This window comes from Marinobacter caseinilyticus (assembly GCF_011074955.1).
GTDB lineage: Bacteria > Pseudomonadota > Gammaproteobacteria > Pseudomonadales > Oleiphilaceae > Marinobacter > Marinobacter caseinilyticus.
Map to the genome: position 1 here is coordinate 230687 of NZ_WUQJ01000004.1, position 100259 is coordinate 330945.

Consider the following 100259-nt stretch of genomic DNA (forward strand, 5'->3'; position numbering starts at 1 on the left):
GCTGACAATAATTTCGCTCTGATTAACCTGCAGCAACGAGCGATTGTCCGGGTCGCTGAGTTCCATAATTACCTGGGGCTTGCGGGCCGCTTCCGCAAGAATGTCTTCCAGTTGCAGGAACCCCACCAGCGTGCGGGCATCCGCCTCTTCCCCGGAAGCCAGGCGGTCGCTGCTAAGCAGTAGCACCGAGTCGTAACCGTCCGGCTGCAGACGGCGCAACTCACCTTCCAGCATGTAATCACCGTCGATATGACGGCATTCAACCCGCTCGGTACCGCCGGTATAACGTTGTATGTCAGCAGCCCGCACATCCGCTGCGGTGACGGCCACCACATCGACATCAAACCGGTGGCCGGTATAGCTCTCAAACTCCGAGATCAGGGTCGGAACCCGCCGGTTCCAGCCCAGCACCAGAATCCGATGACGCACGTCCTCACTACCCCGCAGATCAGGCATCGGTGGCGCATCACGATGAATCCGGGGCAACGACGTTGCCTTCGCCACCGGCTCGGTTTCGGAATAATCCCGGGCCATCAAAACGACTCGGTCTTCCGATTTGATCACCGTTGTTGACGGCGCCATCAGATTCACCGTCCAACCACCCGCCACCGGGCTCAGCAAGCCCAGCACAATCGCCAGCGGCCGCGTGGACGCCAGTTCCTCCAGTGTCATACCGGCTGCAACACTGCCGGACCGGACGTAAATTTCATTGCCGTCACCGGCGGTCAACAGTTCGTTATAGACCTCAGACAACCCCGGGTGCAGGGTATTCTGGGCCATTAACCGGCTGATGGTGGCGTCACCGGCGACCACCTCAACCGCACCGGGGTACGCCCGCTCGATCACCGGGCGTTTGCGCAGATCCTGCAATTCCGCCACCACAAACGGCAGCGGTGCGCCGATCTGATGGGCCTGGGCCGCTATCGAAAGCAACGCTTTGACGGTTTCAACATCCGCCGTGACCAGACTGTTCGGGCCCTGGGAGCCGCTGGGAACAATGACCGCAGCGGCCTCCAGGCAAGCGACCCGGTGCAGCGCGTCGGGCTGAATCGGTGTGCCGGAGCGGAGGATAACCTGGCGGGATCGCCGCCCGATGCCCGGCTCATTTTTCAACTCCAATACCTGGCCCGCTGAAACCTGCTCCGACAGCACCACAATCCGCAGGCGTTTGGTTTCGTGAAGTTCCAGGAATCGTCGCATGCGCCCAGAGGGGCCCAGCAACTCCGACAACAACGGCAGGGTCTGGCTGGTCCAGCCCAGTACCACAATGTGTCGCTTCAACGCGACCGGGGTCAGACCGCGCTCGAGGTCCGTCATCATGGCGATCAGCCAGCGCGTCATGATGGCGACCAACGCGCCCAGAAAGACAACGTAGCCGCTGACCGTCAGCAGGGTCGATACAAAGCGCTGCCAATTGCCCTGGTCGTCGCCGAGATAGCCCGGATCGGTGAGCCGCAGGAATGCCCACCAGATGGCCGAGCCCAAGTCGTCAAACGGGGCTCCCAAAGGGCTGACCAGGAGCCCGCCCACCAGCGAGATAACGCCGATGAAAACACCCACAACCAGCAGTTGGAAACCGGCCCCTTTGACAAACTGACGCTCGACGATGAACTTGGCCCGATCAATAAAACGCAATGGCAGCATGGGAAAATCTCTCAGCCGGTCTTCTTGACGTACTGGGTCAACAGTACGATTCGCGTGCCATTTACACGCCCCTCGATGTGTTCCGGATTTTCCGTTAAGGCAATATTCCGCACCGGGGTGCCGCGCTTGGCGGTAAAATTGGCCCCTTTCACGTCCAGATCCTTGATGAGGGTGACTGAATCACCCGCCTGCAATGGCGCGCCATTGGCGTCCAGAGTGGCAATGGACGCCGAGGCGTTGGCCAGCGTACCGGCTTCGGCCCAGGCCTGCATCTCACCCTCCAGATAAAGCATATCGAGCAGGTCCTGGGCCCAGCTCTCACCGCTCAGCCGCTTCAGCAGTCGCCACGACATCACCTGCACGGCCGCGACCGGGCTCCACATGCGGTCACTCAGGCCGGACCAGTGCGCCGAGTCCAGGGTTGCTGGCTGGTCGAGCTGGTCGCGACAGACACGGCACAGCAGCAACTCTGTGTCCGCCACCGGCGCTGGTCCGGCAACGTCGTACACGCCGAGATTCGATGTCCCTTCACACAGCTCACACCGTTCTCTGCTGCGTTCCCGTAATGCCTGTTCAGTTGCCATCTTTGTATCCTGTTGTGAATCGCGTCTGTCCGGCGGAAGCCTCAGGGGCATTCCAGTGATGGCACATTGGCCTGCGACCGCCAGTACCAGGCCCCGCAGAGCGTTTGGGATACGCAAAAACGTGTCGGCCGGTTTGCCATAGTGACCTTAAGGGGTATAAATAGAAACGGGGACGATAGTAAGTGATTAATCCTCGTGGTGCGATCCTTCTATCAGCGGTATGGTCTATCATTGAATGACTTATCTTGAGGGGATTATTCAGGGAGTGGCAAGTGTCTGAACAGTCGAAAGTTACGGTAATCTACGATGAGCGCGTGTTGGCTCATGAGCCTGATACCGACGCGGCGTTTCTTCCGGGCCGAATGGATAAGAGAGTCCGGCAAATCCTGTCGGGCCTCGGGGTGCCCTGGAAATACCCTGAGCACCCGGGTCGACTGACCGCCATCAAAGCACTGCTGGATGAACAACCGGTTCCGGGGCTCCAGTTCGAGACCGGTCGGGCCGCTACGGAAGAAGAATTGCAGCGGGTTCATACCGCCACCTTCATTGAGGGTATTTACGAGCTTCGCGGTCAGAATGCCTGGCTCGACGTCGATACCACGGCGGTTTCGCCTGGCAGTATCGAGGCGGCCGAGGTCGCAGCCGGCAGCGCCATCAAAGCGGTGGAGGCGGTCGTTTCAGGCCGCACCGAAAGTGCCTTTGCCCTGGTCCGGCCGCCGGGCCACCACGCCGAGCCGGTGCGGGCCCGGGGCTTCTGCCTGTTCAACAATGTCGCGGTCGCCGCGGCCCATGCCCAGGCTGTGCTGGGTTGCGAGCGGGTATTGATTGTCGATTGGGACGCCCATCACGGCAACGGCACCCAGGATATCTTCTGGGCCGATCCCGATGTGATGTTTTTCGACATACATCGCGGTGCCCCTTTTTACCCCGGCTCCGGCGGCCTTGAAGATGTGGGTGCCGGGCTCGGCGAAGGCACCACGGTCAATGTTCCAATGCCCGCCGGGGCGGGTGATACGGCCTATATCAAAGCGCTTAACGACATCCTGGTGCCGGCGGCCGAGTGGTTCAAACCCGACCTGATCCTGGTGTCAGCCGGGTTTGATCCACACTGGTACGACCTGGCCCTCAACGTCTCTTATGAAGGATTCGGAGCCATGACAGGCATTCTCCAGTCATTGGCCCGCAAACACTGTAACGGTCGCCTCGCGTTCGTATTGGAAGGCGGCTATAACCTGGAGTCTTTGGCGCACGGGGTCAGGGCGGTACTCGACGTACTGGCCGGTGGCGAGCCGCCAGAACCCGGCGTTTGCGGCGTTCGTGAAGTCGAGATTGCAACGGAGTTTCATCGCGATGCCTTTATCCGCGCGGCAGAGGACTTTGACGAACCGACGGACAACCACTAAGCCAACGCTCGATCGCACTGGCAGCCCGCGTCGTGAACCTCAGGCTCACGATGCGGCCGCCGCTTTCTGTTTTTCCAGGATCACCAGTGCGATGCCACCCAAGATCGCCATCGCCGTCAGCACCAACCGCGCCGTCAACGACTCCCCGAGCAGCAGCACCCCACCGAGGGCCGCGATGACCGGCACGCTGAGCTGAATGGTAGCGGCGGACGTGGCACGCAGCAGCGGCAGTGCCATGTACCAGACGGCATACCCCATCCCGGACGCCAGCGCGCCGGACGCTACCGCGTACCCCAGGCCTGCCGGATCCCACGCCATATCACCCATCATCAACACGCTCAGTGCCAGGGTAAACGGTACCGCACGGGCAAAATTACCGGCCGTCACCCGGGTCGGATCGCCCTTACCCCGGCCACGCAACGAATAGACGCCCCAGGCCACACCCGCCGCCAGCATCAGCACCGCGTTGACCAACGGCGGCGCCGACGACCCCGGCAGCAACAACCCGACCAGGCCCCCGAAAGCCAACAGAAAACCCAGCCACTGCAGCGGCCTCATTTGCTCACCCTGCCACAAGCCATGGCTGATCATCGTGGCCTGGACGGCGCCGAATAACAGTAACGCGCCCATCCCGGCAGAGAGCCCCAGGTACGCGAAAGAGAATGCCGCAGCGTAACCAAACAGGGCCAGCGCGGACACCCAACTGCCGCTGCCCTCAACCCGGCGTTGGCTAAGTCGCACCAATGCCCACAACATTACCGCGCCGGACAACAGGCGAACGGTGGTGAAACTCGCGGCATCAATCCCGGTTTCACGCAGCGCCACACGGCAGAGCAACGAATTACCCGCAAACGCAATCATCGCGGTGGTGGTCAATACAATAACGCGGGCACGTGACACGCAGTGATCCTTATGAAAATGGAACAGGCCGGCAAAGTTTAGCCGCCAATGGCTGCGCCGAAACTGCGACTATAGTGGCAACGGCGAACGCCCGCCGGCCGGCGCGGCCACTCAGTAGCCTGAGCGCTGCTGCCGGCGTGTGAGCGTCCGTTCGACCACCTGCAAGCCCGGAGCATAATCCCCGGCCACAGCGGCCAGCGCTTTCGCCAGCGTCAAATCGGCAATGGCCTGGTGTTGCTGTGGCAATGAGTTGATGGTCATGGGCAAGAAGTCCAGTAACCGGTCGTCTCCGAATGTGGCGATCCGGAAGCCTTCGGGCAATGTCGCCCCAGACTCCAGCATAACGTCCAACACCCCTTGCAACAGCGTGTACGAGGCCGTTACCAACGCCTCCGGACAGTGTTTGGCCTGCAGCAACCGGCGCATCAATGCAGCACCGGTTTCCCGGTCGTAATGCTCCCCGCTCAGTTCCAGTGACTGCACGGGCCCCTGCGCAATGGCATCGTGGAAGCCGGACCGACGCTCCTGGGTCATGGTCAACGCTGGCACCGCGTCCATCCACGCCACGCGGCGAACGCCCGGCCCCAGTACCGAGCGCGTCAACATGGCGGCTTCGGCGCGATTATCACTCACCACGCACGCGATACGTTGCGGGTCTTGCGCACGGTCAATGGCGATTACTGGCAAGCCCTGCGCCATCAGGTCGGGGTAAAAGTCACCGTCCGGTGGCAGACAGCTGGCCACAATCAATGCGTCACACCGACGTGCCTTGAGCGATTGCGCCAGGGCTTTCTCGGTATCCGGATCATCGTCCGAGCCGGCGATTAGCAACTGATAACCCTGGGCGCGGCAGCCCAACTCCAGCAGTTTGGCGAGACGGGCGTAACTGGCGTTTTCCAGATCCGGCAGAATGAATCCGATGGTCCGGCTTGCCCCCCCGCGCAGGGCAGCCGCCTGGGTGTCGATACGGAACTGGTGAGCCTCGGCCACGGCCAGGACCTGGGCGATGGTATCGGGCTTGATTCTGCGTGCCCGGGCCTGGCCGTTCAAGACGTAACTGGCGGTTGTTCTGGACACCCCCGCCAAGCGGGCAAGTTCAGCCAATGTCATGCTGGGCTCCTCGTGCAAGTCATGCAGACTACCAAATCGGATGCTTGATTTCTGATCTATTCTATTCCAGAATCATTCTACTGGTTGCTGACACGATTCAGCAACTACCATTACCGGTACAACAACAACGTTTCACGGAAACCGGAGCACCCTCACATGCTGACACTGACGCAAGATGATATTCGTCTTGGCTGCCGCGCCGCGAACTGGCAGGAAGCCCTCTCCCAAGCCAGCAAGGATCTTGAGATGGCCGGTCGCGTTTCACCGGACTATCACCACGGCATGCTCGAACGGGAGGCGCAGTCCTCCACTGTGCTTGGCCAGGGTATCGCCATTCCGCACGGCACGCCGGACAGCCGACACGCCGTTGCCGCCACGGGTATTCGGGTGCTGCAGTTTCCCGCCGGCGTGCGCTGGCATGACGGTGAAACCGTGTATGTACTGGTTGCGATTGCGGCTCAAACCGACGAACACCTGGACATTCTCCGTCAGCTGACACGGGTATTGGATAAACCCGGCCTTGCCGGCCACCTTGCTCGCGCTACCGAGTCCGCCAGCCTGCTCACTGCGTTGTCTCGCGAGCCCGTCGCGGGGCGCTGTGATAGCCATACCCTGTGCCTCGGCCTGAACGCCACCACACCGATGGAATTGGCACTGAGTGCGGCCGCACGGCTACAGGCACTGACCTGCGTGGACCCCGATTTTGTGCAAACCCTGGCCGGCCAAACACCGGTCGCCATCGGACAGGGATTCTGGCTGGCCCACTGCGGCGCCGGCGTCCTTCAGCCCGCGCTCGCACTGGCGACACCCAAGCACCCGTCCGACCGCCTGCAAGGCGTGTTCTGCCTTGCCGGTAGCAGCGATGGTTGCGACCCGCTGCTGGCGAGAATAGACAATGTGCTCGCGCAAGCCACCCCTCTGTCCGGGCTGTCATCCGATGCGGTACTGGCCTGCATGGCGGGCGACTTCGCCGACGCGGTCACCGTCAACATCCGTGTTCTCAATGCCCATGGCCTCCATGCGAGGCCAGCCAAACAATTGGTGCAGGTTGCCCGTCAACAACCGGCGACACTCAAAATTCGCTTGCTTGAAAGTCACGACCCGGCGGTTTCAGCGGTCAGCCTTACCCGTATTCTTGGGCTGGGAGTCCGGCGTGGACAGACACTCCAGATATCCGCCACCGGTGACCAGGCTGAATTGTCGGTAGAGGCACTGCGACAGGCAATCAGCGACGGCCTCGGCGAAGCCGTCAGTCCGCTCCGGGAACCCCCCCAGAGCACATCGGACACCCTCACGACCGCACCGGAGCCGTTATCGGCTGACCAACCGGTCAAAGCCATAGCAGCCTCCCCCGGTCTGGCGTTGGCGCCCGCGTTCGTACTCCGGGTGCCGCGCCTCGATTACCCGCTGACCGCCGTGCAGCCCGCAGACGAACTCAATCGCCTGGCGTCGGCCGTCCGGCGTGCTGAAGAGCAACTCAAGGACCTGATTCGTCAAGCCGAGGGCGGCGAAGCCGCACCCATTTTGTCGGTGCATGCGGAAATGCTGAATGACGACGACCTGCACCAGGCCGCTCGGGAGTCGATCAGTGAGGGCGCCTCAGCCGAAGCCGGCTGGTGGTCTGCAATCGATTCGGCGGCCCGGGCCCAGGAGGCTCTTTCGGACCGGCTGCTGGCGGAGCGCGCCGCCGACCTCAGAGACGTTGGCCGTCGCGTGCTGGCCATTCTGTGTGACATTGTGATGCCGACACCCCCGGACACGCCGTACATCCTCGTTGCGGAAGACCTCGGGCCCTCGGACGTCGCCCGGCTGGACACCCAGCGGGTGCGGGGCCTGATCACCGCTCGCGGCGGCGCAACCTCCCACAGCGCCATCCTGGCGCGGGCATTGGGCCTGCCTGCCGTGGTGGGCGCCGGCGAACGGATCCTGTCGCTCGCCGATGGCGTTGATGTGGTCGTCGACGGCGAGCGTGGCTGTTTTGTCCCCGACCCCAGCGTCGATCGTCGTCTACGAGTCGACCGGCGGCTTGAAACCCTGGCAACCTTGCAGGCCAAAGCCTATGAGCTACGCCACACACCGGCCACCACCCAGGATGGCCATACCGTTGAAGTCTGCGCCAATCTTGGCAACACCGCCCACACCCCCGATGCGGTTGAGCGAGGCGCCGACGGTATTGGTTTGCTGCGCACCGAATTTATTTTCATGGCGCACCCTCAGGCGCCCGACCTGCACACCCAGATTCAGGAATACCGGGCGGCATTCGACGCCCTCCAGGGGTTGCCATTGGTCGCCCGGACACTGGACGTGGGCGGTGACAAACCACTGGATTACTGGCCCATTCCCCAGGAAGACAACCCGTTTCTCGGACTCCGCGGCATTCGCCTGGCGCTGACCCGGCCTGAGATTCTGGAGACCCAGATTCGTGCTCTGCTAACCGCCGCTGGCGACCGCCCCTTACGCATCATGTTTCCCATGGTGAAGGATCTGGCAGAGCTGCGGGCCGCCAAGGCCATAGTCGAACGTGTCAGATCGGAGGTCCGGGCCAGTGATGTCCAGATTGGAGTCATGATTGAGGTACCTTCCAGCGCTTTACTGGCTCACACACTGGCCCCGGAAGTGGATTTCTTTTCCATTGGCACCAACGATCTGACCCAATACACGCTGGCAATCGACCGGGGCCACGACCAATTGTCGGCGGAATCGGACGGCCTGCATCCAGCGGTGCTGCGCCTGATTCAGATGACGGTTGAGGCAGCCCACGCCCACCAACGCTGGGTCGGTGTGTGCGGTGAACTGGGTTCCGACCCGCAGGCCATTCCCGTGCTGGTGGGCCTCGACGTGGATGAGCTGTCGGTCACCAGCCGCCGGGTTCCCCTGGTCAAAGCGTGCATCCGAAGCCTGACCCTCGACCATGCGCGCCGCCAGGCTGAACTGGCGCTCAGCAAGGCTAACGCGGCGGACGTGCGCGACGCCCTGGAGACGCTCTGATGGCCAACATACTGACGGTCACCCCGAACCCGGCTCTGGACCTGACCGCGGAAATTCCCGGCCTTGCCCTGGGCGCCGTCAACCGGTCCGAAGCCACCCAATTGCAGCCTGCTGGCAAGGGCATCAATGTCGCTCGCGTACTGGCGCAGCTGGGACACACGGTCACGGTCTCCGGCTTCATGGCCGAAAGCAACGCGGCCCCCTTTGAGCGATTATTCGAGGCCGAGGCATTGCGGGACCGCTTTGTCCGGGTACTCGGCTGCAACCGCATTAACATCAAGATTGCGGAAACCGGGGGCCGGGTTACGGACATCAACGGCCCCGGCTTTACCCTGCCGCCGCAGGCCATTGAGCAGCTGAAAGCGGATCTGGGTGCGCTGGTCAAAGACGTTGACGCAGTGGTGTTTGCCGGCAGCTTGCCGCCTGGTTTGCCCGCACAGGCCCTGTACGAATTGATGGTGGATTGCCAGCGCATCGGGCGCCCGACGTGGCTCGATACCAGTGGCAGCGCACTGGTTGAAGGCCTGAAAGCGATTCCCCGGGGGGTAAAACCCAACGGCGACGAACTCAGCACCTGGTCCGGTCGGCCGTTGTCCGACCGGACCGCTCACATACGGGCTGCCCGTGAAATGAAGGGCGCCGGCATTCGTGAAGTGATCGTCTCGATGGGCGCCGAGGGCGTGTTTTGGCTCAGCCCGGACCTGGAGCTGTATGCCACCTCCCCACCGGTGCCGGTGGTCAGTACCGTCTGTGCCGGTGACACCTTGCTGGCCGGGATAATTCACGGTCAGCTGTCAGGCCTGCCTCGCACCGACACCCTCCAGCTGGCGACCGCACTGGCGGCGGAATCGGTTCGACACGTTGGTGTCGGCAACCCCGATGCGCCAGACCTTAGCCGCCTAAAACAACAAACACGAATCCACTCCCTGCTGGGGGACAACACGATTCGGGAGCTGCCACTATGAACCTGATCATTCTCACCAACTGCCCACAGGGCATTGCCACCAGCTACCTCGCCGCCCGCGCGCTTGAACGTGCGGCCACAAAAGCCGACTGGACCAGCGTCACCGAAATCCAGACCCAGCCACAAACGGCCCAACCGTTGACCGCACAACAAATTGCCAACGCCGACCTGGTCATTGCGGCAACCAGTGCGCCGGTCGATCTAACCCGTTTTACCGGCAGGCGACTGTACCAGATCACCACCACAGCGGCCCTGGCCGACCCGGACCAAACACTGCGGCAGGCCCAACGGGAGGCTTCATGCTATAGCCCGGTGGAGGCCGCAACACACCCGCAATCGCAACACACCCCCCACCTCCACGAGGCGGAAGCCCCCAAGCGGCTGGTCGCTGTTACCGCCTGCCCCACGGGCGTGGCTCATACCTTTATGGCGGCCGAAGCATTGACCGGCGCCGCCCAGGCGCTGGGGTACACCATCAAGGTGGAGACCCAGGGATCGGTTGGTGCTCAGAACTCGCTGACCGACGACGATATCGCTGCGGCGGACGTGGTTATCCTCGCCTGCGACATCGAGGTCGCCCCCGACCGCTTCAAAGGCAAGCGGGTCTGGCGCACCTCCACTGGCACGGCCCTGAAAAAGCCCCGGCAAACCCTGGAAGACGCACTGGCGCAGGCGAAAACGGAAGCCGGACAGGCACCCAGTTCGGCGACATCGGCCAACAAGCCTCAGGGCGAACAAGCCGGCCCCTACAAGCACTTGCTGACTGGCGTCTCCTACATGCTGCCGATGGTGGTGGCCGGTGGGCTGTTGATTGCCCTGTCCTTTGTGTTCGGCATCAAAGCCTTCGAGGACGAGGGCAGCCTGGCTGCGACGCTGATGCAGATTGGCGGCGGCGCCGCCTTCAAGCTCATGATTCCGCTGCTGGCAGGCTACATTGCCTATTCCATTGCCGATCGGCCCGGGCTGGCGCCCGGCATGATCGGTGGCTACCTTGCCGGCACCCTGGGCGCAGGGTTTCTGGGCGGGATTGTGGCCGGCTTCCTCGCCGGTTATGCGGCCCGGTTTATCAATCAGAAACTGTCGCTGCCGGACAGCATTGAGGCGCTCAAACCCATTCTGATCATCCCACTGCTGGCCAGCCTGGTGACGGGCCTGGGCATGATTTATGTGATCGGCGAACCGATGGCCGCCATCATGGCAGGGCTAACCGGGTTTCTGGAGAGCATGGGCACCGCCAATGCGGTGGCACTCGGCGCTATCCTCGGCGCCATGATGTGCTTTGATTTGGGCGGCCCGGTCAACAAGGCCGCCTACACTTTCGGTGTTGGCCTGCTGTCCGAAGGCAGCGGCGGCTCCGCTCCCATGGCCGCCATTATGGCCGCCGGTATGGTGCCCGCCATTGGTATGGGAGTCGCCAGCGTCCTGGCCAAGGCCAAATTTGCCGACAGCGAACGCCAAGCCGGCCGTGCGTCCTTCGTACTTGGGCTCTGCTTTATCTCCGAAGGCGCCATTCCTTTTATGGCCAAGGATCCGTTGAGGGTGATCCCGATCTGCATGGTGGGCGGGGCCATTACCGGCGCCTTGTCGATGTACTTCACGGTGTCCTTGCTGGCACCGCATGGCGGGCTCTTTGTACTGCTGATCCCGAATGCGGTGAGCGCGGTGGTGCCCTATGTACTGGCCATCACAATCGGTTCATTGGTCATTGGTGGGGGCTACGCCTTGCTCAAGGCCGGTCGCACGGAAGTGCTCAAACAGGCGGCCTGAGCTTGACGGCGCGGCGCAAGCAGGCGATCTTGGCAGGGTCTGCTAACTGCAAAAGGAAACGGCTGTGCGCACTGTAGCTGCCTTGATAATGAGTATTGCCGTGGTCGCCTCCGCGATGCTGATCGGCCAGGGCCTGAGAGACCTGCGGACCGGTGACCGCTTTGTTACGGTTAAGGGCGTTGCGGAACGGGAAGTGACGGCAGACCTCGCGCTGTGGCCGCTGCGCTTCATTGCCACCGGTGATACCTTGGCTGAAGCCCAGCAACAGGCCCGCAGCAGCCGGGATTCCATCATGGCATTCCTGCAACTGCAAGCCATCGCCCAGGACGCGGTGGAGTTGCAGCGTCTGGATGTCACCGATACTCAGGCCAATCCTTTCCAGGGTAATGCCAACAGTCAGCGTTTTATCATCAACAGCACCCTGATGGTCCGCACCCCCGACATTGATAAGGTGCGCCAGGCCAGCCAGGCAATGGGCGAACTGGTGGACTCCGGCGTGGTGCTGTCGGCGGATTACGGCCCCAGCGGTCCGACCTATATCTACAGTGGATTGAACGCCATCAAACCCGCCATGATTGCGGAAGCGACCGCCGCAGCCCGAGAGTCAGCCAAGCAGTTTGCCGCCGATGCGGCCACCGAGCTGGGAGAACTGCGCCGTGCCAACCAGGGGGTTTTCCAGATCTTGCCCCGGGACCAGGCGCCCGGCATTGTGGAGGCGCAACAACCGGTCAAAACAGTCCGTGTGGTGTCCACCGTTGAGTACTACCTGAACTGACAACGGCGCAACCGGCCTGAGCTGCCATGGCGACAAGCGCTGTCTCCATGGCAACGGTCGGCCGATCAGGCCCGCTCGAGCGACGCCAGAATCTGCAAGGCCATCTGATAATCCAGGCGAGCCATGCCCTCATCCAGAGCCGCCATCTCCGATGCACTCAGAACTTCCCCAAGCGCGGCTTTCATCTCAGCGTACAGCGTTTGCGCTTCCATGTTTTGCTGCGCCAACCAATCTCTTAGCTGAGTCAATTGTTGTGGGTTTACTTCAAGATCGGCACTGGCAGCGGCCTGGTTCTGACCGTTCTGGAAACGCAGCCATTGACTCATCGCCGCCAGTGCCTTGCTGAACGCTGTCTCCACGTCTTGCCACTGCGCCTCGGATACAGCCGCCGGGGTTTCCCTGATCCGGCCCTCCAGCTTGCCGGCAACCTCCGCAAACGCCAGGGCGCCCAAACTGCCAACCGAGCCTCTGAGTTTGTGCAAGGCGAACACAGAATCCTCCGGACGACCCTCCTGCCAATCCGTTCGGGCCTGGATTATCGGGCCCGGACCACGCTCCACCATTGTGCGCACAATGCCCATAATCACTTGTGCCTGCGCCGGGTTCGCGGAGGCAACTTCCAGCAGGCGGTCAAGATTGGCGGTTGATAACACGTCCCGGTCATCATCAGCGCCCTCGTGTCCGACCAGGGTGGGTTGTTCGGAAGCGGCGTTCAGATACTGTTGGATCACCGAGACCATTTGCCCCTCGACGATGGGTTTGGCAATAAAGTCGTTCATTCCGATCTCGGTGCAGCGCTGACGTTCCGATTCCAGGACACCGGCGGTCATCGCCAATATCGGAAGGCCCAGTTTCAGTTCTGACCGGATGATCCCGGTCGCGGTCAAGCCGTCCATGACCGGCATCTGGACATCCATCAATACCGCATCAAACTCGGCGCTGTGTTGTCGCAGGTAATCGACCGCTTGCTGGCCATTCTCGGCCAGGACAACATCGGCCCCGGCGTATTCCAGCAACTGCCTGGCGACCGTCTGGTTCAGTGGATTGTCTTCCACCAACAGCAACCGCGCCCGGTTCAGGCTGCCTTTCAGACCATCGAACGCCTCCGCGGCGTCCAACATACCGCCACCCTGGCGGAGGTCTATAATTTCATGCAAGCGATCAAACAGGTGCGAACTGGTGACCGGCTTCACCAGCACCGCATCGGCCTGGCCAATGTCAATCACGTTGACCGGGTGCCGCTGGTCATGCGACTCAATCATCAGAATCACAATAAGCCGCTGGTCCTGGCCGACACCTCGAATTGAATCGATCAACCCGGGCTGAGTGGTCAACACCGCCCGCCCGACCAGCACCAACTGGTAGTGTTCGCCTGCCTCACTGGCTTGTTGCGCAAGCTTCAGTGCCTCATCCGCCGACACCGCAGTATCAAAGTGCCAGTTCCAGCTTTCAAACGTCATGCCGATATAGTCCCGGCTGGTGTCATGGCCATCCACCACCAGCGTTCTGAGACCGCCATCGGGGACCGGGTTATTGGCAGTCACACGGCCTTGGGCCAAGGTCAGACCCAGTTCCACGATGAACTCCGTGCCCTGATATTCCTCACTACGCAGATCGATGGTGCCACCCATCAGATCCAGTAGCTGTTTCGAGATTGCCAGGCCCAATCCGGTGCCGCCAAATCGCCGGGTCATGGAGGTGTCCGCTTGGGTGAATGCCGAAAACAGCCGTTCCTGCTGCTCCTCGGTCATGCCGATGCCGGTATCCCGGATGCGGAAACGCAAGGTGACATTTGGCCCATCCTCCGCGACACGCTCAATCAGCATGGCGACCTCGCCCTGCTCGGTAAACTTGATGGCGTTGGTGATCAGATTGACCAGAACCTGCCGAATCCGTAATTCATCACCAACCAGCCTGCGCGGCACATCCGGCTCAACGCCAATGGCCAGTTTGAGATCTTTGTTGGCGCCCTCAACCGCCATGATATTGGCAAGACTTCGAATCACCTCATCCAAATCGAACGTCACCGGCACGATGTCCATACGACCGGCCTCGATTTTCGAAAAGTCGAGAATGTCGTTCAGAATTTCCAGCAGCGACTGGCCCGCCTTGTGAGCCATGTCCAGATAATTACGCTGGTCCGCGCTCAGCGACGTGCGGGCCAGAATCTGAGTCATACCCAAGACAGCGTTCATCGGGGTCCGGATTTCATGGCTCATATTGGCAACGAATTCGCTCTTCGCCCGACTGGCGGCCTCTGCCACTTCCCGCGCCGTTTCCAGGGTCTGCGCTGCGCGTTTGGCCTCGGTGGTGTCGCGCAAGATGACCCCGTAGAAATGGTGGTCATTGGCCACCCAGTGGGAGATGGAAAATTCCACCGGGAAGACCTCATCATCCCGACGCAGACACTGGGACTGAATCACCCGCCCCCAGGATGTGCGCCGGGACTGGGTCTGGGTAATGTTACGGAATTCATCCAGGCGGGTTTTGATATCGTCGGTGGGCACCAGCTTCAGCCACGACATGCCCCTGAATTCTTGTTGCGAGTAGTCAAATATTTTGCTCGCGGCCGGATTGCTCGACAGTATGTGGCCCTGATCATCGACGATGAAGATGGCTTCGGCCGCGGTTTCAGCCAGCGTGGCAAACTTCTCTTCCGACTCCCTCAGGGCCGTGGTCATCTGTTTCGCATGGGCCTGTGAGCGGGCGCGGGTGACCACCAGCATCCTCACAAAGGAAAACAGCAACAGGCTGATCAGGACACCACTGACCAAGACAATCTGCGATTTTTCGCGGTCAATGGCCCGTTCAAAGGCCGGCAGCGAACGGATGCGCACGCCCCATTGTCGATCCGCAACCGTGATCGGTTCAAAATCCTCATAAGGCACGGACAGTATCGACGACGTGTCCAGCGCGGGTTGTTTCGTACTCTGGTAAAGCAGCTTGTCCGGATCGGCATCGGTGCCATCGAATATTTCCAACGCCACATCGGAAAAGCTGTCCGCCAGGATGGCGCCCATTAAATCCGCCATGCGGAAGGGGCTATACACCACACCACGCATCAGGTCTTTGCGCTGTGCCACGGTCTCAGGCACCACGCCGCCATAGTATATGGGCAGGTACATCAGGAACCCGGCCTGGGTGCCGACCGACGTTTCCTGCACCAGGGTGATTTTTTCCGACAATGTGGTCTCACCGGTATCCCGCGCCTTGGCCAACGCCCGACGACGCACGGCCTCCGAATACATGTCGTAACCATGCGCGCGCTGGTTTCGCCAATCAAACGGTTCCAGATAGGTCACAGGAATATAAGCCGAACGGTTCCCACGAGGCCTGAGCTCGAAATTCTCGAACCCTTCAGCGCGAACCCGGCTTACAAACGCTTCTTTTTCAGTCTCGCTCGTCAGGTAAGTGGCAAAACCCACACCTTGGATACCCGGGTAACTTTCAGTCAACTCCAGATCGGACACGTAACGAAACCACTCGTCGCGTGTGACATTCTGGGAGGAATTGAACAGTCCGGCACCGCCACGAAGAACCTGTTCATAATCCCGCATACGATCTTCCACACGGGCATTGATGGTCGTGGTCAGGGAGTGGAACTGGCGTCTGGCGTTTTCTTCCACGGTCAGGCTGGTGAGATACCAGACAACCGCGGTCAATCCCAGCGCGGCGATCATAGCCGACCACGGCAATAGCAAGTCCCGGGGCTGAAAATCACTGTCCTGACGGCGCTCGGAGACGTCCGCCGCCAGCACCAGGCCGCAGACGACCCACAGCAGAATAAAGCTGTCCAGAGCGATTAACGACGCGTTCACCGTCCCGAAAATAAACGGCCCGACGCCGGCCAGTGTCGCAGACACCGCAATCGCGACCACACTGGGCACCAGCAGAGACACACCCCGCAAACCCAGACTGTAAGCCGCATAGGCGATGCATGGCAGGTACAGGAATACCAGCAGACGATCGACGCGATCGACCCGACCCCAGTCGCTGAACACCATGAAACTGACGGTCGCCACAGCAACCACCAGCAGCACCAGGGACACCGCATTGGCGGCCGTTGGTCTGGCCCGCAGTGGCCGAGCCCAGGCCAGCAGCAAGGGCGTCAACATAAAGACACCGGCGACGTCCCCGAGCCACCAAGTCAGCAAAATAGTCTTCATCGCCGACATCGGTGCAAACCCACCGATCATCAGCGCCAGGCTGCCAATAGCCGCACTGATCAGACAAACGCCAATGGCAATCACCACAAAACGGAAGGCATTGGCAACCCGGTCAAAAGGTTCGGAGGCAGCCCACAGGCGCTTGATCAGCATTGCGCCCGCCAACGCCTCAAGGGTATTGCCAATGGCAATGGCGCCAGAGGTCATCACCATCGGTGCACTCACACCGGCGTCTGACGAAAAACTGACCATATTGGCGATAAAAGCACCCAGAGTGATGGCCGGCCATGCTCGCACACCCAGAATAATCAAGGCAGCAACGGCAAGTCCTGACGGCGGCCAGACCGGCGACACATTGGTGGCGGCAAAGGCAAGTTTCAGGCTGAAGTGGGCCGTCAGGAAGTACAGCAATGCCAACAAGGGCACGGAGACTGCCAGCGGTAATTTGGGTGGCAAAAGCGCTGCGGACGTGCGCGACATATCAGTATCCCGTTCAGACATTTCATTGGTCGCACTGGACGACACGCTACAGATCCGACACCACAGAAGCGATTTCACTCCGGTTACGTCCATGCGCTTTTGCACGGTAGAGTGCGGCGTCGGCCGATGCGATCAGGTCTTTGACTGTTTGATCTTGGCCGGATGGCAAGGCCGAAATCCCGACACTGACGGACACGTGAGGTGCTACCGAGGAGTACGCGTGGGGAATATCCAACTCTCTTACCAGTTTGCAAATCCAGTCGCCAACGGCATACAGCGACTCGGGATCCGCGTGAGGCAGAATAACGGCAAACTCTTCACCACCAAATCGGGCAAACACTTCGCCGGGGCGGCGAAATCCGCTGCTGAGAGCCTCTGCCACACGAATCAGGCAGCTGTCGCCCTCCGGGTGGCCGTACCCGTCGTTGAAGGCTTTGAAAAAATCAATGTCCAGCAAGGCGACTGCCAAAGGGCTGCCGTGACGCGTATGGCGCTTGAATTCTTCATCCAGTTTACGATCGAAAAAGCGCCGATTGTAGACGCCCGTCAAGCCATCACGGTTGGCAAGGCTCTGCAAGGAATCGGACTGATGCTTGAGGGTCAGGTGTGTCCTGACCCGGGCATTGACCACCGTCGGGTTGAACGGTTTGCAGATGAAATCCACGGCCCCGGCTTCGAAGGCCGCCAGTTCCATTTCAGTGCTGGTATGGGCGGTAATAAAGATCACGGTGCAGGCACGGGTAAGCGGGTTGCTTTTGAGCTGCCGGCATGTTTCTTCGCCGCTCATGTCCGGCATGTCCATATCGAGCAGAATAAGGTGCGGCACTTCCCGCTCCGCCAGCGCAATCGCGTCACGACCATTGGTTGCAAACAGTATGTCGCCCTTATGTTTTAATTGGGCGCTGAGCAACTGAATGGTCTCGGGGTTGTCATCAACAATGAGGATGACACTTTTGGGATTTGGAATCGACACCAATGCTCTCTCGTTTATTGAGTGGAAGGGCTTACCAAGTGCAGCCCTGTTGCAGCGAACGATGAGCCCGCCCATTGCCTGGTTTGCTCTATTCTAGACCATACCCTGTGTGGTTCGGGGGCCCGAGCCCGACCGCCTGTCTACCCTGCGCTGTGAGTGTAACGGCTTATCGGCACACGCCTCAGTGTCCCGCTACTGTGTTTTAACCTGTTCGTCCGTGACACCGTAGTTTCCCGCCAGCCAACGTACAATTTCTGCTGCGCCGGGGTGCTCGTAACAAGCGTAGCGCGCTCGCAACTGGGCTTTTTTGGTGTCACTCAACCGGTCCAGACCGGCATCCTGGAGCGTCAGCAGATCGGCGCCAACCGCACCGCCCAGTTCTTCGCCGAGCACGAGCTGCGAGGCCCGGGTCTGGGCCTGACCGTATTCATAGTCTGCCCCAGACCGATAACTTTCGGCCAGCGTGAGTGCCGGAATGCAGCTCAGCGTGGGCTGCAGGGCCGGGTTGATGCCGTGACCCGCCAGATGGTCCCGGAGCGTCGCCGGCCGGCCGGTAAACCCGCGCAGATGCAGGAAGCGGGACATCCGTTCACCATCATTGACCGGGTAGTTATCCCACAAAAATGGCTTGCGCCGAAGTTGTTTCGCAACCCGGTCAAGGTGACCGACCGACACCTCTCTGGCGCAGACCTCTTCGCCGGTCCAGAACACCTCGACATCCGGGTCCAGCAGTTCACCGAGACGCTCTAGATAATCATCCGGGCGGCGACCAAACACCCGGTCCAATACCGGGTCATCAGAATAGTAGCTCGGGCAGGTCAGCACTCGGCTGGCGTTGCTCTGGCCTTTGGCCCAGTGAATAATCTCCGCTTGACGGTCCGCCAGTTCGGGGCTGTCGCCACTCATGTCGTCAAACAGCAATGCCAGGTCCTCCACGCCCATCTCGTCGAAGGCGGCCAATTTTCGGGCCAGTGCATCACGGGCGGTCTGATCGAACTGTCGGTAGGCCTCATAGGGGCTCAGGCCAACGCCAAAACGCACACCTTGAGACCGACAGAATGCCCCAAACGCCGTCAGTGCCTTGGCCTCTGCCGGCGGATGAGGCTCCTGCCAACGACGGCGCAGGAAGACATCGGCTTTCGGGGCATACAGATAAAAACCATAACCGTGTTGAGCCAGGAAACCGCACACTTGCTGCCGTTCCTGCCAGCTCCAGGGCTGTCCGAAAAAGCCCTCGATGATGCCAAGCTGAAAAGCCATCAAAACCGTCCCTGTGGCGCGTGTATTCGAGTCGTCATAAGCACTGATCCTTTCGTTTTCGTCCCGCCGCCGGCAGAGCCATCGCTCAACTCAACAGAGGCTGAATATCCAATTTATAGTCCACGGGATCAACAGCACGGATGATCCGGTCCTGAGTTTTTGCCGCCGCCAGATCAATGGTCTCTACCGGTATCGCCTGACGAAAGCGGGTGTGGTACATCACCCTGACCCGCGGCAGGCGCTGATCGTGTTCGTTGGTCTCGACCACTACCGCCAGGCGACCACTGTCCAGTAACACCAGCGAACCGACCGGGTAGATACCGATGCAGCGAATAAAATGTCGCACCAGTTGGGGGTCCAGATGATCGCCGCTCCATTCCAGCAACTTTTTCAGACCCTGCGTCGGCGTCATGGCTTTATGGTAGACCCGGTCGGAGGTGATGGCGTCGTACACATCGGTAATCGCCACCATGCGGCCGTACACTGAAATCGCCGCACCCGTCAGGCCATCCGGGTAACCGGATCCATCCATCCGTTCATGGTGCTCACCAGCGGTCAGCAAGGCGATGCGACCAATGCCCGGCGTGCTGGACAACAAATCCCGGCTGTGGCCGGCATGCTGCTTCATGATCTGAAACTCGTCCGAGTTCAGTCGACCCGGTTTGTGAAGAATCTCATCTGGCGTCAGGATCTTGCCGATATCGTGCAGCAGCGCACCGATCACGGTTTCCCGCATGGTCTCCCGAGACAGTTCAACCGACTTGCCGAAAATGGACATCAACACGCTGAGGTTGACGGAGTGCTGCAGCAAGTAATTGTCTTTCTGGCGAATTTTACCAAGACAGCTCAGGGCATTGTGATTTCGAAACACCGAATCGAGCAAGTCATCCGCAAGATCACCAACCGGGTCCAGCTCCAGGGGATGCCCTTCCTTGATCTTACCCATCAATTGGCCCACCAGCGCCTGGGCCTCGCTGTGAATGGCCTGCGCCGCACCCAGTTCATCCACCACACTGACCGCATTGCGCGTGGCCATGGCCGGGGCCGCTGCGGCCGCTCTCTGCAGCAAGGCCTCATTGCGGTCCGCCACATCGGCTGCGGGCTCAGCATGGACCGCATCCAGGCCACGGTCCGTGTCGATGTAAATAAATTGGGCACCCATTTGCCGCATCTTCTCGACGGTTTCTTCGTTGCGGATGACGCCTCGGCGATTACGGGTATTGTGCGGTATCCAATCGTTGTTCTGATCGGACACATACATTCCGACTCGCACATCATCAATGGGAACTCGTTTAATCATCACTCACTCGACGCAAGGTGGCCGTTACCTGGCCAAAAGAGGCACTCCCGTGAATGGCAGCAACCCCGATGATGAGACGGAGCCCCTGCCCCGTTGGTCATAAAGGCAGCCAAGGGTGACCTGTGATCACCGCTGGCCGCCAGTTGTCAATCACTTCTTAGCTGACCGCCAGCCGGTCATTACACAATGGTATGGAAACTCACTAGGGCTGACACGCATTCGCGCCTAAACTGGGTCAGCACAAATTCTTGCCGGACCCTGACCATGAACCAGCCCGCACAACGATTACAAGCACTTGATGCGCTTCGCGGCATGGCGGCGCTGGTGGTCGTTTGTTTTCATTATATTCCCTATTACGACAAACTCTATGGTCACGGATTCACCCCCTGGTCGGTATTGTCTTTTGGTCGCTACGGCGTACACCTGTTTTTCATGCTCAGCGGGTTCGTGATTTTCATGACTCTGGAGCGCACCTCGACCGCGGGCTGGTTTGGTTTGGCGCGGGCCTTTCGGTTGCTGCCAGCACTCTGGGCCGGAATTGTGGTGACCTTTGTCTCTGTGCATCTGCTGGGGCCCGACGACCGGGCAGTCTCGTTTGTTGACGCTCTCCTGAACGTCACACTGCTGCACGAATACCTGGAGCGCCCCCACGTCGATGGTGCCTACTGGAGCCTGGTGGTGGAGGCCACGTTCTATGTCTGGATGGCGCTGCTGTTCTACACGCTCGGCAACGGTCGCGCCTTGCGGGCGGTGTTCTGGGTCTGGGTCCTGGTCAGCTACGCGGCCGTGATGATGTGGAAAGCGATCCCCGATGACTATGAATTCCTGGTGAAGGACCTGCTTTTTACCCGCTATGCGCCCTTGTTTGTCAGCGGAATGCTGATCTACCAGTGGCATCGCTATCGCCGACTCCCGTGGCCAGACCTGTTGTTGCTGGCGCTCGCGATTGGTCACTGCCTGGTGGCCTACAAAGCGCCGTTCAGTGTTTTTGTACTGGGCTGTTATGGGATTTTTGTGCTGGCGGTATCCGGCCGCCTCAACCGGCTTGCGAATCGGCCACTGCTCTGGCTGGGCAGCATCTCCTACGCCCTTTATCTGGTGCACCAGAACATTGGCTACGGTGTGATTCACTGGAGCTACGCCGCCGGTTTACCGGGCTGGGTTGGTATCGCCCTCGCGTTTGGCGTGGCCCTGGTGCTGGCAACCGCAATCCAGCGCTGGATTGAACAGCCGGCCCTGCGTTGGTTCCGCCTTAAGCGGCAGTCCCAGGTGGCAAAAACAGCGATGACATCCTGACGCTCGACCGGCATCGATCAGACCGGAGTGCCGGCTTCATCATTGTCGATGACTTCGGTCTCCCGCTGAGCGTCCGCCAGCCACCGTCGTACACTGGGGTGGCCCAGTAACTGCGAGACATAGGCCTGCGCTGCCTCGGATATTTCGACGTCGTAGGTTAGAAACCGCAACGCCACCGGGGCGTAGAAACAATCCGCAATGGAAAACTCACCAAACAGCCAGGGACCCTTGCCGCTGCTTGCCGCCAGGCAGTCCGACCACATGGCGTCTACCCGCGCAACATCGGCTGCGGCTGCGGCTGACAGGTCCACATGCCGGTGTGCCCGGCAGTTCATCGGCAGTGCGCTTCGTAGCCCGCTCAGACCGGCGTGAATCTCTGCACAAACGGAGCGCGCACGGGCACGCTGCGACATCTCCGCCGGCCATCCGCGGCCGTCCAGATATTGCTCCGACACATACTCGCAAATGGCCAGGGAATCCCACACGGCGAGGTCACCATCCATCAATACCGGCACCCGACGGGTCGGTGAATAACGCGCGAAACGCTGTGGCAGGCCATCCGGTGCCAACGATTCCTGAATTTCTTCAAAAGGCACATTAAACGCCGACAACAACAACCAGGGCCGTAGCGACCAGGATGAATAATTCTTGTTACCAATAACCAATTTCATGAACCGCACTCCTTTGCCGCAATAGGCGATCTGGAATATCAAAAGAGGATGGATGTCAGCAGACTATAACCCAATTCCTGCGGACGCTGTGTGACCCAGGCGGCGCTTTGTCGGCTCAGGATGCCAGGCCCCTGGCCGCTGGCCGGGTAAAAAAAGCTCATCACGGATTAGCGTGGCATAACGCTCAACAGGGTCGCTGCCAACCACTCCCTGGGTCAGCACCGAGGCATTGCGCACTCTTTTGGCACGCCCCCGGTGCAGTTGCGCCATTGTGGCTCTGACCGACCCGCCCGAGGCCCCAAAAAGCCCCTGAAAGTGGCGGTGGCGCGACGATTGCAGGGAATTGGCAGTACGCCACACCATGTGGTTCATGCACAACAGGGCCAGCCTCCGTTTCTTGCTCGGCATTACGAAGGCTGCAGGAGTGAGTGTCGTCATCATGAAAATACACAAACCGTCCGCTGGCGCCTACGATGAAATCTTTGACGATCAACACAACATACGTCCCCACTGCGGGGTCCTGAAGGACTGGCTGCTCAACTCCAATGAGAGCGTGATCGCCGATAAGCGCCGAGAAGCGCCGAGAAGCGGATGTATTGTTCCAGCGCCTGGGCATTACCTTCAATGTGTACGGCGAAGAGCAAGGCACCGATCGCCTGATTCCGTTTGACCTGATTCCCCGCATCATTTCCGCCAGCGAATGGCATCGCTTGCAGGCCGGACTCCGGCAGCGTGTGCAGGCACTAAACCGGTTCCTGTACGACATCTATCATGAGTACGACATCGTTCGGGCCGGACTGATTCCCGCCGAGCAGGTGTTTGCCAACGCGCAATACCAGCCCGGCATGCAGGGGCTCAAGCTGCCTCGCAATATCTATGTGCACATCGCCGGCATCGACCTGATTCGGCACAGCGACGGCGACTACTATGTCCTGGAGGACAACCTGCGCTGCCCCAGCGGAGTCTCCTACATGCTGGAAAACCGGCGCATGATGATGCGGCTGTTTCCCACGCTGTTCGCACAGACGCCGGTATCCCCCATCGATCATTACCCGGCTCTGTTGAGCGAAACCCTGCGGGCGTCCTCACTCAACCCGAACCCAACCGTGGTGCTGTTGTCTCCCGGGCGCTTCAACAGCGCTTATTTTGAACATGCGTTTTTAGCACGCCAGATGGGCATTGAGCTGGTCGAAGGTCCGGATTTGCTGGTGCGGAACAACAAGATCTTTATGAAGACCACGTCCGGCGCCCGCCAGATTGATGTCATCTACCGCCGCATTGACGACGACTTCCTCGACCCGCTCATTGGCAATCCAGATTCCCTGATTGGCGTCCCCGGGCTCTACGCCGCCTATCGCAGTGGCAATGTGGTCCTGGCCAATGCCATGGGCACGGGCGTTGGCGACGACAAGTCGATCTACCCGTATGTCCCGGATATGATCCGGTTCTATCTGGGCGAGGAACCCATCCTGAAAAACGTGCCGACCTGGCAATGCCGCAAGCCGGACGACCTCAAGCATGTGCTGGCCAACCTCGACAAACTGGTGGTGAAAGAAACCCAGGGCGCCGGCGGCTATGGCATGCTCATTGGCCCGGCCGCGGACCGCAAGGAGCGGGAGGCATTCCGCCACGCCATCAAGGCCAGGCCTGACAACTACATTGCCCAACCCACCCTGTGCCTGTCGTCGTGCCCCACCTTTGTGGAAAAAGGCATTGCGCCGAGGCATCTGGACCTGAGGCCGTTCGTGTTATCCGGCAAGAAAATCCAGATGGTACCCGGCGGCTTGACCCGGGTGGCACTGCGGGAAGGTTCATTGGTGGTGAACTCATCCCAGGGTGGTGGCACCAAAGACACCTGGGTGCTGGAGGACGAAGTATGCTGAGCCGCGCTGCCTCAAGCTTGTTCTGGATGGCCCGTTACCTTGAACGCGCCGAAAACCAGGCCCGGTTGCTGGACATCAGCCTGACCATGGCCCTGATCGACGTGCCCGAAGACCGCGAAGAACAGCTCTCGGTACCGTTGCTGGTGACGGGCAGCCAGGACACCTTCAACAGTCTGTACGACGAACTTAATCCCCAGAATCTGATCACCTTCGTGTTGCTGGACGACCGCAACCCCGGCAGCGTCTATAATATTTTCAGGATCGCCCGGGACAACGCCCTGCAGGTCCGCGGCAACCTGTCGGCGGACGTCTGGGAAAGCATCAATCTGTCCTGGCTGGAATTCCGCGAATTGCGTCAGCAAGGCGTGACGGAATCGTCCGCCAGCCAAGTGTTTGACTGGACCCGGGCACGTTCCCACGAATTCCGTGGCGCCGCGTACGGTACGTTGCTGCGCAATGACGCCTTCCGGTTTCTTCGGCTGGGCACCTTTATTGAGCGGGCCGACACCACCGCCCGAATGTTGAACATTCGCCAACAGCTGGCCTTGCTGCCGGAAAACGATCAGGCATCGCGGCCATTTTTCGAATGGAACGCCTTGCTGCATTCGCTGGCTGCCTATGAAGCCTACCAAACCGTTTATGGTCACAACATTGACCCGCTGAATGTGGCCGAGCTGCTGGTGCTGAACCCAGATGTACCACGCTCGCTGCACGCCTGCCTGCAGGCGATCGCAGAGCTTCTGGAAGCCATCGAAGGTGACCGGGGCCGGCGCGCCAAGCGCCTGGCCACCAGCCTGTATTCCAATATCCGTTACGGCGACCGGGACTACATCGCGGAGCATGGGCTCGACAAGTACCTGGCGGATTTCCTCACTCGAATCCAGCGCATCGCAGCACAAATTCAGAACGACTACATGGGGTGGCAGACATGAAGCTTCGTATTCAACATGACACGGTCTACCGCTACGAAACCCCGGTACAGGGTGGCATCCAGTACATCCGGCTGCGGCCCCGTAACACGGCCCAACAGAAGATCCTCGACTGGACACTGACGACGCCGGGTGACGTCAGCCAGATGACCGACGGCTTTGGTAATCAAGTCACAGTCATGACACTGGATGAAGCCCTGTCGGAAATCACCCTCACCGCCGAGGGCACGGTTGAGCTGACTGGCAAGCCTCTGGCCCTCAACGACTCGGCGTTTCCGCCCCAGGTGCTCTTGCGATTCACCCGCCTGACCGAACCGGACGCAGAGCTGAAAGCCTTTGCGAAACAGTTCTCAGCCAACAAGCGCAGCCTGCTGCGGATGATGAAGCAGATCTGCGACCGGATTGCCTTTACCCCCGGCGCCACCACCGTAACCCATACGGCTGCGGAAGCCTTCCAGTTGAATGCCGGAGTATGTCAGGACCATACCCATATCTTTATCGCCTGCTGCCGCTACATTGGCGTGCCGGTGCGGTATGTCAGCGGTTATGTCCATTCACACGATGACCAACACATTGCCACTCACGCCTGGGCCGAAGCCTTTCTGGGGCAAAACTGGCACACCTTTGATGTGGTCAACAACCTCAACGTTGCCGAGAGCCACATCAAGCTGGCGGTGGGCCTCGACTATCTGGATGCCGCCCCCGTCCGAGGTGTTCGCCGAGGCGGCGGGGTGGAAGTACTCAACACGGTGGCCCGGGTATCCAGGATGACGGACAGTCAGTAGAAGTTGCAGCCCCGAGCCACAACAAACCCGTAATATCACGATGCTTCCGGCGCATTTACCGATAGAATAGCGGCATGCCTCACCGCCGAAGGAGCCCCGAATGACCTACTGTGTTGCCATGCGCCTGGCCGATGGGCTGGTGTTTGCGTCCGATACCCGCACCAATGCCGGGTTCGACCAAATCTCCACCTTCCGCAAGATGCACACCTTCAAGCAGCCGGGTGAGCGCTTGTTGACCATCATGACCGCCGGCAATCTGGCCACCAGCCAGAGCGTGATCAGCATGCTCGAAAAACGGCTGGGCTCGGACACGCCGAATCTGTTGAATGTCACATCATTGTTTGAGGCCGCCGAGCTGCTGGGCGAAACCCTGCGCGAGGTCGTCCGGCGGGATCACACCACGGCAGGCGAGGCCAGTCAGGTCGACTTCACCTGTTCCATGATCCTGGGCGGACAAATTCGCGGTGAAGCACCGAAACTGTTTCATATCTATCAGGAAGGCAATTTCATCGAGGCCACGCCGGAAACGCCCTACTTCCAGATTGGTGAAGCCAAATACGGCAAGCCGGTGCTGGACCGGGCACTGGGGTTCACTACGCCACTGGACCGGGCGTATCAGTGTGCCCTGATCTCTTTCGACTCAACCATGAAGAGCAATCTGTCGGTGGGCATGCCGATTGATGTGATGATTTATCGAAAGGACGATCTCGAGCCGCTCTTCAGCGCTCGCATTGAGCAGGACGACCGCTACTTCTGGGAGCTGCGGCAACAATGGAATCAAGGCATTCGCGATTTGATTGATCGGCTACCGGTGCCGGACATCAATCTGCGCTGAGAAAACTCAAACGCCGTGACAACGCTGAGTGGCCACGGCGTTTGCGACGGCTCGACTAGTCGAAATCAAGGCCGCGCTGGTACAGAAACTCGAACGAAAAGCCTTTGCTTTTGGTGCGACGCTCAAGAATGTCCGCCAGCTTGTCCAGACGCGCAGGTACCGCCATCAACTTATCCTGAGCCTCCCGTCCGGCCGCATCCTCGGGCCGTAAGTCGGCAATACCCCATGCCTCGAGACATTCAGACACCACTTTGCGGTAATCCCGTGGGCCATAAATATCCGCCCGACGCACCACTTCCGCCATTTCAATGTACCCACCAATGGTATGACCCGGCATTGCCAGCCGCGGCATCACCTTCAGTGCCGATTCCATGGCGCGGGTCGGGTCCACTTCCAGCAACCCGATAAAGGCATCGCGATAAAACCGGAAGTGACGCGACTCGTCTGCGGCAATGTGGCCCAGAATGCGCTGAATCTTGGGTTCGTACTTGGCGGCCAGCTTACCGGTGTTGGCATGGGCCGACTGGGTCGCACGCTCCTGCAGGCTGGTGTAGGCCAGCAACTGGTAGGGGTCGTTGTGCCATTCCGGATCAAAACCGGCTTCCAGGTATTGATACTGCAAGCGCTCAAACGCTTTCATATCAAACAGCCGGGCGTCGCGCACATAGTCGTGCAGGACACAGCCATGGCGATCCTCTTCCGCTGTCCACAGGAAGTTCCAGCGCGCCCAGGCATTGCCACTGCCCATGTAGACCGCGATCAGGCGGTGAAAATGCGGCAGACCTTCTTCGGTCAGCAGGTTCAGTGCCAACGACACTCGCACCGCATCGGGTATCCCGCGCACGCGATCAGGCAATTCCCGCAGCTCCCGCTCCTGTTCTGCCGACATTTCTTCACTGGCAGGCATGAAATCGCTGGGCATCCAGAGCTTGCGCTCTTCGATGTGCCGAGCCATGTTCCTTTCGACCAGGGGTTCCAGTGAAGCCAGCACCTCGGTCTTTGCCGGAGGTGATGTTTTCTGAGCCGATGTAATAGTAATGGCGTGCGCCTCCTGTAGCGGAATGGCGGCAAACCTTTGTCTGGGGACATGCAGGGCCACTTACCGCCGTGCCGGCACCCATAAAAACGTTGCCACGATGCTCTCAAGATAGTCTTATCACGACAGCCTTGCCAATTTGGGCTGTTAATAATGTCATCATGGGGAGCGATCAATACTGCTCCCAAACTAGCACCCCTATTCCGCCAGAGGCAAGTTACACAAAGGTGGCATTGTACTCACAAAAACCCGGCGTTAGCCCGGCTCCCGTTTCAATCCAAGGCGCTTGATTCGAGAGGTTAGCGTGGTCGGTTTCATGCCCAGCAAAACGGCCGCACCGTTGTCGCCAAACAACTTCCATTGACACTTCTCCAGTGCTTGCAGCATGTTCTGGCGAACACGCTCCTGCATCTCCTCATCGGTCACAATCAGCGCCTCAGACTCGGCGGCCAGAGTGCTTGCCGGCGGCCGGCTGTCGGCGTCCAGAGGCAAATCAAAGGTCAGGCGATCGCCGCGCGAGGTAATGACCGCGCGTTCCACCACATTCTGTAATTCCCGAATGTTGCCCGGCCACGCGTACGCCTGCAATCGACGCAGGTCAACCTGGCGCAACTTGCACTGGGTTTTCCCGAACTTCTGACTGGCCTGGCTCACCAAATGGTTGGCGAGCATGGCAATGTCATCGTCACGCTCGCGCAGCGGGGGCGAATGAATTGGAAACACGTTAAGGCGGAAGTACAGGTCTTCCCGGAACCGACTTTGCTCAATCTCCTGACGCAGGTCTTTATTGGTGGCGGCCACCACGCGCACATCCACCTGCCGGGTGCGCTCTTCGCCAACCCGCTCCAACTGGCCTTCCTGCAACACCCGCAAAAGCTTGCTCTGTAACTCCAGCGGAATTTCACCGACTTCGTCCAAGAACAGTGTGCCACCATTGGCCAATTCGAACCGACCAACCCGATCGCGGAACGCACCGGTGAAGGCACCCCGAATATGGCCAAAGAACTCGCTCTCGAAAAGCTCGTGCGGAATAGCGGCGCAGTTCACTCGAATCATTGGTTTGTCGCAACGCGGACTGGCTTCATGGATGGCCCGCGCGATCAGCTCCTTACCTGTGCCGGACTCGCCAGTGATCAGCACGTTGGCTTCGGTTTGCGACACCAACTCAATCTGCTGGAAGATGCGCTTGACGGCAGGACTGTCGCCGAGGATGCCATGGTACTTCTGCTCAATCAGAAACTCTTGCTGCAGGTAGGCGTTCTCGTCTTCCAGTCGCTCCTTCAGCTCGCCGAGTTCCGACAGGGCATCGCGCAATTGCTGTTCGGTTTCAACCCGCGCGCGAATATCCCGAAACACGACGACCGCCCCGATGATGCTGCTGTCCGAGATGATCGGTGTGCTGGTGAACTCGACCGGGAACGGCGTGCCATCGTGCTTCCAGAACACCTCCTGAACACCTTCGTGCACAACCCCATCGCGAATGGCCGCGTAGATCGGGCACTCCTCGACAGGGTAGTGTCGGCCATCCTCACGGGTATGGTGATGCACGTAGTGAATATTCTGACCCAGGACATCGTCGTCACTGCGCCCCAGCAAGCGTTGGGCGGCGGGGTTGATAAAGGTGCACAGACCGTTGGTATCAACACAATAAATGCCATCCCCAACCGAAGTCAGCATCAGCAGATTGTCGCGTTCGTCCTGGTGAAAGATGGACTGCAGGTGCTTCCATTCCAGCAGCCCGCCCCGGAGGATGCGGTCAGCCTCGGCCTGATCCCGGAACCGCTCGTCCGATGAGATATCCCGCATCGCCACCACCAGGTATTCGCGATTCTTGATCACCGTACGAGCACCGAACAGCTCGACTGGAATATGTTCGTCGTTGTGCAGGCGACAGGAAATCCGGTTGCTCTTGGCCCGCCCCTGAGTCAATACCTGCTCGGTAAACACAATGAGCTGCCCCAGTTCACGGCCGTGTATCCCGGTTATCGGCATTTTGAGAATGGCCTGACGGCTGAAGCCCAACAATTCGCAGGCCGCAATATTGCAATCAATGTACTGGTTGGCCTTGGGGTCCAGCAGCATCAATGGCTCGGGGCACTGCTCGAAGGCAGCATTGCGCATCCAATAGGCCAGCTTGCCCCACTCGTCGGTCGAATCATTGGTATCCAACATCATCACCCTCACTACTCACCTGCGTACTAGCAACCTACGCCTTTGCGTATTTATGCGCAATTGCGTTGTCTCTTTAGATACCGCTGTGGCGCCGGTCCGGATCACACCAAAATAAGTTGATGCGCCCAACACCTTGTGGCGCAAGGGTTTCGATGGGGTGCCTGTAACGATGTCCAGTGCCCGGATAAAAGTTGGTATGGCGCTCGCAATACAGCATCAAGGGACATAGGCCGACACGTGCGGCCCAACCCCGTCATACCCAATCCTGAACGACACCTGAACAAGAGGAATACCCCTATGCCCGCAGTCAACAAACCCCAACATCAGGACGGCGACTTTCTGGTTGATTACGAAGAGAAAGTCTTCGAGGACGTCCAGGCCGAGCCCGGTGCCAAGGCCCTGGTCACCTTCCACACCATCGCCTTCGAGGGCTCCATCGGTTTGGTCAACCTGCTGCAAGCCAAGCGCCTCCTGCGCAAGGGCTTCGAAACCAAGATCCTGCTTTACGGACCGGGCGTCCAGCTGGGCGTTCAGCGCGGCTTCCCGAAGCTCGGTGATGAAGCCTTTCCCGGGCATCTTGCCTGCAACAACCAACTCAAGGCCTTTATGGAAGAAGGTGGCGAAGTCTATGCCTGCCGCTTTGCCCTGCAGGCCCTGTATGGCCAGACCGAAAAAGCGTTGATTGAAGGCATTCGCCCTATTAACCCGCTGGATGTAATGGACCTTCAGCTGTTGATGGCCAAAGAAAAAGCCTTCGTGGTGCACACCTGGACCTCCTGAATCCGGGCCTCAATCTCGCACCATGAAACAGTCAGCAACATAGGGTTCACCATGAGTCATGTAATCGCAGCCGCTGTCCAGTGCAGCCCGGTGCTCTACTCCCGTGAGGGCACCGTCAATAAAATCTGCCACTGGATTGAAGACCTCGCCCGCCAAGGCGTGGAGCTTGCCGTGTTTGCGGAAACTCTGGTGCCCTATTACCCCTATTTTTCGTTTATCCAGCCGCCCTACGCCATGGGCCCACAGCACCTGCAGTTAATGCGGGAAGCGGTAACCGTGCCGTCTGCCGCAACCGAACAGATTGCCGCAGCCGCCCGGGCCGCCGGCATGGTGGTGTCAGTGGGCGTCAACGAGCGCGAGGGCGGCACCCTGTATAACACCCAGCTGTTGTTCGACGCCGATGGCTCACTGGTGCAGCGCCGGCGTAAAATCACACCGACTTACCACGAGCGCATGATTTGGGGGCAGGGTGACGGCTCCGGCCTGCATGCGGTCGACACCCGAATCGGCCGGATCGGTTCCCTGGCGTGCTGGGAGCATTACAATCCGCTGGCTCGATACGCCCTGATGGCGGACCACGAGCAAATCCACATCGGAATGTTTCCAGGCTCTTTGGTGGGCGAGATATTTGCCGAGCAAATTGAAGTCACCATTCGCCATCACGCCCTGGAATCCGGCTGTTTCGTGGTGAACGCCACCAGCTGGTTGTCGCCGGAACAGCAACAACAGATTGCCGACGACACCGGCGGCCCTGTTTCCGGCATCAGTGGCGGATGTTTCACCGCCATTGTGTCACCGGAGGGCAAACTGCTGGGCACGCCGCTGCGCAGCGAGTCCGGCGAAGGCGCTTGCGTTGCAGAGCTTGATTTCGGCCTGATCGACAAGCGTAAACGCATGATGGATTCGGTCGGTCACTACAGCCGGCCCGAGCTGCTCAGTTTGCTCATTGACCGCACCGCCACCCGTCACTGCCAGCCCATGGGACCACCCCATGATCCGCCGACCCAACACGCACCCGAAACCTCCCCGCCCGACGAGCAGACCCACACCGGCTCTGAATTGAACGGCCAGTGACTGGAGCCCGACCATGACCCTCAATCAGCAGCAGTTAACCCGCATTCAAGCCCGAGGTGTGCGGTGGGACGAGCCCGACACACTCGGACTGGCCCGCATCGGCGGCGCCGGGCCTACTGACCACAAGGCCCTGACCATTGACGGCCAGACTGCCATGGTGCCGGTCTACAGTGATCAGATTGCAACATCACCGTTCAGCGCCCGGCCGGGCGAAGAGGCTGAGGAAATCCTGATCTTCGAGCATGACCGGCTGATCGGAAAAACCTCCTCACCCGGCACGCCCCGCTTCTATGGCCTGACCACCGCCGACGGCACGCCGTACTCCCACATCGCAACCCTGCACAGCCGCGACGTGCTGGCGACTACGGTATTACAAACCTGCGTGCGCTATCGCAACCGGGATACCTCCTGCCAATTCTGTGCCATTGAGGAGTCACTGAAAAACGGCACCACCACTGCCCACAAGACCCCTGCGCAGCTGGCAGAGGTGGCGCGTGCCGCGGTCGAGCTGGACGGCATCAGCCAGATGATCATGACCACCGGCACGCCCAAAACCCTCGACCGCGGTGCCGCCGTGCTGACCGAATCCGCCGCGGCGGTCAGAGCGGTGGTCAATGTTCCAATTCAGGCGCAGTGCGAGCCGCCAGACGACGATGTCTGGTTCCAACGCATGAAGGATGCCGGTATCGACGCCCTCGGCATGCATCTGGAAGCGGTCACCGACCGGGTTCGCAAGGCCATCATGCCCGGCAAGGCCTCTGTGCCCATCGCGCGCTACCTGTCGGCCTTTGCGGCCGCGGTGACCGTGTTCGGCCGGGGCAATGTCAGCACGTACATTCTGGCCGGGCTGGGCGATACCGAACAGGAAATTCTGGACATGTGCCTGCAGCTGACGGCGATGGGCGTTTATCCGTTTGTGGTGCCTTTCGTTCCGGTCGCCGGCACGCCCCTGGCCCACTATCCAATGCCGGATCCGGCCATGCTGGAGCGCATCTTCAAGGTGCTGGGACCCGAACTGGTGCACCGGGGCATCACCTCCGACAGCCTGAAGGCTGGCTGCGCCAAATGCGGTGCCTGCTCAACATTGAAGCACTATGAAACAGCCGAGCCAGTGACTCATCTGGAACAGGAGACAGCTCATGACTGAGCGCCAGTATGCGATTGATCACAGCCCCTTCGATGCGTTTCGCTCACCCGAAATACAGGTCCAGGTGGCCACAACTTCCTGGCAAAAACAGCGGTATTTTGCCCTGCGTCGGGAGGTTTTTGCCCGCGAACAGAAAATTCTGCCCCATCAGGAGCAGGACGCGGACGACTTCCGCGCCATTGCAATCATTGCCCTGGCGTCCAACTGCGGCATGAGTGACGACGTGGTCGGCGCAGTCCGGATTTACCCGGTGACCGATGCAACAAGTCATGAACAGCTGTGGTTCGGAGGTCGTCTCTGTGTCGCCGCGTCGTATCGTCGTTACCGTTCGATCGGCAAAGGCCTGATCAACGAGGCGGTCTGTCGCGCCAAAGCACTCGGCGGCACCCGGTTTCTGGCCAATGTGCAGCGCCAGAACGAGGCCTACTTTCAGGCCCTGCATTGGCACACCGTCGAGTATCTCACGGTGGCCGGCCGGCCCCACGCACGGATGCAGGCGGACCTGTCCGCTTACCCTTTGCTGGCGCGAGGCGCATGAAGTCCCTGGCCCTGCGATCGTCTGGCGGCGGCTGGGCGACCAACCGGCAGAGTGAGCTGGATGCGCTCTGCGATCAGCTCCGCGCGCTGCCGGAAATAGCCGCCAAACGGTCGATTCAGTGGGCGGCGGGTTCACGTGGTCAACGCGAGGGCCTGAGCCTGACCCAACGCTATGCCATGCCCGGTGACGACTGCGCCGCATTCAAAACCGGCGACGGTTACCAGCTGCTGGCGATGGAGGGCATGCTACCGGCATTTGTGCAGCACGACCCGAAAGCCGCCGGCTGGTCGTCGGTGATGGTCAACGTCAGTGACATTGCCGCCATGGGCGGGCGTGCAATGGCGATTGTCAACGCCTACTGGCACAACAACCATGCCGACAGCCGGGTGCTTTTGCACCACATGAAGCGTGCTTGCGACGTGTTCGGGGTTGCGTTCGCCGGCGGCCACAGCAGCATACAGACGGGGTACACCCCCGGGCTGGCAGTGGCCATTACAGGCCACGCCAGCCATCTGCTGTCATGCTATCACCTCAAGGCTGGCCATCGCCTGTTCATGCTCAGCGATCTCACCGGCAGTTGGCATGGCGACCTGCCTTACTGGGGCTGCACCCAGGGAAAATCACCGGAACAGATTCGCGCCCAATGGGAAGTGCCAGCCGTTTTGGCCGAGGAGGGTCTCGCCGTCGCCGCCAAGGACATCAGTAATGGCGGCGTACTCGGCACCCTCATTATGATGCTGGAGCTGACCGGTTGTGGCGCGTCTCTGGACCTCAGCGCTATTCCCCGGCCCCGGGGCGAGCTCATGCGCTGGCTGCGGGCCTTCCAGAGCTACGGCTTCCTGCTGGTGGTTGAACCCGACAAGGTGCCTTCGCTGATTCGCTACTTCCAGCGCAGCCACCTGACCTGCCAGCCGGTAGGCTCAGTTACCGACGATGGCAAGATCCGTCTCGATCATGCCGGAGATGAGGCCGAATTCTGGGATATACGCGACCAGCCACTCACCCACATGGGAGCAGTCTGATGCCTGCCGTTCATTTCAAAATCGCCTGGCCTGATGGCGAGAACCAAATCTATTACTCGCCGTCCACCGTGGTGCGCGAACATCTCAAGCCGGGTGCGCGCTATGGCCAGGCCGAGTTCCAGCACATTATTGAGGCCGCGCTCCATGCAGCCTCCGAGCGGGTACGCCAGCGTTTCGGTTACACCTGCAGCGCGGCCAGTGCCGAGCTGGATAAAATCAGCCTGAAATTGCGCCAATTGCAGGAGCAGGACATTGACGGCTCCGTCGAACTCACCGCCATCAGTTAGCAGGACAGCACCATGACTAAAATCGACACCAAGCACGTCAGCGCCCTCATTATCGGCGCCGGCCAGGCCGGCCTCGCCATGGGCTACTGCCTGAAACAGCAGGGCATTGACTACCTGATTCTGGAAAAATCCGGCGACATCGCCCACGCCTGGCGCGATGAACGCTGGGACAGTTTTTGCCTGGTGACCCCCAACTGGCAATGTCAGTTACCGGGTTATCCGTATCAGGGCGAGGATCCCAATGGCTTTATGGTGAAAGAGGAAATCATCGCGTACCTGGAAGGCTATTATCGCTTCTTCAAACCGCCGGTGGTGTTTCACAGCCCGGTGACCGCGCTCAGCCGCAAGGGCGATCGCTTCCATGTTCAGAGCGGCAAGCACCACTACACCAGCGACCAGGTGATCATCGCCTGCGGCGGCTACCACCAGCCCCGAATACCTCAAGCTGCCGAGGGCTTGCCCGCCCACATTCACCAGCTCCACTCCCGAGACTACAAGAACCCCGGGCAACTGCCGCCGGGGGATGTTCTGGTCGTTGGCACCGCACAATCTGGCAGTCAGATCGCCGAGGATCTCCACCTGGAAGGCCGGAAAGTACACCTTTGCGTGGGGTCGGCACCCCGGGTTCACCGGCGCTATCGCGGTAACGATGTGGTCAACTGGCTTGATGAAATGGACTACTACGACACCACCATCGATGACCACCCCGACGGCGCCAACGCACCGCACGCGACCAATCACTATGTTACCGGCCGGGACGGCGGGCACGATATCAACCTGAGAGTATTCGCCGGCCAGGGTATGCAGTTGTACGGTCGGCTTAAGGGGGCAGGCGATGGCCAACTCGTGTTTCACGATGACCTGAAACAGAACCTCGATCATGCCGACGCCGTTGCCAAGCGCATCGCCGACGGCATTGAGGACTACATCCAGCGCAACCGTCTGGCCGCGCCGGAGGATGACAATGTTCACAGCACTTACATGCCGGAGACGGTGACCCGATTGGACCTCAGCACCACCAATATCACCTCGGTCGTGTGGGCCACAGGTTTCCACCTGAATTACGACTGGGTTCAGTTGCCGGTGACCGACCGCGAGGGCTTTCCATTACAAAAGCGCGGGGTCAGTCCGGTCGCCGGAGTTTATTTCCTGGGTCTGAACTGGATGAACACCTGGGGCTCTGGCCGGTTCTACCATGTCGGGCGGGACGCCGACTATCTGAGCCACACCATTGCCGAGGCCCTTGTCCAGCGGCACGCCTCCTACGCCTGAAGGCTGACGACCGGCGCTTTCTGCACGACCCGGCATCGCCAGCGGCGAAGGGGCGCCGGGTGTCTGTCAGACACAAGCGTCAGTACAGCTCCTCGGCGCCTTCCGGCCGGCTCTTGAAACGTTTGTGAAGCCACAGGTACTGGTCCGGGTGGGCCCGGATGGTGGTTTCAATAAAATGATTCCACGCCGCCGTGTCTTTTTGCACATCCTCGCCAAAGCCTTCCTGAATCGGGGAAAAGGCTATCTGGTAACCACCGGATTCGGTTCTGATGTGGCTGATGCAGATGATGGAGGCCCCGGATTCGCGAGCAATGTAGCTGGGTGTGGTGATGCAGCCGGCCTGCACCCCGAAAAATGGCGTATACACCTCGGTTTTGCGGCCAAAGTCCTGGTCGCAGGCGTACCAGACCTGACCGCCTTCTTTGAGAAACTGCATCATGTCCGGCAACTGCCGCTTGGTGAACGGCTGAATATTGAAGTGTCGCCGCCGCCCTTTTTCAATGGCGCGATCCAGCACCGGGTTGTTATTGGGCCGGTACATATAACCCGGCTTGCTGAGCTGGCAGGCAATCAGTGGTAGCGCGAAATCGAGAATATTGTAGTGGCCACCAATCAACAGCACGCCCTTGCCGCGGGCCTTGGCTTCCTCCAGGTGTTCCAGGCCGATCACTTCGACACTGGCCTGGTAGGGTTCCATGTCACGCCACCACGCATGCGTGCTGGTCATAAAGCCCTGGGCACAGGACACAAAGCACCGCTCCACCAGTCGGTCCTGCTCGTCCCCACTAAGCTCCGGAAAGCAGGCCTGAATATTGGCCTTGGCCACCCGATTACGGGATTTCAGTCGGCGATTCAGAAACCGCCCGATACCCTCGCCCCAGCGCTCCTTATTGGCCATCGACAACCGGGACAGGAGGTACAACCCGAACACGCCCAACCAGGCGGGCCATAAAGCGGGGTGCCACAGAGGGCGGGAGCGCTTACTGCTTTTCTTACTCATGGAAAGGGATCACTTGCGGCATCGAATAAAACGATCAGCCAAAGGCGCCAGCTGACCAGGCAATGGTTCGACGCTCACAGTGCCACAAATCGGCAAAAGTTAACAGATGAGTCGCGGTCAGCCGGGTCATTCCGGTGCTTGTCAGCGCCGGCAATTACGACCTATGCTGCAACAGACAACCGGCTAAAAAGGACATGACGCCATGGAACCGTCTCTGAAAACGCTCGCCGCTGTTTCACTCATTTTTTGGTCGGTTGCGGGGTTCGCAGACACCCCCGCGCCGGAGGACGCTGCCGTTTACTTTATCTCACCGGAGGACGGTCAGACGGTCAACTCGCCCGTCACCATACGTTTTGGACTCTACGGCATGGGCGTTGCGCCCGCAGGAGTAGATCGTACCGGTACCGGGCATCACCACCTGCTGATTGACACCGACGTCCCGCTGCCGGCCGGCCGGGCGATTCCATCCGATGACCGCCACCGACATTTTGGTGGAGGTCAGACCGAGACCCGGCTTGAGCTGGCGCCGGGGCAACATACCTTGCAGTTACTGATCGGAGATATGCATCACGTGCCCCACCAGCCGCCGGTGATGTCAGAGAAGATCACCATAACGGTCGAATGACCGCTCAGTCAGCCGCCTCGCTGGCGATCTCCCGAAACGCCTCCACCAGCGTGGCCGGCTCTTGTGCACCGGCAATCATGTAGCGCCCATTGACGATGAACGCCGGCACGCCGGATACGCCCGCCTGTTTATACAGGCGCTCCTCGGCGACCACCTCATCGGCAAACTGTCCGGACGCCAGCACCTCGGCCGCCGCTTCACCCGAGAGCCCGACGGACTCCGCCGCGTCCCGCAACACCTCTCGATCAGCTGGATTCCTGGCGTGGCCAAAGTAGCTGTCAAACAAGGCCAGCTTCAGTTCGGTCTGTTTGCCCTGATCCCGCGCCCACATCAGCAGGCGATGGGCGTCAAAGGTATCCTGGGCACGGCGCTCCTGCGCTTTGTTGAAATTCAGCCCAAGCCCGGCCGCAAGCGTCATCAGGTTGGTCTGAGCGGCACGGGTATCCGCCGCACTCTGACCGTATTTATTGCACAAATGTTCTAGAATCGGTTCACCTTCCGGCGGCATATCAGGATTAAGCCGAAAGGCTTTCCACTCGATCTTGAACGCCAATTCGCCGTCGAGTTCCGCCATCGCCTGTTCCAGGCGCTTGTACCCGATAGCGCACCAGGGGCAGGCCACATCAGACACAATGTCGATTTGCAGGGTCTTCATCGTCGGCTCCATTACTTGTTCACCAATGTTTTCATTCACCAATATCTTCGTTCCAGAGTTCGGGGCTTTGCTGGATAAATGCCGCCATCAAGGCCTGACACTGGGGATCGTTCAGCACCGTCACCTCGACGCCCCGCGACCGCACATACGCCTCCGGACCGCAAAAAGTGTGATTCTCCCCCACCACCACGTGGGGAATCCCATACAGCAGCGCCGCACCACTGCACATATCACAAGGTGACAACGTGGAGTACAGCGTGGCCCGGCGATACTCCGCCGCTTTCAACCGCCCGGCGTTTTCCAGGCAATCCATTTCGGCGTGCAGCACCGCGCTGCCCTTTTGCACCCGACGGTTGTGGCCTCGCCCCACGATCTGACCGTCCAGTACCAATACCGAGCCAATAGGGATACCGCCTTCTGCCTGGCCTTTGCGAGCTTCGGCAATGGCGGCTTCAAGATAAGGATCACTCACAACGCCTCCCTTTATCATGCAAACCGAAATGGGGCCCTTTCGTGGCCCCTATCAGTCTCAACCGAAGTGGAAGAAAGCGACTTTGTTGCCGTCCAGATCACGAACATAAGCGCCGTAAAACTGGTTGGGAATACGCTGACCCGGCTCGCCATCGCAGGTCGCGCCCAGGTCAATGGCTTTACGGTAAAAGGTGTCCACCGCCTCTTTGGAACCCGGATGAATCGCCACCATATTGCCATTGCCCGGATGGTTGGGCTGCCCGTCATAGGGCTTGCACACCGCCAGCATTGGCGCACCCATGCTCTTACCAACGAAGGCAATGCGATCCATATCAAGCAATAGTTTTGCCCCCAGATCTGCCAGCAAGTCGCTGTAGAACGTTTTGGCTTTTGCCATGTCACTCACACCGATTGTCACGTAACCAATCATTCGTGGTCATCCTTATTGTCGTTAAGTTGCGGTCAGTTAAGGCCTTGAGGTATTTGATTCACTCAATGGACGAGCCAGAGCCCATCAAGACCCACCAGATATACGCCGAGCTCGCCGTATTGATCAGTATTCAGGACATGGATCGCCGAAGGCAACGGTAAATTGTAACGGCGGCCACGTCAGGCCGGCCGGGGAGCAAACATGATAATCGCCATGCCCACCAAGGCGACAGCGGCTCCGGTCAAGTCCCACACCGTGGGCCGGACGCCCTCCACCAGCCACAACCACAGCAAGGCGGCACCGATATACACTCCACCATAGGCCGCATAGACACGACCGGCAGCGGTGGGGTGCAGCGACAGCAGCCAGGCGAACAGCGCCAGGCTGATGGCAGCGGGTACCAGTAACCAGGCGCTTTTGCCTTCCCGAAGCCAAAGATAGGGCAGATAGCAGCCGACAATTTCGGCCACCGCGGTCACCATAAACAGCCCAAGCGTTTTCAATTCAGCCACCCCCCGTTAATCCTTTCCACAGCCCGATCCCACTGATAACCAGTAATACGGTACCCAGCAGACGAAAAAACACCGGCGTCTCGGCATTCAGCATGCGTGTATGAAAACGCAACCCAATCACGTGACCAATGGCCGCGCAGGGCAGCAACCAAAGATGATGGATTAACTGCAGATCGACCCCGGCCCAGACGAACGCCGCCATCTTGATGGTGACCAGAATAAACCAGAGCGCAAACAGCGTATCCCGCAGACGCTCCTTGGGCAGATGTTGGGCCACCACCGCAATGATCAGCGGCGCGCCAATAAGCGACGTACCACTGATGTAGCCGCCCAGCATCAGAAAGGCGGCATCCACCACTTTGCTGTTACTCCGAAAGGGGCGGTCCAGTATGTAGGACACTGAGTACAAGCCCACAATGGAAAAGATGATCACGCTCATGACATGGGCCGGCAGGGTCAGCAAGCCAAAAACGCCGATCAACTTGGGCACAATCATGATGGCCAGAATGCGCCACAGGTACGCCCAGTCCACGGTGCTCGGCGCCGGCCCGGAAACCTGAGCCTGGCGGTTACGGTTGTTGAGCGCAATCGTCAGCGAGGAAAACACCAGCAGGTGCACCGCAATGATCGGCAAGTACACCAGCGGCTGGTTGCTCACCAACAGCAAAAACGGCAGTGAGAGCACAGCGCCGCCAAAACCCAGGCCAGAGCGGACGAAACCACTCCAGATAAATATCAGGCCAATCAGAGCGTACTGGTAGGGCAACAGGTCGGACATATCTACCTTTTGTCAGGGCAACTCACAATGGGAGCTGCAAGGGTAACGGTTCACACGATGAATGGGTAATCGTGAGGGTGCCACCGGCAACCTTGGCGCCGTGACATCGAGGCTGGGTCACCGTATCCCGCAGTGAGTGGTGACTGACTTGCAAGCCGCAGGGCACCAGCGTATTCTCAAAATACTGTATGTATGAACAGTTATGGTGAACGCATGCCTCCAACCCGAACCCGCGCCACGGAAAACAATCCACACAACCGTTTTCAGCCCATCGTCACCGACCGGCACATCGACGATGACTGGTACCGGGACCCAGACGATGAGCTGAATCCCGACAGCCTGGCAACGGCAGTCATCGATGAGCAGGTTAAGACCATCATCAGCCGCAATCAATCTCCGGACGTGCCCTTTGATCAGTCGATCAACCCCTATCGGGGCTGCGAGCACGGCTGCGTTTACTGCTTCGCACGCCCAACCCACGCCTATTGGGACATGTCGCCCGGGCTGGATTTTGAAACCCGCCTGATCGCCAAGCCCAACGCCGCCAAGCGCCTGAAAGCTGAGCTCGACAAACCCGGATACCGCTGCTCCGCCATCGCCCTTGGCGTGAACACCGACGCCTATCAACCCATTGAAAAACAACGACGGATTACCCGCCAACTGTTGGAAGTGCTGTGGGAATACCGCCATCCGGTCACCATCATCACCAAAGGCGCGCTGATACTCAGAGATCTCGACCTGCTTTCCAGAATGGCCGCCGAGGGGTTGTGTTCCGTGCGAGTCAGCCTGACCACGCTGGACAATGACCTGAAACGGCGGATGGAACCCCGGACAGCCGCGCCGGCCACCCGGCTTAAAATCATCCGGGAGCTCACCTCAATTGGGGTGCCGACCGGCATCATCATGGGGCCCGTCATTCCATTTCTGAATGACCAGGAACTGGAAGCGATTCTGCGGGCAGCCGCAGGCGCCGGGGCCACCCGTGCCAGCTGGATCATGCTCAGGCTGCCCCATGAAATAGCGGACCTGTTTTCAGATTGGCTCCAGCGTCATTTTCCCGACCGGGCCCGCCATGTGATGAATCGCATCCACGACCTGCGAGGCGGCAAGGCCTATGACAGCCGTTTTGGCCAACGGATGACCGGGCAGGGCCCCTACGCTGACCTGATCCGGCAACGCTTCGATCGGGAGGCGAACTTACTCGGGCTCAACCGCCAGGCGCAGGAACCGCTGAACACCGACCTGTTTCGCCGCCCCGGTGGCGAGCAATTGTGCCTTTTATAGCTATTTCCCGGCGTTTTGGGGAATCCCCGTGGGTTTGGCAAATTATCACTACCGGCGCTTGTAACAGGTCGTTTTATTACGTCTCTGCCTTGACGTTAATTGATCATTTTATAGACTAAAGCGTATGCTACAGAGAGACTGTGGGCGCTGCACGCAGCCTTGTCTGCATTCGGAGCCTGCAAAGCATCGGTAGTGGGAAGCAAGTGATAGATCAGGGAGCGAATCCTCATGAACCACGGCACCAGTAAAGCTGAACCTTTGCGAGAGGGTCATTCACGGCCCAACGTGCTGGAAATTCCTGCCGCAAGGCAACACGTCGATAGAGGTCCCCATTCCTATGAGCGCTGGCTGATTGCCAAGCTGCTGCGTATGACGGGTAACCCACCCCTGCGATTTCAATTGTGGAACGGTGAAATCATTGAACCAGACGGGGCAACCGCAACCTTTACCATCCTGCTGAGCGATCCCAAGGCGCTGTATCAGCTCGTCAGCAATCCGAATATGGCATTTGGTGATCTGTACAGCAGTGGACGGCTGGAAGTGGATGGCGATCTGCCGAACCTGATGACCACGCTGTATCGCTCAATCCAGCAGGCCAAACAGAGCTGGCCCAAATGGCTGGAAGCCATCTGGCGCAACCATCACCCACGCTCGACCGGTCTCTCCGAAGCCAAGGAAAACATTCATCACCATTACGATCTGGGCAACGAGTTTTATCAGCTCTGGCTCGACCGCGCAGAAATGCAGTACACCTGTGCCTATTATGAAAGTCCGGACCTGACACTTGAACATGCGCAACTCGCCAAACTTGAGCACGTGTGCCGAAAGTTGCGGCTGCGCCCGGGCCAGGTGGTGGTCGAAGCGGGGTGTGGCTGGGGCGGACTTGCCCGTTACATGGCCAGCCAGTTCGGCGTCAAGGTACACGCTTACAACATTTCCAAAGAGCAGCTCCGCTATGCCCGTGACGCCGCCGAAAAACAGGGTCTGAGTCACCTGATCGACTACGTTGAGGACGATTACCGCAATATCGATGGCCAGTACGATGCCTTCGTCTCCATCGGTATGCTGGAGCACGTCGGCAAGGATCACTACGCGGAGATGGCTCAGGTCATTCGACGCTCACTGAAACCCGAAGGCATGGCACTGCTCCACAGCATTGGCCGCAACCGCCCAATGCTCATGAACGCCTGGATCGAGAAGCGCATCTTCCCGGGCGCCTACCCACCCAGCATTGGTGAATTCATGGGCCTTTGCGAGAGCGGCGATTTTTCGGTACTGGACGTCGAAAACCTTCGCCTGCACTACGCCCAGACACTTGAGCACTGGATGACCCGGTTCGAACAGGCCCGGGATCAGGTAACCGAACTGTACGACGAACATTTCACTCGTGCCTGGCGGATGTACCTGGCCGGGTCGATCGCCGCCTTCCGGGCCGGCTCTCTGCAGCTGTTCCAGGTTGTGTTCACCCACGGCGAGAATAACGCCCTGCCCCAAAACCGGCGCTATCTGTACGATTCACCCGCTGCACCGGAGGCTCGTTGAGATGGAACACTACGATGTGATGATCATTGGTGGCGGCCCTGCCGGCGCCACTCTGGCCTGGGCGCTGGAGGCCAGTGACAAGCGTATCCTGATCATCGACAAGCAGGCCTTCCCGCGCGATAAAACCTGTGCCGGCTGGGTCACGCCGGCGGTCATGGACAGTCTCAGGATTGATCGGGAGGTCTACGCCCGCAGTCATACCCTGCAGCCTATCACCGGCTTTCGGATTGGCATGATGGGGCAATCGGCGGTCGACAACGACCATGTCGACATTGTCAGCTACGGTATTCGCCGCTGTGAATTCGATGCCTACCTTCTGGACCGCGTGACGGCAGACAAGCAGCTCAGCACGCCGGTGAAGTCCGTTGAACGTATCGGCAACAGCTGGATCGTCAACGGCGAGTTCGAAGCGCCGTTATTGGTCGGTGCCGGCGGCCACTTTTGCCCGGTGGCGCACAGACTGGGCGAAGGTCCCGGTAGCCACGAGCTCGTGGTGGCCGCCAAGGAAGTGGAATTCGAAATGACCCCGGAGCAAGCAGCCGTCTGCCGCGCCAGGGGCAACGTGCCCGAGTTGTGGTTCTGCCGCGATCTGAAAGGCTACGCCTGGGTATTCCGCAAGGGTAACTACCTGAACATTGGTCTGGGCAGGGAAGACAATCACCGCCTTACGGACCACCTCAACCGATTTGTCGACGAGATGAAACAGGACGGCCGCATTCCACCCGACCTGCCGGGACGCTTCAAGGGACACGCCTACTTGTTGTATGGCCACGCCGAACGGCCGCTTATTGATGACGGGGTTATACTGATCGGCGACGCTGCGGGCCTGGCCTACACTCAAAGTGGCGAGGGCATCCGGCCCGCGATTGAGTCCGCCCTGATCGCCGCCGAAGTCATTCAGCACGCGCCCGATATGTCCGCGCGGTGCCTACAGCGTTATGGCGAGGCCATCTCCGAGCGTTTTGGTACCCGCGCGCTGAACGAGGACTCAGGCTGGCAGATACCCGACTGGATCAAAACCCCGTTGGCCGGGGGCCTGATGCGCTCGCACTGGTTCACGCGCAAGGTGGTCACTGAAAAATGGTTCCTGCACCAGCAAGTACCGCCCCTCAAACTCGCACTGTAACGCTCGTCAAAAAACCCGGGGCAGTGCCCCGGCTTAGCCGATTAACCACCAATTCACACACACGCTTGCCTGTTACCTGAGCGCCGCGAGCTCAACGACGTCAATGTCATAGAGCGTGGTGGTGCCACTCACCTCATTACCAATCACCAACATGGGATGGCCCGTGGGGCTGTCCGTCGCCGCAATAAAGGCGGCACCTTCCGGTCCCAGGTCGCCCCCCATTCCAGCTTCAACATCGGCTTGCGAGACCGTGAAGGCCCGGTTATTGAGGTACTGGACAAAAACCGGATGTTGCGGATTGGTGACGTTGTAGACCATCAACCCACCGACCCGCTCCAATCCGATAAAGGCGAACGTCTGGCCATTGATTGTACCGGTCACGACAGATTCCGGCTCTGGCCCCTTATCGTCCGACCGGCTATCGAACGAGTTTTCATCGTTGTTGCTGTTAAAGTTATCCGGTATGACCGCCGCCGTGATGCGTTCAAATTCGCTACCACTGTCAAACACCCGCGTGCCATCGGCCGCCCAAATAGCAAAGGACCGGGCGCCATAGGCATAGAGCGCGTCATACTCACACGCCAACGTCACATCGGTTGCCGGATTACTGGGGTCGCAGCCGTTGCTGACCCCCAGCGTTGACGTGACGTTCAGGCGTCCGAGGTTAGCGTCATCCTGGAGCTCGGCGGCGTTCGGAAACGCGGCGGCATCCAGTGTCAGGTCGCCGATGCGGAATTCCTCACTAAAACCGGCGTAATCGCGGGAATCACCCTCGTTGGCGGTGACGTAGTAGGTGTTACCGTTGTAGCCGTAACTGGCTATGGCGTCGGGTTGGTACATGCCCTTCACCGGCCAGTTGCGGAGCACAATGCCGCTGTCCAGGTTGCTGGCGTCCAGTTCGTTGCCAATGACGCTGTAATCCTTATAACCAAGAGGCAACACCGCGGTCACCTCGGCCGTTGCGATATCGAGTTCGGCTACGGCGTTGTTTTCCTGCAGGGTGATCCAGGCGGTGGCGTTATCCAGCGAGACGGCGATGTATTCCGGTTCGAGGTCCTGGGCCACGGTCGCGCCCGGCCCAAACAGCCGAACCCCCTGGGCCCGTAACTCCGCAGCCTGCTCATTGAAGGCGGCAAAGCCGGCACTGGTAACGGTAGCACCGGCGACCCCGGCGGCCAGGTCAATCACACTGACCGAGCCTTCCGGATCAATGCCGTAGTCGTCGCTGGGCTCGCCTTCGTTGGCAACCAGCAGTGTTTGACCGTTTCGGGTAAAGGTCACCATGTCAGGTAAGGCGCCAACCGTCACTTCGCCGAGCTTGCCAAGCCCCAGCGCATTGTAAAACACCACCTTGCCATTATCGGTCTTGGTGGTTGCTTCAATCGCGACCGCCACCAGTCCACCGTAGACGGCGACGCTGTTGGCGGAGCCACCCTCGGCACTGGCATCAATCGTATTCAGCAACACCGGCCGGGTCGGGTCCTGAATATCCAGCACATCCACGGTAACGGCTGCGGAGTTGATCACGAACAACCGTTGATTCTCACTGTCGTGGGCCACGATCTCGGCAGCCCCACCGTCAAAAACATTAGGCGTGGACTGGTAACGGCCCAGCAGATTCAGTTCGATCAGGGTGTTGCTGATACCCGGCTGACCATCAGCACCGTTTTTGCCATCCTCGGTGCATGCGGTCATGCCGAGCAGCGAGGAAACAACCGCAGCGGATAACAGTGATCTGTGAACGGTCATGAAGCGCCTCTTCGTCGTTGTGGGTCGTGGTGTTTTAACCACCACCTTAGGCAGGCGACATGACACTCACATGTCAGGTTGATGTCGGTTTTATCTCCATGGGATGGCGCAAAAAAATGGCGGCCCGAAGGCCGCCATTTTTGTATCGTCTTAATTAACCGTCGTGGACGCGGTTTACTGCCCGAGGTAACTGCGGTACATCCACACCAGCTTTTCCTGTTGCGAGATATAATCGCTCATCAACGCCGATGTCCCTTCGTCGTCGGCATCGCCGGCAAGATGCAGCAGTTCACGCTGTTTACCGATCAGCTTGGCAAAGCTCTCGACAATGTTCTCGACCGCGGTCTTGCCGTCATGGACATCTTTTCTCTCCGGCACTTCGGAACGCTCGATGTAAGTGCTGTAAGCGTGCGCAGGCCGGTGCCCCAAGGTCAGAACGCGCTCAGCAACTTCGTCGATTTTCAATAACAGATCGTCGTAGAGTTCTTCAAATTTCGCGTGCAGCTCGAAGAAGTTTTCACCCTTGATGTTCCAGTGATAGCCGCGAACGTTCATGTAAAAGATCTGGTAATTGGACAGCAGATCGTTCAACGCGTCGGACAGTTCCTGCGTTTTAACAGTATCCAACCCAATAAAATTCGTGCTCATACCTGTTCTCCTTGTGGTGAAAGACGCTTCCCAACGTCTTTGTGCAACCGATTGACGTCACTATATCGGCTGCCTCTGCAGCCGCATAGTTTAGTCGAGCAATGCCTTCGATAGGCTATATTTATCGATAAAATAATAGCCATAGCTTTTACATGAAGGCACGCCAACCCCATCACTAAGCCCCGGAGTCAGGCGCCTGGCCCACAATCCATGCAACGCTCGATCATTTCCGGGCCAATGTGCAACTTATGGTTCAGGTCGCGCAGGGCGGTCCTTACGCCTTCTTCAATCACCGGATGGTAAAACGGCATATCGAGCATTTCACTCACCGTCATGCGCTTTTGCGCCGACCAGGCCAACAGATGACCAATGTGTTCGGCCGCCGGACCAAACATCTCAGCACCCAAAAACAGACCCGTGCCCTGTTCGCCATAGACTCGGAGCAGACCTTTGTTCTGACCAATGACCCGGCTTCGCCCCTGCCCCTTGAACGACACCTCACCTACGGCATAGCAGGCTTTGCAGCGTGCCTCGACCTGTTCAATGGTCAAGCCCACCGTGGCAATCTGGGGATGGGTAAAGACCACGCTCAGCGCCGTGCGACGTAAACCTGCTCTGACATCGGGGTAGCGTCCGGCGTTGCCTCCGGCAATGCGCCCCTCGTCGGCAGCCTCGTGCAGCAATGGCAGATCATTGTTGGCATCCCCGGCAATGAACACCGAACGGTTACCACACTGCAGGGTGTAGGGGTCGAACAGTGGCACGCCGCTGTCGTCAAGCTGGACGTCGGCATTCTGAAGGTCGAGCTGATCGACATTGGGTCGTCGGCCCGTCGTCGCCAGTAGGTACTCAAAATGTTCCGTCTGTTCGCCGACAGCCGAATCCCTAAACGTAACGCTGACCCCCGCGTCGGTTCGTTCAATCTGCTTGACGTCGGCGTCCGGATTTAAAGGAAATTCTTCGTTAAAGATCTTCAGGGCACAAGCGCGAATACTGTCGTCACGAATCGGTCCCACCGCACCACCGACGCCAAACATGCGAACCCGAACCCCCAACCGACTTAATGCCTGTCCCAGCTCCAGACCTATCACGCCAGGGCCAAAAACGGCAACCGACGTCGGCAGGTCGTCCAGTTCGAACAGGTCGTCGTTTACCATCAACCGGTCGCCTGCGGCCTTGAGGAAGCTGGGCAAGTGGGGCCGGGAACCGGTCGCAATCACGATTCGATCCGCTTCAATTTCCAGGCTCTTATCGACCATCAGCCGATGCGCATCCAGGAACCGGGCCGAGCCCTGGACTTTATGGGCGTCCGGAAACCCTGCCACTGACTCCAGAACAAAGCCGACAAACCGATCGCGCTCACGCTTGACCCGCTCCATCACCGCTTTCCCGTCGATTCGAACACCGGTTGCATGTACGCCAAAAAGCTCCGCCGCCTGCACGTCATGGGCGGCCTCCGCAGCGGCAATCAGCAGCTTGCTCGGCATACAGCCCACGCGGGCGCAGGTGGTTCCATAATGCCCACCCTCAATCATGACCACGTTGTCAGTGTGATCCCTGGCAGCGCGATATGCGCCCATTCCCGCAGTGCCAGAACCAATTATCGCCACATCCACTTTTCGCTTATCCACGGTCGTTCTCCTGATTAAGACGGGGGCGTTCGGTCAGGGCCATTGAGTCATGTTCCTTGTCGACACTCTTAGTGTGATTAGTGTGATCTCGGGCCCTATCTTTGGTTCCGGGACGGCACTCCGTCTATTTGCGGTGCGGTGCCTTCGCTTGATGCGAGCATGGGCATCGCCTGTCGGGTTGATTTTTTCGCTCAGGACTTTGCGGGCCCGGAACTGCGATGACCGTACTATAGGGGTTCGGCTTAATTAGCTAAAAATCATGTCGACCTCCCATTCCATCGTCTTTAGCTAACACCTGCACAACGGAATGGGTGCGAACCTGACAAGACATCGTGGCGTTAGGCTTCTATGCTTACCGATCCTGGGGCGCACATAATGCGCTCTCGACTTACTGTCAACGCACCTCAACTAACCCAGGCCCACGCAGGACACTGACTCCATGGCAAGCTACTGGCCCGAATTTTTCACCGTCGCGGTTGTCCATTTGTTGGCGGTTGCCAGCCCAGGTCCCGACCTGGCAATCATGATTCGGCAATCGCTGTGTCAGAGTCGGTATCACGCCCTGCTGACCGCGTCGGGTATTGGTGTCGGAATATTGGTGCACGTGACCTATTCACTGCTGGGTATCGGGTTGATCATTCAGCAGTCGCTGGTCATGTTCAGTGTCCTGAAGGTGGTGGGCGCGCTCTATCTGACCTGGATTGCCTGGCAGTGCTTGCGCTCAAAGGCCGGCGGCCTATACGTGCCGACCGAGCCAGGGCCAACACAGTCCGCCCCTGGCGCTTTTCGACTGGGGTTTTTCACCAATGCGTTGAACCCTAAAGCGACGCTGTTCTTCGTGGCGTTGTTTTCCGTTGTCATCAGCCCGGGCACTCCACTGGCCATCCAGGCCGGCTACGGTCTGTACATGGCAACGGCAACAGGTCTGTGGTTTTCGGCGGTGGCGGTTTTCTTTACGCTCCCGCACGTCCGCCGTGGGTTCGCCCGCTTTGGCCACTGGCTCGACCGGCTAATGGGCGGCGTGTTGTTACTGCTGGCGGGCCAACTGTTGTTCTCTACCCTGACCGGCGAAGCGGCGCCGGACGCGACCTCCCAGCACTGACCCCGCGTCAGGCCGAGAGCTCATGCAACAAGGCTGCGGTGTCGTCCCAACCGATGCAAGGATCCGTAATCGACTGGCCGTACACCAGGTCTCCGTCATCGTTCTGGCGCCCGGGCTCGAGAAAACTTTCCAGCATCAGGCCGCGAATGGCTGCGTTCCCAGCGTCCTTCTGAGCCATAACGGAACGCGCGACTTCAAGCTGGCGCTCGGCCTGCTTGCAGGCGTTGTCGTGACTGCAGTCCACCATAATGGCCGGTGACAGGCCTGCGGAGGAGAGCGCCGATGCAGCCTGCCCGATGCTGTTCGCATCGTAATTGGTCACGCCCCGACCGCCGCGTAACACCAGATGAGTGTCGGCATTGCCTGGGGTGGTAATCATCGCCGGCTGGCCACTCTCGGTCAGCCCCAACCGATGATGGGTGTGTGCGGCTGATTTGATGGCATTCAGAGCAACGGCCACACCGCCGTCGGTGCCGTTCTTAAACCCGACCGGCATCGGCAAGCCACTGACCATTTCCCGATGGATCTGCGACTCAGTGGTGCGAGCGCCGATGGCGGTCCAGCTCACCAGATCCCCCAGATAGTCCATGGCCATGGGACTCAGCGCTTCGGTGGCCAAGGGTAACCCGAGCTCTGTCAGGTTAAGCAGTAAGCGGCGCGAGCGGACCAGGCCCTCATTCAAGTCTCCCGCACCAGTGCGGTCAGGGTCGTATAACAGGCCTTTCCAGCCTACGGTGGTTCTGGGTTTTTCAAGATAGGCCCGCATTACAATCAGAAACCGACCCCCAACCTCATCCGCCAATGCGGCCAATCGCTCACCATACTCCAGCGCCGCCACTTCGTCGTGAATGGAGCAGGGCCCGACGACCACCAACGTGCGGTCGTCGTCACCGCGCACAACACGACGAACAGCTTCCCGATGCTGGTCAATCTGTTTTGCCAGGAACGGTGCAACCGGTAACTGCTCACGAAGTTCACGGGGCGTAGGCAATAACCGCGCCTGATGGACGGCGGTGTCAGCACCAGTCGGGCCGGGGCGCTCCAGTGTCTGGGCGTTCAATGGCATGTTCATGGATCGGTTTCCCTATTCACTCGGTCAGAATCAAAAAAGCCCCGGCTGGGCTACCAGTCGGGGCTTTTTGAGTCCGGTGGCAGCCTGGGTTTTCTCCGGGCCGCCTTCCTCGTTAATCGTTTGAAGGTATCTTACGGATGGCCCGGATGCTGGCTAAAATAAAAGCCATAACCACACCACCAAAAAAACACAGCCGCCACCGAAGCCATCGGCAAGCCGAAAGCTTTCAGAACATTCAATTGACAGGGCATGTGTGTCGTCTTCATGCTTTTTACTATAACGCTGGTTGTCGGGTTTGCAAGCCTTTGTCCGTTTTTGTGATCCCCTGTCCCTGTATCTGGCTGGAATATTCAATGAAACCGCACACGTTCTGGTTGTCACTGGTCCTTGTCTTTGCCCTGCCCGCCACCGTCTCGGCGGCGCCGGAAGCAAGAACCTACTTGCTCGAAAATCGCCCGGCCCAAGACCTCGCCCTGCAACTCCGGGACCTGTATCCCAACAGCCAGTTGGCCATCAGCAGCCATGGCCAGCAGCTGATTGTGCGGGGTGAACCCGATGTGTTGGAGGAAGTGGCGACCCTGGTTAACACCATGGATGTGGCACCGATTCAGCTCCGTGTAACGGTTCGCTCGGGCACCAGCGGTGACGGTCAGCGCCAGGGTGGCGGCGTCAGCATCACCACCAACGGTGTGGTTGTTCAGTCTCAGAATAAGGTTACCACCACTCGGCGTCTGCGGGAGCGGAATCTGGTGATGCAGGATGGCCAGTCGGCCCACATCAGTTCCGGTCAGCTTCGCGCATTGCCGGTGGCGATTGGCGGCGGACGCAACCCCGCCGTGCTATTACAGCAAGTGGCCGTGCGTAGCGGCTTTGTCGTGAGCCCACAGGTCATTTCAGACCAGTTGGTTGAATTGACTGTAATGGCGTTTGAGAACGATCCCTCACAGGATATTCCTGGCTACGACACCGAGGCGGTGATGACCATCCGCAGGGTTGAAACCGGCCAATGGGTAGAACTGGGCAGCAGCACCACACGGCAATCGAGTCGTCAGTCTGGCAATACCTACGAGGTGGGTGGTCGCGAGAGTGACAACCAGTCGTTCGAAATCAGGGTAGAGGTTTTGTAACACGGCGCAGGGCTCACCATTGGTTACTTCCGGAGCAGCACCGACTTGGCTTCGTTGACTTTCGCCGCCAGGTAATCATTACCGCCCCGGTCAGGATGAATTTTCTGCATCAATCGCCGATGGGCTGCGACCACGTCGTCAGCACTGCAGCCATCCCCAACCCCCAAAATCTCGCAAGCTTCACGCACGGACATGCCGCCACTCGCCGCAGGGGCCCGCTGCTGGCTTGCGCCGTCTGCAGGACCGCTATCCGGCTCTTTGTATTGCTGATACAGCCGGTTCAAGAACGGCAAATGGCGCACCAGCAGCGGCAATTTTCGGAGTAACGGCAGCAGCGCCGCGACCCCGGCAACCAGGACGTGAACCCGCCCTGTGAGCACCAGCAGCAGCAAAATGCCACAGAAAATGCCGACGCCCAGTTTCCAGCCCGCCGTTTTTTTCTGTTCCGGTGTCAGTCCGCCCCAGTGCTTCAACACCACAAACAGCAGCAGTGCCAACCCAAGGCCTAAAATCCATTGCATGCGGTCATCCTTTCATACGTGATAGCCGTAACACCACAAGATTGTCACGAGTTGGCTGTTATCATGCCCAACATTGTCAGTGTTTAACATCCGTGTCATCTGGTACGTCCAATTGCCAACCAATATTGGAGCGGGCGGGCAAGCAGGCCGATGTCGGAGGCCTGCAAAAGTGTGTAGGCTGCTATCTTTTACGCTACAATGCGGTACTTTCTGCTTCGACTCTGTTGACCCGCCTGAGCTTATTCTCCGGGCGCTCAATGCGGTTGAATCATCACCAGACGGCGGCCTTCGGGTGACACTGCTCGTTATTGACGGATATTGTTAATCAGGACCTGACTCATGCGCACAGCCCCTCGTTTTATTATCGTCATCATTTTTCTTGGTGTGGTTCTTGGTGGCATTTTCGGCTACAAGTTCTACCAATTTGGCCAGATGAAAGAACAGTTCTCCCAACCTCAGCCGGCTGCCATCATCTCTGCAGTCAACGCGCAAACCGAATCCTGGCTTCCCGCCATCAAAGCAGTCGGCAGCATTGAAGCGGTGAACGGCATTCAAATCGCCAATGAAGTGCCCGGGGTGGTCGAAACCATCAATTTCGAGTCCGGTGATACGGTCAAGAAAGGCGACATGCTGATCCGCCTGAACACCGACATCGATGCAGCGGCCCTGCGCACCCGTCGTGCCGAAGCCCAATTGGCGGAACAGGAATTCAAGCGCCTGGCCGACCTGCTGCCAAAACGGGCGGTTTCCCAATCCCAGTACGATGAGTCCAAGGCCAACTTTGACGCCGCCAAAGCGCGGGTCAATGAAGCCGAAGCCCAACTGAGCAAAAAGATCATTCGCGCTCCCTTTGACGGCAAACTGGGCATCCGGATGGCGGATCAGGGAGAGTACCTGGCCACCGGTTCCCCAATCGTTGAGATCAACATGCTGGATCCGATTTATGTGGACTACACCCTGTCGGAAAAAGACCTGGCCAGTGTACAGACCGGGTACAAGGTTGCCGTTACCGTAGCCTCGGTACGAGGTGAAACCTTCGAAGGAACGGTCAGCGCCATCAACTCATCCATCAATGCCGATACCCGAACCGTCCGAATTCGCGCGACCCTGGCCAATGCCGACAACAAACTCAAGCCCGGCATGTTCGCCACGGTCCAGACCCGTCAGCCCGAGCGGATCCAGGTCGTGACGTTGCCCCGCACGGCCATCTCCTACAACACCTATGGCGATTACGTGTTTGCAGTCGAGCCCAATGACAACGATCAGTTAACCGTGAATCGCCGGACGGTGACCACCGGCGACACCCGTGACGGCCGCGTGGCGATCCTCAGTGGCCTGAAAGACGGCGAACAAGTGGTGGAAAAGGGCCTGCTTCGCCTACGTGCCGGCCAAACCGTCACCCTTCAGGAAGAGGATGCCATGGTGGGTCAAAACGACCCCAGCAAAGCGACGGAGGCGTCTGACTGATGCGGTTCACTGACATATTCATCCACCGTCCCGTGCTGGCGACGGTGGTCAGCTTACTGATCCTGCTGCTCGGTGCCCGAGCCGCCATGGAAATGGAAATTCGCCAATACCCGGAACTGGAAAGCACCACGGTCACCGTCACCACCGCCTATCCCGGTGCCAGTTCTGACCTCATCAAGGGCTTCATCACAACTCCGCTGCAACAGGCCATGGCCGAAGCCAGTGGTATCGACTACCTGAGTTCGACCAGTTCTCAGGGGCGCTCGACCATTGAAGCCAAGATGGAACTGAACTACGACGCCAATGCCGCACTGGCTGAAATTCAGGCCAAGGTGGCCAGCCAGCGCAATGTGTTGCCGACCGATGCCCAAGACCCGGTGATCACCTCCACCACCGGCGACTCGACGGCGCTGATGTACATCGCGTTCTACAGCGAAGAGTTGAAAGTGCCCCAGATTACCGATTACCTGACCCGGGTGGTGCAGCCCAAGCTGCAGGCGTTACCGGGGGTGGGTAAAGCCAACCTGCTGGGCCGGGTATTTGCCCTGCGGGTCTGGCTTGACCCCGAACGCTTGTCGGCCGTCGATATGACGCCCCAGGAAGTGGTTCAGGTAATGCTGCAGAACAACTACCAGGCCGCAGTCGGTAATACCAAAGGCGAATACGTCAAAATCAGCATGACCAGTGACACCGACGTCGGTGATCCCGAGCAGTTCAAGGACCTGGTGGTGAAGGAGTCGGATGGCTCGTTGATTCGGTTGCGCGACATTGCCCGTGTCGAGCTGGGGTCGGAAAACTACGACCAGCTCGCGTTGTACAAGGGCAAGCCTGCCACCTACGTGGCCATTGAGCTGTCCCCGGGCGCCAACCCACTGACCGTTGCCCAACTGGTCAAGGCTGAGCTGCCGGACATCGAGCGTCAGTTGCCGTCTGGAATGAACGTGCGTCTGGCCTATGATGCCTCGGACTTTATCGACGACTCCATCAACGAAGTCATCAAAACCCTGATGGAAGCCCTGGTGATCGTGCTGGTGGTGGTGTTCCTGACTCTGGGCTCGCTCCGGGCGGCGATCGTGCCATCGGTGGCCGTGCCGCTGTCGCTGGTCGGCGGCGCCTTTGTCATGTTGCTGATGGGGTTCTCACTGAATTTGCTGACCCTGCTGTCGATGGTGCTTGCCATCGGGCTGGTGGTGGACGACGCCATTATTATGGTGGAAAACGTGCATCGGCATATCGAGGCGGGTGAGTCTCGCTTCGATGCCGCAATCAATGGTGCCCGTGAAATGTCGGTACCGATCATCGCCATGACCACCACCCTGGTGGCAGTGTACGCACCCATCGGGTTTATGGGCGGTCTGGTGGGCTCGCTGTTCACCGAGTTTGCCTTCACCCTGGCTGGCACCGTGGTGATTTCGGGGATCGTTGCCCTGACCCTCTCACCGATGCTGTCAGCTTTGGTGCTCAAGCCCCACGGTAACCCGGGCAAGTTTGAAAACCTGGTCGAGCGCACCTTTACTGGTCTGGCCAATGGCTACAAGCGCGCTCTGACGTCCACCGTGCAGAGTATTTCTGTGGTCATTTTCTTTGCCCTGGTGGTGCTGACATCGATCTATTTCATGGTGGCCATGAGCCAGAACGAACTGGCGCCGACGGAGGACCAGGGCATTCTGTTCTATCAGGGCCTTGGCCCGCAGACCGCAACCCTGGAGTACCTGCAGGAACACGGTGACGAGGTCCAGCAACGGATGGCAACTCTGGACGGCTACAACGAGGATTTCATGATCATCGGTATCACCAGCCCCAACGCGGTCTTCGGTGGTTTCAAGATGGCACCGTGGAGTCAGCGCGACGTGAGCCAGTTCGATGTCCAGCCCAAACTTCAGGCCGAGCTGAAACAGGTAACCGGGCTCCAGACCGCCGTATTCCCCCGGCCCTCGCTACCCGGCTCCGGTGGCGGCTTGCCGTTTCAGTTTGTCATCACTACCGGTGAGGACTATCAGCGCCTGAACGACGCCGCCGACGAATTGCTGGGCAAAGCCATGCAAAGCGGTAACTTCATGTTCCTGCAAAAATCGATTGAATTTGACCGCCCGGTTACCAAGATCAGTGTGGACCGCGATCGGGTGGCGGACCTCGGCCTCTCCATGCAGGATGTCGGCCGGGCGATGTCGAGCATGCTGGGCGGCGGCTACATCAACCGCTTCAACATGCAGGGGCGCTCGTATCAGGTTATCCCTCAGGTGGAGCAGTCGTTCCGCCTGGATGAGCAGGCGCTCAAGGATTACTACATCCGCTCCGACAGTGGCGAGCTGGTCCCCCTGGGCAGCGTGGTCAATTTCGAGCGCGCGGTGGAGCCGTCTCAGCGAACCCAGTTCAACCAGCTCAATTCACTGACCCTGCAGGGCGTCCCCATGCCCGGCGTGGCGGCAGGTGATGCCATGGCGTTCATGCAGCAGGCGGCGGATGAAACGCTGCCCCAGGGTTTCAGTTACGACTACACCGGGGCCACACGTCAGCTCGCGACGCAAGGCAGTGCATTGATGGTGACGTTCTTCCTGTCACTGCTGGTGATCTATCTGGTACTGGCGGCACAGTTTGAAAGCTGGCGTGACCCCTTCATCATTCTGGTCTCGGTGCCCATGTCGGTGGCCGGTGCCATGGCCTTCATCGTGCTGGGCTTCGCCACCATGAACATCTACACCCAGGTCGGTTTGATTACGCTGATTGGTGTGGTGTCCAAAAATGGCATCCTGATTGTGGAGTTTGCCAACCAGCTTCAGAAAGAACGGGGGCTCAGCAAACGCGAAGCGGTGATTGAGGCGGCCTCGATCCGGCTGCGCCCAATCATCATGACGTCGCTGGCGCTGATTTTCGCCATGGTCCCTCTACTCATCGCGGTGGGGCCAGGCGCCGAGAGCCGGTTTGCCATTGGCCTGACCATTACCGCCGGTCTGGGCATCGGCACCTTGTTCACCGTCTTCGTGTTGCCAGCATTCTATATCCTGCTGGGCAAACAACACGCAGCCGATACACACCCGGACAAGCCTGAGCCTGCTGCTCACCCAGCGCCCGCCCAGTAATTGTCAGGCGCGCACGAGCCCGGCCACCCTCCAGGTGGTCGGGCTTTTTTATGCCCACTTCCCTATACTGATACCCGCGGCGCCTAAACCGCTTCACTCACCGAAAGGGATAATGCACCCGTGACCTTAAGCAGCCTGTTCTGGATTTTTTCGGTCGGTTTCCTGGTGTGGTACTGGTGGAAAGCCAAAGCCATCAAGGACTTTGTCCTGGGTGTGGCGAAAAACCACTGCAAGAAAATGGATGTGATGCTGCTGGATGACGTTGTCTATCTGCGTGGGCTTTGGTTCAAGCGCGACCGTAACGGCAGCATGAGGGTCTGGCGGCGCTTCCTGTTTGACTTCACCTCCACTGGCGAAGAACGCTATCTGGGCCGCATCATCATGCTCGGACAAACCATTGAACAAATTGAGCTGGAACCCCACCGGTACGAACGCGAGTACTAGCCGCGCGTAGGGTTAATGCCAGTAGACCGCTGAATCCTGCCCTGTTCCTGTGTCAACCAACCCCCTCTACAATTTGTTACCAAGCTGAAACCTGACTGTCATATTGCTGTCGCATTCTATAGCCATCCCGCTCTATCTTGCCGTTTTTAATGAGGTTTCAAATGCGATCAGCGTATCCTGGGCTGGGCCTTGCCTTATGCCTCCTTGGTTTTCTCACACCGCCTGTCAGTCGGGCTGCCGATGTCGAAATACACGGTTCCAACACCATTGGTGCCGCCCTCGCGCCCCTGCTGATGACCCGTTTTCTTGAAACCCGCACCGGCCAGCCGGTGTCTGCGTCCCCCACCCAGCGTGACAACGAAACCCTCCTGGTTACCAACGATCAGGGCGGCGAGATATCCGTGCTTGTAGCCGCCCACGGTTCGAGCACCGGTTTTAAAGCCCTGCAGTCCGGAACGGCCAATGTGTGGGCGTCCTCCCGGCCGGTTAAGACGGCTGAAGTCGACGCCATGGCAGCCCGGGCCGACCTTACCGATGCCCGCAGCGAACATGTGATTGCCATTGACGGCCTTGCGATTCTGGTACACCCATCCAACCCGATCCGAAGCCTGGACATTCTCACCCTCGGTCGCGTATTTTCCGGCGCCATCCGGAACTGGGCCGAATTAGGCGGCCCCGACCGCGCCATTACCCTGTACGCCCGGGATGACCGCTCCGGCACCTGGGACACGTTTAAGAGCCTCGTGCTGGCCAAGAGTTTCACACTGGCGCCGAAGGCTTTGCGTTACGAATCCAACGACCAACTGTCCGATGATGTCAGCCGGGACCCCGGTGGGATCGGATTCGCCGGCCTGGCATCGGTCAGAAACAGCAAACTCTTGGCGGTGTCCGATGGCAGTGCCCCGGCACTATTGCCAAGCAGACTGACCGTGGCCAGCGAAGATTACCCCTTGGCCCGGCGGCTATTCATGTACACCGCGGGGGTCAGTGATAATCCGCTCGCCGGTGACTTTATCGAATTCGCCCAAAGTCAGGCCGGTCAGGCGCTGGTGGCTGAATCCGGTTTTATCTCCCAGAACCCGATTGCTTTTAAGCCGGACTATGACGCTGCCGTACCGGACTCCTTCAAGACACTGACCCAGGGCTACCGCAGGCTGTCGGTCAACTTCAGGTTTTCAGAGGGACGCACCCGGCTGGATAACAAAGCAGAACGTGACCTGAGCCGGGTACAGGACTATCTGGACCAGCAAGGCAAATCCGGCCGTGACCTGATGCTGATCGGTTTTGCCGACCAGCAGAGCAACGAGTTGCGCGCCCAAATGATTTCGGAACTGAGAGCATTGTCCGTCAGCCGCGCCCTGCGCAAGCTTGGCACTGGCGTCAAGGCGCATACCGGCTACGGCCATTACATGACGGTGGGGTCAACGGGTGGCGACAGCGGGGCACAGCGCAATGGTCGAGTTGAAGTCTGGGTGAAAGGCCTGTAACGCCTGACCTGGGCGCCTGAGCGCCGAGGGCCGTTACGCAGCCATCGGCGCCGCGCATCGCCACCCTCCAGACATCACGCCCCGGCGCCAGGCCAACCGGCGAATAACCGACTCTGTCCTTCGTTCACCGGCCATGCGGTCCGTGAACTGTTCCTCAAAATCTCTCCTCCTCCCCCAAATGGGCGATTATATTCTGGTCCGCTTTGCCAAATACTCGTTCTCGCATTGGCGACCAGAGGCGGTCAAACCGACCCCTCGTCACAAAAACAACAGGAGTCAACCATGCGTAAACTCATCACTCTCGCAGTGGTGCTGGGCAGTATTGTGCTTGCAGCACCGACACTCAGTTACGCCGGGTATACCCAAACCCGGCACCCCATCGTGCTGGTCCATGGTGTCACCGGCTTTAACACCATTGGCGGCCTGATCAACTACTTCCACACCGTGCCATGGAACTTAGAGCGCAGTGGCGCACGGGTTTACTCTGCCAGCGTTTCCTTCGTCAACAGCAGTGAGCAACGCGGTCAGCAACTGGCCAACTACATCAACGGCCTGGGTCAGTCGAAAGTCAACATCATGGCGCACAGCCAAGGTGCGCCCACATCCCGGGTAACGGCCTCCCTGATTCCCCACAAGATTGCCTCCATCACGTCCATTGATGGCGTCAACAAAGGCTCTAAAGTGGCGGATGTTGTCCGCGGTATCGTGCCTCCCGGCAGCTACGTCGAAGGCGGCGTTGACTCAATTGCCAACGCCCTGGGCGATCTCGTCAATGCGCTGTCGGGCAGCGACAACCCGCAAGATGGCATCGCGGCGCTGGAAACCCTGACCACGCGCGGCACCACCGAGCTCAACGACGCCCTGGGGTGGAAAGGGGTTAACCGCTGGTCGTGTTCTGGCACCAACGAAGATGTCTGGATCAACGGCAACAAGATCAAGTTTTTCTCCTGGACCGGCGATGCGGTCTGGACCAACTGGACCGATATTACCGACCCGTTCCTCGGTATCACATCGCTGGCGTTCGGCAACGAACCCAACGACGGCCTGGTGGGCACGTGTGCCACCAAAATGGGTAACGTCATTGGCGTCCACTATGAAATGAACCATGTGGATGCGATCAACCACCTGTTCGGGGCACGATCCTGGCGGACCAGCCCGATATCCCTGTACCGGAGCCAGGCCAACCGCCTGAAAAATCGCGGGCTGTAAGACCTGCGGCTACCCGCTGTAAGGCATTAACCCGCCAGGGGTCGGCCCCGCTGCCGGCCCTTGGCGGTTGATTTATCGACCGACAGGACCCTACGTCATGGCCACCGCCCGGAACCTGAAGAAAGCCGCGATCCCCGCTGTGGCAATCAGTGCACTCGTCATTGGTGGCGTGTGGCTGCTGCCGCTGGGAAGCCCGCCCACCATCAGCGATTCGGCCTTTCAGACGAACCCGCTGGCGTCGGCAAACAACACGGCCGCACCCGCCAGCAAGGTCGCGTCCCAGGTGCCATCGGTCACTGATCGCAACCCCCGGGCGGGCGCCCATCAAACCCCCGCCAGCCTTGGCGAACACCCCTTCGCGAATTCGCTGGCCGGTACCGACATAGACGGGCACCTAAAGGCCGATGCCAACGGCCATTTGATTGTCGACCTGGCCACCCGTGATTTTTTTGACTATTTCCTTAACACCATCGGCGAAGTTTCCGCCGAGCGCACCCTCAGTGAAATTGAAACATTGGCGCGGTCAAGCCTGCCGAAGGCCGCGGCCGAACAGGCTCTGGCGTTGCTGGATCAATATCTGGACTACAAGCGCCAGGCCCTGGCGCTGGGCAATATCGCCCTGGACCCGAGCCGCCAAAACGACCCCGGTTATCAACTCGCTATGCTCCAGCAGGCCCTGGGCGACCTCAAGCAATTGCGCAGCGCTTCCTTCAACCCGACGACCCACGCAGCGTTCTTCGGACTTGAGGAGGCCTATGGTGACTACACACTCGCCACCATCCGTATTCAGCAGCGCGACGATTTGTCCGCCAACGCCAAGTCGACGCTCCAGGCCTGGCATCGGCAGCAGCTGCCCGAGGTCATTCGTCAAACCGAAACTCGCCTGATGGACGAAGCCGACACGCAGGTGCAGCGCCAGGAGGCGTTAGCGGAAGCGTCCTCACCGGAAGAGGCCGGGCAACGGCTGCGCGAACTGGGCCTGGAGCCGAGCCAGGCAGACGAAGTCGTAACCTATCTGACCGAGCGGGAACAGTTTCAGGAAGACTACGAGCACTACCGGAACGAGCTGAATCGTTTGCAGAGCGCGGGTTTGGCCGCGGACGACATCGAAACCCGCAAAACCGAATTGCTGACCACTCATTTTAACGATGAAAAAACCCGCACCTGGGCCCGCCTGAAAGCCATCGGTTCGGATTCGCCATAATGTGCAGTAATACCACCCTCGTTGCCGGCGCTGAGCTAGACTGGGGCGACTGACTCGACCCATCCGGCCGCCATTGCCATGATCATTACGCAACTCCAACAGCAAAGGGCCGCGGGTTTTCGACGGCTCCGCTTCGATGCCGGCCTCGAGCAACATTACCGAGCCGAGCGGGATCACGGATTACGTGAACGCTCGCGGCCCGTCTCCGCCAGCGCGTTGGCGCTGTTTCTGCTCTATACCCTGCTGGATGTCATCATGCTACCGCCGGAACTTGCCCGCCAGACCATGGCCGTGCGAGTGTTCTTTACTTGCCCGGTGATTGCTCTGGTATGGTGGCTGTCCTACCACAGGGTCCCCCTGACGACCTTTGTCCGGTGTTACGTGCTGGCATACATAGCCGGCGGTGTGAGTGTGGTTGCGATCATTGCCCTGGCTCGCCTGCAACCCTACCCGATGCCCTACGATGGCATTCTTCTGATGGTGATGTTCGGCTATGTGGTGATGGGCATGCCGTTTCGTACCGCCTCGCTCGCATCCGCCCTCATTATACTGATGTACCTGATTATGGAGCTCGGTGTGGGGACCGAACCGGCGCAGCTGACGATCAACGGATTTTTTATTGTCACCGCCAATATTACCGGCATGGTGGGTTCCTGGCTCAGTGAGTATCGCCAGCGTTCCCACTTCCTGGACCGCCAGTTGCTCGATGCCTCACGGCGCGAGGCCGAACAGGACAGCGCCCGTCAAACCCACCTGATTACGGTCGCCAGTCACGACCTGAGGCAACCACTCAATGTGATCAGCCTGATGCTAGAGAATCTCAGCGGTGAGGGATTACCTGTTCCCCAATCGCGCCTGGTGGCCAAGCTCAAAACCTCGGTGGTGCATTTCAACGGGTTATTGGCTTCGGTGCTGGACATTTCACGAATCCGGGAAGGGATGGTGACGCCGGAGCTCAAACCCCTCGACGCCGGGTTGGCACTGCAGCAATTGATCGACACCTGCCTTGACGACGCGACGGATCGCCAGATCACACTGACCCTGTCGCCAGTCGCCCCACACATCGGTGTGGTCGCCGACCCGCAACTGCTCCACCGTGTACTGCAGAACCTGGTGTTCAATGGCCTCCAGCACAGCGGCGCGAAGGGTGTTGTTATTCGCGCCCGTCCGCTCGGCAAACAGGTACGTTTTGAGGTTCTGGACGATGGTCAGGGCCTTGATGAAGCAACACTGACACAGGTTTTTGATGCCTTCTTCCGCGCCGACGTCAACAACCATTTGCAGCCGCCCGGCCTTGGCCTAGGGCTCGCCATTGTCAAAGAACTGACCGAACTGATGGACGGCACCTGCGGTGTTAATTCGGAGCCTGGGCAGGGCAGTTGTTTTTGGGTCAGTTTCCCGGCTTCCGGACAGCTCGCAGCGGACATCGGCGCCCCTGCCGTATTGTCCGGGGCCCGCAGTGACCGCTGTCAGCTGGTGGTGGTCGAAGACCATGATGACGCCCGACACTGGCTCTGTGAAACACTCCGCAGCTGGGGCTACACCGCCTCCGCGTTCGCGACGGCCGAGCAGGCCTTGACCGAAGATCGACCGTCCAAGGCGAACATCCTGATCAGTGACCTTCACCTGCCGGGCATGTCGGGTCAGGCTCTGTTTCAGCGACTGTTCAGCGATCAGGTCCTCCGGGGCGGAATCCTGATGACCGCCGATACCAGTCTGCCACAGGGCTTTGATTACAAGCAGCGCCTCTGGGTGTTGCACAAGCCGCTGTCGCCCATGCGGCTAAGGGCCGCGATCCTGCAATTGACCCGCTCGACAGATTGCCTCGAGGAAACCGACCTCAGTTGATGAAGACAACGGTCAGACAGGGCGCTAGAGCAAACCGAGCGATTGAGCCCTGGCAACGCACTCGGTGCGATTGTGAACCCCGAGTTGGGTGAAGATGGCCTTGAGGTGTGTTTTGACCGTGTGTTCGGTCAGGTCCAGGGACTGGCAAATGCGCTTGTTCGGGAACCCGTCTGCCAACAAGCGTAATACGTCCAGTTGGCGGGGTGTTAATGGGTCGGGGCCTTCGGGCGTTAAGGTCAGTGACGGGTAAAATAACGAGCCGGCGCTGACGCATTGAATCATTCGGATCAGGGTTCGACGGCCCGATGATTTTGGCATAAACCCCACCGCACCTGCCGCCTTCGCGGCCCGAACCGCCGTTTCGTCTTCGCGACTTGAAATGACCACCACCGGTAGCGGCACGCCAACCTTTTCCAGTGCACGCAGCAACGACAAACCAGCTTCACCCGGCAATGTCAGATCCAGCAGCACCAGTGTGGTATCGCCATAATCTCGCACATATTCCAGAGCTTCAGGTACCGACGCGGCATTGCCCACCGACAGCGCCAGATTTTCCTGCATCAGGATGCCCCCCAGGCCATGGGCGAAGAACGGGTGGTCGTCCACAATCAGTACCCGGGCGAGCGGCAAATGACTGGTCGTCGGTGCACCGTGAGTATCTGCACCGTCCGCCGTTAGCGTTTCCATTGTCGACTCCGCGTCAAACCTGTTTTTATTGTTGCGGTCATTCTTACTATACGCAGGCACGGCGGCTTCGGCGGTTAGTCAATTAACGCATTTGTGACTTAGTCGACAATGATTGCTTCGCCAATGACGACACCCAGACACACAGCCAGGGAGCCATCGGGCGACTCTCACTGTGCCGATGTCGACAGGACTGTGCCACCTGGCGTAACTCGGTCGGGACCGGAGCAATGCTTCCCATCATGCTTCCCACCATGACACGACGATTGGACCGTATGCGCCTCAGCGGTTGGGTGTCCGTACCGATCACGTTCCCGTTATGGCGATTTTCCGGAGGTCCCAAGTGTTCAGGTCCGCCCCGGCCGTTGTAATTCGCTGCGCCAGCAACGCCGCTTTTTTTTTGCCACGAACGTTTCCCCGCACTGCCTGAATACACGCCGGGCGTTCGGTGACGTTTCGCGTACTTGACCGAGGCAGTATTGCCCGTCAACGCTTCAGCTTGAACATTTGACGACTTCATCAGGCGCGACGATCACTGCAGACAAGCCCATCCGTTTTGTATCATGGTCAACTGTTTAGTAGTCTTTCAGTCTCACAACCCACTGCCGCCACGCCACCGGAGCCACCATGACGTCATCGAATCACAGCAGTCCCCCCATCAAAGGCTCCGACCTTTTCGTGAAAGTGCTTGAGAACGAAGGCGTTAAGTATGTTTTTGCCGTACCCGGTGAGGAAAACCTGGACCTGCTTGAGTCCCTGCGCACCTCCAACATCGAACTGATTCTCAACCGGCACGAGCAGGCGGCCGGTTTTATGGCGGCCACCTATGGCCGACTGACGGGCAAGGTCGGGGTCTGTATGTCCACACTCGGCCCCGGCGCAACCAACCTGGTCACGGCGGCGGCTTACGCCACCCTCGGGGCCATGCCGATGCTGATGATTTCCGGGCAGAAACCGATCAAGTCGTCCAAGCAGGGCTTGTTTCAGATTATCGATACCGTCGATCTGATGCGGCCGCTGACGAAATACACACGCCAGATCAGTAACGCCGCCACCATACCCGCCAAACTCCGGGAGGCCGTTCGACTCGCCACCGAAGAGCGCCCGGGCGCGGTCCATCTGGAGTTGCCGGAAGACATTGCCGCCGAACAGGCCGCCGGGGACGCCCACATCTTTCACCCCAGCGATGCCCGGCGCCCGACCGCCAGTGTGAAAAGCCTGCAGCAAGCCTGTGACATGATCCTCTCTGCCAAGCACCCGTTGCTCATGATTGGCGCCGGCGCCAACCGGAAGCGGGTATCGCAGGCACTGGTTCATCTGGTCAATGCCTCAGGCATCCCATTTTTCACCACCCAGATGGGCAAGGGTGTCGTGGATGAACGTCATCCACGCTATCTTGGCAACGCGGCGCTGTCCGCCGGCGACTTCGTTCATTGTGCGATTGACCATGCCGATCTGGTGATCAACGTCGGCCACGACGTGGTGGAAAAACCGCCCTTTTTTATGACGCCGGGTGGCAAACAGGTCATTCACATCAACTTCAGCCCGGCCGACGTGGATCCGGTGTACTTCCCTCAGCACGAGGTGGTTGGCGACATCGCCAACAGCGTGGACTGGCTCGCGGAACACTGCGGCCAGAGTGATCACCATGATTTCAGCAATCTGATGGCGGTAAAGCTGGCAGCCGACAACCATCTGGCGGAGCGCATCCACGACGACCGCTTCCCGATCATCCCCCAGCGTATCGTGCACGATGTCCGCGAAATCATGCCAGATGATGGCATCATTGCGCTGGATAACGGCATGTACAAGATCTGGTTTGCCCGCAACTATCCCGCTTACGACAACAACACAGTCCTGCTCGACAATGCCCTCGCATCCATGGGCGCAGGGCTCCCCAGCGCTATGGCGGCGGCCATGCTGTATCCGCACCTCAAGGTGATGGCCATCTGTGGCGATGGCGGCTTCATGATGAACAGCCAGGAACTGGAGACCGCCGTCCGGTTGAAACTCAATCTTGTCGTAATGATCATCAACGACAACGCCTACGGTATGATCAAGTGGAAGCAGGCCCAGGACGATTTTCCTGAATTTGGTCTGGATTATCAAAACCCGGATTTCGTCCGATACGCCGAAGCGTATGGCGCCACCGGCCATCGCGTTCAATCCGCCGCCGAACTCCGGCCCACGCTGGAAAAGGCCCTCGCCGCCGGCGGCATTCAACTGGTTGAGGTGCCGGTGGATTACTCTGAAAACAGGCGCGTATTCAACGAAGAGCTGAGTCAGTTAACGTGCAATCTGTAACCGCAGCCCGTTGCGGCACTTTCATACTGATGTCGCACCCTGCCCGGCCTGTTACTGACCAACCGACGCACCGAGCGGCTTCATGATACGCGGTATTGTTTTGTGCCTGATGTCGATGGTGACCACGACGCAGACCTGGGCGAGCGAGCCGTCCGTGCTGCGAATCGTTACCTCGGAATACCCGCCGTTCGAGTACTCCGAGAAGGGACGTATCACCGGGAAAGACACCGACACCGTTCGTGATGTCGTCATCGCCATGGGGTTCGAGCCCGATATCCAGTTGTTGCCGTGGATTCGGGCCGAGAATCAAGCGCAACGAGGTGAAGCCGATCTGATCTATTCGCTGACCTATTCCGATCAGCGCAACCTGCACTACTACTTCACCGACCCCATCAGTGAGGTTCGGGATGTGTTCTTTGTCCACAAGGATGCCGGTATTCAATGGCAACACCTGGACGACCTGGTCGATCTGAAAATCGGCGTATCGGCCTCTTACAGTTATGCGCCGGTCTTTATGGAGTGGCTGGAGCTCAGCGGCGTGAGAGTGACCCGGGTCAGTCACGAACAGCCGGAACTGACCAGTTTGAAAATGCTGGCCTACCGCCGAATTGACGCCTTTATCTGCGAGCGCTCGGTTTGTGACCATCTGATCTCCCAGCACTCGGGCTTGTTGCCGGAGCTGACCAACCTGCAGGCGTTGCCGAAGTCGGTTGGTGAAGCCCGCCCCTTTCGTGCCGCCTTCTCACGCCTGGCACCCAACGCCGAAGCGCTGCGTGATGCGTTCAATCAGACACTCATGGAGCTTCGCAGCGGATCATAGCCTCAGCACGCCATCAGGTCTTCGGCAATCCCCTACCCGAAAATTGCCAAACTCTGCGCTCGGTTTCCTATACTGACAGTGCCACTTCGCAATCATGGACCTGCCCCATGGATATCCAGAACGACCACCGTTTCGCTATCAACCTGAATGTACGCGGCATTCAGCCCTCGGCCACCCTGCGCATTAATGAGCTCAGCAACCAGCTCCGATCCGAGGGCCGTGACATCATCAAGCTGGGTTTGGGCCAGTCCCCATTCCCGGTCCCCGACCGCGTCGTGGCGGCACTGCGTGATCACGCCCATGAAAAAGACTACCTGCCTGTCAAGGGGCTGAGGTCTTTGCGTGAGTCCATCGCCGGCTACATCAATCGCAGTGAGCGCATGCGTTGCACCTGGGAAGATGTGCTGATTGGCCCGGGCTCGAAAGAACTGCTCTTCATCCTGCAGCTGGCGTACTACGGAGACCTCCTGATACCGCGCCCGAGCTGGGTTTCCTATGCTCCCCAGGCTCGCATCATCGGGCGCTCGGTGCACTGGCTGCCCACCCACGCGGAGAATAATTGGCAACTGACCGCTGAGGAACTGGACATCATCTGCCGGGACGACCCGTCTCGACCGCGGATACTGATCCTCAACTACCCATCCAATCCCACTGGCTGCACTTACACGGACGACCAATTGCTGGCAATCGCCAATGTGGCTCGCAAATACCGTTTGATCCTGTTGTCCGATGAAATTTATGGCGAAGTCCATTTTGAAGGGCGGCACAAATCCATTGCGCGCTACTATCCCGAAGGCACCATTATCAGTACTGGTCTGTCGAAATGGGCCGGCGCGGGCGGCTGGCGACTGGGTACGTTTATTTTCCCGGCCGAGTTGCGGCCCCTGCAGGATGCCATGGCGATTATCGCCAGTGAAACCTACACGGCCACCAGCGCACCGATCCAACACGCGGCCATCGCCGCGTTCGACGGTGGCGCAGACCTGGATGACTATCTGGTGCAATCACGACGCGTGCTGAAAGTGGTGGGGGAATATTTGCACCGTCGCCTGATCGACATGAAGGTACCCACGCAGAAACCGGAAGGGGCGTTTTACCTGTTCCCTGATTTCTCCGCCTACCGGGACGGGTTGGCGAAGCGAGACATCAAAACCAGCCCAGCGCTCTGCCAGGTCCTGCTGGAAGACACGGGCATTGCCATTCTTCCCGCCAGTGATTTTGGCTTTGTTCCCGACCAACTCAGTGCCCGCCTGGCCTTTGTCGACTTTGATGGCACCGCTGCATTGGCACTGGCCGGTGGTGACTATGCAGAAAAACCACTGGATGACGGTTTTATCAATGCGGCCTGCCCACGCCTGAAACTGGCCATGGACAAGCTCGAAGCCTGGCTGGGCGAACTGTAAGACGGCCGATGGGGGCGACACCCTGAGGTGTCGCCCCGCCGGTAACCCTTCCACCCAAAGGACCATTTTGTGTCATTGAACGAAATCAGCCTGTTCGCGGAACAGATCGCCCGGGAAGCAGGCAAACTGGTGGCCCATGAACGCCGAACCAATACCCTGCGCACGGACTACAAGCAGCAGACCGAACTGGTGACCCACGCCGACGTCATGGCCGACACCCTGATCTCCGACGCGATCAAAGCCCGCTTCCCCGGCCACCGCATTTTGTCCGAAGAGTCAACGCCGGATAAATCGCTGGCCGAGGACATTCAGTCACCGTTGTGGATTGTGGACCCCATCGACGGCACCGTGAACTACGCCTACGGTCATCCGCAAGTTGCGGTATCCATTGCCTACGCGGAGAAAGGCCGGGTTCAGGTTGCTGTCGTCCACGCGCCGTTCAGCGAGGAGACCTTCACCGCCATCGCGGGTAGGGGAGCCTTGCTAAATGGCCGGGCGATAAAGCATAGCGATGCTGACAGGCCGCGGGATGCCCTGTTCGCGACAGGGTTCCCCTACACCAAAGATCAACTCGCCCCCCTGATGCGGCGGTTGGACGTCATGATTCACCATTGTCGTGATTTGCGTCGGATAGGCTCGGCCGCGCTGGATATCTGCTGGGTTGCTTGCGGTCGACTGGACGCCTATTACGAGTCCGTCAGCCCGTGGGATTTTGCCGCTGCCCGCCTCATTGCTCTGGAAGCCGGAGCCCAATGTGGGCATTTCAGTGCGGTGCCGGACGGTTATCCTGACGATCTCTGGGGGCAGGATATTCTGATCAGTGCGCCGAAACTGTTTCACGAGTTGCAGGCGTTACTCAGCAGGGCCTGATTGTAAGGTCGATTCCAGGCCCATCACGGCCCTCTGATCGGCATAGATCGGGCTCAGCAACTGGTCCAGTTTGCCGCTGTCGCGTAGGGTCTGGAGTTCGTCATTGAAGGTCTTCATCAACTGCTCGCCGCGACCGGTCGCACGACTGAACAACAGATGCAATGGTTCGGAATGCAGTGGCCGGGGGTGGTGGGTCAGCTTGTGCCAGTATTCCTTCGGAAACAGCACGCGAATCATGCCATAGCCGACGGCCAGATCCTGCGGGTATAAGTCGATCCGGCCTCTCAGCAATAACTTGAGGTTGCGCTCGTCTTCCGCGATACGAACCACTCGTAACTGTCCCGAATGCTCAGCTTGCTCAAACGCACCGCCATAGAAATAACCAAGCGTGGCACCAATGTTGTAGCCACTAAGGTCGTCAATGGCGGACCAGTCAAACCGGGTGTCGGTCCGGTGAAAAACCACCTGCTCTCCGGCCACAATCGCATCGCTGCAAAGGTAGGCCTTGGCCCGCGCTTCGGAACAGTAGTAAGGCATCATGGCATCAAAATCGCCATTCGCCACGATCATGGCATTGCGAGTCCAGGGAAAGACCTGGTATTGCACATCGTAACCGGCGCGATCGAATGCAACCTTGATCACCCGCCCGAGCGGACCGTAATCGGCGCTGCCGGAATCCACATAGGGTTGCCAGTCACCGGTCGCTATGGTCACAACCGGGCGACGATCCTTATCATCTGCGAGGACCGGAGCCGCCAGCCCCAGAATGACGGCAAACAAAGCCACTACACTTGCAGGGTCACGGAGCCAAAGAGACATTCTTGTCCATCGCTGTCGGGTAATGAGTGAAAACGTTAAGTGGAGTCTAGCTGGATTCCACGGCTTCGTCTTGCCAAACACTACCGACCGTCATCGTCCAGGCGTCGTCAAACCCGGTGCTGGGCAGTCGCTCGAATGAAGACCTTACGAAACGCTGAATGCGCCCCTCGACAAACACCATCACCCAGTCAGCACTGCGACCGGCGGAGTTCCTGGCGCGCAGGCCCTCACGCATTTCACCTTCCTTGAGGATCTGTCGCACCTGGGTTTCAAGGCGGTCAAAAAACTGCGAAGCACGGCGCCGCAAGCCATCGTCCTCACCCACCAACGCCGCACCGGTCAGCACCCGACATAACCCGGGATTGCGCTCACCAAACACCAACACCAAATGCACCAGTTGCCGGAGCCGGGTGCGGGCGTCGTTCTGTTCATGCAGAATGATCTGGCACCGGGAAAACACGGCGTCTTCGGCAAACTCAATCAGGCTCTCAAACATTTTCCGTTTACTGGGAAAGTGCCGATACAACGCCGCTTCGGTGACACCGACGCGCTTGGCCAGCCCCGCAGTGGTAATGCGAGCGCCGGGCTCACTTTCAAGCAAGCCGGCCAAGGCCTGAAGGATAAGATCACGGCGACTGGGTGCGGGCTGGGTCATGGTTACATCGGTCCAGGGTCAAATCAGAAAAACGTGCCGTCCAGAGGAGAGGATGCACTGGCATATAATTTTTTCGGCATCCGTCCCGACAAATACGCTTCGCGGCCGGACTCGATCGCCAGCCGCATGGCGCGCGCCATCCGCACCGGGTCTTTGGCCTGGGCAATGGCCGTGTTCATCAACACCCCGTCACAGCCCAACTCCATGGCAATCGTGGCATCAGAGGCAGTGCCCACACCGGCATCGACCAACACCGGGACCTTGGCATTTTCGACAATCAGCCGGATATTGTAACGATTCTGGATACCGAGCCCGGACCCGATCGGCGCACCCAGCGGCATCACCGCCACGCAGCCCATGTCTTCGAGGCGTTTTGCCAACAACGGGTCGTCGGAGCAATAGACCATCACTTTGAACCCGTCACGAACCAGCTCTTCGGTCGCAATCAGGGTTTCGGTCATGTTGGGGTAAAGCGTTTTCTCTTCACCCAACACTTCCAGTTTCACCAGGTCATGACCGTCCAGCAACTCCCGCGCCAGTCGGCAGGTCCGTACCGCGTCTTTGGCGCTGTAACAGCCCGCGGTGTTGGGCAACAGCGTGTATTGGTCCGGCGAAATCACGTCCAGTAAATTTGGCTCGTCAGGGTTCTGCCCCAGGTTGGTTCGGCGTACCGCCATGGTCACGATATTCGCCCCACTGGCTTCAATGGCCTCGGCGGTCTCGGTCATATCGCGGTACTTACCGGTACCTACCAGCAGGCGCGATGAATAAACGTGACCCGCTATCTCAAGAGGTTTGTCTTCGGGTAATCGGTCATCTGTTGATTCGCGCATTCAACACCTTTGTCCTTCGAAATATCTGTTTTGGAACGACGGACGTGTGCCCGTCAGTCACGAGGGTGTGGTCGGCTGCAGAGTTTAGCCGCCTCCGATAGCGTGGACCACTTCGACTCGATCGCCTGGGTGGAGTTTACGGCTGCCATGTTGACTGCGGGGCACGATGTCTTCATTGACTTCAACCGCCAACCGCTTGCCTGTTATTGCCAACTGATCCAGCAGCACCGCAACGGTGGCATCGACCGGCACCTCGGCAACGGCCCCATTCACCTGAATTTTTATCATCGTATTGACTCCTGTCACGCTCTGGGCCGGAGGCCGGCGACGATCACCATGACCCAGCCCACCATGAAGCACAGACCGCCAGCTGGGGTAACCGGACCTAACCAAGGCTGGGTTGTAAGCACCAGCAGGTAAAGACTGCCGCTGAATAGGACCGTGCCCAAGGTGAAAAATGCCGCGGCCCACCCGAGTAACTGCCGGGACAGGTCCAGGCCCCCAAGAATCGCCACCAGCATTAACCCCAAGCCATGGTAAACCTGATAGGTCACACCGGTTTGAAAGACCGCCAGTCCTTGGGCATCGATCAGGTTTTTCAGGCCATGGGCGCCGAAAGCCCCGGCCATTACCGCAAAGAGTACCAGCACAGCGCCAACCACCAGCGGCCAGCGTAGAATTTCGCCTGAGTTAACAATCACAGTGGGTTCGCTCCCCAGTATCCAGATTCATGACAGTCAGCGCCCCACCCCAGACACAGCCGGTATCCAAACCGATAAACTGATCACTGGGGGTACTGCCTTCAAGCGCCGCCCAGTGGCCGAAAATGATGCGAGTCTGGTCCTGGCGCGGATAGTCAAACCAGGGCGCAAACCCGACCGGGGCATGGTCAGCCGACTCTTTGGTGTTCAATTCCAGTGTGCCATCTTCGGCAATGAATCGCATGCGGGTGAAATAATTCGTGATCAGCCGCCAGCGCGCCATGCCGGTCCAGTCCTCGCGCCAACACTCCGGCTCGTTACCGTACATGTGGGTAAAGTATTCGACCGATGCCGGCCCCCGGATGACCGACGTCACCTCGTTGGCATAACCCAGTGCCTGTTCGACGTTCCAGATATGGGGCAGTCCGGCGTGGGCCATCAGGATGTCACGGTCGGGGTCATAGACGCACAGCGACTGCTGACGCAACCATTCGACCAGTCGATCCAGGTCGGGCGCCCGCAACAGATCACCCAGCGTGTCTTTGCCACGAGGTCTGTGACCGCCCAGTACCACCGCCAACAAGTGCAGGTCATGGTTACCCAGCACCACCTCGGCAGCACCGTCCAGGCTTTCAATAAAACGCAGGGTCGCCAGGGATGACGGCCCTCTGTTGATCAAGTCACCGGCGACCCACAGTCGGTCTCTGGAGGCGCTGAAGCCGATGGTCGCCAGCACCTCCTGCAGACGCTCGTAACAGCCCTGGATGTCGCCTATGGCATAGTCAGTCATCCGAACGTTCCTGCTGCGCCGGCGCGCCGGCGCTGGTCAGGGCATCGGCGATGGTGACGTAGTTCGCCAGCGTCAGGTTCTCTGGTCGCAAGCCGTCGTCTATCCCGAGGTCGTTCAGTTGCTCAGCTGAAATGAGGCTGCCCAGGGCTTTTCGCAAGGTTTTGCGTCGGGCATTGAACGCCGTCCGCACCACAGCCTGGAGCGTTTTCAGATCTTTGGCCGGATGCGGCAATGTCCTGTGCGGCACCAACCGGACAATGGCAGAATCCACCCGGGGGGACGGCCTGAAAGCTCCGGGGCCGACTTCGAACAAGGGCTGTACCTTGCAGAAGTACTGCGCCATGATGCCGAGTCGGCCATAATTGTTATCGCCGGGCACCGCCGCCAGGCGCTGAACCACCTCTTTCTGCAGCATGAAGTGCATGTCCTGCACCACTCCGGATTGGCCCAGCAGATGAAAGATCAGCGGAGTTGAAATGTTGTAGGGCAAGTTACCGACAATCCGTAACGGTTTATCGGTAACCAACTGAGCGAAGTCGAACTTGAGCGCATCACCCTCATGAATCTGGAACCCGGGGTAATTGAAAAACTTGGTTCGCAGCACGGGAATCAAATCACGGTCCAGTTCGACAACGTGCAGGTTGGGATTCACCAACAGGATTTCTTCGGTTAAGGCGCCCAGACCGGGGCCGATCTCCACCATGGTATCGTCCGGCTTGGCATGAATGGAACGGACGATCCGTTCGATCACACCGGCGTCGTGCAGAAAATTCTGACCAAAACGTTTGCGGGCCTGATGCCCTTGCTTGCGACTCACGATAATACTCCCTGCCGACTCAGGGCCATCTCGGCGCCCACGGCAATCGCAGTGTAAAGGCTGCCCGCATCGGCTCGACCCGTACCGGCGAGATCAAGCGCCGTACCATGGTCAACTGACGTGCGAACAATTGGCAGGCCCAGCGTGATGTTCACCGCCCGGCCAAAGCCCTGATACTTCAACACCGGCAAACCCTGATCGTGATACATCGCCAGCACGGCATCGGCGCTGTCCAGCCAGTGCGGCGTGAACAAAGTATCGGCCGGCAGCGGGCCGATCAGATCAATACCCTCCCCGCGCAGATGCTGGAGCGTGGGCTCGATGACATCGATTTCCTCGCGCCCCAAGTGCCCGCCTTCACCGGCATGAGGGTTAAGCCCGGCCACCAGAATGCGCGGATGACGGATGCCAAAGCAGCGCTGCAGATCCTGGTTCAGGATTCGGGTCACCTGGCTCAGACGCTCCGACGTAATCGCTGCCGACACCTCTTTCAGCGGCAAATGCGTGGTCACCAACGCCACCCGCAGGTTTTCGGTGGCCAACATCATCACCACTCGTTCGACCCGGCACAGCGCCTGCAGAAACTCGGTGTGGCCACTGAATGCGATACCGGCGTCATTGATCACGCCTTTGTGGACCGGAGCGGTCACCATGCCGTCAAAGGTGCCGTCAAGGCAGCCTCGGGTGGCCGTTTCCAACGTAGCCAGTACATAGGCACTGTTACCCGTGTCCAGCACCCCGGGGGCGGCGTTGACCAGACCGTCGACCGGAAGCACCGACAGACGGCCGGCCGCCAACGTCGCCGGAGTACCCGGCCGCCAGCGTTCCAGCACAATCGCCAACCCCAACTGATCGGCACGAGCCCTCAGCAATTCCTGACTGGCCACCACCACAAGACCGACTTCTCGGTCACCGCTGGCAACCTGAAGACACAGCTCGGGTCCAATGCCTGCCGGCTCACCGGCTGTGAGCGCCAGGGTCACGGATGCGCTCATGAGGTCTCGCTTTCGCCTTTGGTTTCGTTCTTGAAGTCCACGTAGGCTTCGTCACGAATTTCACGCAACCAGTTTTGCAACTCCACTTCAAACTTGCGGCGATACAGGGCTTGTCGGGCCTCGGCTTCTTTCACTTCGCCACCGATGTCCTTGTTACGACGCTCCTGAACCTCAAGGATGTGCCAACCAAAACGCGAACGGAACGGCCCCTTCAATTCCCCAACGGCGGCTTCATTCATGGCGGTTTCAAACGCAGGCACCATTTCACCACCGCCGATCCAGCCCAGGTTGCCGCCGTCCGAGCCGGACACCGGGTCATCCGAGTATTCCTTCGCCAGGGCGGCGAAGCTTTCACCGTTTTTGATGCGCTGCACCAGCGCTTCTATACGCGCTTCCGCCTCCGCATCCGATACGGTCTCTGTCGGCCGTATCAGGATATGGCGCACCCGGGATTGCTCCACCAATTTCTGATCACCGCCACGTTTGTCGAGCACCGTGATGATGTGAAAACCGCTACCGCTGCGAAGCACCTCCGACGCTTCCCCTTCCGCCAGTTTGGGCGCCACATCGGACACCAGGGAAGGCAACTGATTTTCTGGCCGCCATTCCATGACGCCCCCTTCCAGGGCATTACTGGCGTCGGATTCGGCCACCGCCAGGCTCTGAAAATCAGAACCCGAGCGAATCATCTTCAGCAGGCTGTTGGCTTTTTCCTGAGCCGCATCGACTTCGGCCTGGTTGTTGAAGTCGTCAACCGCAATCAGGATGTGGGCGAGCTGATATTCAATACCGGTGTCGCCCCGTGCGGTTGAAGCCGCCAGGAAATTCTGGACCTCCCGGTTTGTCACCCGTACCCGGTTGTCCACGTTACGTTGCTGCACGCGGCTGAGCAGCATCTCACGACGGATCTGCTCCCGGGCGGCCCGATAACTCATGCCTTCGAGGCTGAGTTGCATCTCAAACTGCGCCAATGTCATGTTGTTGCGGGCAGCGATGTTCTGCAGGGTATCGTTCAGTTCATTGTCGCTGATCCGCATCCCCACTCTGTTGGCCATCTGAAGCTGGATCGAGTCGGTGATCAGCTGTTCAAGGACCCGTTCGTGCAGAATGTCGCTGGGCGGCAGCCGCGTACCCTGAGCGTTGAGCCGGGACACAATGGTACTCACGCGAGCGTCCAGCTCGGACTGCAGAATCACGTCGTCGTTCACAATCGCAATAACGCGATCCAGCGGTTGTCGCTCGGCAAGAGCGGTGGATGCGCTGATCAGCGCCATCACAAAAAACAGGGCTTGTGCGCAGTGGCGCAGGGTCGCCTTCATAGTCACCTCAGTTGTAACGTGCAAAATCGATTCGAGCCCACCGCCTCAGTAGCGGGAACCAAACCGGCGGCGTTCTCGTTCTTCAAAACCATAAATGGCGTCAGAAATCGGATCCGACGCACCACCACTGCCGCCCAGTCCTTTCAACTGGATCTGAAACAGTAAGCGGTTCTCAAGTTTCTGATCATCGGTCAGATAATTCTGACTGACCAATTGGACACTCCAGCAACAGTTGTTGTATTCAATGCCTGCCAGCGAACCGGCGGTTCGATCGGTTTGCGAGTCGTAAACCCACCGTCCGATCAGACTCACATTACGTGTGACCGGAAAGACGGCGCCAATATCCGATTGCTCAAACGTTCCGCGACGATAGCTGTGTCCCAGGGTCGCCAGGTACCGGTAATCCTCCGAGTGAAACACCAGCTGGCTGCGACCTTCAAGCGTCTTATGGATGCGCGGGTCCCACAATCCGCTGGTGCGAATGTCCAAGGTTTGCAGCGGCCGCAAAACCGCCTCGCCGGCGAGCGCGGAATCGCTGCGAGCCTCGGCCCCTTCACCCGCCAGTGACACCTCCCGGGCGTCGTAATAATACACCTGACCGAGGCTCAGGCGGGCTCGCTCGGCACCGGTCACCAGATCATTAAACCGGGTGGTGACTGCCGCGGTCAGCTGATTGGCGTCGCCCACCCGGTCGCCGCCACTGAATCGGTTGCGCTTGAAAAGCTGATCAAAGCTGAATGATTTTAACGCAGTATCAAAGTCGGGGATAAAGCTTTGGTCATCGGCGTCGGCCCAGGCGTAATAGAGCCGTGGTTCCAGGGTCTGGTTATAGGGTATATCGAAAAGCTCGGACTGACGATCAAAATACAATCCGGAATCCCACTCGAATACCGGCACCGTGCGGTCAAAACGGCCGTCGCCGAGGGTGTAATCGTCCAACTGGTAGAGTGTGTGATCGAGGGTGACCGAAGGTCGGGTGTAGCCCCAGAGGGCGCGCATTGGCAGGGCCAGCTCTGGCTGTATCCGTAATCGCTGCCCCGTCGCTCGATCCAACCCGGTCAACGCGGTGTTGTCGCGATCAAACCAGGTGTATTGCCCTTCGAACACAGTGGCCAGTGGCCCCCACTGGTTGTCGAACCCGTACAACACTTCCGGCAGCTGGTCATAAGGTTTGTCCGCCTCGGCGATGCGATCGATGATGGTTTGGAAACCATTCAGGTACGCTTCGAAAAACTGGAACCGGTCGCGGTAACGCACGCCGCCCCGTCGCTGCAAATGGGTTTCCTGGTTGATGTCCAGACTGCGATTGAGGTCGCTCAGGTAATCATTGTCGGACACCACCGAGTAGTCACCATAGCCCAGCCAACCCTTACCCAGATTGGCCCTGGTGGTAAAGTCCAATGCCCAGCGTTCGCCATCGGAGCCCGGCACTTCGCTCCGGTAATCCTGATCATTACCGATGTAGCCCAATTGCAGATCCGACTGCCCGAGGGGTGACAAATAGCGCCCTTCCACCTCGTTGAACAGACCGCGACCGTGGATGTATTGCGGCGTCAGAGTGGCGTCATACTCGGGCGCTAGATTGAGGTAATAGGGTACGGACACAAAAGCGCCGCTGCCGGTATTGGAGGTGCCAAACGAGGGGTATAAAAACCCGGTTTTGCGGCGTTCATCAATGGGAAAGCTGGCGTAGGGCCAGTAAAAAACCGGTACATCCTTGATTTCGAGTCGCACGTGCTTGGCAGTGCCCACACCTTCGGACTGATTCAGGTCAATCTCAGAGGCAACCAGCGACCAGTCGTTCTGATTGGGTGCGCAGGTGGTGAGCGTACCCTGCTGGATCGATACCCGATCAGGTGCTGGGCGCGACAGGCTCAGAGCCGACCCGCGCATTTCGGCGCCGTGCAGCAAAAAAGTGGCGGTGTGGATGCCCAGGCGTCCGGAATCCGTGTCGTAATCCGCCTGTTCGCCGGTCAGCAGAAAGCCTTTACCCCGGCTGACAATCGGGCCCGCCAGTTCCATCTGACCACGACTCTGATCGTAACGCGCCTCAGTCCCGGTTACCGAGAACTGGCCCTGTCGCAGGCGCACATCACCTTGCAGAACCAACGTCTTATCAATTTCATAACGCGCGAACAAACCGCTGGCCTGAAGCGGCTGGCCGCCAGTCGGCCCTTCGACCAGCGACAAGTCCGCGCCACCGGCTTCGGGTTGCACGTAACCACCGCGGCAAAACACGGGCAAGTTTTCGCGTTGCGCATCGGGCAACTGGCCTCTGGGCCGCCAATCAATCTCGGCCGCCGACGGTGACTCATCCGCCCACACGGCACCGGCAGGCGCGAGCAAGCCGGCCACCAGGGCAAGTGCGCAAGCCGCGCTCCGCCCCACCCTGTGCAGACACGGCTGCGGGGTGTGCGCATTCCTGAAATGAGCTGGCACGTTGGCTGAATCCCTGTCCCGATGAGGTGCTAGTATTAAGGACCGCCTAGTTTACACGCCGGGCTCAGGCTTGTTAACGGAAACCGTTTTTGCAAAACCCTTTTACGGGTTGTGTCGGCATCTGCTAACTTTCGTCTTTCACAGCCCCTGAGAAAGCAGCAGAGCCGTCCATGGACACCCGACTACAGGCACTCACTCGTTGGATTCATCAGCACCCCGGCTTTGACCAGGCCCAGTTGGCACCGGTTTCGGGCGATGCCAGTTTCCGCCGGTACTTCCGCGCGACCGGCCTGACCGGCACCGACGCCAGCAGCGTCATTGCGATGGACGCACCACCGGCCCATGAAGACTGCCGCCCCTTTGTCGCAATCGCGCGCCATTGGCGCAACCAGGGTGTCTCGGTACCGGACATCCTTGCCCAAGACCTCGAACAGGGTTTCCTATTACTGGAGGATTTTGGCGACGATCTCATGCTCGGACAGCTCACGGCGCAGAACGCCGACGCCATATACCGTCATGCCATGGCTGAACTGTGCCGCATCCAACACATTCAGGACCACCCGGATTGCCCTCTGCCACCCTACGACACCGCCTTGCTGGACCGGGAAATGGCGTTGTTTCCAGACTGGTTGATCACCCAACAGTTGGGCATCGAACTTTCCAGTCATGACCACTGCATGCTCGACTCGGTTTTTTCCTTTTTGCGCGAGAGCGCGCTCGCCCAGCCTGAGGTGACTGTGCATCGGGACTATCATTCTCGCAACCTGCTGATGCGGCCCGGCAACCCGGTGCCCGGCGTGATTGATTTCCAGGATGCGGTCAAAGGCCCCGTCACCTATGACCTGGTGTCCTTACTGAAAGACTGTTACGTGCGCTGGCCGGAGGAACGCCGGGGACAATGGCTGGAGCATTATCGAACCATCAGCCGGGAGGCCGGGCTCCATCACGCCGATCCTGACACCTTCCGCCAATGGTTTGAACTGATGGGCATGCAACGTCACTTGAAGGCGGCGGGTATTTTTGCGCGCCTGGCGATTCGGGATGGAAAAACCGGCTATCTCGCCGACATTCCCCGCACCGTTCAATATTTGGTGGAAGCCAGTGAACGGCAGGCAGCACTGCGGCATTTTCACGGCTGGCTGGTATCAGTGGTGGTGCCCAGGCTGGCGACACTGGCCCCGGCCACTTCCGAAGCAGGAGGTAACTGAGCCGGTGAATGCCATGATCCTGGCGGCAGGCAAGGGCGAGCGCATGCGGCCGCTCACGCTGACAACGCCCAAACCTTTACTGCCGGCAGGCGGCCAGCCCCTTATCGTCCATCACCTTGAGCGGCTGCGAGCTGCAGGCTTTCGCCAGATTGTCATCAATCACGCCTGGCTGGGCGATCAGATTGAAGCCGCCCTGGGCGATGGAGCCCGTTATGGCCTGGTGATCACTTACTCCCGCGAGCGGGAACCCCTCGAAACCGCAGGCGGCATCCTACAGGCACTGCCATTGCTGACCGACGCAGAGCAGGACTGGTTTTTGGTCATCAATGGCGATATCTGGAGTGATTTTGATCTCTCCGGGCTGGCGCCCCCCGACGATGAAAACCTGCAGGCGGTATTGGTCATGGTCGACAACCCTACCCACCACCCTGCTGGCGATTTTCACCTTCATGGCAATGGCCGCCTGGTCGCTGAAGGCGACAGACGGCTGACGTTTTCCGGCATCAGTCTGCTGCGCCGGGACCTGTTTGAGGGTCTCAGCCACGGCCATCACCGGCTCGCCCCGATACTGAAAGCCGCAATGGCGAAAAACCAGGTCATCGGTGTCCACCACCGAGGCCGCTGGTTTGACATAGGCACCCCGGCGCGCCTGGCCGAACTGGACAAGGCACTGGCCCCTGCGAGTGGTGACTGAGCGATGACACCACTCCCCTCTGACGGCGTCCTGACCGCCCGGACGGAAACCGAGTTTTATGCACTGCTGGATAAACTCAATGCCTGCAACCATCAGGCCCATCATCTGGTTGCCCGGGGCCGCCTGCCCAGATGGTGCCTTCGCAGCCTGTTTTACTTTCTTGGCTACGTCGCAAAGGCCGAAGGTCGGGTAACTCCGGCTGACATTGAGTTCGCCGAGTCCTTAATCAAGTCCCTTCACCTTTCCAAACGCCAACGGCGCAAGGCCATTGAACAGTTTCAGCAGGGCAAACAAGCTTCGGCGCTATCATTCTGGCGGGCCTTGCGACTCCGGATCACGCACCGGTGGTGGCCGGCACCCGCACTGCAAATTGTTTTTTGTCTGTGCCATGCCAGCCAGCTTTTGGGGCAGCCAGGCAAACCACGCCGCTATCGCTGCGAAGACGCCATCGACCACATGGGACTGCCAACTCATATTCTGGAGGAGGTACTGAACAGCTATGCGCGCAAGGTCTGGATTGCCCGGCCGGAGCTGCAACCGCTGCCCGATACCTATGAACAAGCCTGCAAATTACTGGGGGTGAGTACTCGGGAAGCCTTCGAAAAAATGAAACAGGCGTACCGCCGACGGGTATCGGAGTGCCATCCGGACAAGCTCGACCGCACCTTGGGTGAGACCGAACTGGCTTTGGCTAAAGAGCGCCTGCTGCGTTATCAGACGGCGTGGGAACTCATAAAAAGACGTCACACGGGGCGTTGAAATCGCTCACAGATCGTTCGCCCACGCCGTAATGCGGTTCGCCAGCTGCAGAGCATCCCGGGGCAGCGGTCTCGGCGGCATTGCCACCAGCTGCTGCCGATATCGCCGAATCCCTTCCCGCTGCATCAGACTTTTTCGCGCCTGGGCAAACGGGCCTCGCGCCCGGCTGCTAGTAAGCTCCAACACCGGCAAGTCGTCTGCACTTTTCAGCAAGTCCACCAGCGCTGACCGGTCAATGGCGTCAAATTCGGGCGCAATCCACACGACTGCCGGCGTCATTACCTTGCCGGCAATCGCCTGCCGGGTCGCCTGCATGGCACCCTGCCCCAATCCAACCAGCAGCACCCGCTGATACCCCCGGCGCGTCAGTTCCATGACCGCCGCTGACAACTGGGCCTGAACACGATTGTAGTAGCGGTCTTCAAGCGCGTTTATTTTATCGTCGTCCATCACATCAATCATTACGGAGTCGGGCGCGGCAGCGGCCTCAACGCTTGCACCGCCGCCCTCATCGGCCGTGTTTACCGGCCGCGGAGCTTGCCTAACCCGGCGCGACTGCTCCAGCGCCAGCGGCAATGCCGGCAGACCCAGCGTCATGGCCGCCCAACCTGCCTCAGTTAGCGGTTGTCTCAGCGCCTCAATCACGCCCGTATCCGCCGATTGTCCTTCATCGGCCAGCATCAATACTGCACCGGCCGCCTTCGCTGCCCGCTCCGGTTCAAACAGCACCAATGCCCGGCCATACAGCTCGGTCTCCAGCCAAACCGCACGCTCGGGAAAACGCTCGGCCAGGGCCTCGGAGTTCAGTCCCAGTGTCACCATCGCTCGTGACGGCATAGGCGACGGGTTTGCAGACGGTGGCGACGTCGGTGAAGCGGCGGTCGCCGTGGTTGATTCCTCAGCCCAGGCGGGCAGGAAAACCACAAGCAGCAGTGCCGACCAACCGGCCACTCGCGCCTTGCCCTGGTGCTTTTTAAGCATACGCAACCCCGTCACCCCAAATACTTTTTAAGCTGTTAGACTAGCACCCTTTATATCGCAGCGAGCGCTGCCTGTCCTACTTCAGTTTAGCCGAGAGAGCCGTCATGAATCCGTTCCAGATTGCACCCTCCATTCTGTCTGCCGACTTTGCCCGCCTGGGCGAAGAGGTTGATAACGTGCTCGCCGCGGGAGCGGACATCGTTCACTTCGATGTGATGGACAACCACTATGTCCCCAATCTGACCATTGGCCCCATGGTCTGCGAAGCGCTGCGCAAGCACGGTGTAACCGCCCCCATTGACGTGCACCTGATGGTGTCCCCGGTGGACGATCTGATTCGCATGTTCATTGACGCCGGCGCCACTTACATCACCTTTCATCCCGAAGCCTCCGGCCATGTCGACCGGTCACTGCAACTGATCCGCGAAGGGGGGTGCAAGGCCGGGTTGGTGTTCAATCCGGCGACCCCGCTGCACCATCTGGATTACGTCATGGACAAGCTTGACATGATTCTGCTGATGTCGGTGAACCCCGGGTTTGGTGGCCAGAAATTCATTCCCGGCACCCTCAACAAATTGCGGGAGGCTCGCAAGCGTATCGATGCCAGTGGTCGTAACATCCGCCTGGAAGTGGATGGCGGCGTAAAAGCCGACAACATCCGAGAAATTGCGGCCGCCGGTGCGGACACGTTTGTGGCGGGGTCCGCCATTTTCAACACCGATGATTACAAAGCCACCATCGACACCCTGCGCGCCGAATTGGCAAAAGCCCAATGAAGCTGACCGAGTTGTTCGACGGCCAGTGGCCGAGGACCGCGCTGTTTGACCTGGACGGCACACTGGTGGACAGTGCTCCGGACCTGTCCGCTGCCACGGACCAAATGCTGCGCACGCTGGGTCGCAACCCGGCGGGTGAAGCGCGCGTCCGGGAGTGGGTTGGCAACGGCGCCAGTGTTCTGGTGAGGCGAGCACTGGCGGGTCAGTTTGATCACAGCCAGGACCGCGAAACCGATGACATTACCTTTCAACAGGCGCTCGATCTTTTCTTTACCGCCTACGCAAGTCTTAACGGCCGGCGGGCCACTGTTTACGAAGGCGTGGAAGATTTTCTCGCGGCGTTGAGTGAGCAAGGCTGCAAACTGGCCGTTGTCACCAACAAACCGCAGGTGTTTGCCGGACCGCTACTGGAAATGATGGGGCTCGATCACTGGTTTGACTTGGCCATTGGCGGTGACACGCTGCCACTGAAAAAACCCGACCCAACACCACTGCTCCACGCCATCCAGACCCTGAAGGGCGACCCCGAGTCCACGCTGATGGTGGGTGACTCGGTGAATGATATCGCGGCGGCCCACAGCGCCAAGCTGCGAGTCGTCGCCGTTCGTTATGGCTACACTTATGGTACGCCGGTCGATGACCTGGGCGCCGATTTTGTAGTTGATTCACTGGCGGAGCTTTTGTAACCTCATGGGTGTTTCTTTTCACTTTTATGCTTTTGGGAGATTCCTGCCGTGCAGGGACTGAATCTGACTGCAGCGCGAGGCGTTCTCACCACTCGTGCAACCCGATGGTGGCGATGGCGAACCGGCTGATTCCAGCCTGGCGGCGATCTGTCTGAACGTTTTCGCAAGACAGCACCCGTCACACATCCGGCCACACGCATCGTCTCAAAGACCCAACCGGGGCGAGACCCGCAGATCAGATTCAGGAACAGCAGCATGACACCCGAGCAATTCGACTCTTTGACCGCGGCTGGCTACAGCCGAATTCCCGTCTATCGCGAAGTTCTGGCGGACCTGGACACCCCACTCAGCACGTACCTGAAACTGGCCAACGCGCCCTACACCTATCTGCTGGAGTCGGTTCAGGGCGGCGAGAAGTGGGGGCGCTACTCCATCATCGGCCTGCCTTGCCGGGAAGTGCTGCGCGTTAATGGTCATGACGTCACCATTTCCCGCGACGGCAAGGTGGTGGAAGAAACCCACAGCGACGACCCGCTGGCATTCGTGGAAGCCTACCAGCAGCGTTTTCACGCCCCGGACCTGGCGGAATTGCCGAGGTTTAACGGCGGCCTGGTGGGGTATTTTGGCTACGACACCGTACGGTTTATCGAGAAGCGCCTGACGGACACCTGTCCACCGGACAAAATTGGCACCCCCGACATCCTGCTCATGGTCTCGGACGATCTGGTGGTGTTTGACAATCTGCGCGGGCGCCTGCACCTGATCGTACACGTCGACCCAGCGTCTGAAGACGCCTTCAACACGGCCCAGGCCCGGCTTGATGAGCTCGAGGCCCGGTTGCACCGCCAGGTCGCCGACGCCCCGGTGACGCCGGAACACTTGCGTGGCGCCGAGGTCGACGAAGCCGATTTCGTCTCCGGTTTTAACCAGGAGAAGTTTGAAGCCGCCGTCGGCAAAATCAAAGATTACGTGCTCGATGGCGATGTCATGCAAACGGTGATTTCCCAGCGCATGTCGATTCCGTTCGAGGCCCCGCCGCTGAATCTTTACCGATCACTGCGGGTGCTGAACCCATCGCCCTATATGTACTTCCTCGACCTGGGGGATTTTCAGATCGTCGGCTCCTCGCCGGAAATTCTGGCCCGGGTGGAGGACAAGGAAGTTACCGTTCGGCCCATTGCCGGCACCCGCAAACGGGGCGCCACCGATGCCGAAGACAGGGCACTTGAAGCTGAACTGCTGGCCGACCCCAAGGAAATCGCCGAACACCTGATGCTGATTGACCTGGGCCGTAACGATGCCGGCCGGGTCTCCGAAACCGGCACCGTCAAGCTGACCGACAAGATGATCGTCGAGCGTTACTCCCACGTTATGCACATTGTTTCCAACGTAACCGGGCGGCTGCGTGAAGGCATGTCGTGCCTGGATGTTCTGCGCGCGACCCTGCCGGCCGGCACCCTCAGCGGGGCCCCAAAAATTCGCGCGATGGAAATCATCGACGAGCTAGAGCCCGTCAAACGGGGCGTCTACGGCGGCGCGGTGGGTTACCTGTCGTTCAATGGCAATATGGATACCGCGATCGCCATTCGCACCGCTGTGATCAAGGACAACACGCTGCACATTCAGGCCGGCGCCGGCGTGGTGGCGGACTCGATTCCGAAGCTGGAGTGGAAGGAAACCATGAACAAGGGCCGCGCCATTTTCCGCGCGGTGGCCATGACCCTGAACGATTTCGACCACTGAGGCGAGGAGACGATTATGTTGCTGATGATAGACAATTACGACTCCTTCACCTACAACGTGGTGCAGTACCTGGCAGAGCTAGGCGCGGACGTCAGGGTGTTCCGCAACGATGAGATTACCGTGGCCGAGATCGAGGCCATGCAGCCGGAGCGGCTGGTGATCTCGCCGGGACCCTGCACCCCCAATGAGGCGGGTGTCTCCATGGAGGTCATTCGCCATTTTGCCGGTAAGCTGCCAATCCTCGGTGTGTGCCTGGGCCACCAAGCCATTGGGCAGGTGTACGGGGGCGACATCATTCGGGCCGGCAAAGTCATGCACGGCAAGGTATCCCCGGTCTACCATACTGACCAGGGCGTCTTTCGGGGCCTGAACAACCCGCTAAGGGCCACTCGCTACCACAGCCTGGTGATCGACAAAACCACGCTGCCGGATTGCCTGGAAGTGACAGCCTGGACTCGGAACGACGATGAATCAGTGGAGGAAATCATGGGCGTGCGGCACAAATCCTTGCCCATTGAGGGTGTTCAGTTCCATCCTGAATCTATAATGACGGATCAGGGCCATGAACTGCTCCGCAACTTCCTCACCCTCACCCTGTAAGAGAGACGAGCCCATGGATATGAAAGAAGCTCTGAACCGTGTCGCCTCGAACCTGGATCTGTCCCGGGACGAGATGAAGCAGGTTATGCGCATCGTGATGAACGGAGAAGCCACTGACGCCCAGATCGGCGCATTGTTAATGGGGCTTCGCCTGAAAAGTGAAACCATCGACGAGATCACCGGCGCCACGGAAGTCATGCGTGAATTGGCGACGGCGGTCAGCATCAGCGCCGAACCGATGGTCGACATTGTCGGCACCGGGGGCGACGGCGCCAACTTGTTCAATGTGTCCTCGGCCGCCTCGTTTGTGGTGGCCGCCGCCGGCGGCTTTGTCGCCAAGCATGGCAATCGGGCCGTGTCCTCCAAGAGCGGCAGCGCCGACCTGCTGGAGAAAGCCGGTATCAACCTGAACATGAAACCGGAACAGGTCGCCCGCTGCGTGGAGCAGATCGGCGTCGGCTTCATGTTTGCACCCGCGCACCATGGCGCCATGAAACATGCCATCGGGCCACGCAAAGAGCTTGGCATCCGCACTATTTTCAATATCCTGGGCCCGATGACCAACCCCGCCGGCGTCAAGCGCCAGCTTATTGGCGTGTTCAGCCGGGAACTATGCCGGCCAATGGCCGAAGTACTGCAAAAACTTGGTAGCGAACACATCATGGTGGTGCACTCCCGGGACGGACTGGACGAAATCAGTCTGGCCAGCGCCACCTATGTCGCTGAGCTGAAGGACGGCGTCATTCGCGAGTATGAGATCACCCCTGAGGAAATGGGCATCGACAGCCAGTCCCTGGTGGGACTCAGCGTTGAGACGTCGGAGGACTCCCTGCGGCTGATTCACGCCGCGTTTGGCCGCGGCCATGACGCAATGGCCGAGAAGGCCCGCGACATGATCGCCCTTAACGCCGGCGCCGCCATCTACGTGGCCGGGCTGGCCAACACCCTCAAGTTTGGCGTCGACATGGCGCTGGACGCGCTGGGCAGTGGCCTGGCGGCCGGAAAAATGTCCGAATTGGCCGATTTTTCACACTGTTTCGACTGAGTTACTGACCCTTTTATCGACTTAAGCGGCTGACTGCGATGACCACTCAACACCCCGACAAGACCCCCACCATTCTGCGCAAGATCGTGGCGCGTAAATGGGACGAAATCGACAGCCGCAGACGACTTGCCTCGCAGGCCGACCTGAAAGCCCGCGCCGGTGACCAGCCGCCCGCGCGCGGCTTCGCCGCCGCTATGGGCCAGCGCATGGCACAGCAGCAACCGGCGGTGATCGCGGAAATTAAAAAGGCTTCGCCCAGTAAGGGCGTCCTGCGCGACCCGTTCGACCCGACCGCCATCGCGGAAAGCTACGCCCGGGGCGGCGCCACGTGCCTGTCGGTGCTGACCGACAGGGACTTTTTCCAGGGCCACGAAGACTATCTGGTAGCCGCCCGGGACGCCTGCTCCCTGCCTGTGATCCGCAAGGATTTCATGGTCTCGCCGTACCAGGTGTATGAGAGTCGTGCCATCAATGCTGACTGCATCCTGCTGATCGCCGCCTGCCTGACCAGGGATCAGATGCAGGAGCTCGAAGGCATTGCCTCGGAGATTGGTCTGGACGTGCTGGTCGAGGTTCACAATGGCGAAGAGCTGGATGATGCCCTGACCCTTAAAACCCCGCTGGTCGGCATCAACAATCGCAACCTGCACACTTTTGACGTGTCGTTGCAGACCACGCTTGAACTCCACGGCCGGGTTCCAGGCGACCGGCTGACCATCACCGAAAGTGGCATCCTGACTCAGGACGACGTCATGACCATGACCGACCAGGGCATCTACGGGTTTCTGGTGGGTGAATCCTTCATGCGGGCCGACGATCCTGGCAGCAAACTGCAAGCGCTGTTCTTCTGAGCCGGAACGGTCGGTGACACGGATTGTTCTGGTCATATGTGGTGCACGTTCACATACTTGCAATGTTTAACTATTGTTTACGGATCGCCTCTTACTTTAACCATCGCGGTCGTTATACTCGGCGGGTTACATCTGACTTAATCTGTTTGGAACCCCATGAACCCGATTCCCCGTCTGATCGCCATTCTTTGTGTAGCAGTGTTTGCGCCCCTGCTCAGCGCCCAGACGTTTCAATTCCGAACGCTCAAAAACCCCCCACTCGAATTCACCCGCAACGGCGAGGTTGTGGGTATTGCTGTCGACCTTACCCGTGAGGCGGTCAGGCGGACTGGACACACTGCCGAGTTCGAAATCCGACCTTGGAAGCGGGTGCTTTACGAAGTTGCCAAAGGCGATGCCGACGGAGCGCTTAATGCAGGACGTTCGGACGAGCGCGAGATCTGGGGGCTCTATCCGGACGAAGTGCTGATCGACGAGACCTACGTGCTGTTCTCCTCCCAACCCATGGCTTTGCCAGAAGACCTGGCCGGTGTTGAGAAGCTGTCACTGGGCAACCAGCTTGGGTATTTCTACGGTGAAAAATTCCACAATCAAGTCACTACCGAGCGGTTCAAATCCGTTGAAACCACACTCACTATTGAAAAAAATCTTGAGAAGCTGGTGGCCCATCGCACTGACCTGTTCATTGGAGACCTGTTGCCTACCCTGTATTACGTAGACCAACTGGGCCTGGACAACCGCGTTCACGTGGTCAGGCGCGAAGGCAGTCAACAGCCGTTGGTGGTGTCGGTATCGCCTACCTATGTCGCTTTTTCCCGCAAGACCGTCGACCCCCAGTACGTGGAGACATTCGGTGCCGCCCTTCGGGCGATGAAGCAGGACGGCACTTACGACCGTATCGTCGACGCTTACATCAAGCGTTAAAGGCAGCCCTCAAGCAGTTACCCCGCCGCCCGTGGCTGGTTGCGCGGTCTCTCACCACCGCTAACGGGTCACCATCGTCTGGGCATGCTTTACCAGTTCGCCAGGGTCCTGGATGCGTTCCGGTTTGCGGATACCACTCTGGCAACCGGGCCTTGCATACAACGCCGCCAGCCAGCGGTCGAGGTGCGTCAAACCCTCTACCGAAACGCCAGACCAGCGGTGGGTGCGCACCCAACACCAGTTGGCGAAATCGGCAATGGTGATCTCATCCCCGGCAAGGTAAGGCGACTCCGCAAGCCGGCAATCGAGTACTTCAAACAGCCGACGACACTCCTTTTGATAACGGTCAATCGCCGGCTGAATGGTCTCCGGAAAATAACGATAGAACACATTTGCCTGCCCCATCATGGGCCCAACGCCTCCCATCTGGAACATTAACCATTGCAGGACCCGGGAGCGTACGTGCGAGTCAGCCGGATAAAACTGGCCATATTTCTCGGCCAGATAGATCATGATGGCGCCGGATTCGAAAACCACAAAATCGTCGTTATCCCGATCCACGATCACCGGAATCCGGCCGTTGGGGTTCAGCTCCAGAAACTCGGGCGTTTTCTGAGCACTTTTTGACAGGTCGACGGGAATCAGATTGTACTCCACGCCCATCTCGTCCAGTGCGACGGTAACCTTGTGGCCGTTCGGCGTCGGTGAGGTATACACATCCATCATAACAACACTCCAATTGAGGCGGACCTCAGACTTGCGCGGACGGACGTGCCTTGACACGTTCGTACCAGGCTTTCAAATGGGTTTGCTCAGGCTGAATCCGGATATTATTCACCTTGTTGAAATCGATAGTAGTGAACGCATTAATGTCCGCCGCGGTGAACTCGTCGCCACAAATAAACGTGTTGCGTTCCAGGTGCGCATTCAGGAAATGGAAAAATTTTTCGACCGTGGCACGGCACTCCTCGCCCCACTCTTTGATGGGATTCATCCGGTCCTTGAAGTAACCGCTGGTGTGCTGGAAACACATGCCGGTTGGCATAAAGAAGTAAAATTCGATCCAACGTATCCACTGCTCGGTTTGGGCCTTGTCGAGGGCGCCGCTACCCAGCAATGGACGCTCGGGATAAGCCTCTTCGAAATAACGGCAGATGGCCATGGTTTCCGAAATACAGGTACCGTCGTCCAATTCCATCACGGGCACTTTTTTCATCGGATTGCGGGCGGCGTATTCCGGGGTCAGATTTTCCCCTTTCAACAAATCAACCTGAATAAATTCAGCCTTTTCCAAAAGGCCTTTTTCCGCCATAAACATGCGAACCCGGCGGGGATTGGGGGCGGTTTTGGTCTCATAAATCTTCATGGTTACAACCTCTTTATTGTTAGGGTACTCACGAACGCTCCAGTGCCAAGCGTCTCGTCAGATCAGGTTAGCTCGGCGAGCAACTGAACCACTGAGAACCTTGAGGGCAAGGCACGGTGCCAAGGCCTCAGCGTCACGCAGCAAATCAGCCAATTAACCAGACGAGACACTAAAGACTGCCGACAGCACGGGCGACCGTCAAGTCCAGCGCCCTAACCCTTGAGATATTCAGTGATCCGCTCAACAACCCAGGCGGGATCATCCAGCGGCAAATCGTGTCCGGCCTCGGCGTGAACCCGCAGCACCCACTGCCAACGGCGCTCGAGTGTTCGACTGCAACGCCAATCCACAATACGGTCGCCCAGGCTGGCGAGCAACAAGGCATCCGGCAATGGGCGTTGCTTCGCAGGCCTGAAGCGAATGGCCGCCACCAGTTGCCGCAGCGCCGTCGTCAGACTGACGGGTCGCTGTCGCTGGATGCTATACCAAGCTTTTTTGGTCGCTATCGTAGCCGTTTTGTTCGAGGTCAGGTTGAGGATACCCACTTCCCGGTGAAAAACATCGTGATGGGCGATCAGGCGAAGCAAACGGGGCAAGGCCGTCGGTTTCATCCGTCGCCAGGGCGGACTGAAGCCACTGCTGGTGTTGATAAGAACCAGCTGCTGTATCTCACCGCCGCGGGCATTCTGGGCCCAGTCGAGAGCCACCATGGCGCCCATGGACAAGGCAATGATTCCGTAAGGTCCGGGAATGTGCTCTACGTGACGCTGCACCTGGCGCCGAATTCCGGCGATCGTCGACGGACTCCGCTCCTTGTAGTGCACACCCGTGCCTGGCAGGTCAACGGGATGAAAGCAGTGTTCCGGCAACGCGTCGGCAAGCCTGTCACACAGATTCCCCCAATGTGTCTGTTCGCGGGTCAGACCCCTTAGCAGAATCCAATGCATTCTCAGCCGTTCTCCCGATACCAGTGCATGATGGCCGCCTCTCTTAGCATGGACTCCTGGTCTGCGGCAGGCAACCAGCTTTCATGACTGGCAGCGGCGGCCATCAGAAAATCCATTAAGGCCAGGTGACTGCGTAAAACGCGCTGATGTCGGTGCGGCGCCAACGGATTGAACAGGCCCTTCAGACGCAGCAATTGACGAGGCCGTTTTTTGATCCAGCGCCACGACCCCATTTCCAGCGTCAGTGGAATAAAACTGCCACTGCCTGCGCGGTTCACCTGTTTATAAAAGTGATCCCAGAGGTCACCGTGGGTCAGGTAGTGTCGTGACTGTGGCTCAAAGACATAGTTATGATCCGGGTAGGCTTGCTCCCAGATAAGCTTTAACGCCATCACCGAGGCAATACGGCGCATGGGTCGGCGGCGGTAGGCATAGGGAAACCAGATCTGGTCCTGCCAACCAAATCCCGAGTGACAGTCCAGTGAGAGGCTGAACGGGCGGCCCGGCAGCAAATCCTGAATGACCGCTTCCAGAGCTCGATTTTCCGGCTCCATGCCCAGTTTCGGATCGCCAGTGTACCAGGGCAACCGGGGCGACCAGCGTTGCCCCCCCAATAGAAAGGTGCTTTGGCCCTGGGCGGTCACCGGCGAATTTCGCATCAGATCGACACCGTTGGGATTGCTGCGTTGATTCAGGTACATGCCACCCGGGTTCAGGATGGGCAACAGTGTAATGTGCACTTTCTCCAACAAAGTTTTCAGGTGGGCGTCCCAAGCCAACCGACAAAGCAGATTCCGCAGCCAGGTGATGACCACCTGGGCCCCAATGCGCTCCAGGCCATGCACGCCACCAACCAACATCACCACCGGCACGTCCGGTGAATCGCTGCCCACATCCACCCGATACACCGGCAGATTGATCTCTTTCAATGACACTCGCTCCACCACTTGGGTGCGGACGCCTTCAGGTGCCTCAGCCAACACCCGCTCCAGGTTCACCAGCTCCGGCAGGAACCCCCTCAGCAATCGGCGCTGACGGCCGTCCCGACCGGCTTGTTCCCGGGGAATGGCAGTGTGAGGCGTCAACGTTCGAAGTTCTGACATAACAGGCACTCGTAGCAAAAGACCCTTAACGCTAGCGTAAAAGTACTACCGTTTTTTGACAGCTGCGGCCCGATAATGCCTTTGCATCCTCGCTTTGGACAATGATAATGGAGCCCTTTCAAAACACTGGAACGATAACCATGAGCGACGTTCAACTGTACCAATTCGCCATTTCACACTTTTGCGAAAAAGTGCGCTGGGCGCTCGACTTCAAAGGCATTGATTACGAAGCCATCAACCTGCTGCCCGGCACCCATGTTAAAACCGTGCGTCAGCTGACGGGTAAGAGCTCGGTACCCGTATTGGTCCACCAGGGCCAGGCCATACAGGGCTCCGCCAACATCATAAATTATCTTGATGACACGTTCCCCGAACACTCACTGACGCCTGAGGATCCGGCGCAGCGAGACGCTGCACTGGCCTGGGAAAAACGGCTTGATGAGGAGGCAGGCCCGGCCATTCGCTGTTATTGCTATCACTATTTGCTGCAACGGCCAAAACTGGTTGTGCCGATGCTTACCGCACAGAAATCACTGGTGTACTACTGGCTCATACGACTGGGGTTCAGCAAGCTGGAAGACGGCATGCGGAACTATATGAAAATAAACGTGAAAACGGCCAGTCAGTCGCAGGTTGCCATGGAGAAAATATTGGCCGAGCTGGCAGCGGCCTATGCCCAATCGGAGTATCTCGTGGGTGATCGGTTTTCTCGCGCGGACCTGGCGGCAGCGGCGCTGTTCTCCGCCCTGTTCCAACCCAAACAATACCCGGTACCCTGGCCGGCACTGAACAAGGTACCGACTGAAATGCGCCAGTGGATTGAACAACAAGCGGCTCAGCTGGCGCCACTGGCCAAACTGTATGCCCGCTATCGCTAAACAGCAGGCCATTGCCGTCAACCCCGTCTGGCGGGAACATCGGCAGCTTACGGCCGCACTAACATCCCGGTAGCGTCCTCCGTCAGTCCACACCCGTTCAAGCGCGTGTGGCAACGGCTGCTTTTTGTGCGATAAGTTTGTGTTGAGGTCTGCCTGCATGGACTACACTCACAAAACGGTGACCTATCGGAGACCAATGGAATGGATCACGCGGCCTACAGTCTAAAGCTGGCAGAGCAACTGCGGGGAACGGAGCTGGCGTTTTTGGACAGCGAGTTTAATGACCGCCGGCTAAAGGTCCGAACGGCCATGATCAGCGCTGGCTTCGACGCCCTTCTGATCACCGACCCATCCGATATTTATTATCTGACCGGTTACAACACCTTTGAGGTGTCGGTTCATACCTGTTTGGTACTGTCAGACCATCATACCTTTTTGCAGGTGCCTTCCATTGAGATCGGGCCCGCGGTGGTGACCGCTGTGGTCGATGAGGTGCTGGGTTACCGCTGGGAAAACCTGGCCGATGTGATCGACCCGCTGTGCGATGCCCTGGCGGGTTTTTACGCCATCGGCATCGACAGCTGGAGCCCGACCCTTCGCCATGGCATCCTGACCGAGCTGCAGACACGTTTGGGGCCTGACCGGTTTCACCCGGGTGGAGAGCTGTTGGACCGTATTCGAATCGTCAAGTCAGCCGCCGAGCTGACCTGTCTGCGTGAAAGTGCCCGCATCACGTCGGCAGGTCTCCAGGGCGCGATTGAGATTTTAAGACCGGGTCTCAGTGATAACGAAATCGCCGCTGAAGGCGCCCGGGTGTTACTGCGTGAAGGCAGTGAATTCATGAGCATGCAGCCCATCGTCACCAGTGGCAAGCGCATCAGTGTGATCCACACCAACCACCGGCGGCAGCCCATTCGGAATGGTGACCCGGTGTTTCTTGAGTTCGGGTCCTCCTTCAAACGCTACACCGCCCCAATGATGTGCACCGCTGTCGCCGGGCGCGCCACCCCCCAGATGATGCGTTTGCGTGACACCTGTCGGGCGCTGTTCGACGCGTTGTTGCCGGTGATGCGGCCGGGCCACACCTTTCATGATGCCGCAGTGGCGGCAGAACAGGTATTGGCGCCGATGCGTGACGAGGTCTTTTTTTCGGGCGTGTTCGGCTATTCCGTCGGTGCCCAGTTTCCACCCAGCTGGGTGGAAGGCACCGGTTATATTGCCCGCAATCAGCACCAGGCCTTTGAAGCCAATATGGTGTTCCACCTGCCTCTGTGCTTAAGGCGGCCAGGGGAGTGGGGCATCGGGATCAGCGATACCGTACGCGTCACCGACACCGGCGGCGAAGCCTTGACCGACAACCACTGGCGTTTGCAGGAATACGAACCCTGAGGCCAGCCACAGCTCCGCTAAGACGTCAGTTTCTCAGGCAAGGCGACACGTTACGTGTCCGAGACCTTCGACATCCGAGGAGCAACCGTTTTCATAACCCAACCAACACCTTGTCCGGTCTGGAGAGCTGGGGAGCCTCTCAACCACACCCTGCACTCCCTGGCGTTCAGGCCACCGGGTGCAGTGAAGCCCGAATGCCCCGCAGGCCTTGCACGAGCACACAACCGCTTGCAGCAGGCCGGTCAGAGCATGCACACAGGTGGCTAATCGGGCTACACTCTGATTAAACTCTGACTACACTGACGACACTCTGACAGTGCCTCTTGATCTGTAGGGATAAACGGCACGTAATTAGGGTAGACCAGAAACGGAGACTCCTATGCGATGCAGTAACTTTACAGCCCTTGCGATATCCGCCGCCGTCCTGCTAACCGGTTGTTCAAATGAGGCGTCAGAAGCCGTGGCAGGCGAATCGCCCAGCGCCGCGAAGACACCAACACTGGCGCCACCGAGCGAAACCAAAGTGCTGAAAGTGGCGACTCGCAACGGGTCTACCACCTACTACCTCAACCGCCATGAACAACCCATTGGTCCGGAATACGCGCTGATTACCGAGTTCGCCAAGGCCCAAAGCTGGGACGTGGAATGGACCATGCTGGGCTCCACCGCTGAGGTCCTTGAAGCGCTGGAGAACGGCCAGACCCACATTGCCGCAGCCGGCCTGACTCAACTGCCTTCCCGCAACCAGCGTTTTACGGCAGGACCGGTGCATACTGAAATTGTGCAACAACTGGTATGCCACCGCGAGATGCGCCCCATGCCACGCAAACCGGATCAACTGGCCGATGTGGAAATCCTGGTGACCGCAGGCTCCAGTTACGTCGAAGCACTCAACAAACTGGCGCAAGTCCACACCGGCATTACCTTTGAGGAGGATTCCGACCAAACCACCGAGGTCTTGCTGTCGCAGGTTGCGCAGAAGGCCATCGATTGCGTGGTCGCCGATTCCAATATTGTGCAAGTGATGCGCCGTCACTGGCCTCATCTAGAGGTGGCGATGAATTTGACCGGCGGTCAGAATCTGGGCTGGTACCTGCCTGCCGGGGCCGATGCATTGGCCGGTACCGCCCGGGAATGGATGAACAGCGGGGCCGGCGATGAAGCCATCGCCGAGATGGAAAACCGATATTACGCCTACATCGGTGATTTTGACTTTGTGGACCTGCGCGCCCTGAGCCGCCGCATTGAAGACCGGCTGCCCAAGTTCATGAATCAGTTTATTGCGGCCGAACAAAACACCGGCATGCCGGCCGAGCTGTTGGCGGCTTTGTCCTATCAGGAGTCCCACTGGGACCCCAGCGCCAAATCACCAACCGGGGTACGCGGGATCATGATGCTGACCCGGCGCACCGCCGAATCCCTGGACGTGCTTGACCGTCTGGACCCGGACCAGGCCATCGACGGTGGCGCGCGGTACCTGGCGGATCGTCATCGGCGGCTACCGGAGACCATTCCCGAACCGGACCGAACGTTCCTCGCCCTGGCCAGTTACAACATTGGCCGTGGTCACTTATTGGATGCCCGTCAATTGGCCCGCGATCTGGGCAAGAACCCGGACTCCTGGGAAGACATGCGAGAGGTGCTGCCCCTGAAAGCGGACAAACGCTACTACCCCAGCACGCGTTACGGTTATGCCCGAGGTTATGAACCCGTGCATTATGTGCAGCGCATTCGTAACTATCAGGATGTGATACATTCGGCCTTTGAGTGAGGCGCCCGTCGGCAGCCTCATCCCATTTCCCAATGCGGAGGCTGTCGATGGTTCCATCGCACCCAAAACCAGTGTCGCAAGCCTGCGAGAACAACAAACAGCCCATTCTCGACCGGCTGCAGGGCTTGCTGACGAAGCCAGGCCGGGTGCTTGAAATTGGCACCGGCACCGGTCAGCACGCCGTGTACTTCGCCACAGCACTGCCCTACCTCATCTGGCAGCCCAGTGACCACCCCGATAATGTTGCTACCTGCCACCCCTGGCTAGAAGAAGCCCGACGGCCAAACATTGCGCAACCGCTGGCGCTGGACGTCCGCCAGACCCCCTGGCCACTGACCCGGGCAGACGCGGTGTTCTCGGCAAATACGGCCCACATCATGTCCTGGCCCTGTGTTGAGGCCATGTTTGCCGGCGTCGCCCGCCTGCTGATTGTGGATCAACCGTTTTGTCTGTACGGCCCATTCAAATATCACGGCCAATTCACCAGCGACAGCAATGCCGCGTTTGACCGTCACTTGCGTGCTCAAGACCCTGCAATGGGCATTCGGGATATGGACGATGTACAAGATTTGGCGACGGACGTCGGTTTGCGACTGGCAGAAGACATCGCCATGCCCGCCAACAACCGCCTGCTGGTGTGGCGCCGAGTCGCTGACTGACGTGACGGAAAGGGTTAACCACTGTGATCGCGCGATCAAGGGCTACCGTAGCTGGCTGTCCTTACTGCCCCGGCGGTTGTAACCACTGGCCGACCGTTGCTCGCGATCATGCTTGCTTTGGCAGCCGACACACAACCTTACGCCCTTGAGGGCCAGGCGCCTTGCCTCCGGAATCTCAGCGTCACACTCTTCGCAATGGCTCAGGCTCTCGCCGGTCGGTAACTGACCACGCGCTCGCTGCAATGCGTCTTCGACGGTACTGTCGATCTGCTCCTGTACCGCCCCTTCTTTCGCCCAACCACTGGCCATGGTCACCTCCTGTTGCTGTCACGATGTCAGGTGAAACTTTGCCTGTACCTGCTCCACATCATAGCGCCTGACTCGACAACTTGGTCAAGACCACCTGCAACGTCTCGGCAATACGGGCATTCAGCTTCACACTGACCAGTTCATCCGCCCTGGTTCGTCCCAGGTTCAAAGTCGCAATGGGCTTACCCCACTCATGGGCATGGCGACAAAACCGGAAACCGGAGTACACCATCAATGAGGAACCCACCACCAGCAAACCATCACTTACCCGCAGCGACTCAAGCGCCGAGGTCACCCGTTGTTTCGGCACGTTATCACCAAAAAACACCACATCGGGCTTCAGGATGCCGTGACATCGGGGGCAATCCGCCACCTCAAACCCACTGAAATCCACTTCCAGGTCGGCATCCCCATCCGGAGCGGTCTCGGCCCGGTAACGCCGAAAGCCGGGGTTCATCTGGTGGCAGCGCTCATGGACTTCATCCCGGTGACATCGGTAATTGCACGCCATGCACACCACCTCGTCGGCCCGTCCATGCAGATCAACTACCGCCTGGCTGCCCGCTCGCTGGTGCAGACGATCCACATTCTGGGTCACCACCAGTTGGGTACAGGCACGATCTTCCAGTTCCGCCACATGGAAATGGGCAGGATTGGGCCGGGCATTCCGAATCACAGGCCAACCAATCAGGCTACGCCCCCAATATCGCTGGCGGGTCGCCCGCTGATTCATGAAATCCTGGTGCTGAACCGGCTGCTTCCGCTTCCAGGCACCGTCCCCGTCGCGATAATCGGGAATGCCGGAATCGGTGCTGACTCCGGCCCCGGTCAATACCAACAACCTGGGGTTCTGGCGGATAAAATCGGCCAACCGTTCGCCGGCCTGCTCAGGGCTTTGGGATTCTACCGGTTGATCCATCATCGGCATGGGAACAGACCGCAGGGATTGCTTACTCATAACCATGACAGACACCCGTTTACCAATGAATAACACAGCGTCCTACTGTAGTGATTGAAGAATGGGATACCAAGTCCCCGGTACCCATGATGATTGTTCACGGATTGGTCAAGTCTAGCGGTCATCCATGACGGCCTCGACTCTGGGGTTGGCATTCGCTGCTATAATTATCCAACGTTTAATCATTTGCCGCACCCCACTCGCAAGGCGTGCCTTTGGTTCTATTCGTCAAGGCTTTCGGCGCTATGAACAGCCTTAAAAAGCATCGACAAATCGCCTTACTCCGCAGAGCCATCGGGTTCACTGCCCTACTTTTGTTAATCATTACCGTGCGGGCCGCACCCTCCCAAGTTTTTTACGTCAGGGCCGCGCCGGAAAGCGCCACGGACCTGCGGTATGAATATGACAACGCCGTCCTGAAGCTGACGCTCAAGAAAACTGAGAATGACTACGGCCCCTGGCAAATAGAAATTGCCCCGACCATGAATTTCGCCAGAACGGTGCATACCCTCAAAACCGGGAAATACGAAAATTTTATTGCCAAGCTCAGTTACGAAGACAGGTTCAACGACTGGGATGTGATTTTTGCCCCGTTTCCAATAGATCTCGGCATTGTCAGTTATCGGGTGTGTTTCACTTCGCAGGAAACCAAAGAACGGCTAAGACGCTCGAACACCCTGGCGCAGCTTAAATCATTTACCCATGGCCAGGGTGATGGCTGGTCCGATATCGGAGTGTTGCGTCAGAATGGCTTCGAAGTCACGGAAGTCACCAGTTACGAAAGCTTATTCAAAATGGTTGCAGCAAACCGTTTTGACCTTTTCTGTCGAGGTACCAATGAGCTGCTTGATGAGTACCAGTCACACAGAGACATTGAAAATCTGACCTACGATACCTCTATCGCGATTCATTACCCCTTGCCGCGGTTTTTCTACACACACAGCAGTAACACGGCCGCCCTGGAACGAATTTACCGAGGCTTGCAACGGGCTCACGACGACGGCTCTTTGATCGCGTTGTGGCAGGATCATTACGGCGCCAGCATTGACTTTGTAAAATTCCACGAACGCACAATCTACACTCTCACCAACCCTAACCTGCAAAGACTGTCTGACGATTACCGGCAGTACTTCTACACGCCCGTAGGTCCTTGAGTGAATCGCCCCGGGTTTTATAGACACCTCCAGGCCTTATACTAAAGGCACTTAGGAGGGCCAATGAGACACCCACAATACACCGAAGAATTTAAGATTGAAGCCGTCAAACAGGTGGTAGAGCAAGGCCACCGTGTTGCCGATGTTGCTGCCCGACTGGGCGTGTCCAGTCATAGCCTATATCAGTGGAGAAAGCGCTACTCCAAGCCTGCTGATCTGCGCCAGCAAGATGATGACCTCCAAGCTGAAAACCGGCGATTGAAGGCTGAGCTTAAACGCGTGTCAGAAGAGCGAGATATATTAAAAAAGGCCACCGCGTACTTCGCCAGAGAGTCCGACTGAGGTACGCGTTTATTCGGGATCATGCGGGCCAGTATCCGGTACGACGTCTGTGCGGCATGTTGTCTGTGCATCCCAGCGGCTATTATGCCTGGTGCCGTAATGCATTGTCTGGCCGGGCTCGGGAAGATCAGCGTCTGCTGGGACAGATCAAGCATGCCTGGCTGGAAAGCGGTGGTGTCTATGGATATCGTAAGATTCATCAGGATCTACGAGAAGCTGGTGAGGCGTGTGGCAAGCACCGGGTAGCCCGTCTTATGCGCCACGAAGGGCTGCGCTCTCAGACTGGATATAAACGCCGCCCGGGCCACTACAGTGGTAAACCTGCTGCGGTATCACCCAATCATCTCGATCGCCGGTTTGAAGTAGCAGCGCCCAATCTCGCCTGGGTTACCGACATCACCTATATCCGCACCTACGAAGGCTGGCTCTATTTATCAGTCGTTATTGATTTGTTCTCTCGTCAGGTTGTTGGCTGGTCGATGAAGCCACGCATGACCGCCGACTTGGCGCTGGATGCCCTGTTAGCCGCAGTCTGGCGCCGAAAGCCCCACGGGGTTGTTATGGTGCATTCAGACCAGGGCAGTCAGTTCAGCGGCGGTGAGTGGCAAAGCTTT

General features: G+C 59.0%; 88 protein-coding genes and 2 pseudogenes (1 of these 90 cut by a window edge). 50 read left to right on the forward strand and 40 right to left on the reverse strand.

What is annotated here, in order from left to right; translation table 11 throughout:
- Both GRX64_RS01245 and GRX64_RS01250 read right to left on the reverse strand, forming a co-directional pair.
- A protein-coding gene (locus tag GRX64_RS01245) for a CASTOR/POLLUX-related putative ion channel (RefSeq protein WP_166263360.1) crosses the window boundary here: on the reverse strand, positions 1 to 1644 show its 5' portion. The gene continues 309 nt to the left of window position 1, outside the view; only the first 1644 of its 1953 coding nucleotides appear in the window; the start codon lies at positions 1642 to 1644; its stop codon lies beyond the left edge, outside the window.
- A gap of 11 nt (positions 1645 to 1655) precedes the next feature.
- A complete protein-coding gene (locus GRX64_RS01250) occupies positions 1656 to 2228 on the reverse strand; it encodes a PhnA domain-containing protein (protein WP_166263361.1) in 573 nt (190 codons plus the stop codon).
- A 272-nt stretch (positions 2229 to 2500) separates the two neighbouring features.
- On the opposite strand from GRX64_RS01250, the gene GRX64_RS01255 reads away from it, so the two are divergent.
- A complete protein-coding gene (locus GRX64_RS01255) occupies positions 2501 to 3631 on the forward strand; it encodes a histone deacetylase family protein (RefSeq protein ID WP_235937473.1) in 1131 nt (376 codons plus the stop codon).
- Between the two features lie 45 nt (positions 3632 to 3676).
- Here the strand turns inward: GRX64_RS01255 and GRX64_RS01260 are convergent, their stop codons facing one another.
- On the reverse strand, positions 3677 to 4531 hold the full coding sequence (locus tag GRX64_RS01260; protein WP_486624549.1) for a DMT family transporter: 855 nt from the start codon (positions 4529 to 4531) through the stop codon (positions 3677 to 3679).
- A gap of 111 nt (positions 4532 to 4642) precedes the next feature.
- Positions 4643 to 5641, reverse strand: coding sequence for a catabolite repressor/activator (gene cra / locus GRX64_RS01265; RefSeq protein WP_166263362.1), 999 nt, complete (start codon positions 5639 to 5641; stop codon positions 4643 to 4645).
- 156 nt (positions 5642 to 5797) lie between these two features.
- Between cra and ptsP the strand changes: the two genes are divergently transcribed.
- The 4 genes from ptsP to GRX64_RS01285 all read left to right on the forward strand — a co-directional run bounded on the left by ptsP (position 5798) and on the right by GRX64_RS01285 (position 12135).
- Complete coding sequence (gene ptsP / locus GRX64_RS01270; RefSeq protein WP_166263363.1) at positions 5798 to 8629, forward strand: phosphoenolpyruvate--protein phosphotransferase; 2832 nt, start codon at positions 5798 to 5800, stop codon at positions 8627 to 8629.
- The gene (gene pfkB, locus GRX64_RS01275) at positions 8629 to 9594 is read left to right on the forward strand and encodes a 1-phosphofructokinase (protein WP_166263364.1); all 966 of its coding nucleotides are present in this window, start codon (positions 8629 to 8631) and stop codon (positions 9592 to 9594) included. Before ptsP ends, pfkB begins: the two co-directional genes overlap by 1 nt.
- The gene (locus GRX64_RS01280) at positions 9591 to 11360 is read left to right on the forward strand and encodes a PTS fructose-like transporter subunit IIB (RefSeq protein WP_166263365.1); all 1770 of its coding nucleotides are present in this window, start codon (positions 9591 to 9593) and stop codon (positions 11358 to 11360) included. Before pfkB ends, GRX64_RS01280 begins: the two co-directional genes overlap by 4 nt.
- 64 nt (positions 11361 to 11424) lie before the next feature.
- On the forward strand, positions 11425 to 12135 hold the full coding sequence (locus GRX64_RS01285) for an SIMPL domain-containing protein (protein ID WP_166263366.1): 711 nt from the start codon (positions 11425 to 11427) through the stop codon (positions 12133 to 12135).
- A gap of 65 nt (positions 12136 to 12200) precedes the next feature.
- Here the strand turns inward: GRX64_RS01285 and GRX64_RS01290 are convergent, their stop codons facing one another.
- The 4 genes from GRX64_RS01290 to GRX64_RS01305 form a co-directional block, all read right to left on the reverse strand.
- Positions 12201 to 16781: a CHASE domain-containing protein gene (locus tag GRX64_RS01290; protein WP_166263367.1), complete on the reverse strand. Its 4581-nt coding sequence runs from the start codon at positions 16779 to 16781 to the stop codon at positions 12201 to 12203.
- Between the two features lie 46 nt (positions 16782 to 16827).
- The gene (locus GRX64_RS01295; RefSeq protein WP_166263368.1) at positions 16828 to 17754 is read right to left on the reverse strand and encodes a diguanylate cyclase domain-containing protein; all 927 of its coding nucleotides are present in this window, start codon (positions 17752 to 17754) and stop codon (positions 16828 to 16830) included.
- 192 nt (positions 17755 to 17946) lie between these two features.
- The gene (locus GRX64_RS01300) at positions 17947 to 19014 is read right to left on the reverse strand and encodes a beta-N-acetylglucosaminidase domain-containing protein (RefSeq protein WP_166263369.1); all 1068 of its coding nucleotides are present in this window, start codon (positions 19012 to 19014) and stop codon (positions 17947 to 17949) included.
- A gap of 85 nt (positions 19015 to 19099) precedes the next feature.
- Complete coding sequence (locus tag GRX64_RS01305) at positions 19100 to 20314, reverse strand: HD-GYP domain-containing protein (RefSeq protein WP_166263370.1); 1215 nt, start codon at positions 20312 to 20314, stop codon at positions 19100 to 19102.
- Between the two features lie 264 nt (positions 20315 to 20578).
- Between GRX64_RS01305 and GRX64_RS01310 the strand changes: the two genes are divergently transcribed.
- Complete coding sequence (locus GRX64_RS01310) at positions 20579 to 21610, forward strand: acyltransferase family protein (protein ID WP_166263371.1); 1032 nt, start codon at positions 20579 to 20581, stop codon at positions 21608 to 21610.
- 17 nt (positions 21611 to 21627) lie between these two features.
- Here GRX64_RS01310 and GRX64_RS01315 read toward each other — a convergent pair whose 3' ends face one another.
- The gene (locus GRX64_RS01315) at positions 21628 to 22281 is read right to left on the reverse strand and encodes a glutathione S-transferase family protein (protein WP_166263372.1); all 654 of its coding nucleotides are present in this window, start codon (positions 22279 to 22281) and stop codon (positions 21628 to 21630) included.
- Between the two features lie 439 nt (positions 22282 to 22720).
- Between GRX64_RS01315 and GRX64_RS01320 the strand changes: the two are divergent.
- From GRX64_RS01320 to GRX64_RS01335, 4 genes and pseudogenes are all read left to right on the forward strand, one after another.
- Positions 22721 to 24164: pseudogene (locus GRX64_RS01320) on the forward strand (circularly permuted type 2 ATP-grasp protein).
- On the forward strand, positions 24158 to 25096 hold the full coding sequence (locus GRX64_RS01325; RefSeq protein ID WP_166263373.1) for an alpha-E domain-containing protein: 939 nt from the start codon (positions 24158 to 24160) through the stop codon (positions 25094 to 25096). The pseudogene GRX64_RS01320 and the gene GRX64_RS01325 overlap by 7 nt, the downstream one beginning before the upstream one ends.
- Positions 25093 to 25878, forward strand: a complete 786-nt coding sequence (locus GRX64_RS01330; protein WP_166263374.1) for a transglutaminase family protein — start codon at positions 25093 to 25095, stop codon at positions 25876 to 25878. Before GRX64_RS01325 ends, GRX64_RS01330 begins: the two co-directional genes overlap by 4 nt.
- Positions 25879 to 25978: 100 nt before the next feature.
- Entirely contained in the window at positions 25979 to 26713 is a 735-nt protein-coding gene (locus GRX64_RS01335) for a proteasome-type protease (RefSeq protein WP_166263375.1), read from the forward strand.
- A gap of 55 nt (positions 26714 to 26768) precedes the next feature.
- Here the strand turns inward: GRX64_RS01335 and GRX64_RS01340 are convergent, their stop codons facing one another.
- Positions 26769 to 27704: an acyl-ACP desaturase gene (locus GRX64_RS01340; RefSeq protein WP_282433918.1), complete on the reverse strand. Its 936-nt coding sequence runs from the start codon at positions 27702 to 27704 to the stop codon at positions 26769 to 26771.
- A 300-nt stretch (positions 27705 to 28004) separates the two neighbouring features.
- Complete coding sequence (locus tag GRX64_RS01345; protein WP_235937478.1) at positions 28005 to 29924, reverse strand: sigma 54-interacting transcriptional regulator; 1920 nt, start codon at positions 29922 to 29924, stop codon at positions 28005 to 28007.
- A gap of 294 nt (positions 29925 to 30218) precedes the next feature.
- On the opposite strand from GRX64_RS01345, the gene GRX64_RS01350 reads away from it, so the two are divergent.
- The 7 genes from GRX64_RS01350 to GRX64_RS01380 are packed head-to-tail and all read left to right on the forward strand — an operon-like array spanning position 30219 to position 36041.
- Positions 30219 to 30701 carry an MSMEG_0572/Sll0783 family nitrogen starvation response protein gene (locus tag GRX64_RS01350; protein WP_166263376.1) on the forward strand — a complete coding sequence of 161 codons (483 nt, stop codon included), beginning with the start codon at positions 30219 to 30221 and terminating at the stop codon, positions 30699 to 30701.
- A 51-nt stretch (positions 30702 to 30752) separates the two neighbouring features.
- A complete protein-coding gene (locus tag GRX64_RS01355) occupies positions 30753 to 31775 on the forward strand; it encodes a Nit6803 family nitrilase (RefSeq protein WP_166263377.1) in 1023 nt (340 codons plus the stop codon).
- A gap of 13 nt (positions 31776 to 31788) precedes the next feature.
- Positions 31789 to 32922 (forward strand): MSMEG_0568 family radical SAM protein, encoded by a 1134-nt coding sequence (locus tag GRX64_RS01360; RefSeq protein WP_166263378.1) that lies wholly within the window; start codon positions 31789 to 31791, stop codon positions 32920 to 32922.
- Positions 32915 to 33460: an MSMEG_0567/Sll0786 family nitrogen starvation N-acetyltransferase gene (locus GRX64_RS01365; RefSeq protein ID WP_166263379.1), complete on the forward strand. Its 546-nt coding sequence runs from the start codon at positions 32915 to 32917 to the stop codon at positions 33458 to 33460. Before GRX64_RS01360 ends, GRX64_RS01365 begins: the two co-directional genes overlap by 8 nt.
- Positions 33457 to 34482 (forward strand): sll0787 family AIR synthase-like protein, encoded by a 1026-nt coding sequence (locus GRX64_RS01370; protein ID WP_166263380.1) that lies wholly within the window; start codon positions 33457 to 33459, stop codon positions 34480 to 34482. The genes GRX64_RS01365 and GRX64_RS01370 overlap by 4 nt, the downstream gene beginning before the upstream one ends.
- Positions 34482 to 34769, forward strand: coding sequence for an MSMEG_0570 family nitrogen starvation response protein (locus GRX64_RS01375; RefSeq protein WP_166263381.1), 288 nt, complete (start codon positions 34482 to 34484; stop codon positions 34767 to 34769). The genes GRX64_RS01370 and GRX64_RS01375 overlap by 1 nt, the downstream gene beginning before the upstream one ends.
- A 12-nt stretch (positions 34770 to 34781) precedes the next feature.
- Positions 34782 to 36041, forward strand: coding sequence for an MSMEG_0569 family flavin-dependent oxidoreductase (locus GRX64_RS01380; protein WP_166263382.1), 1260 nt, complete (start codon positions 34782 to 34784; stop codon positions 36039 to 36041).
- A gap of 79 nt (positions 36042 to 36120) precedes the next feature.
- Here GRX64_RS01380 and GRX64_RS01385 read toward each other — a convergent pair whose 3' ends face one another.
- A complete protein-coding gene (locus GRX64_RS01385) occupies positions 36121 to 37041 on the reverse strand; it encodes a lysophospholipid acyltransferase family protein (protein ID WP_166263383.1) in 921 nt (306 codons plus the stop codon).
- 202 nt (positions 37042 to 37243) lie between these two features.
- Between GRX64_RS01385 and GRX64_RS01390 the strand changes: the two genes are divergently transcribed.
- Positions 37244 to 37666, forward strand: a complete 423-nt coding sequence (locus tag GRX64_RS01390) for a DUF4399 domain-containing protein (protein WP_166263384.1) — start codon at positions 37244 to 37246, stop codon at positions 37664 to 37666.
- 4 nt (positions 37667 to 37670) lie between these two features.
- Here the strand turns inward: GRX64_RS01390 and GRX64_RS01395 are convergent, their stop codons facing one another.
- The 5 genes from GRX64_RS01395 to GRX64_RS01415 all read right to left on the reverse strand — a co-directional run bounded on the left by GRX64_RS01395 (position 37671) and on the right by GRX64_RS01415 (position 40512).
- A complete protein-coding gene (locus GRX64_RS01395) occupies positions 37671 to 38321 on the reverse strand; it encodes a DsbA family oxidoreductase (RefSeq protein ID WP_166263385.1) in 651 nt (216 codons plus the stop codon).
- A gap of 31 nt (positions 38322 to 38352) precedes the next feature.
- Positions 38353 to 38793, reverse strand: a complete 441-nt coding sequence (locus GRX64_RS01400; protein ID WP_235937474.1) for a nucleoside deaminase — start codon at positions 38791 to 38793, stop codon at positions 38353 to 38355.
- Positions 38794 to 38850: 57 nt separating this feature from the next.
- Complete coding sequence (locus tag GRX64_RS01405; protein ID WP_166263387.1) at positions 38851 to 39222, reverse strand: VOC family protein; 372 nt, start codon at positions 39220 to 39222, stop codon at positions 38851 to 38853.
- A gap of 179 nt (positions 39223 to 39401) precedes the next feature.
- Positions 39402 to 39734, reverse strand: coding sequence for a YnfA family protein (locus GRX64_RS01410; RefSeq protein WP_166263388.1), 333 nt, complete (start codon positions 39732 to 39734; stop codon positions 39402 to 39404).
- Positions 39727 to 40512 (reverse strand): sulfite exporter TauE/SafE family protein, encoded by a 786-nt coding sequence (locus tag GRX64_RS01415; RefSeq protein ID WP_166263389.1) that lies wholly within the window; start codon positions 40510 to 40512, stop codon positions 39727 to 39729. Before GRX64_RS01415 ends, GRX64_RS01410 begins: the two co-directional genes overlap by 8 nt.
- 213 nt (positions 40513 to 40725) lie before the next feature.
- Between GRX64_RS01415 and GRX64_RS01420 the strand changes: the two genes are divergently transcribed.
- The 3 genes from GRX64_RS01420 (at position 40726) to GRX64_RS01430 (ending at position 44464) form a co-directional block, all read left to right on the forward strand.
- Positions 40726 to 41796 (forward strand): PA0069 family radical SAM protein, encoded by a 1071-nt coding sequence (locus GRX64_RS01420; protein ID WP_166263390.1) that lies wholly within the window; start codon positions 40726 to 40728, stop codon positions 41794 to 41796.
- A gap of 228 nt (positions 41797 to 42024) precedes the next feature.
- Positions 42025 to 43338: an SAM-dependent methyltransferase gene (locus GRX64_RS01425; RefSeq protein ID WP_166263391.1), complete on the forward strand. Its 1314-nt coding sequence runs from the start codon at positions 42025 to 42027 to the stop codon at positions 43336 to 43338.
- A 1-nt stretch (position 43339) separates the two neighbouring features.
- Entirely contained in the window at positions 43340 to 44464 is a 1125-nt protein-coding gene (locus GRX64_RS01430; protein WP_166263392.1) for an NAD(P)/FAD-dependent oxidoreductase, read from the forward strand.
- Positions 44465 to 44536: 72 nt separating this feature from the next.
- Here the strand turns inward: GRX64_RS01430 and GRX64_RS01435 are convergent, their stop codons facing one another.
- The 3 genes from GRX64_RS01435 to GRX64_RS01445 all read right to left on the reverse strand — a co-directional run bounded on the left by GRX64_RS01435 (position 44537) and on the right by GRX64_RS01445 (position 48492).
- Positions 44537 to 46213: a choice-of-anchor I family protein gene (locus GRX64_RS01435; RefSeq protein ID WP_166263393.1), complete on the reverse strand. Its 1677-nt coding sequence runs from the start codon at positions 46211 to 46213 to the stop codon at positions 44537 to 44539.
- Positions 46214 to 46387: 174 nt separating this feature from the next.
- Positions 46388 to 46861: a Dps family protein gene (locus GRX64_RS01440; protein WP_166263394.1), complete on the reverse strand. Its 474-nt coding sequence runs from the start codon at positions 46859 to 46861 to the stop codon at positions 46388 to 46390.
- A gap of 188 nt (positions 46862 to 47049) precedes the next feature.
- A complete protein-coding gene (locus tag GRX64_RS01445; protein WP_166263395.1) occupies positions 47050 to 48492 on the reverse strand; it encodes a dihydrolipoyl dehydrogenase in 1443 nt (480 codons plus the stop codon).
- 439 nt (positions 48493 to 48931) lie between these two features.
- On the opposite strand from GRX64_RS01445, the gene GRX64_RS01450 reads away from it, so the two are divergent.
- Positions 48932 to 49594: a LysE family translocator gene (locus GRX64_RS01450; protein WP_166263396.1), complete on the forward strand. Its 663-nt coding sequence runs from the start codon at positions 48932 to 48934 to the stop codon at positions 49592 to 49594.
- A gap of 7 nt (positions 49595 to 49601) precedes the next feature.
- Here the strand turns inward: GRX64_RS01450 and GRX64_RS01455 are convergent, their stop codons facing one another.
- Positions 49602 to 50666: a 3-deoxy-7-phosphoheptulonate synthase gene (locus GRX64_RS01455; RefSeq protein ID WP_166263397.1), complete on the reverse strand. Its 1065-nt coding sequence runs from the start codon at positions 50664 to 50666 to the stop codon at positions 49602 to 49604.
- 353 nt (positions 50667 to 51019) lie between these two features.
- On the opposite strand from GRX64_RS01455, the gene GRX64_RS01460 reads away from it, so the two are divergent.
- The gene (locus tag GRX64_RS01460; RefSeq protein ID WP_166263398.1) at positions 51020 to 51793 is read left to right on the forward strand and encodes a type II and III secretion system protein; all 774 of its coding nucleotides are present in this window, start codon (positions 51020 to 51022) and stop codon (positions 51791 to 51793) included.
- A 23-nt stretch (positions 51794 to 51816) separates the two neighbouring features.
- Here the strand turns inward: GRX64_RS01460 and GRX64_RS01465 are convergent, their stop codons facing one another.
- A complete protein-coding gene (locus GRX64_RS01465) occupies positions 51817 to 52314 on the reverse strand; it encodes a J domain-containing protein (RefSeq protein ID WP_166263399.1) in 498 nt (165 codons plus the stop codon).
- 339 nt (positions 52315 to 52653) lie between these two features.
- Between GRX64_RS01465 and GRX64_RS01470 the strand changes: the two genes are divergently transcribed.
- The 7 genes from GRX64_RS01470 (at position 52654) to GRX64_RS01500 (ending at position 63053) form a co-directional block, all read left to right on the forward strand.
- Entirely contained in the window at positions 52654 to 53781 is a 1128-nt protein-coding gene (locus GRX64_RS01470) for an efflux RND transporter periplasmic adaptor subunit (RefSeq protein ID WP_166263400.1), read from the forward strand.
- Positions 53781 to 56861, forward strand: a complete 3081-nt coding sequence (locus GRX64_RS01475) for an efflux RND transporter permease subunit (RefSeq protein WP_166263401.1) — start codon at positions 53781 to 53783, stop codon at positions 56859 to 56861. The genes GRX64_RS01470 and GRX64_RS01475 overlap by 1 nt, the downstream gene beginning before the upstream one ends.
- Before the next feature lie 120 nt (positions 56862 to 56981).
- Positions 56982 to 57305, forward strand: coding sequence for a DUF3301 domain-containing protein (locus GRX64_RS01480; protein ID WP_166263402.1), 324 nt, complete (start codon positions 56982 to 56984; stop codon positions 57303 to 57305).
- Positions 57306 to 57466: 161 nt separating this feature from the next.
- Positions 57467 to 58792, forward strand: coding sequence for a substrate-binding domain-containing protein (locus GRX64_RS01485; protein WP_166263403.1), 1326 nt, complete (start codon positions 57467 to 57469; stop codon positions 58790 to 58792).
- Between the two features lie 282 nt (positions 58793 to 59074).
- Positions 59075 to 60001, forward strand: coding sequence for an esterase/lipase family protein (locus GRX64_RS01490; RefSeq protein ID WP_166263404.1), 927 nt, complete (start codon positions 59075 to 59077; stop codon positions 59999 to 60001).
- 97 nt (positions 60002 to 60098) lie between these two features.
- Positions 60099 to 61205 (forward strand): lipase secretion chaperone, encoded by a 1107-nt coding sequence (locus GRX64_RS01495; protein ID WP_166263405.1) that lies wholly within the window; start codon positions 60099 to 60101, stop codon positions 61203 to 61205.
- Positions 61206 to 61283: 78 nt separating this feature from the next.
- On the forward strand, positions 61284 to 63053 hold the full coding sequence (locus GRX64_RS01500) for a hybrid sensor histidine kinase/response regulator (RefSeq protein ID WP_166263406.1): 1770 nt from the start codon (positions 61284 to 61286) through the stop codon (positions 63051 to 63053).
- A gap of 24 nt (positions 63054 to 63077) precedes the next feature.
- Here the strand turns inward: GRX64_RS01500 and GRX64_RS01505 are convergent, their stop codons facing one another.
- Positions 63078 to 63740, reverse strand: coding sequence for a response regulator transcription factor (locus GRX64_RS01505; protein ID WP_166263407.1), 663 nt, complete (start codon positions 63738 to 63740; stop codon positions 63078 to 63080).
- Between the two features lie 624 nt (positions 63741 to 64364).
- Between GRX64_RS01505 and GRX64_RS01510 the strand changes: the two genes are divergently transcribed.
- The 4 genes from GRX64_RS01510 to GRX64_RS01525 all read left to right on the forward strand — a co-directional run bounded on the left by GRX64_RS01510 (position 64365) and on the right by GRX64_RS01525 (position 69134).
- Positions 64365 to 66041 carry an acetolactate synthase large subunit gene (locus GRX64_RS01510; protein WP_166263408.1) on the forward strand — a complete coding sequence of 559 codons (1677 nt, stop codon included), beginning with the start codon at positions 64365 to 64367 and terminating at the stop codon, positions 66039 to 66041.
- Positions 66042 to 66123: 82 nt separating this feature from the next.
- Positions 66124 to 66861: a substrate-binding periplasmic protein gene (locus GRX64_RS01515; protein WP_166263409.1), complete on the forward strand. Its 738-nt coding sequence runs from the start codon at positions 66124 to 66126 to the stop codon at positions 66859 to 66861.
- 107 nt (positions 66862 to 66968) lie between these two features.
- Positions 66969 to 68264, forward strand: coding sequence for a pyridoxal phosphate-dependent aminotransferase (locus GRX64_RS01520; protein WP_166263410.1), 1296 nt, complete (start codon positions 66969 to 66971; stop codon positions 68262 to 68264).
- 69 nt (positions 68265 to 68333) lie between these two features.
- A complete protein-coding gene (locus tag GRX64_RS01525; protein WP_166263411.1) occupies positions 68334 to 69134 on the forward strand; it encodes an inositol monophosphatase family protein in 801 nt (266 codons plus the stop codon).
- Here the strand turns inward: GRX64_RS01525 and GRX64_RS01530 are convergent.
- From GRX64_RS01530 to lptD, 10 genes are all read right to left on the reverse strand, one after another.
- A complete protein-coding gene (locus tag GRX64_RS01530) occupies positions 69117 to 69953 on the reverse strand; it encodes a substrate-binding periplasmic protein (protein ID WP_166263412.1) in 837 nt (278 codons plus the stop codon). The two genes, GRX64_RS01525 and GRX64_RS01530, sit on opposite strands and share 18 nt — an antisense overlap.
- Positions 69954 to 69999: 46 nt before the next feature.
- On the reverse strand, positions 70000 to 70608 hold the full coding sequence (gene slmA / locus GRX64_RS01535) for a nucleoid occlusion factor SlmA (RefSeq protein WP_166263413.1): 609 nt from the start codon (positions 70606 to 70608) through the stop codon (positions 70000 to 70002).
- A 23-nt stretch (positions 70609 to 70631) separates the two neighbouring features.
- Positions 70632 to 71441: a thiazole synthase gene (locus tag GRX64_RS01540; RefSeq protein WP_166263414.1), complete on the reverse strand. Its 810-nt coding sequence runs from the start codon at positions 71439 to 71441 to the stop codon at positions 70632 to 70634.
- 84 nt (positions 71442 to 71525) lie between these two features.
- Entirely contained in the window at positions 71526 to 71726 is a 201-nt protein-coding gene (gene thiS, locus GRX64_RS01545) for a sulfur carrier protein ThiS (RefSeq protein WP_166263462.1), read from the reverse strand.
- A gap of 17 nt (positions 71727 to 71743) precedes the next feature.
- Positions 71744 to 72121, reverse strand: a complete 378-nt coding sequence (locus GRX64_RS01550; protein WP_427901635.1) for a DUF423 domain-containing protein — start codon at positions 72119 to 72121, stop codon at positions 71744 to 71746.
- Between the two features lie 10 nt (positions 72122 to 72131).
- On the reverse strand, positions 72132 to 72932 hold the full coding sequence (locus GRX64_RS01555; RefSeq protein WP_166263415.1) for a symmetrical bis(5'-nucleosyl)-tetraphosphatase: 801 nt from the start codon (positions 72930 to 72932) through the stop codon (positions 72132 to 72134).
- Entirely contained in the window at positions 72925 to 73749 is an 825-nt protein-coding gene (gene rsmA, locus GRX64_RS01560) for a 16S rRNA (adenine(1518)-N(6)/adenine(1519)-N(6))-dimethyltransferase RsmA (protein ID WP_166263416.1), read from the reverse strand. The genes GRX64_RS01555 and rsmA overlap by 8 nt, the downstream gene beginning before the upstream one ends.
- Positions 73746 to 74744 (reverse strand): 4-hydroxythreonine-4-phosphate dehydrogenase PdxA, encoded by a 999-nt coding sequence (gene pdxA / locus GRX64_RS01565; RefSeq protein ID WP_166263417.1) that lies wholly within the window; start codon positions 74742 to 74744, stop codon positions 73746 to 73748. Before pdxA ends, rsmA begins: the two co-directional genes overlap by 4 nt.
- Positions 74741 to 76063, reverse strand: coding sequence for a peptidylprolyl isomerase (locus tag GRX64_RS01570; RefSeq protein WP_166263418.1), 1323 nt, complete (start codon positions 76061 to 76063; stop codon positions 74741 to 74743). Before GRX64_RS01570 ends, pdxA begins: the two co-directional genes overlap by 4 nt.
- Positions 76064 to 76108: 45 nt before the next feature.
- Complete coding sequence (gene lptD / locus GRX64_RS01575) at positions 76109 to 78418, reverse strand: LPS-assembly protein LptD (protein ID WP_235937479.1); 2310 nt, start codon at positions 78416 to 78418, stop codon at positions 76109 to 76111.
- A 254-nt stretch (positions 78419 to 78672) separates the two neighbouring features.
- On the opposite strand from lptD, the gene GRX64_RS01580 reads away from it, so the two are divergent.
- The 3 genes from GRX64_RS01580 to GRX64_RS01590 are packed head-to-tail and all read left to right on the forward strand — an operon-like array spanning position 78673 to position 81163.
- The gene (locus GRX64_RS01580) at positions 78673 to 79710 is read left to right on the forward strand and encodes an aminoglycoside phosphotransferase family protein (protein ID WP_166263419.1); all 1038 of its coding nucleotides are present in this window, start codon (positions 78673 to 78675) and stop codon (positions 79708 to 79710) included.
- A 4-nt stretch (positions 79711 to 79714) separates the two neighbouring features.
- The gene (gene murU / locus GRX64_RS01585) at positions 79715 to 80404 is read left to right on the forward strand and encodes an N-acetylmuramate alpha-1-phosphate uridylyltransferase MurU (protein ID WP_166263420.1); all 690 of its coding nucleotides are present in this window, start codon (positions 79715 to 79717) and stop codon (positions 80402 to 80404) included.
- A 3-nt stretch (positions 80405 to 80407) separates the two neighbouring features.
- Entirely contained in the window at positions 80408 to 81163 is a 756-nt protein-coding gene (locus GRX64_RS01590) for a molecular chaperone DjlA (RefSeq protein ID WP_166263421.1), read from the forward strand.
- A gap of 6 nt (positions 81164 to 81169) precedes the next feature.
- On the opposite strand, the gene GRX64_RS01595 is transcribed toward GRX64_RS01590, so the two are convergent.
- Positions 81170 to 82144, reverse strand: coding sequence for a DUF3530 family protein (locus GRX64_RS01595; RefSeq protein ID WP_166263422.1), 975 nt, complete (start codon positions 82142 to 82144; stop codon positions 81170 to 81172).
- A 104-nt stretch (positions 82145 to 82248) separates the two neighbouring features.
- On the opposite strand from GRX64_RS01595, the gene rpe reads away from it, so the two are divergent.
- The 7 genes from rpe (at position 82249) to GRX64_RS01630 (ending at position 88769) form a co-directional block, all read left to right on the forward strand.
- On the forward strand, positions 82249 to 82920 hold the full coding sequence (rpe, locus tag GRX64_RS01600; RefSeq protein WP_166263423.1) for a ribulose-phosphate 3-epimerase: 672 nt from the start codon (positions 82249 to 82251) through the stop codon (positions 82918 to 82920).
- Complete coding sequence (locus GRX64_RS01605) at positions 82917 to 83606, forward strand: phosphoglycolate phosphatase (protein ID WP_166263424.1); 690 nt, start codon at positions 82917 to 82919, stop codon at positions 83604 to 83606. The genes rpe and GRX64_RS01605 overlap by 4 nt, the downstream gene beginning before the upstream one ends.
- A 255-nt stretch (positions 83607 to 83861) precedes the next feature.
- Entirely contained in the window at positions 83862 to 85349 is a 1488-nt protein-coding gene (gene trpE / locus GRX64_RS01610) for an anthranilate synthase component I (protein ID WP_166263425.1), read from the forward strand.
- Between the two features lie 15 nt (positions 85350 to 85364).
- A complete protein-coding gene (locus GRX64_RS01615; RefSeq protein ID WP_166263426.1) occupies positions 85365 to 85949 on the forward strand; it encodes an aminodeoxychorismate/anthranilate synthase component II in 585 nt (194 codons plus the stop codon).
- Positions 85950 to 85962: 13 nt separating this feature from the next.
- Entirely contained in the window at positions 85963 to 86994 is a 1032-nt protein-coding gene (trpD, locus tag GRX64_RS01620) for an anthranilate phosphoribosyltransferase (RefSeq protein WP_166263427.1), read from the forward strand.
- 38 nt (positions 86995 to 87032) lie between these two features.
- Positions 87033 to 87845: an indole-3-glycerol phosphate synthase TrpC gene (gene trpC / locus GRX64_RS01625; protein ID WP_166263428.1), complete on the forward strand. Its 813-nt coding sequence runs from the start codon at positions 87033 to 87035 to the stop codon at positions 87843 to 87845.
- A 156-nt stretch (positions 87846 to 88001) separates the two neighbouring features.
- Entirely contained in the window at positions 88002 to 88769 is a 768-nt protein-coding gene (locus tag GRX64_RS01630; protein WP_166263429.1) for a substrate-binding periplasmic protein, read from the forward strand.
- 60 nt (positions 88770 to 88829) lie between these two features.
- Here GRX64_RS01630 and GRX64_RS01635 read toward each other — a convergent pair whose 3' ends face one another.
- The 4 genes from GRX64_RS01635 to GRX64_RS01650 all read right to left on the reverse strand — a co-directional run bounded on the left by GRX64_RS01635 (position 88830) and on the right by GRX64_RS01650 (position 92185).
- Entirely contained in the window at positions 88830 to 89495 is a 666-nt protein-coding gene (locus GRX64_RS01635) for a glutathione S-transferase family protein (RefSeq protein WP_166263430.1), read from the reverse strand.
- A 25-nt stretch (positions 89496 to 89520) separates the two neighbouring features.
- The gene (locus tag GRX64_RS01640; RefSeq protein WP_166263431.1) at positions 89521 to 90135 is read right to left on the reverse strand and encodes a glutathione S-transferase family protein; all 615 of its coding nucleotides are present in this window, start codon (positions 90133 to 90135) and stop codon (positions 89521 to 89523) included.
- 212 nt (positions 90136 to 90347) lie between these two features.
- A complete protein-coding gene (locus GRX64_RS01645) occupies positions 90348 to 91082 on the reverse strand; it encodes an alpha/beta fold hydrolase (RefSeq protein ID WP_166263432.1) in 735 nt (244 codons plus the stop codon).
- Positions 91083 to 91084: 2 nt separating this feature from the next.
- Positions 91085 to 92185: a M14 family zinc carboxypeptidase gene (locus GRX64_RS01650; RefSeq protein WP_166263433.1), complete on the reverse strand. Its 1101-nt coding sequence runs from the start codon at positions 92183 to 92185 to the stop codon at positions 91085 to 91087.
- Between the two features lie 140 nt (positions 92186 to 92325).
- Here GRX64_RS01650 and GRX64_RS01655 point away from each other — a divergent pair, with 140 nt between their 5' ends.
- The 4 genes from GRX64_RS01655 to GRX64_RS01670 all read left to right on the forward strand — a co-directional run bounded on the left by GRX64_RS01655 (position 92326) and on the right by GRX64_RS01670 (position 96882).
- Positions 92326 to 93063, forward strand: a complete 738-nt coding sequence (locus tag GRX64_RS01655) for a glutathione S-transferase family protein (protein WP_166263434.1) — start codon at positions 92326 to 92328, stop codon at positions 93061 to 93063.
- A gap of 201 nt (positions 93064 to 93264) precedes the next feature.
- Entirely contained in the window at positions 93265 to 94452 is a 1188-nt protein-coding gene (locus GRX64_RS01660) for a M24 family metallopeptidase (RefSeq protein ID WP_166263435.1), read from the forward strand.
- Between the two features lie 379 nt (positions 94453 to 94831).
- Positions 94832 to 96223 (forward strand): membrane-bound lytic murein transglycosylase MltF, encoded by a 1392-nt coding sequence (mltF, locus tag GRX64_RS01665; protein WP_166263436.1) that lies wholly within the window; start codon positions 94832 to 94834, stop codon positions 96221 to 96223.
- Positions 96224 to 96270: 47 nt separating this feature from the next.
- Positions 96271 to 96882 carry a DUF938 domain-containing protein gene (locus tag GRX64_RS01670; RefSeq protein WP_166263437.1) on the forward strand — a complete coding sequence of 204 codons (612 nt, stop codon included), beginning with the start codon at positions 96271 to 96273 and terminating at the stop codon, positions 96880 to 96882.
- Between the two features lie 42 nt (positions 96883 to 96924).
- Here the strand turns inward: GRX64_RS01670 and GRX64_RS01675 are convergent, their stop codons facing one another.
- Together GRX64_RS01675 and GRX64_RS01680 are read right to left on the reverse strand one after the other, a co-directional pair.
- The gene (locus tag GRX64_RS01675; protein ID WP_166263438.1) at positions 96925 to 97191 is read right to left on the reverse strand and encodes a DksA/TraR family C4-type zinc finger protein; all 267 of its coding nucleotides are present in this window, start codon (positions 97189 to 97191) and stop codon (positions 96925 to 96927) included.
- 58 nt (positions 97192 to 97249) lie between these two features.
- Positions 97250 to 98149 carry an NAD-dependent protein deacetylase gene (locus GRX64_RS01680; RefSeq protein WP_427901633.1) on the reverse strand — a complete coding sequence of 300 codons (900 nt, stop codon included), beginning with the start codon at positions 98147 to 98149 and terminating at the stop codon, positions 97250 to 97252.
- Positions 98150 to 98394: 245 nt separating this feature from the next.
- On the opposite strand from GRX64_RS01680, the gene GRX64_RS01685 reads away from it, so the two are divergent.
- Positions 98395 to 99303 (forward strand): hypothetical protein, encoded by a 909-nt coding sequence (locus tag GRX64_RS01685; RefSeq protein WP_166263439.1) that lies wholly within the window; start codon positions 98395 to 98397, stop codon positions 99301 to 99303.
- A gap of 63 nt (positions 99304 to 99366) precedes the next feature.
- Positions 99367 to 100259 (forward strand): annotated as a pseudogene (locus GRX64_RS01690) (IS3 family transposase); the annotation flags it as partial.

Excerpts from the sequence above, each read along its gene's own strand:
- GRX64_RS01375 (WP_166263381.1), top strand. The coding sequence starts at position 34,482 with ATGCCTGCCGTTCATTTCAAAATCGCCTGGCCTGATGGCGAGAACCAA.
- GRX64_RS01380 (WP_166263382.1), top strand. The coding sequence starts at position 34,782 with ATGACTAAAATCGACACCAAGCACGTCAGCGCCCTCATTATCGGCGCC.
- GRX64_RS01420 (WP_166263390.1), top strand. The coding sequence starts at position 40,726 with ATGCCTCCAACCCGAACCCGCGCCACGGAAAACAATCCACACAACCGT.
- GRX64_RS01615 (WP_166263426.1), top strand. The coding sequence starts at position 85,365 with ATGTTGCTGATGATAGACAATTACGACTCCTTCACCTACAACGTGGTG.
- GRX64_RS01635 (WP_166263430.1), bottom strand. The coding sequence starts at position 89,495 with ATGATGGATGTGTATACCTCACCGACGCCGAACGGCCACAAGGTTACC.
- GRX64_RS01655 (WP_166263434.1), top strand. The coding sequence starts at position 92,326 with ATGAGCGACGTTCAACTGTACCAATTCGCCATTTCACACTTTTGCGAA.
- trpC (WP_166263428.1), top strand. The coding sequence starts at position 87,033 with ATGACCACTCAACACCCCGACAAGACCCCCACCATTCTGCGCAAGATC.
- GRX64_RS01440 (WP_166263394.1), bottom strand. The coding sequence starts at position 46,861 with ATGAGCACGAATTTTATTGGGTTGGATACTGTTAAAACGCAGGAACTG.
- GRX64_RS01325 (WP_166263373.1), top strand. The coding sequence starts at position 24,158 with ATGCTGAGCCGCGCTGCCTCAAGCTTGTTCTGGATGGCCCGTTACCTT.
- GRX64_RS01470 (WP_166263400.1), top strand. The coding sequence starts at position 52,654 with ATGCGCACAGCCCCTCGTTTTATTATCGTCATCATTTTTCTTGGTGTG.
- GRX64_RS01670 (WP_166263437.1), top strand. The coding sequence starts at position 96,271 with ATGGTTCCATCGCACCCAAAACCAGTGTCGCAAGCCTGCGAGAACAAC.
- GRX64_RS01425 (WP_166263391.1), top strand. The coding sequence starts at position 42,025 with ATGAACCACGGCACCAGTAAAGCTGAACCTTTGCGAGAGGGTCATTCA.
- GRX64_RS01510 (WP_166263408.1), top strand. The coding sequence starts at position 64,365 with ATGACGTCATCGAATCACAGCAGTCCCCCCATCAAAGGCTCCGACCTT.
- slmA (WP_166263413.1), bottom strand. The coding sequence starts at position 70,608 with ATGACCCAGCCCGCACCCAGTCGCCGTGATCTTATCCTTCAGGCCTTG.
- cra (WP_166263362.1), bottom strand. The coding sequence starts at position 5,641 with ATGACATTGGCTGAACTTGCCCGCTTGGCGGGGGTGTCCAGAACAACC.
- rpe (WP_166263423.1), top strand. The coding sequence starts at position 82,249 with ATGAATCCGTTCCAGATTGCACCCTCCATTCTGTCTGCCGACTTTGCC.
- GRX64_RS01580 (WP_166263419.1), top strand. The coding sequence starts at position 78,673 with ATGGACACCCGACTACAGGCACTCACTCGTTGGATTCATCAGCACCCC.
- GRX64_RS01500 (WP_166263406.1), top strand. The coding sequence starts at position 61,284 with ATGATCATTACGCAACTCCAACAGCAAAGGGCCGCGGGTTTTCGACGG.
- GRX64_RS01310 (WP_166263371.1), top strand. The coding sequence starts at position 20,579 with ATGAACCAGCCCGCACAACGATTACAAGCACTTGATGCGCTTCGCGGC.
- pfkB (WP_166263364.1), top strand. The coding sequence starts at position 8,629 with ATGGCCAACATACTGACGGTCACCCCGAACCCGGCTCTGGACCTGACC.
- mltF (WP_166263436.1), top strand. The coding sequence starts at position 94,832 with ATGCGATGCAGTAACTTTACAGCCCTTGCGATATCCGCCGCCGTCCTG.
- GRX64_RS01355 (WP_166263377.1), top strand. The coding sequence starts at position 30,753 with ATGAGTCATGTAATCGCAGCCGCTGTCCAGTGCAGCCCGGTGCTCTAC.
- GRX64_RS01495 (WP_166263405.1), top strand. The coding sequence starts at position 60,099 with ATGGCCACCGCCCGGAACCTGAAGAAAGCCGCGATCCCCGCTGTGGCA.
- GRX64_RS01280 (WP_166263365.1), top strand. The coding sequence starts at position 9,591 with ATGAACCTGATCATTCTCACCAACTGCCCACAGGGCATTGCCACCAGC.
- trpE (WP_166263425.1), top strand. The coding sequence starts at position 83,862 with ATGACACCCGAGCAATTCGACTCTTTGACCGCGGCTGGCTACAGCCGA.
- GRX64_RS01315 (WP_166263372.1), bottom strand. The coding sequence starts at position 22,281 with ATGAAATTGGTTATTGGTAACAAGAATTATTCATCCTGGTCGCTACGG.
- GRX64_RS01300 (WP_166263369.1), bottom strand. The coding sequence starts at position 19,014 with ATGGCTTTTCAGCTTGGCATCATCGAGGGCTTTTTCGGACAGCCCTGG.
- GRX64_RS01360 (WP_166263378.1), top strand. The coding sequence starts at position 31,789 with ATGACCCTCAATCAGCAGCAGTTAACCCGCATTCAAGCCCGAGGTGTG.
- GRX64_RS01415 (WP_166263389.1), bottom strand. The coding sequence starts at position 40,512 with ATGTCCGACCTGTTGCCCTACCAGTACGCTCTGATTGGCCTGATATTT.
- GRX64_RS01335 (WP_166263375.1), top strand. The coding sequence starts at position 25,979 with ATGACCTACTGTGTTGCCATGCGCCTGGCCGATGGGCTGGTGTTTGCG.
- GRX64_RS01485 (WP_166263403.1), top strand. The coding sequence starts at position 57,467 with ATGCGATCAGCGTATCCTGGGCTGGGCCTTGCCTTATGCCTCCTTGGT.
- GRX64_RS01520 (WP_166263410.1), top strand. The coding sequence starts at position 66,969 with ATGGATATCCAGAACGACCACCGTTTCGCTATCAACCTGAATGTACGC.
- GRX64_RS01475 (WP_166263401.1), top strand. The coding sequence starts at position 53,781 with ATGCGGTTCACTGACATATTCATCCACCGTCCCGTGCTGGCGACGGTG.
- GRX64_RS01660 (WP_166263435.1), top strand. The coding sequence starts at position 93,265 with ATGGATCACGCGGCCTACAGTCTAAAGCTGGCAGAGCAACTGCGGGGA.
- GRX64_RS01460 (WP_166263398.1), top strand. The coding sequence starts at position 51,020 with ATGAAACCGCACACGTTCTGGTTGTCACTGGTCCTTGTCTTTGCCCTG.
- GRX64_RS01290 (WP_166263367.1), bottom strand. The coding sequence starts at position 16,781 with ATGTCGCGCACGTCCGCAGCGCTTTTGCCACCCAAATTACCGCTGGCA.
- GRX64_RS01505 (WP_166263407.1), bottom strand. The coding sequence starts at position 63,740 with ATGGAAACGCTAACGGCGGACGGTGCAGATACTCACGGTGCACCGACG.
- GRX64_RS01305 (WP_166263370.1), bottom strand. The coding sequence starts at position 20,314 with ATGATTAAACGAGTTCCCATTGATGATGTGCGAGTCGGAATGTATGTG.
- GRX64_RS01430 (WP_166263392.1), top strand. The coding sequence starts at position 43,340 with ATGGAACACTACGATGTGATGATCATTGGTGGCGGCCCTGCCGGCGCC.
- GRX64_RS01555 (WP_166263415.1), bottom strand. The coding sequence starts at position 72,932 with ATGACTGACTATGCCATAGGCGACATCCAGGGCTGTTACGAGCGTCTG.
- GRX64_RS01465 (WP_166263399.1), bottom strand. The coding sequence starts at position 52,314 with ATGCAATGGATTTTAGGCCTTGGGTTGGCACTGCTGCTGTTTGTGGTG.
- GRX64_RS01675 (WP_166263438.1), bottom strand. The coding sequence starts at position 97,191 with ATGGCCAGTGGTTGGGCGAAAGAAGGGGCGGTACAGGAGCAGATCGAC.
- GRX64_RS01605 (WP_166263424.1), top strand. The coding sequence starts at position 82,917 with ATGAAGCTGACCGAGTTGTTCGACGGCCAGTGGCCGAGGACCGCGCTG.
- GRX64_RS01645 (WP_166263432.1), bottom strand. The coding sequence starts at position 91,082 with ATGCATTGGATTCTGCTAAGGGGTCTGACCCGCGAACAGACACATTGG.
- ptsP (WP_166263363.1), top strand. The coding sequence starts at position 5,798 with ATGCTGACACTGACGCAAGATGATATTCGTCTTGGCTGCCGCGCCGCG.
- GRX64_RS01630 (WP_166263429.1), top strand. The coding sequence starts at position 88,002 with ATGAACCCGATTCCCCGTCTGATCGCCATTCTTTGTGTAGCAGTGTTT.
- GRX64_RS01350 (WP_166263376.1), top strand. The coding sequence starts at position 30,219 with ATGCCCGCAGTCAACAAACCCCAACATCAGGACGGCGACTTTCTGGTT.
- GRX64_RS01455 (WP_166263397.1), bottom strand. The coding sequence starts at position 50,666 with ATGAACATGCCATTGAACGCCCAGACACTGGAGCGCCCCGGCCCGACT.
- GRX64_RS01570 (WP_166263418.1), bottom strand. The coding sequence starts at position 76,063 with ATGAAGGCGACCCTGCGCCACTGCGCACAAGCCCTGTTTTTTGTGATG.
- GRX64_RS01515 (WP_166263409.1), top strand. The coding sequence starts at position 66,124 with ATGATACGCGGTATTGTTTTGTGCCTGATGTCGATGGTGACCACGACG.
- GRX64_RS01680 (WP_427901633.1), bottom strand. The coding sequence starts at position 98,149 with ATGAGTAAGCAATCCCTGCGGTCTGTTCCCATGCCGATGATGGATCAA.
- GRX64_RS01595 (WP_166263422.1), bottom strand. The coding sequence starts at position 82,144 with ATGCTTAAAAAGCACCAGGGCAAGGCGCGAGTGGCCGGTTGGTCGGCA.
- GRX64_RS01530 (WP_166263412.1), bottom strand. The coding sequence starts at position 69,953 with ATGTCTCTTTGGCTCCGTGACCCTGCAAGTGTAGTGGCTTTGTTTGCC.
- GRX64_RS01590 (WP_166263421.1), top strand. The coding sequence starts at position 80,408 with ATGACACCACTCCCCTCTGACGGCGTCCTGACCGCCCGGACGGAAACC.
- GRX64_RS01490 (WP_166263404.1), top strand. The coding sequence starts at position 59,075 with ATGCGTAAACTCATCACTCTCGCAGTGGTGCTGGGCAGTATTGTGCTT.
- GRX64_RS01450 (WP_166263396.1), top strand. The coding sequence starts at position 48,932 with ATGGCAAGCTACTGGCCCGAATTTTTCACCGTCGCGGTTGTCCATTTG.
- GRX64_RS01390 (WP_166263384.1), top strand. The coding sequence starts at position 37,244 with ATGGAACCGTCTCTGAAAACGCTCGCCGCTGTTTCACTCATTTTTTGG.
- GRX64_RS01330 (WP_166263374.1), top strand. The coding sequence starts at position 25,093 with ATGAAGCTTCGTATTCAACATGACACGGTCTACCGCTACGAAACCCCG.
- GRX64_RS01640 (WP_166263431.1), bottom strand. The coding sequence starts at position 90,135 with ATGAAGATTTATGAGACCAAAACCGCCCCCAATCCCCGCCGGGTTCGC.
- trpD (WP_166263427.1), top strand. The coding sequence starts at position 85,963 with ATGGATATGAAAGAAGCTCTGAACCGTGTCGCCTCGAACCTGGATCTG.
- GRX64_RS01345 (WP_235937478.1), bottom strand. The coding sequence starts at position 29,924 with ATGATGTTGGATACCAATGATTCGACCGACGAGTGGGGCAAGCTGGCC.
- GRX64_RS01395 (WP_166263385.1), bottom strand. The coding sequence starts at position 38,321 with ATGAAGACCCTGCAAATCGACATTGTGTCTGATGTGGCCTGCCCCTGG.
- GRX64_RS01250 (WP_166263361.1), bottom strand. The coding sequence starts at position 2,228 with ATGGCAACTGAACAGGCATTACGGGAACGCAGCAGAGAACGGTGTGAG.
- GRX64_RS01540 (WP_166263414.1), bottom strand. The coding sequence starts at position 71,441 with ATGCGCGAATCAACAGATGACCGATTACCCGAAGACAAACCTCTTGAG.
- GRX64_RS01650 (WP_166263433.1), bottom strand. The coding sequence starts at position 92,185 with ATGTCAGAACTTCGAACGTTGACGCCTCACACTGCCATTCCCCGGGAA.
- GRX64_RS01385 (WP_166263383.1), bottom strand. The coding sequence starts at position 37,041 with ATGAGTAAGAAAAGCAGTAAGCGCTCCCGCCCTCTGTGGCACCCCGCT.
- pdxA (WP_166263417.1), bottom strand. The coding sequence starts at position 74,744 with ATGAGCGCATCCGTGACCCTGGCGCTCACAGCCGGTGAGCCGGCAGGC.
- GRX64_RS01435 (WP_166263393.1), bottom strand. The coding sequence starts at position 46,213 with ATGACCGTTCACAGATCACTGTTATCCGCTGCGGTTGTTTCCTCGCTG.
- GRX64_RS01365 (WP_166263379.1), top strand. The coding sequence starts at position 32,915 with ATGACTGAGCGCCAGTATGCGATTGATCACAGCCCCTTCGATGCGTTT.
- GRX64_RS01685 (WP_166263439.1), top strand. The coding sequence starts at position 98,395 with ATGAACAGCCTTAAAAAGCATCGACAAATCGCCTTACTCCGCAGAGCC.
- GRX64_RS01405 (WP_166263387.1), bottom strand. The coding sequence starts at position 39,222 with ATGATTGGTTACGTGACAATCGGTGTGAGTGACATGGCAAAAGCCAAA.
- GRX64_RS01370 (WP_166263380.1), top strand. The coding sequence starts at position 33,457 with ATGAAGTCCCTGGCCCTGCGATCGTCTGGCGGCGGCTGGGCGACCAAC.